This is a genomic window from Clostridium sp. DFI.1.208 (assembly GCF_024463855.1).
Lineage (GTDB): Bacteria > Bacillota_I > Bacilli_A > Erysipelotrichales > Erysipelotrichaceae > Clostridium_AQ.
In genome coordinates this window covers 113,430-228,772 of the sequence record NZ_JANGCA010000001.1, presented here as the reverse complement: position 1 = coordinate 228,772, position 115,343 = coordinate 113,430, and the positions used below count along the sequence as shown (strand labels likewise).

The following is a 115,343-nucleotide window of genomic DNA, read 5'->3' as shown; positions in this document are numbered from 1 at the left end:
CTTTTTGATTACAAGGGAACATGGATCATTGTCATCGCCCTGCTGATACTGGCATTGATTCTGCTGCTGAGCGGGTCTGGGGTTGCAAAGCTGAAGACAGGTGCAGCTTCTCTGGCAGCGCCGTTTGTATCCATGCGTAAGAACCATGCGGCAAAGGGGAATGCCCGAAGGGAACGCAAGCAGCAGGAGAAAAAGGTGAAGAAAGAGCAGGAGGCGGAGCCGGAGGAAGCCAAAAGCATGTTCGGCAAGATCAATATCGATGAGCGTGTGCGCCCCGGACAGGTGTCGTTTCTGGATGTGGATGATGATTTTGATATGCAAAGTGATGGAAGAAGCACTGCATTTCTGGCGGATAAAAAGCATGCACTGGAAGAGGAATCGGATGTGCTCGATCAGCAGGCGTTTAAGGAAGTGGAAAACAAGCGGATCATTGAGGATACCATCGGTGGTGAGGACACCTTTGTTTCCAGCTTTCAGGAGGATTGGAGCAAGTATAAGCTGCCACGTTTAACGCTGTTGAAGGATGCCGGCAAAAAAAGCCGTTCTACAGCGAATGTGAGTGCGGCAAACGATGCCGGACGGCAGCTGATTGAAATTCTGGATCAGTTTGGCGTCAAGGCTACTCTTGTCGCTACCCATATCGGGCCTGCTGTTACAAAATTTGAAGTCAAGCCGGATCTCGGTGTCCGGGTCAATAAAATCAGCAATCTTCAATATGATATCAAAATGGCACTTGCTGCCAAGGATATTCGCATCGAGGCACCGATTCCCGGAAAATCGGCAGTCGGTATCGAAATTCCGAATGTAGAAAAAACAAGCGTCAGCATGAAAGAACTGATGAAAAATATTCCGGATAAGCTTGCACAGAGTAAGATGCTGTTTGCCCTTGGTAAGGATTTGATGGGAAACTGTGTCTATGGCGAATTGAACCGCATGCCGCATTTATTGATTGCCGGTGCGACAGGTAGTGGAAAGTCGGTCTGTGTCAATTCCATTATCACCTCCATTTTGATGCGCGCCAGACCGGATGAGGTCAAGCTGTTGCTGGTCGATCCGAAGAAGGTGGAGTTCACACCGTATAAGGAGATACCGCATCTGCTGGGACCGGTGATCACGGATGGGGATGAGGCAAACCGCGCATTGAAGGTCATTGTCACAATGATGGACAACCGCTATGAGCTGTTCTCGATGGCCGGAGTACGCAATATCGCCGGCTATAATGCCTACATAGAAGCACATCCGGAAGAGGGGCTGCGTCCGCTTCCATGGATTGTAGTCATCATCGACGAGCTGGCGGATCTGATGCTGGTAGCTGCCAAAGAGGTAGAAGCAAGCATTCAGCGTATCACCCAGCTGGCTCGTGCTGCGGGCATTCATCTCATCGTTGCGACGCAGCGCCCGAGTGTGGATGTTATCACCGGGATCATCAAGGCGAATATTCCATCCCGTATCGCATTTGCGGTCAGCAGTGCTGTGGATTCCCGTACCATACTGGATCAGATGGGGGCGGAAAAGCTTTTGGGATATGGCGATATGCTGTATGTTCCGGTCGGTGAAACTGTGGCAACCCGTGTGCAGGGTGTGTTTGTCAGCGATGATGAGGTTGCGGATATCTGTGAATTTGTATCCCGTCAGGGAAAACCGAAATTCGACGACGCCTTTGTACGGCTGGAGCTGCTGGATGGCGGTGTAGGGCCGACGAGCAGTGAGACCGGTGACCCATTATATGATGAGGTAAAGGAATTTATTATCACGACACGCAAGGCAAGTACATCCCTGATTCAGCGTAAATTCAGTATCGGCTATGCCCGTGCTGCCCGCTTGATCGATACGCTGGAGGATAATGGCATCATCGGTCCTGCAAGAGGCAGTAAGCCGCGCGAAGTGTATGCGAAGAGTGAGCTAGCAGAGGAAGAATAAGAGCGGTTGCATAATGTAACCGTTTTTATTTTTGCCAAAATCCAGCAAAAATGCGATTATTCCATTTACAAACGCATAGAAAAACGCTAAAATAAATATGTAATGAAGAAGCTTCATACAATAAGGAGGAAATGCAAAAATGAAAAAGTTTTTATGCGTTGCCGCATCGTTGCTGATGGCAGCATCTCTGACTGCCTGCGGAAGCAAGGATGAAGGGAAGAAGGATGACGGGAAAGCATCTAAATCCAAGGCTGATGTTGTCATGATTACCGATGTTGGTACCATTGATGACAAATCATTCAATCAGGGTACCTGGGAAGGTGTCAAAGCCTATGGTGAAGAAACCGGTAAAAAAGTAGAATACATCAAACCGGCAGAAAAATCAGACAATGCCTACAAGGAAGCAATCGATCAGGCGGTTAACGATTACGGAGCTAAAGTTATCGTAACGCCAGGCTACCTGTTTGAACCATCGATCTATGAAAAACAGGATACATATCCGGATGTCAAATTCATTCTGATTGACGGCTATCCAAATGACGGCGCTCAGGAAAACGCAAAATTCAAAACTGCAAAGAATACCGTAGGTATCAAGTATTCTGAAAACGAAGCTGGCTATATGGCTGGTTACGCTATCGTTAAGGAAGGCAAGACAAAGCTTGGCTTCATGGGTGGAATCGCTGTTCCTGCAGTTGTAAACTTCGGTTACGGCTTTGTACAGGGAGCACAGGACGCTGCTAAGGAAATGGGCGTTGAAATCGAAATGAAATACAAATATACCGGAACCTTTAACCCAAGTGCTGAAATTCAGTCCGAGGCAGCTTCCTGGTATAAGAATGGTACACAAGTAATCTTCTCCTGCGGTGGTGGAATCGGAAACTCCGTTATGGCTGCTGCGGAAGCAAACAAGGGTCTTGTAATCGGTGTCGATGTTGACCAGTCCAACGAAAGCAGCACAGTTATCACTTCTGCTTACAAGCAGCTGGCTGTTTCTGTAACGAAGGAACTGAAGGCAATCGATGATGAAACCTTCCCAGGTGGAGAAAATATTGTTCTTGGTGCAAAAGACGACTCTGTAGGTCTGCCAATGAAGACCAGCAAATTTGAAAAATTCACACAGAAGGAATATGATGCACTGTATGCTAAAATCAAAGAAGGCAAAATCACCATCAAGACAAATGAAGACTTCAAGGATCCTACAAAGATCAAGGCTTCTAATGTAAAACTGGATTATATTAAATAAATAATCATACGCAGGACAAGGCTGTCTACAATCGTAGGCAGCTTTTCTCATTTTTTTCATCTTCCTGTTTGCGAACAGGTAGAAAAAAAGGTATAATAAAATAGGACAAAAGCTTGTAAAGGGTATAGTGAAATAATCGTACGCATAGATGCGGTATCAGTACAGATACTATTTTCACAATGCTCAACAGGCATATGATTGGAGTGAAACCATGGAATACATCATTGAAATGTGTAATATCACAAAAGAGTTCCCGGGCATTATTGCCAATGATGATATTACACTGCAGCTGAAAAAAGGAGAAATCCATGCTTTGCTGGGAGAAAACGGTGCCGGCAAATCCACCCTCATGAGCGTTCTGTTCGGTATGTATCAGCCGGAAAAGGGATGTATCAAAATGAATGGGGAGGTTGTCAGTATCAACAATCCCAATGACGCCAACCGCCTTGGCATCGGAATGGTGCATCAGCATTTTAAGCTGGTTCATAATTTCACAGTGCTGGAAAACATCATTCTGGGTGCAGAGGATGTAAAAAACGGCTTGCTGACGATGGTCGAAGCGAGAAAAAAGGTTGTCGATTTGAGTGAGAAGTATCATTTGAATGTCGATGTGGATGCCATCACCAGTGAGATTACCGTCGGTATGCAGCAGCGTGTGGAAATATTGAAAATGCTGTACCGTGACAACGAAATTCTGATTTTTGATGAGCCTACGGCGGTGCTGACACCGCAGGAAATCGATGAGCTGATGGGCATCATGAAGGATTTGACAAAGGAAGGCAAATCGATTCTGTTTATCACACATAAGCTGAATGAAATCAAGGCGGTTGCGGATCGCTGCAGCGTCCTGCGCAAGGGGAAATACATCGGAACCATTGACGTAAAGGATACGAGCAAGGAAGAAATGTCCGAGATGATGGTTGGCCGTAAGGTTAATTTCAACGTGGAGAAGAAGCCTGCACAGCCAAAGAATGTCATGCTGGATGTCCGTAATCTGAGTGTTGCCAAGAAGGGACATCAGGACGTTGTAAAAAACGTTAGCTTTCAGGTACACGAGGGAGAAATCGTCTGTGTTGCCGGAATTGATGGCAATGGACAGTCAGAGCTTGTATATGCCTTGAGTGGACTGATGGACGCTAAGGAGGGCAGCATTCGTCTTGGGGATATGGATATTACAAAGACAAGTATCCGCAAACGGAATCTGGCGGGACTTGGACATATTCCGGAGGACCGGCACCGCTATGGTCTGGTTCTGGATTATCCACTTTCCTTCAATATGGTGCTGAAGTCGTATTTCACAAAAAAATTCAGCAATCACGGCTTTTTGAAATTTGCGGATATCACAAGATATTCGGATCAGCTGATTGAAAAATACGATGTCCGCAGCGGACAGGGCAGTAAAACATCTGCCAGAAGTATGAGCGGTGGTAACCAGCAGAAGGCGATTATTGCCAGAGAAATCGAGAACGATCCAAAGCTGCTGCTGGCTGTTCAGCCGACCCGTGGTTTGGATGTCGGTGCGATTGAATACATACATTCCCAGCTGGTTAAGGAACGGGACGAGGGACGCGCAATCCTGCTGATATCCCTGGAGCTGGATGAAGTCATGAATCTTGCGGATCGCATCCTTGTTATGTATGAGGGTGAAATCGTTGCAGAGCTGAATCCGGAAACGACAACGATTCAGGAGCTTGGATTATATATGGCAGGATCAAAGAGAGGGGCAGAATATGAAAAAGCTATTACAGAGTGATGCATTCAAAAACTTCGGCTCTTCCGCTATCGCGATCCTGATTGGATTACTGATTGGAGCTGTTGTTATCTTTATTTCCAATTCCAGTGAAGCGCTGGATGGCCTTCGTACCCTGCTGGCTGGTCCGGTGGAGGACGGTGTACTGGGAATCGGACGTGTGCTGTATTATGCGGTGCCGATCATCATGACCGGTCTATCGGTTGGATTTGCATTTAAAACAGGATTGTTTAATATCGGAACACCGGGACAGTTTATCGTAGGTGCCTTTGCGGCTGTCTACATCGGTGTAAAATGGACCTTTCTGCCAGGCAGTATTCACTGGCTTGTAGCGATTCTCGGCGCCTTTGTGGCGGGCGGCCTGTGGGCGGTAATTCCGGGTGTCATGAAGGCTTATCTGAATGTGAATGAGGTTATTTCCTCTATTATGATGAATTATATTGGAATGTATCTGGTGAATTATTCCGTCAGTCTGGTGCTGTTCGACGCACTGCGCAATCAATCTCTGCCAGTCGCTTCCACAGCGGTCATACCGAAGATGGGATTCGATAAAATCTTTACCGGTTCCCCGGCAAACGGCGGCTTTGTCATTGCCATCCTGTTTGTCATCCTGATTTATATTGTATTGAATAAGACAAGCTTCGGCTATGAAATGAAGGCCTGCGGCTTCAATAAGGATGCAAGTAAATATGCCGGCATCAATGAAAAACGCAATATCATTCTTTCCATGGTGATTGCCGGTGCGCTTGCCGGTGTCGGCGGCGGCCTGCTGTATCTGAGTGGCTCCGGTAAATTCATCGAGGTCGTGGATGTTCTTCCTGCCGAGGGCTTCAACGGTATTCCGGTTGCCTTGCTTGGTCTTTCCAATCCGATCGGTGTTCTGTTTGCGGGATTGTTTATCGCTTATCTGAATGTCGGTGGAAATGCCATGCAGCAGTTTGGGTTCATACCGCAGATCGTCGATATTATCATTTCCTGCATCATCTACTGCTCCGCGCTGTCCCTGATGATTAAGGTGTGGCTGTCGAAGCGCAGGAAGACAAAAGAGCTGGGTACAGCGAAAAAGGAAGGTGAGTAAGCTATGGATACAATATTCTTTCTGGTACAGCAGACATGGTTTTTCGCTATTCCGCTGCTGGTCGTAGCACTGGGCGGTCTGTTTTCTGAGCGAAGCGGTGTCATCAATATCGCACTGGAAGGTATCATGATTATCGGTGCATTGTGCGGTATCGGATTTATTCATATCTTCAATCACGCCATGCCGCCTCAGCTGCTGCTTCTGTGTGCGGTGCTGGTTGCCGGTGCGGCAGGTATCGTCTTCTCGTTGTTCCATGCCTTTGCGGCTATTCATATGAAGGCAGATCAGGTCATCAGCGGTACTGCACTGAATACCTTTGCGCCTGCATTCTGTATCTTCATCGCACGAACCTTCCAGCAGACACAGCAGATTCAGTTTGAGAATGTGTTCCGGATTGAATCCGTTCCTGTGCTGGGGTCCATCCCAATCATCGGGGACCTGCTGTTCAAGAATACCTACATAACAACCTATATCGGTCTGTTGTTTCTGGTGCTGACATGGGTGATTATTTATAAGACCCGTTTCGGTCTGCGCCTGCGTGCCTGCGGAGAGCTCCCTCAGGCTGCGGATTCTGCGGGTATCAGTGTGTACAAAATGCGCTATGCAGGTACTTTGATTTCCGGCTTTCTGGCCGGTATCGGTGGACTGATCTTCGTTGTTCCGACGAGTAATGTGTTTAACGCGGATGTTGCAGGGTATGGGTTCCTGGCACTGGCAGTGCTGATTTTCGGGCAGTGGAAGCCATTTCGCATCTTCTTTGCGGCGCTGTTCTTCGGCTTCATGAAGACCGTAGCGGCAACATCAAGCGGCATTCCGTTTCTGGCAGGACTCAACATTCCGCCATACATCTATAAGATGGTACCGTATATCGCAACGCTGATCGTTCTTGCCTTCGTTTCAAAGAATTCGGCAGCACCTGCTGCAGAGGGAGAACCGTTCGATAAAGGAAAACGCTAAAACTGATCAAGTCGATCAGTTTTTTTTCGCCGCTGGATGTGGTACAATTAGAACCATGATGCATATAGGCATGGTAATTGAATGAAATATGCGCATACTACTACTGGAGGTATGATTATGCAGATAACAAACGGAGTACAGCTCCATTTTATGAAAACCGAAAAATTTAAGGATATCGGGGTCAGCATTCGTTTCCGCAGTGAGCTGGAGCCTAAACTGGCGGCGTCGCGCTCGCTGCTTGCGCTGATGCTGTGTGATCGATGTAAAACGTATGATACAAAGAAAAAGATGAGTGATTACCTTGATTTGCTGTATGGGGCAACGCTCAATGCGCAAACAGCCGGCTATGGCAGTGCACAGATTGTGGAGCTTCGCAGTAAGATTATCAATCCCCGCTATGTGCAGGGAAAGCAGCAGCTCTTGGAAGCTCTGTTTTCCTTTCTGCGGGAGGTTTTATTTCAGCCGCTGCTGCAGGAGCATGTGCTGGAGGAATCCCGCAGTATATTAAGGGCGAAAATCGAGCGTATGGAGGATGATCCCGCACAATATGCCATCACACAGGGACTGAAGCTTGCCGGAGAAGGGGATTATCTGGGAATATCCGCGCTTGGCGATGTGAAAACACTGATGCAGCTCACGCTGGAGGATGTGCAAAGCGCATACCGACGGATGCTGGAGGAGGATGTGATCGACATTCTGATTTGTGGCGCGTTTGATGATGCACAGATGGAGCAGCTCGTTAAAGCGTACCTGCCCTTTGGAGCACGTAAGCAGGAAATAAAAACCTTTTATAAGGTACAGAATCAGCTGCACGATGAAAGGAAAACAGAATACCGAAACATTACGCAGAGCAGCATTATGATGGTCTGGTTTACGAATACAGCAATCAATGATCCGGATTATTATGCACTGCGCGTTGCAAATGCGATGTTTGGTCAATACTCCACCTCGCTGCTGTTTCAGGAGGTGCGTGAGAAAAACAGTCTGTGCTATTCCATTTACTCCAATCTGATTTCCTATGATGCAGCGCTGGGAGTCACCACCGGTGTGGAGAAGGAGCATATCGATAAGACAATTTCATTGATTCGCAAGCAGTTTCAGCGTATTTGTGAGGGCGATTTTGCTTCGGATCTGCTGGAGGTATCCAAACAGATGATTGTCAATTCCTTAAAGGCCAGCAAGGATTCTATGAATTCTCTGATTGCACTGCAGTATCAAAATGTGTTGCTGGATCGTCAGTGGAGCACTGAGGATATCATTGAGCGCATTCAGGCTGTAAAGCACGAGGATATTCTTCGGGCGATGCAGGCATGTGAACTGAAGATGACATTTGTTTTGACAAAGGAGGATGCGGATGAAAACAATCACGAATAAGCGTTATGGGGAAAGCTATGTAGAGGAAACTCTGGAAAACGGCCTGCATGTTGTTCTCTGGCAGAAGCCGGATTATGAAAAATCGCTGTTCATGATGGCGACACCGCTGGGCGCTATGGATATGAAGCAGGTGGATGCGCATGGAAGGGAACTGCATTTCCCTGCAGGTATTGCTCATTTTCTGGAGCATAAGATGTTTGAAATGGGGGACAGCGATGTCATGGAGCTGTTTTCCCGCATGGGTGCCAGCGTGAATGCCTTTACCTCCTATACAGAAACAGCATATTACTTTTCAACAACATCCGATGTAAAGGAACCGCTGAATCTGCTTCTGGATTTTGTACAGGAGCTGGATATCAGTGAAGAATCCGTGGAAAAGGAAAAGGGAATCATCATACAGGAGCTGCATATGTATAAGGAGATGAGTGATTCCCGACTGCTTATGGAAACCTTCTCCTCTCTGTATCAGCAGCATCCGCTTCGCTATGATATCGGCGGCGATGATGAAAGCGTGAGCAGTATCACGCTGCAGCAGCTGCAGGATTGCTATGCACTGAATTATCATCCGGCATCTATGATTCTGGTCGGTGTCAGTAAGGAGGATCCAGAGGAGCTGCTTGCACTGATTAAGGAAAATCAGAAGAAAAAGACATTTGCACCGATTGCCAGTGTCAAGCGTCTGGCGTATACAGAACCAAAAGAGCCTGCGAGGGAAAGCTTTTCCTTTACAATGGATGTCAGCGTACCAAAGCTGTCATACGCCTGCAAGCTGGAGGGAATTGAGGATGTCTATGCCCGCACCAAGGCGGAGTGGTGTATTAAAATCATGCTGGATGCTGTGTTCAGCTCACTGAATCCGGATTTTCAGCAATGGCTGGATGAGGGGATCATCAACGACTATGTCGGCAGTGAGGTCGACTTAGGAAAGGATTATGGCATGGTGATGTTTTATGCGGAAACGACGAAGAAGGAAGCGTTTCTTGCGGTTGTCAAAGCGGTGCTTGCCCGTATCAGCAGTGCCGATATAACACAGGAGCTTTTGGATCAGCTGAAAAATCGTTACTTTGGACAGTCTGTACGCTCTCTGAACAGCTTTGATGACATTGCGATCACCTATGTTCGCAGCTATTTTGATCAGGCGGATTTCTTTCAGCTGCTGGATGTGCTTTATGAAATTACACTGGAGGATATTCAACAGGTCTGTGCTGCCCTTGGAAATGCTTTGCATACACTGGTAGAGCTGCTGCCGGAAAACTGCTCGTAAAAATTACCTTATTTGTCAGAAAAAGCGATGAATACGCTCTCACAGGAGCCTTCACCGCTTTTTTTAATGCAATACCATTATATGCTGTACAAATAATGCAGTTTGCGAAAATACAGGGAACCAGCGATAATATAGGAGACCTTGGGAGGGATGTCCATGCGGTGAGGAAAACTATTTGGAAATAAAGAAAGGATGGTATACATATGAACGTGATAGCTTTTGTAGGTGAACTGACGGAACTGTCAGAAATCCGTACATCCGCTGCCGGTAATCGTTTTGCGACAATGATGATTCGTGTTCAGCGCCCCTTTGCGAACAGCGAGGGTGTTTATGAATATGACAGTCTGAATATCATGCTCTGGAAGGGCATTGCGGAAACGGCGATGGCAGCAGCACAGATCGGGGATCATGTGTCTGTAAAGGGACGCATGCAGTCACATACCTTTGAAGGGCAGGATGGCAAGCTGCATCGCAGCTATGATCTGATTGCGGAGCACGTTTCCTTTATCAAAAAGGAGCGTTAAAAAAAGCGAAGAGGGAACCGCTCCCTCTTCACTGCATTGGCTGTCATGGCAATATTATAAAAAAATCCGGATATCCGGATTTTTTAACATTATCTGTTGTAGAATTCTACTACCAGCAGCTCATTGAACTCAGAATTCAGCTCACTGCGCTCTGGCAGACGAAGGTAGGTACCCTTCTTCGCATCTTTATCAACATCGATAAATGCTACGGTATTCAGTGTTGCTTCCAGCGCTTCGTTGATTGCCTTCATATCTCTGGATTTCTCCTTGATTTCCACAACCATACCAGGCTTTGCGATAAAGCTAGGGATATCCACTTTCTTACCGTTTACCAGTACGTGTCCGTGGTTAACCAGCTGACGAGCAGCACGGCGAGTGCGGGCAAAGCCCATACGGTAAACAAGGTTATCCAGACGGGATTCCAGCAGACCCAGGAAGTTGTCACCCGTTACACCCTTCATCTTGCTCGCTTTGATGAAAGTGTTGTAGAACTGACGCTCGTTCAATCCATACATGTAACGGATTTTCTGCTTTTCACGCAGCTGCTGTCCGTAGTTTGTTAATTTTACACGTTTCGTAGGTCCGTGCTGACCTGGTGCATAAGCACGTTTCTGAAGCTCTTCTCCGGTTTCCAGAATAGAGAAACCAAGACGGCGGGATGTTTTCCAAACCGGTCCATTGATTCTTGACATGAAAATCCTCCTTATTGTTTTATGGCTATAAAACAATAACAGGTACAAATCATTTTTACATGGTGTTCATACTCACGGTATCTTCGCTCAGCAGTAAGTTACACAATACCCCGCAGGAATCTGCGTCATGAACGCTATATGTAAAGCATTTGCATTCTGCTATCCATTTTACGCCACTTTACTATAACAGAACGGGGAATGGATGTCAAACAGAATTTATTTTTATAAGGCATTTCTTACAGATTGGTTGCGAAATCGCGTTGAAGGAAGCTCTGTTCATATCCCGTCTGATTATATATATTGCAAATACCGCAGGATTTTGCGCCTAGAAAACGTGCGAAGAATTCAGGGACGTGCAGTGTTCATCTATAAAAGCTGTCCTTTCCATGCCGAAGTGATAAATGTGTGACGCGACAATCTGTGAAAGAAAAATAAGAAGCACATCATTTCTTGCAGAATAAGCATAATTTCTGATTTCTTAATTATATAAATTATGATACAATATAGCTAGTGAATTCAAATGGAAGAGGTGTCTGTATGGAGAATTTTATCAACAATGTCAAAAATGTTGTTTCCCTTGATGTTTTGATCTATATAGTGATTGCGCTGGTCGCCATCGTCATACTTACGATCATCATGATGGTGCTGCGTCAGAAGCAGGCAAGAAAGCAATTGGATGAACTGGAGCTGAGCTACAACTCACTGAAGGGGATTCCACTTGCTTTTAAATTGAACAAGGCTGTGGCGCTGTCACGGGTCAACGAGGAAATGAGTCAGCGGGTGGAAAGCTGCCGCACGGATTTTGACAATATTCAGGAGCAGCTGAAGGAATGCAGTGTTACGCTGGCTGAGGCGGACGATCTGATTTATGTTCATAAAGCCAAGGCTGCAAAGCGCCGCATGGAGAAGCTGAGAGAGCAGATGGCAGAGCTGGAGGGTGTCGCAAAGGATGTCAATCAGGCACTGGACAGTATTTTAGAGCAGGAAAACGAGCAGCGTGTACATATCAATAAGCTGAAGGATGATTTCCGTATCATCAAACGCAATATCAATGAGAATCGTGCGTCCTTCTCCCAGAGCTATGAATATCTGGAAATGGAGATTGCAGGTATAGAAAAGATGTTTTCGGCCTTTGAGGAATGGATGTTTGCATCTGAATTCAACAAGGCAGCCGATCAGCAGAAGGAAATACGGGAATCCGTCGCTCATTTAAAGGAGCTGGTGGATGTTCTGCCTTCTATGTATGAGCGTGCAAGAGGGGTTCTTCCACGTGCCATTGATGAAGTCGGCTATCAGTATGCACAGGCGAAAAACAAGGGTGTGTATACCGAGCATCTGGAGGTTCGCAAGAATCTGGATATCATCAGCGATATGCTGAAAAATGATTTGAACAAGCTTCGCAATGGAAATCCGAAGGATGTTCATGAGGATCTGAACGATTGTGAAAAACGCATCTCCCAGCTTGCTGAGCAGCTGAGCAGGGAAGAAGGTGCCTTTGATGAGGTCAGTGACAATGTCGATATCCTCTTTGATACAATTCGCAGCATCAATCTGGATGTGGAAGCAATCGAGGAGCTGTATAATCGCGTATATGAACGGTTTGGATTTGAAAACTGGACGCAGCGACTGCTGGAGGTGCATGATCGCCTATCCGTATTAAATGACATGCAGCGCAAGCTGGAAGCGGTCATCGCCCAGAACAAGGTTCCTTACTCCACAATACTGATAGCATATAAGGAGCTGGAGCAGAGTGCGGCTGCCTTCACCAATGAGGTTGGTGAAATGAAGCAGAAGCTGGACAATGCATGTAGCGATGAGGAGCGGGCAAAGAAACAGCTGATCAAGCTGCAGCTGATCGTCAACGAAATACGTGTAAAAATGTCCAAGCACCGACTGCCAAGTGTTTCACAGAAATATGAGGATGATTTGCACAAGGGGGAAATCATGATCAAGGATATCCAGGTGATTCTGGATAATTCGCCACTGGATGTCAAGCGACTGAATGCCGAACTGCGCAGTGCGATTGATTATATTTATACCTTATATAACAGTGTGAATAACCTGGTGGGGATGGCAATCATGGTGGAAAATACCATCGTGTTTGGAAACCGGTATCGCTCCTCCTTTCCGGATATCGACAGTGAGCTGACAAGAGCAGAGCTGTGCTTTCGTAATGGACAGTATACCAAGGCCTTGAAAATCGGTATCCAGTGTATTGAGAAAATGCATCCGGGAGCATATGAAAAACTGATCAACAAGAAGGATCCAAGTATCCTGAATACGGGGGAGTAGCATGATTTATCTAGATTATGCCTCCACCACACCGATTCGCCCGGAAATTCTGAAAACCTATACCAGACTTTTGGAGAAACATTTTGGAAACAGTGATTCTCTGCATGAGCAGGGAAGAGAAACCGGTAAATTGATGGAACAAAGCCGTGCACAGATTGCACAGCTTTTGCATGTTTATAAGGATGAGATTCTGTTTACCTCCTGTGCAAGCGAATCCAATAACGCAGCGGTTAAGGGGGTGGCATGGAAGTATGCCAATCGCGGTAAGCATCTGATTACCACCTGTGTTGAGCATTCCAGCATTCACAATGCCATGGAACAGCTGAAAGAGGTATTCGGATATGAGGTAACCTATCTTCCTGTGAATGCGAAGGGAACCGTGGATGTGGAGACCTTGCGAAGTGCACTGCGCAAGGATACGGTTCTGGTATCCATGATGATGGTAAACAATGAAACAGGAGCAGTGAATGCAATTCGTGAATGTGCCCAGTACGTACATGCCAATTCCAGAGCACTCTTTCACATGGATGGTGTACAGGCGTTGGGAAAGCTGGAGGTCGATCTTTCCTATGTCGATCTGGCAACCTTTTCTGCACATAAAATTTACGGATTGAAGGGCAGTGCTATCCTATATAAAAAAAGAAATGTAGAGCTGGTTCCGCTCATTAGCGGTGGTCAGCAGGAAAACGGACTGCGCGCCGGTACCAGCAATGCGCCGACAAATATTGTGTTTGCGAAAACATTGCGCCTTGCTCTGGAACAACGCAGGGATGCCTATGCCCATGTACAAAAGCTGAACAGCTACCTTCGTAAAACGCTGTCCGCAATGGAGGACATTGTTATCAATTCCCCAGAGGACGCCAGCCCGTTTATTCTCAATATATCCAATTTGCGCATCGGCAGTGAAATTATGCTCAATGCGCTGAATGCAAAGGGGTTTGCCGTCTCTGCCCAGAGTACCTGTTCCTCCCACAGCAAGGCGGTTTCCGCAGTTCTTCTGGCTATGGGGTTAGGGGAACAACGCTCGACACATGCAATTCGCATATCCCTGTCGCATCTGACAACCGAAGAGGAAGTCGATGCCTTTTTACAGGCTTTAAAGGAGATCAATCATGACTATCGAACAAAATAACATTGTATATAACCATATTCTTGTCCGCTTTGGAGAGCTGTCTACGAAGGGGAAAAATAAAAAGGATTTTATCAAGCGTCTTTTAACAAATGTGAAAAATGCGCTTCGGGATTATGACAGGCTGAGCTATGAGCGTACGCATGACAGACTGTACATCATGCTGAACGGAGAAGATCCGCATATGGTCAGTGAGCATCTGCAAAAGGTATTCGGTATTTCCTCCTTTTCCTTTGCGATCCGTGTGGATTCCGATATCGAAGCGATGAAGCAAACGGCGCTGCAGGTGGCGAAGGAAAGCGATGCCCAGACCTTTAAAATTGAAGCACGCAGAAGTCACAAGCTGTTTCCGATGATTTCCGATGAAATCAATCGGGCCGTTGCCGGAGAAATTCTGCGCAATACTGATCTGAAGGTAAATGTGCGGGAGCCGCAGTTGCGCATCCAGATCGAAGTGCATCAGGAGGATACCTATATTATGACCGGCAGAATTGCTGGGGCAGGCGGTTATCCGGTTGGTGTTGGCGGTAAGGCGCTGGTCATGCTGTCCGGAGGGATTGATTCACCGGTCGCATCCTATCTGACCATGAAGCGCGGTGTCGCTATTGAATGTGTTCATTATGCTTCACCGCCATATACCAGTCAGGCAGCACAGGACAAGGTACTGGAGCTTGCCCGTCAGCTTGCCCCGTACCAGGGACATATTCGTGTTCATGTGGTGCCCTTCACAGACTTACAGCTTGCTATCTATAAAAACTGCGATGAAAGCTATGCCATCACCATCATGCGCCGTATGATGTATCGCATCGCACAGCGTCTTTGCGAGCAGCAGCACTGTCTTGCCATTGTCAATGGTGAAAGCATTGGGCAGGTAGCGAGCCAGACACTGGAAAGTATGCAGACCATCAACTGTGTTACGACGATGCCTGTCATTCGTCCGGTTGCCTGCATGGACAAGGTGGAAATCATCAATGTTTCCCGTGCGATTGACACCTATGATATCTCCATACAGCCCTTTGAGGACTGCTGTACGATATTTACGCCGAAAAACCCGGTAACCAAACCGACGATTCAGCGCTCACAGCGGCTGGAGGCACGCTTTGATTACGAGGCTTTGCTGCAGGAATGCATAGAGAAGACGGAACATGTGGATGTATATCCGAAAGCGAAGCTTGATGAGGATATTTTTTAGTATAAATTGAAAACTCTCACCCATACTAACATTGTGAGGTGAGAAAAATGGAAAGAAGAAAACAGTACAACGAAAAACAGGTTGAACAGGACTTATATCAGTACGAAATGGGTATTGAATTAGGTGCTGACGTTGAGGCTGAAAAGAGAAATCATCAGAATGAATACGATAAAGAGCATTCTTCTCAGGATTTCAAAAACAACTTCAATAACAACAACCAGAACAACTCCCAGAGAAACAACCAGAATCAGCGCAACCAGAACAATCAGAACCAGAATCGTTAAGGTGGCGTAAAAAAAACCACTCCTCTTCCGATTGGAAAACAGGAGTGGTTTTTTTATGCTCAATAATACGTGACAATATCCTCTAGCTCTTTACGGGCTGGCTTTTTCGGATCCATGGCCTTGTAGCCGACACTGATGACACTGACAACGATTTCCTGTGCGGGAATCTGCAGAAGTCTCTGTATGGCCTTTGCATCGCGGATGCCCATGACAAGGGTATCCAATCCAAGATCTCTTGCCTTCAATAAAAGATTTTCATTATGCAGTCCAAGGTCATAGGCACCCCACAGATTTCCCAGCTCATTGCTTGGGGTACCATCCTTATCAAAGCCGGCTACATCCTTTACAAAGCTTGTGACAATCAGCACCGGCGCATCCTTTGTATTCTCTGCATTAAAGGGAGCCAGACCCTCCTGCTTCATAGCCTGCAGCATCTTCGGGGATGTGATGACATGATATCGCGCTGTCTGGGAATTCTTCCAGCTCGGTGCCTCCATGGCACAGCGAAGCATTGCTTCGATATCCTCCTTCGCCACCGGTTTTGCGGCATATTTACGGATGCTTTTTCTTGTGGCAGCTACTTCATTAAATTCCATTCTATCACCTCTTTGTATTTATTTTACTACAATTTTCCTGAAATTTCCGTAATTAGGCAAACTTTTCCTATTTTGCCTGTGGTATACTTAGATAGGAAATGAGGTAGGTATATGCTGTTATGTCCGAAATGCGGAAGTAAACTGATCAAGGAGGAGCGTGTATGGCGTTGTCAGAACAACCATTCCTATGACATTGCCAAGCGTGGATATGTCAATCTGGCACTGCATCATAAAGCGCTCAGCGGGGATGATCGGGATATGGTAAAAGCGCGCACACGATTTTTATCCCATGGATATTATGCACCACTGCAGGCTGCATTGGTTGAGCTGGTACAGAGCTATCATCCGGGCGTCGTTATCGATGCAGGCTGTGGAGAGGGATATTATACAAACAGACTGAAACAGGAAACGGATACCCTGCTTGGCTTTGACTTATCCAAGCATGCAGTTGATGAAGCGTGCAAGGCCAGAAGCGGGGTGCAATATGCGGTCGCAAGCGTATTCCATATGCCGCTATGTGATGCCTGTGCCGATATGGTGCTTTCTGTGTTTGCGCCGTTTCAGGCTGCGGAATTCCTGCGTGTCTTACAGCCGGATGGTATATTTATTAAGGTTGGTCCCGGCCCACAGCATCTGATGGGGCTGAAGAAAGTATTATATGATGTACCTTATGAAAATCCATCAGAGGTGCTACAGCAGGAGGGCTTGATTTTGGAAAAAACGCAAGCGGTTGAAGCGGATATCTGTATTTCCGATGCTGCGGATATTCAGGCACTGTTTCATATGACGCCCTATTACTGGAAAACACCGAAGGATGCAGCTATGCGTTTGCAGGCACTAAGCGAGCTGAAAACGAAAATTGAGTTTCAGATTGAAATCTATCGCAAAGATGAAAACATGCTTAACAAACACGAGCAGGCTATGCTATAATGTGGTACAGGTATAGGAGAAAGGCGGTAAACAGGTATGGCATTTGAATCACTAAGCGAACGTCTGGGGAAGGCGTTTAAAAATATAACCGGGAAGGGAAAGCTAAGCGAAAAAAATATGAACGACATGCTGCGCGAGGTGCGTATGTCGCTGCTGGAGGCCGATGTAAATTACGGTGTCGTTAAGGATTTCATTGCCCGTGTAAAGGAACAGGCACTGGGCACGGAGGTTATGACCTCCCTGAATCCAGGGCAGATGGTTGTAAAAATCGTTCATGATGAAATCGTAGCGTTATTGGGAAGCGAGGATGCTCCGGTAAATTATAAGAGCAGTGGAATCACCACAGTAATGATGGTGGGTCTGCAGGGTACCGGTAAAACAACGGCATCCGCAAAGATCGCCAACGTGATGAAGAAAAAGCAGAGCCGCAAGCCGTTGCTTGTTGCCTGTGATGTGATTCGTCCGGCTGCGATTGAACAGCTGAAAACACTGGGAGAAAGCATTGGGGTTGAGGTCTTTTCTCTGGGTGTGGAGACGAAGGCGCTGGAAACAGCAAAGCAGGCAATGGATTATGCCAAGGAAAACGGCTATGATACGGTTCTATTTGATACTGCCGGACGTCTGCACATCGATGAAGAGCTGATGCAGGAGCTGTCTGATATAAAGGATTTTGTGCATCCGGATGATATTTTGCTGACTGTCGATGCAATGACCGGACAGGATATTGTGAATGTAGCAAGCAGCTTCCATGAGCAGCTGGAGGTTAGCGGTCTCGTCTTGACGAAGCTGGATGGTGATTCCAGAGGCGGTGGTATTCTGTCTGTGCGTTCCATCACACAGGTTCCGGTTAAGTTTGTCGGTCTGGGTGAGAAAATTGACGACCTGGATGTATTCCATCCGGATCGTATGGCCGATCGTATTCTGGGCATGGGAGACATCATGTCTCTGGTGGAACAGGCACAGGATAAGATGGATATTGAGGCAAGCACAAAATCCGCAAATCGCATGATGAGCGGACAGTTTACCTTAACAGACATGCTGGTGCAGTTTCAGCAGCTTGAAAAAATGGGTTCTCTGGGTGGAATGATGAAGCTGATTCCGGGTATGAATCAGCTGGCAGGGCAGATTGATGAAGCCAAAGCCGGTAACAAAATGAAGAAAAGTACCGCAATCATTCAGAGTATGACGATGGAGGAGCGGGAGAATCCCAATATCCTTCGCGCATCCAGAAAGAATCGTATCGCCAAAGGAAGCGGTACAACGGTAGCGGATGTAAACCGGCTGTTGAATGAATATGAGAAAATGAAGCAGGTCATGAAGCAGATGGGAGCTATGACCAAATCCGGAAAAATGCCGAATATGGGCGGTATGGGTGCTATGGGGGCAATGAAAAATATGCGCAGCATGAACAAGATGATGCGTCAGAGCGGTAAACGAGGAAAACGATAACAAGGCATACAGTGCCTTGTTTTTATGAATGGAGGGTGTTTATGAAGGTATTTGTATATGGCTATCGAGAAGAAGAGGCTGCGTATTTCAGCGCCTGTGCAAAAGCGATGCAGCTGGAAATCGGCACCTGTGCACAGCGGCCAACACTGGAAAATGCACAGCTTTGTCAGGGCTATGAATGCATCAGTGTGCTCTCGACACCAATCGATGCTGCATTGCTGCAGAAATTGCAGGAGGTAGGCGTCCGTTTTCTGTCGACACGTACTGTCGGCTATGACCACATCGACCTTGCTTATGCCAGAAAAATCGGTATCCATGTTGGAAATGCAACCTATGCGAGTGAGAGTGTGGCGGACTATACGATTATGCTGATTCTGATGGCGCTGCGCAAAATGAAGTTGATTTTGCAGAGCGCTGTCAGTCAGGATTATTCCTTTGATGCAGTATTGGGCAGCAACCTAAAAGGAAAAACACTCGGTGTAATAGGAACAGGAGCCATTGGACAGACACTCATTCGTCATATTGCCGGCTTTGGGTGCCGCATTCTAGCCTACAACCCCCATCCGCGAAAGGAAATGGAGCAATACGTGACCTATGTGGATTTGAAAACCCTGTATCAGCGCAGTGACATTATCACGCTGCATGTTCCATTAAACGATACAACCTATCATTTACTCGATGAAGCTGCATTTGCCCAGATGAAACAGGGGGTTATCATTGTGAATACCGCGCGCGGTCCTTTGATTGACAACACGGCATTGATCGCTGCGGTAGAATCAGGAAAGGTCGGTGCAGCTGCACTGGATGTCGTCGAGGGAGAAACCGGCATCTATTACAATCGAAGAAAAGGAAAGATACTGAAGCAGCATGATATGGCTGTATTGAATTCCTTTCACAATGTACTTCTGACACCGCATCTTGCATTTTTAACCGATGATTCCTATCGGGATATGGTGACACATTCGATGAAGAGCTGTTATCTGTTTATGCATGGTGAGGAAAATCCATGGCTTGTTCAGTAGGTTCACAGATAATGAGGCTGCTGAAAGCGCTGGAAGGCTATCGTTACGCTTATCAGCTTACTGATTTTCTTAATATACAAAAGGAAAAGGGTCAATTCATTCCAGCTTGATCCTTTTTGTCTGTTATGCTGTTTTATATGCAAATAGGTCGTACCGTTTTGAGCTTATCTTTCTTTGACAATATTTATCAGCAAGGAAAACAAACATAGCGCATGATTCTCTGCCTTGCAGCTAAAATCAATATTCTGTATGGTATGTTGCAGCTTGCGAAGAAGTCTGTAATTATGCAATGATGGGAAGCACAGGGATTGAAATATTTTTTCTCTGCAACTTTTCTGCCTGCATAATCGTGTTTATAATAGAGGGGATGGAATTCCTTATGAGGAGGTCAGCAGGGCATGGAAACTTATGCAGATATGACGTTTGAAGAAGTCATGGAAGCCTTTGCGGATACCGTAACCCGTCTTGCGTATTTGCGGATGGGAAATGAGCAGGATGCAAAGGATATTTTTCAAACTGTCTTTTTAAAGCTGTATACACAGACAATGGAATTTCACGATGTGCAGCACGTTAAGGCTTGGCTGATTCAAACAACCATACATGCATGCGCAGATGAGCATCGAAAATTCTGGAGAAGGCATCGGATTCAGCTGGATGAAGCCTTTGCACAGGTGGAGGATGACCGGCAGCGCAGGGAGCTGTATGAGCTGATGGAGCTTGTGCCTAATCATCGCAATGTCTTGTATCTATATTATTACGAAGGCTATTCCATACGGGAAATCAGTATATTTATGAATGCACGTGAGAATACTGTGAAGTCCTGGATGCGGCGCGGGAAAGAGGATCTGCGCAGACTTTTGGGAGGTGAGAAGGATGCGTGAGAGAAAATTTACGGGCTTTGATGATATCCACTGTCAGCAGAATTGGAAAAATCAACTGCTGGATCAGATAGCTTCCTCCCAAAGAAGGAAAAGAGCTTGTGTATGGCGATTTGCGATGATCATGCTGCTGGCACTGCTTTCCTTTGGCACTGCTTTTGCCTGCAGCGAATCGGTACGTGATTGGCTTTCATCACTGTTTACTGATGAACAGGAAGAAGCACAGGTGAAGGAAGCCCCTGTTTCTGTACAAGCGCTCAATGAAATTACCTGTCTGGATGCCAACTGCCGATATTATGTAAAGCTGCCGGAAGAAAAAATTGCGGAGGAAGATACGTTTACCGTATATGAAAAAGGAGACGTTATAGGGAATTCTGTATGTAAGGAAAGTATGGAGCTGCAGCTGCCTGTAGAGAATGGCACCGTGAGCGTACAATTACAATATATTCGTCTACACAACCAGTACCTTCCTTTATATCTGCGAGGAGAAGAGGAAAATGGGATACCGGATTCGTCGTTCAGCGTACTAGCGGACAAAAGGCTGGTTATTGGATATGCGCAGGAAGCATTTCAAAATGCCTATCTCATCGATCCTGAAACAGCTGAGGTTCAATCCATTGGAGATTTGTCCTATGCATATGCTGCTGAAGCAGATGCCGGAAGGCATATCTATGCCAATACCGTACAAAGCAGTACGTCAGGGCGATTTCTGCTGTACCGCACGTATGCTTTGGCACAGGGGTGGGCAGAGGAAAAAACAAAAGCGCAATGGGTGTTGCTGGACAGGAAAGAAAATACCCGCCGCATGCTGGATACGAAGCAATTACCTGGCTACCTGCTGGGAAATGAGCTGCGTATGGCTGGAGATACCGGCATCATTACTACAAAGAGCTATGCGGTGGATGATACGATCGAAGCTTTTTATCCGATCGTATATGATTACCGTAAAGATACATGGACAGAATACAGGGACTACCAATGTGCAGTTCCCTTTGTGAGTGACTATTTGTATCGAGAAAAGGGATCCTCCATCGAATTATTGAATATTCGGACACAGGAAAAGCAGTTGATTCCACTTCCCAAAAATACGCGTGCAGGTGACAGCATATTGTATCCGTATAATGGCTTTTATATCAGTGAGAATACGCTAAACGATGCTTTGGACATCTATATTGCATCACAGCAACGATGGGTTCATTTGGACTCGAAATTATTGAGCGATGAGACAGCAGTCCTCTTTGCGTATCCTCTGGATGATCATACATTGGTGCTCAATCAAACGTATTTGATTGAATTTCACAAATAATCTGGAAAAACACACGTGAATATGCTATGCTATTGCTGTACCTTGAAGGTACGCTATAAAACGAGAAAGGCAGGTGGTCTGTATGAATACATTCAGAACGTATAAACTGAGGAAAGATACAGATTGCCGTGTTGATAACTAGTGCAGTTCTGGGCATCCCTTGGGATGCTTTTTTCTTTCCTACGCAGCAAATTATGAAAGGAAAGGACAAAAAAATGAAAACAGAGATTTGTAAAGAGCAGTATGTAGCATCTATGACAGCAATGCCTGCCAGCAGTGAGGAACAGAATCGTTCCCTAAAACAGAAATTAAGCAGACAGGAGCTGTCTTTGCAGCAATGCTATGTGATGATTCGCAGGGAGCAGGTGGTTGCCAGAGCAGTTATTTATGATGAGCTATCCTATATCGGCAATCTGACACTGGAGGATGTAGAACAGAGTGAGGCAGATCAGTTTGTGGGGGATGTTGTCAAGCGGTTGGATCGAAGCAGAGAGTGGCGTATTGATTTGTACTCAGACAAGATCAATCATACGCTCCTCTATCGGGCATTAAAGCGCTGGTTTCCCATAGAAATCAAGCGGGAAAGCTACACGGCGATGAGCGCTGAACAGAATGTATATCCCTATGAGTTTGTGCCGGCAAAGCAGCTGACGAAGGAAAATCTGCTGGAGCTGATGGTAAGTGCAAGCAGGACCACGCTGGATTTGTATTTGCAAAAAGAGCATACCTGCTTGGGGCTGTATCCGGCAGTTCAAAAGCAAATGGAGGAGCTGCTGGATGATGAAGAAAGTGATACCTTGTTTCAGGTTCTGTTTATCAACCGGCGTCCAGCAGGCTTTATCAGTGTCAATCGGCTGCTGGATGATATTGGAGGAATCGGATATATCGGCGTGCATTCCGATTATCAGGGAAGGCGGCTTGGCAGTGTGCTGCTGCAAAAGGCCTTGGACATGGCCTGGCGAAATGATATTCATAAGCTGATTGGAGAAATTGATGATCATAATATCGCTATCCGGAAAAATCTGATACAATGCGGCTTTACGCTGGATTGTAAAATGTGTATGTTTTTGCTGGAAAAGCAGTGAAAGTTCTATACAATTTGCGGATGAATAAGAAACAGCGAATGAAGAATGCAGGAGCTTCTTAAAAAGACGCTTGCAGCACGCAAATGGCTAGGTGGGGATGAGTAGTTAAGAGGAATTAAAGGGGGAAGCTGATTCCCTGCGACCTGCAGCTGTTTATAAAAAGGGGAATCCAGCACTTTGTTGATGCATTCGGATTCCTCTGTTTTTCGTTTCCTGATCATTTGCTTTTATGCTATCTCCTAGCTTGAAGGAAAATGAGGATGCTTCCTTTGATCCTGGGCAGCGTATGACAGAGGGAACGCTTTTTATATTATACAGGCAAGAGGCTGTGCATGGTATGCAGTGTCTCTGTGAAAGCATCACGCATTAGAAATAAGTTTTTAAATAGAAATCGATGTAAACGATTGCAAAATCATCAAAAGCAGGGTAGTATATAAATGTGGTATTTAATAATGTATACTGTATGAGACATTCTAAAATCTGTGCATTTTTTGATAAAACTGCTCGATAGACATCAAATTATAGCTATTATTCTATGGTTTTATGGATGTCTTGAATTGTATACCTTGTGAAATAAAAGGGAGGTACTGCAATGAAAAGATGTGTTAATGCTGTAAAGCTGGTGATGACAGTAATGCTGTCAGCCTTTCTGTTTCTTTCGGCTCAGGATTTGGGGTTAATTCATGCGGCTGAGAAGAAAATCGTATTGATAAAACAAGATACAAGGGAATCCTATGATACCATTCAAGCAGCGATAAATGCTGTTGCTGCTGGAGAAACCGGTACGATTGAAATTCCGGCAGGGACCTATGGTGAGTCGCTGAAGATATCGAATACTTCTTCCCGTACGATTTTTCTGAGGGGAGCACAGGCAAATGTCAGTGCCTATAGCAACGGCAAAGCCAGAAGCAACGAGGAAACCATTCTAACCGGTGGTATAGAGGTCAACGGTCTTTTGGGCGATGACTCCTTGGAAATCAATGGACTGACTCTGCATGGCAAGGGGATCAATATCGTTGGATGGGGTGCTCCAATCAAATCGAGCGGGGCAATAAGAATTGTGAATAACGTGATAACGGATATCGCAGATCAAAGCACTTCTGCGATACATATCAATTGTGGTTATGATGAGACCATTCAAACTGTCGAAATAAAAAACAACTACATCAATAACATTGGGGAAGATGGGTATGCGACAAATGGTGTCTATTCAACGCTACCGGTTACTACGATGTATATTACCGGGAATTATATAGGAAATGTCAATCACAGTACAATTCAGCTGGGGAGCATGACAGTGAATGGATTGCTTTCAATTACGGAAAATCATATTCTGAATTGGAATAAGGATGGTACCACCGGGACAGGTGCACAGGGGAGTCAAGGGGATGGAATCTACCTTCCCAAAGGAAATACTCCAGAGGCTGCAGCGATTACTGTGAATCAAAATTATATCGTAAGAGAGAATGGCTTGTCAGGCTCTGCAGGCTATGCGGCACGCTGCAATTTTAATAAAGGAACGATCGATCTTTCAGCGAATTACTGGAACGAAACATATCCATACAGGGTGATTTCTGGAGGCACGTATGCAAATGTCACAATAAAATCAGTGTGTGATGAATATATGAATGTAACAGATCAAAGTATTGGAGACTTTCGGTTTTCGATTTCCACGCTATACAACAGCGGATCGGATAAAGAGAAAATGCTGAGCGCTACCATTGTGATGCTGGATAAGGATATAGAGAAGCCTGTCGTACAGTGGAGTAGCAGTGATGAGCGTATTATTTCCGTTGAGCAACGCAAGGATGCTGCGTATTATGTTGCGAAGAACAGCGGTGTGGCGAGGATAAGTGGGAAACTGACGGATCCAAAATCTGGTGTGGTCTATTCACAGGAAGTGGAGGGCAAGGTCATTGATATTGACCTGAAAAGCGTTGTAATGGAGCCGGCATCACAGAAGCAGCTGCAGATCAGCGTTGTGCCTGAGGGGGAGAAGATTCCATATAATAAAATAGAATGGAGTTCGAGTGATGAACGTATTGTAGAGGTTGACAGCAATGGCTGCTTGAAGAGCAAGGATAAAAAAGGAAGTGCTGAGGTCACGGTGACCATGTATGGATACGGAACGAAGCTGTATGCACAGAAAACCATAACGGTAACTGTCGATCGGCCGATTCCGGTACAGGAAATCAAAATGCAGAAGGACCTGCTGATGAAAAAAGGGGATACGTATACGCTGCAAGCGGAGATATTGCCTTCGGATGCAGACCAGCAGCAAATCACCTGGACATCCTCTGATGAATCGGTCGCTGTTGTGCAAGCGGATGGCAGTATTACTGCAGTTGCAAATGGAACCAGCACGATTACTGCAACAATCGATCATGTGACGGCGAGCTGTAATGTGTCTGTCTATGAAGTTAAGGAACCGCACATCAAGCCGCTTGATCCAGCGAAGCCATCTAACGAAAGTCAGGCAGGTATTGCGGATGCAAATTCACAGGACATCATCGCGAATACGGTTGACGGAATCCTTTCCGATATAGCGGAGGGAAGAGAAATCGCAGCGGAGGTGCTGGATGAGGTAACTAGAAACGCTGTTTTACAGGCGATGAATGAGGGGAAAGCTATCACACTGACCGCAAACGCCAATGTGCGTAGGGAAGAGGAAATCGATCCAGGGGATCTGCATATCATACAGGCTTATCTTTCAAATATAGCGGCCGCTCAACATACTGCCCTGCAATATTTTGACTTCAGCTTTCACCTTGTGAGTGATGATGGAGTCCTGCTGGGGGAAATAAAGCAGCTGAAACAGCCGATTTCCTATGCCATCATATTGCCTCAGGGAACCGCACAGCAGGATACAAGCTATTATATGGTGCGACTGCATGATGGCAAAATCACAAAGCTTCCATTGCATGCCAATGCGGATGGAACCTTGACTTTTTCCACAGATCAATTTTCAGTATATGCACTGGTTGCAGAAAAGAAAGCAGATGCGAGCAAGGATCCGGGAGAGCAGCCAGAGCAGCCAACAAACAAGCCTGAGGGTGAGAAGCAGCCAAACACGCAACCAGAGCAGCCGGCTACTGACTTGAAACAGCCATCCTCTTCACATGAAAAAACAGAGGCTTCAGTGAAAAAGAAGAGCGATGCTGTCAGCACAGCCGATATGCAAAATGAAGCCTTATGGCTGTCAGTGGCAGCAGTAGCCATACTCCTGATGGCACTTGTGCTTCGGAAAAAGCACAGAAAAGGTATGGAGAAATAAACGTAATGATGACAAGACGAAAAGCAGCACAGTGTACTAGCTGCTTTTTTCTGCTTACATAAGAATCATGTAGTTTTACCGTCTATTAACTGTACCTGAACAGCAAAGCAATGCAGGAAAGGATCAGGGTGCAGCACTTCCCATAGGCAGAGGATGTATATTACCGATTGAGAAGTAAAAGCTATAGTTCCAGAGTTATCAGAGCCGCTGATTACCTTTGAGAAAGTTCTCGTTGTTAAAACTGTGCTTTATCAAAGCTGTTCTTTATCATTCTCCCTGACAGAGAATCTATAAGAGAACATACGACAAGCATAAAAAAAACAAGGGTGTCAAGTAAAAAACCTTGACAGGTGGATAATCTATGGTATACTTATCAAGGTAATGTTAAGAAAATAACCAATAGGAGGAAATTATATGGCTGTAAAATTAAGATTAAAGAGAATGGGTTCCAAGAGAAAACCTTTCTACAGAATTGTCGCTGCGGATTCCCGCGCACCTAGAGATGGACGTTTTATCGAAATCATCGGTACTTATAACCCAACAACAAATCCTGCAAGCGTAGTGCTGAACGAAGAGCTGGCTACAAAATGGCTGAAAGAAGGGGCACAGCCTTCTGATACTGTTCGTAACATTCTTTCTAAAGAAGGAATCATGAAACGTCTGCACGAAGAAAAAAACGCTAAGTAAAAGAGTATGATCGATTACGAAAAAGTATTGTTGGATCTTGTAACACCGATGGTTGAGGATAAGACCAATGTATCTGTCAAAATGATGCCGACACTGGAGGATAATGAAATTCTGTTGTATGTATATGCCAACAGTGATGATGTTGCCCGCCTGATCGGACGTCGCGGCATGATGGCTTCTTCTATTCGTCAGATGATGTCTGTGGCATCAAGAAAAGAAGATAAGAGAGTCACCATCAAGTTTGAATCATATTAGGATGCCTTTCGCATCCTTTTTTTGGAGGTAGAACATATGAAAGAAATCAATATCGGTATGCTTGTTAATACACATGGTCTTCGCGGTGAAATGAAGGTCAAGGTGCTTACGGATTTTCCAGAGCTGAGATTTCATAAGGGAGCAGTTGTGCATTTGCAGCTGGCGCAAGGACAGTTGGATCTGAAGGTGCAGCATGTACGTGAAAGCAAGGGACAACTGCTTGTCAAATTTGAAGGCTATGATGATATCAATCAGGTGGAAGGCTGGAAGGGCAGCATGCTGACCATACGGGAAGAGGAGCTGCAGGAGCTGAATGAATACGAAGCTTATTTTCATGAACTGCAGGATGCCGTGGTCTATGATTTGGAGGGTGTACAGCTGGGGACAGTTAGCGAAATCATAGAAACCGGAGCCAATGCAATCCTGCGTGTCAAAACGAAGGATAAGGATATTCTGATTCCTTTTGTCAGAGCCTTTGTCAAGGAGTTTGATCGGAAAAACAAGGTGATGAAGGTGGAACTGATGGAGGGTCTTGTATGAAGATAACCGTGCTGACACTGTTTCCTGAGTTTTTTGACAGCTTTCGTTCCACATCCATAATCAAGCGCGCACTCGAACAGCAGCTTGTGGAATTTGAAACGGTGGATTTTCGGGCGTTTACATTAGATCGCCACAACCATGTGGACGATACGCCGTGTGGTGGCGGGCAGGGGATGGTGCTGTCCTGCCAGCCGATTGTGGATTGCCTGCAATCGGTACGCACGGAGGAATCCTTCGTCATTATGATGACACCGCAGGGGAACCGCTTTGATCAAAGGCTGGCGCACCGTTTTGCCTCTGAAATAAAGCATTTAATCATTCTTTGCGGACACTATGAGGGCTTTGACGAGCGCATTCGTTCCTTTGTGGATATGGAGGTATCTCTTGGAGATTTCGTACTGACCGGAGGAGAAGGTGCTGCCCTGGTGATTTCCGATGCGGTCATACGACTGCTGGATCACGTTATCAAAGAGGAAAGTCACAGTGATGATTCTTTTGAAAACGGGCTGCTGGAGTATCCGCAATATACCCGTCCGATCGAATATGAGGGGATGCGGGTACCGGATGTTTTACTGAGTGGACATCATGCCAATATCCGTAAATGGAGGTTGAAGGAATCGTTGAAGAAGACAATGGAGAAACGTCCGGATTTATTACAGGGTCGTGTGTTTACGAAAGAAGAATTGAAGCTTTTGGATGAAATAAAAACTGAGAAGGAACAAGGTGAAGGATAAAAAGAAATCCTTTGCCTTTTTATGGAGTATATTGGTTCGCTGCACAAATAAAATGTTTGCTAATTGTCTGCTTTATCAGGGGATGAGGTACATATAGGGGACAATGAATCTGAGATATGGTATCTCACATAGAATAACAGAAAAATGAGAAATGGATATGCGTGCCTTGCCTTGCTACGGATTTGAAAGTGGAGAAAGAAAGCACAGACTGGACATGTATTCCCCATATGTCGATACATATTCTCGTTTACTTATGCTAAAGCATGATTCATTCATGACCTGATGATTATGTAGAATAGGAAGCTTTTTGTTGATGAGGCTATTTGTATAATGACAGAGGTAAGCAAGTGGTTTGAAGAAAAAGAGGCTCTGTGTATGGATCAGCTATGGGGGAATACCATCGCCTTGTTGGAGGGGAGAGAATGCGCTGCTATCCATGGTGCAAAGGATCGGCGGTGTGCAACAGATACTTCCTATATACTCTTTTTTGGGATATGACAATACGCTGTCCTAGAAGGCATGCTATACTTTGGAAAAAGGAGAGGTTCAAAATGAACATGAAGAGCTATCTGGAGCAGGTTTCCCATACGGCGCTGGCTATGAATGACATAGAGATATTGCCTGAACACATACGCGTGGTAATGGTGAATGAATGCGCACCATTCCGGGATGAAGATGATTTTTATGGGGATACAGAAGGTGAATATGCTGTGTCTTTGCGCTCGTTTTTTTCGGATTCGGAACCTGCTTATCTGCTTGCACGGGGGATTTACGTAACCAATGCCTGCAAACTGCCAAAGCCAAAGGAGGGCTTTACCAAGCAGCAGCTGCAGGAAAGCTCTGTCATTCTGGAGAAAGAGCTGAAGCTATTTGAAAATCTGCGTGTAATCATGTTGATGGGGGATGTTGCGATACGTATGCATACCATGATTGCCAGACGCAATCATACGGCACACATTCCTGCCGGCTCCACCTACAAGCTGCGCAACAGCATCTGGATGGACGGGGATATCCGCTTGTTTCCTTCCTATATTATGACCGGAAAAAATCTGCAGATCGAGCGCAGTAAGCGGACGATGATTGGGGACGATATTTCGCAAATGCTCGCCTATTTGGAAATGCTGGAGAGTGTCGGCTGAAAAAGGAGGAGAGCAGTTCGGATTTTCTTTGTAAAATTCGGCATTCTCCTTTTTTTTAGTTGGTGAAAATGGTATGATAATAGCAGAAAGGACCCGACCTTTCTGAAAACGACTTCTTCTTTACCACTGTAAAAAAATGGATCAAAAAGTATTTACAAATATCCCAGATCTGTGATATCATATATAAGCCTTTATGGCACGCGGTTCCGCTGAACAGTATGATTCAAGAGCCTCTACGTTATGATGAATAGAAAAGGAGCGCCATTATTATGAACATGCAGTTAGTAAATGAAGTAACAAAATCACAATTGAAGAAAGATGTCCCATTCTTTAAATCAGGTAGTACCGTTCGTGTACACGTTAAGATCAAAGAGGGTGACAAATCCCGTATCCAGGTATTTGAAGGATTGGTTATCGCAAAACAGGGTGGAGGAATCAACGAAGTATTCACTGTTCGTAAAATCTCTAACCAGATCGGTGTAGAAAGAACATTCCCGATTCACTCTCCAATTGTTGAAAAAATCGAAGTTGTACGTAACGGTAAGGTTAGAAGAAACAAATTATTCTACTTACGCGGACGTTCTGGTAAGGCTTCTCGTATTAAAGAAGTTCGTTAAGCTGGAAAAAAGTCGGGTCTTGCTCGACTTTTTATTTTTAGGCTGGAGGGTGTACGATGCAGAAGCAGGAGAAGGACAGACACAGACTGGAAGAACATGAATCACTGTCAGGCGTGATTTTTTCCAACCTGTTTTCATTGCTGAAAATATTCCTCGTCTGTTTTGTGCTCGTGTATCTGACAGCCAATTATCTTGTGCGGCCGCTGCGTGTGCAGGGCGGCAGTATGTATCCAACGCTGAAAACAGGAGAATTTGGCTTCGGCAACGCGTTCTCCGGTCATTTTCAGGAAATCAAGCGCGGAGATATCGTAATTGTTTACGATAAGAAAAAAGCGCATACCTATTTGGTGAAACGTGTGATCGGTCTGCCCGGTGAACGGATTCGGGCCAGCGGGGATACGGTATACATCAACGATTCAGCAATTCAGGAGCCCTATCTTGATAATGACTATGCGGATAGTATCCGATTGACGGAAAATTATAAATTCACAGAGGATTTTGACGAGGTGCAGCTGGGAGAGGATGAATACTTTCTGCTGGGGGATAATCGCTATGCAAGCAAGGACTCCCGGGAGCTGGGTCCCTTTCGGCGCGCAGATATCAAGGCAGTGGATTTTTTCATTGTACTGCCGTTTAATAAAATGAGAGTGGCGGAATAATATATGAACAAAAACAAAAGAACCAGAAGCAATCTGGACATTGTATATACTATCCTTGACTTCGCCCGGCTGATTCTGATAACCGTGGTTGCGGCAATGATCATTCTGGTCTTCGTGGCACGTAAAGAGGAAGTGCGTGGTACCTCCATGTATCCAACGCTGCAGGAGGGGGAATCGGTAATCATCAATATGGCGGCAAATTATGTTGGGGAAATCAAACGCTTTGATGTTGTTGTCGCAAGAGAATATCGAAGCGATGATCTGTGGGTCAAGCGTGTGATTGGTCTGCCTGGGGAAACCATCAGCTACCGTGAGGGCGTATTGTATGTCAATGGAAAGGCAACAAAGGAACCGTTTCTGGATAGAAGCTATGTGGAACAGGTGAAAAAACGTACGAATAAGCTTTATTTTACACAGGATTATACATCAAAAAAGCTGGGTAAGGATGAATATCTGCTGGTTGGAGATAACCGCAATGAATCTCTGGATTCAAGAAATGATGCTGTGGGGCCGTTTCGGCGGGAACAGATCATCGCCAGAGGCGTATTCGTTTACCAGCCGTTTTCGAAAGCGAGGTATGTAGGCAATGGCGGATGATAAAATACGCATTCAATGGTTTCCGGGTCATATGACCAAGGCGAAGCGGGAAATGCAGGAAAAACTGAACATGGTGGACATGGTGATCGAGCTGCGGGATGCCCGCATTCCAAGCGCCAGTAAGAATCCCATGATTGAAGAGCTGTGTCAGAACAAGCCGCGGCTGATCGTGCTGTCCAAAAAGGACAAGGCGGATGCAGCGGCAACCAGACTCTGGTGCAGTGCGTTGGAGAATGATACCACACGCGTTGTGGCACTGGATATTCTGAAGGAGAATATCATACCCAAAATCGTGGAAGAAAGCCGTCTGCTCATGCAGGCAAAAATCGAACGCATGAAGCGAAGAGGCATCCGTCCCCGTGCCATCCGTGCAATGGTAGTCGGCGTACCGAATGTTGGTAAATCCACATTTATCAACCGGATATCGAAAAAAAAGGTGGCTGTCACCGGAGATCGTCCGGGTGTGACAAGGGCGTTGCAATGGTCTAAGGTGAACCAGAATCTGGAGCTGCTCGATACTCCGGGGGTACTGTGGCCGAAATTCGAGGATGAAACTGTCGGCGTTTTGCTGGCTATCACAGGAGCCATCCGCGATGAAATCCTGCCGCTGGAGGAGATCGCCGCCTGGGCGATGCGCTATCTGATTGCGAACCATAAGGAGGCGCTGCAGCAGCGCTATGACATAGCAGTGTGTGAGGATCCTTATGTCATGCTGGAGCGGATTGCACAAAAGCGTGGTTTCATGCGTAAGGGGGAAATGGACGAAAAGCGTACCATTGAAACCTTTCTGCGTGAGCTGCGGGATGATAAGCTGGGAAGAATTACATGGGAGATGCCGCATGCAGACAGCGAATGAGTATGAGCAGGCATGGTGGCAGCAGGGAAAACGCTGCATCGTAGGTATTGATGAGGCAGGCAGAGGTCCTATAGCCGGACCTCTTGTCGTAGCGGCCGTTGCTTTTCCGCCGGGGTATACCCATCCGGAAATCTATGATTCTAAAAAGCTGAGTGATAAGAAGCGAAGGGCTCTTTTTCATGAGGTGGTGCAGCAGGCGCTGGAATATCATATACGAATCATTGAGCCGAAGATCATCGATGAGCTGAATATCTACCGTGCGACACAGCAGGCGATGCAGGATCTAAGCGACATGTTTGCACAGGCGGATGGTATACTGACGGATGCCATGCCGCTTCCTCATAACGAACGGGATGTGATTTCCCTTGTCAAGGGAGATCAGAAAAGTGTCAGTATAGCAGCCGCAAGTATTTTGGCCAAGGTTACACGGGATTGTATGATGGAGGCCTATGACCGGCAGTATCCGCAATACGGCTTTGCACGGCATAAGGGCTATCCGACAAAGGCTCATATAGAGGCACTGCACAGATATGGTGTGGTGAAGGGTCTGTATCGCGAAAGCTATGGTCCGGTAGCTGCCATGCGACAGCTGGTACTGGATATTTGAGCAGTGTAAGAGCTGCTTTTTTTAAAACTGTAAAGAATAATAAGAAAAATAAGAAGTATACAAAAATGTATTGCAAAATAAGAAAAATCGTACTATACTATGGATAAGGAAAAGGAAAGGCGGTGGCAGGATGTTTACATGGGTGAAAGGCAATGTATATACGCTTGTATTGACGCTGTATCCGAATAACATTACCTTGAACAGCAGCGCTGCCTCTTATTTTGAGGATGTGCGATGGGCCATGATCGGACTGGATAAGGATTGCCTGAAATTAGGAATACGTCCCGTTACAAAACGGGAAATTGATCTGCATCTGGTATCTATGGATCAGCTGCATAAGGTGTCTGTTGGAAAAGGGTATGCAAGAATCAGCAACAAAATGATCATCGAGGAGATTTCCGGTATGATCAATCAGCCGATCAACGGGCTGAAAATCAACGCAGCCTATGATGAAAAGGAGAATATGCTGATAGCAGATCTCCATGAACTGGCTGCAGATAAGGGGTGAATGGACTATGGTACTGATCTGGATTGCCATTTGTGTAGGGGCGGTTCTGGTTGAACTGGCTACACCTACAGCATTGATTTCCATATGGTTTGCCGTGGGAGGCGTGATTGGAGCATTGACAGCTTTGATCAATCTTCCGCTGTGGGTGCAAATTGTATGCTTTGTTGTTGTTTCACTTGTCAGTATGCTGATCGTACGCCCGATCGCCTCACGTTATCTGCGTGGAAATACGGTGCCCACCAATGCCGATCGCTTTATCGGTGAGATTGCACAGGTTACCAGGCTTGTCACAAAGGACGAATGGGGCGAGGTCAAGGTGAACGGGACAATGTGGCATGCTGTCCCGGTGGAGGAGGATTCCATCGAGGAAGGTGCAAAGGTCAAGGTTGTCGCTATTGAAGGTGCTAAGTTACTTGTGAAAAGAGTAACCGAAAGATAGAAAAAGAAAGAAGGTAATGATGATGAGTGTATTTCAGATTATACTGCTTGTTGTAGTTGTACTGATTCTGGTTGGGCTGTTTGCCTACCTCATCCGTATCGTGCCGCAGGCAAAGGCATATGTTATTGAACGACTGGGTGCCTATCATACAACGTGGAACACAGGAATTCATATTCTGGTTCCTTTTGTGGATCGTGTTGCGAATAAGGTGACATTGAAGGAGGTTGTAAAGGACTTTGCTCCGCAGCCGGTTATCACCAAGGATAATGTTACCATGCAGATTGACACGGTTGTATATTTTCAGATTACCGATCCAAAGCTGTATACGTATGGTGTTGTAGGGCCGATCACAGCGATTGAGAATTTAACGGCGACCACCCTGCGTAATATCATTGGTGATCTGGAGCTGGATGAAACGCTGACCTCCCGTGATATTATCAATACAAAGATGCGTGCGATTCTGGATGAAGCGACGGATCCATGGGGTATCAAGGTTAATCGTGTAGAGGTTAAAAACATCATTCCGCCGCGCGATATTCAGGAAGCGATGGAAAAGCAGATGCGTGCAGAGCGTGAACGCCGTGAATCCATTCTTCGTGCAGAGGGTGAAAAACGAAGCAATATCCTGACTGCCGAGGGTGAAAAGGAGGCTATGGTGCTGCGTGCTAATGCAAAGAAGGAAGCAATGATTGCGGAAGCAGAAGGACAGGCCCGTGCAATGGAACGTATTTATGAGGCACAGGCCCGTGGTATTGAGATGATTAAGGATGCCAACCCGACGAAGGAATATCTGAGTCTGAAGAGTCTGGAAACCTATGAGAAAATGGCGGACGGCAAGGCTACCAAGATTGTGGTGCCAAGCGAAATGCAGAATATGGCTTCCTTCCTGACAAGCGCCAGAGAAATTCTGGTGGATGATGCGGCGAAGGATGCACTGGATGAAGTCATAAAGCCAAAAAAAGGCTAAATGAAACACGCAGAGTACCTTAGCACAGATGTTATTCATGAAAAACAGGAAATTTTCCTGTTTTTTTTAGGAGTTTTCGATGTTCATTTCGTATATACATATGAGGTGATATTATGAGAGAACAATTATTGTGCTATGCACTACGCTATGAAGGCGACTGGAAAAAGATGAAGCTGGCGCTGGAAAGGCAGGAGTCCTGGACGCGAAGGGCGTATGAGGGAGACTTTGTGACGATTGCTGATCAAGCCTATCCCGACAAGCTGCGAAGGCTTGCCTGTCCGCCATGGGTATTGTTTTATGAAGGTGATATAACACTGCTTGAGAGGTCTGGCTGCGGCATTGTCGGCAGTCGTCAGGCGAGTGCTGCGGGGCTTAGAAACTGTGCACGCATCACCGATTGTATGAAGGAGCGCTTCGTCATTGTGTCCGGTCTTGCCAGAGGAATTGATGGACAGGCGCATCGCAGTGCGCTGGATCAGCATACGATTGCAGTGATTGGCTGCGGTCTGGATGTCATATATCCAAGAGAGCATGCGTCTCTGTATGCAGTTATGCGTAAAAAGCAGCTGATCATCAGTGAATATCCAAACGGGACAAAGCCCTATGCGTACCACTTTCCCTGGAGAAATCGAATTATTGCCGCATTGAGTGAGGCAATCATCGTTGTGGAGGCCCGCAGGCGAAGCGGCTCACTGCTGACGGTGAATGAGGCGCTGGAGCTGGATATTCCTGTTTACTGTGTGCCTCACGCTTATCTGGATGAGGCCGGAACCGGCTGCAATCTGTTGATCTCACAGGGGGCAAATATCCTTGTGGATGAGGATGATCTACGGCTTATTTTTTAAAAAATGTTTGACAAAACAGGAAATTGTGCGAATAATAGGAGACGTATATTTAATTGCTAGGAGGCATAACATGAAAAATCTGGTTATTGTGGAATCCCCTTCCAAATCCAAAACCATAGAAAAATACCTGGGTGGCGACTATCATGTTGTTTCATCCAAAGGACATATACGTGATCTTGCGACAAGCGGCAAGGGCGGTCTGGGAATCGATGTTGAGAATGATTTCGAGCCGACCTACAAGGTCAGCAGTGACAAACGAGCAGTCGTTAAGGAGCTGAAGGACCTCGCGAAAAAAAGCGATCATGTATATCTGGCAAGTGACCCCGACCGTGAGGGTGAGGCGATTGCCTGGCATCTGGCAAATGTGCTGGAGCTGAACATGGAGGAAGAAAACCGAATCATCTTCAACGAAATCACAAAGCATGCAGTGGTGGAGGCGTTTGAGCATCCGCGAACGATTGATCAGGACCTTGTGAAATCTCAGGAGGCACGCCGTATGCTGGATCGAATCATCGGCTTTAAGCTGTCCAAGCTGCTGCAGAGTAAAATAAAAAGCAAATCCGCAGGCCGTGTACAATCTGTGGCACTACGTCTGATCGTCGAGCGAGAGAATGAAATCCGTGCGTTTAAGAGTGAGGAATACTGGACACTGGCTGCTAATATTGAAAAGGATGGAAAGACGTTTCGTGCATCCTTGAACAAGATTGACGGCAAGAAGGCTGACCTGAAGACGCAGGAAGAGGTAAATGCCGTGATCGAGCGCTGCTGTCATGATTTTATCGTCAGCAGCATTGAAAAGAAGGTTCGCAGGAAAGAAGCGAGAATGCCGTTTATCACCTCCACCCTGCAGCAGGAGGCAAGCACCAAGCTGGGCTTTGGAGCGAAGAAAACCATGCAGATTGCACAGAAGCTGTATGAGGGGCTTCCACTTGCGGGAGGAGTCAGCGAGGGTCTGATTTCCTATATGCGTACCGATTCCACACGACTGAGTGATCAATTTGTCAAGGATGCGGAAAGCTATATAGAAGAAACCTATGGGAAGGACTATAAGGGACGTGCCCGTCAGAAAAACAGTGAAAATGCACAGGATGCGCATGAGGCTATCCGTCCGACGAGTATTTTGAATACACCGGCAAGCGTCAAGGAATATCTGACAAATGATCAATATAAGCTGTATAAGCTGATCTATGCCAGAACGCTGGCATCCCTGATGGCGCCAAGCAAGAGCAATGTCGTCAATGTACAAATTGTATCCGATGGCTGTGAATTCAGTGCAAACGGCTCCATTCTGACCTTTGACGGTTATCTGAAAATCTACAGCGACTATGAAACCGTGAAGGATGAAATGCTGCCGGTCATGGAAGAACAGGAAATCCTGAAGGATGTTGAGCTGGAAGGAAAACAGCACTTTACAGAACCGCCGCTTCGCTACAGTGAAGCCCGCCTGATTAAGGATCTGGAGGAAAAGGGAATCGGACGTCCGTCCACCTATGCAATCATCATTGATACACTGCAGGCGCGTGGCTATGTCTCTTTGGAGCGCCCGAGTGAGGGAAGCAAGACGAAGGTTTTCATCCCGAGTGAACAGGGGGAGCTGACCGATACCAAGCTGCAGGAATTCTTCAGTGGAATTATCAACGTATCCTATACGGCGAATATGGAGCATCACCTGGATGAGATTGCGGCAGGGGAGCGAAACAATATCGAGGAGGTTCGCACCTTCTACAACGAATTCGAGCCGCTGCTGCAGAATGCATATGAGAATATGGAAAAGAAGGAGCTGGAGCGCACCGGAGAAAAATGTCCGGACTGCGGAAACGATCTGGTGTATCGCATCGGGCGTTTCGGTAAATTCATCTCCTGTATCAACTTTCCGGAATGCCGCTACACCAAGGGAGAGGATGAGGATGAGAATGCCGTAGAAGAGGTCTGCCCGAAATGCGGAAGCAAGATGGTGACGAAAAAAGGCCGCTATGGCTCCTTTCTGGCCTGCAGCAATTACCCGGATTGTAAATACATCAAGAGCAACAAGACGAAGGAAGAACCGGAGCCTACCGGAGAAATGTGTCCGGACTGCGGTCATGAACTGGTAAGAAGAAAATCCCGTTTCGGCACGACCTTTGTCGGCTGCAGCAATTATCCAAAATGCCGCTACATCAAAAAGGAGCCGAAGAAGGAAAAGCGTGATGCTCAGGATGGGGCAGCACCGAAAAAGAAAGCGGCTGCCAAGAAAACGACCAAAAAGGTCGTGAAAAAGGCAGTGAAGAAAGCCGTTAAGAAAGCTGCAAGCACAGAAGAGGAAGGCAGCGAATCATGATGGAAAAGGTAACCGTTGTCGGAGCCGGTCTGGCAGGCTGTGAGGCGGCGTGGCAGCTGGTAAAGCGTAATATTCCGGTACGGCTTGTGGAAATGCGGCCGAAAACATCCTCACCGGCACATCACAGTGAGAACTTTGCGGAGCTTGTGTGCTCCAATTCCCTCCGTTCGGATTCCCTGAACAATGCAGTTGGGATTTTGAAAGAGGAAATGCGGCATCTGGATTCCATCATCATGGAGAGTGCGGATGCCACACGAGTTCCGGCCGGCAGTGCGCTGGCGGTGGATCGTCAGGCGTTTTCGCGGCGTATTACAGAACAGCTGAAACAGCATCCGCTGATTGAGGTTGTTCAGGAAGAGGTAACACAGATCCCCGATGGTCCCTGCATCATTGCCAGCGGGCCGCTGACAAGCGATGCCTTAAGCAAAGCCATACAGGAATATACCCATGCAGAGTATTTCCATTTCTATGATGCAGCAGCTCCGATCATAGAAAAGGACAGCATTGACTTTTCCAAGGCGTATATCAAATCCCGTTATGACAAGGGAAAGGCTGCCTATATCAACTGCGCGATGAATAAGGAGGAGTTTGATGCCTTTTATGAGGAGCTGATTCATGCGGAAACCGCACAGCTGCACGAGTTTGAGGATGAAACCTACTTTGAAGGCTGTATGCCGTTTGAGGAAATGGCACGCCGTGGCCGGCAGACACTGCTGTTTGGTCCGATGAAGCCGGTTGGCCTGGAGCGTCCGGATGGGACAACACCCTATGCCGTTGTACAGCTGCGTCAGGATAATGCCGTGGCAAGCCTGTATAACATCGTCGGCTTTCAGACGCATTTGAAATGGGGAGAGCAAAAGCGCCTGCTGTCCATGATACCCGGCTTACAAAATGTTTCCATTGTGCGCTATGGTGTCATGCACCGCAATTCCTATCTGTGTGCACCGAAGGTTCTGCGCCCCACCTATCAGCATGTCCAGCGGGATGATCTGTTCTTCGCCGGTCAGCTGTGCGGCGTAGAGGGCTATGTCGAAAGTGCGGCAAGCGGACTTCTGGCTGGGATGAATATGGCCAACCTCATGCGTGAGAAGGCGGTTGTAGAGCTGCCGGATACCTGTGTGATCGGGTCTATGGCACATTACATCACTCATGCCAGCGAGCGCTATTTTCAGCCGATGAATGCCAACTTCGGAATTATGCGACTATTGGAAAAGGTGAAGAAGAAGGAGCGCAAGGAGGCGTTTGCCAAGCAGGCGCTATCCGTAATCGATACATACAAAAAGGAGTTTGACTGATGGAGGAGCTGCTTGCGCGGTTTCTGCAATACATGGATTCCCTCAACAGCGGCAGTGTGCATACACGCTCCGCTTATCAAAGAGATATACGCGAGTTTATCTCTTTTTTGCAGGCGGAGGGAATTGCGGAGCTGCAGGATGCGGATCGCATCATCGTGATGAATTACATCGCCGCCTTACGTGAGAAGCCCGGTGTCAACGGAGAAATGAAGAATTCCACGATTGCCCGCAAGCTCTCCTCTCTTCGTTCCTTTTACCGCTATCTGAATGAATATGTGGGAATCGCACAAAATCCGTTTCTCTATTTCAAGACACCGAAACGCGCCAAACGGATACCGGAATTTCTGTTTTATGATGAAATGGATACCTTTTTGAGCAGCTTTGATCTGGAAACTCCGGATGGATTGCGGGATCGTGCGATGTTTGAGCTGATGTATGCCTGTGGACTGCGTGTGAGTGAGGCGGCAGCCCTTCGGCTGTGCGACGTCGATTTGCACGATCGCATTATAACCGTTCTCGGTAAGGGAAGTAAGCAGCGCATTGTCCCTTTCTATGCGCTGGCAGGAGAACTGCTAAAGCGCTATCTACAGGAGGTGCGTCCGCAATGGATGAAGGAAGAGCACGCTGTCGTCTTCATCAATCAGCGGGGAAATGGACTGACCACACGGGGCATCCAGTACCGCATGCAGCTGGCCGCGGACGCCTGCGCGTTATCGGTACATGTGCACCCGCATATGTTCCGCCATTCCTTTGCGACTCATCTGCTGGATAACGGTGCCGATTTGCGTGTGGTGCAGGAGCTGCTGGGACATGCATCGCTTTCGACAACGCAGGTATATGTGCATGTGACGCAGGATCGCTTAAAGAGGGCATACACGCAGGCACATCCGCGGGCACAAGAAAAGTAAAAAAACTATTGAAAAGAACAATGAATGTGATATAATAAACAACGGTGCGAATACGCACACTACACACATCATGGATTCGGCAGCCCGTGCTTTGAGACGCAGTGTATGCGCCGGTGACAAGTTGCTGCCGCGTGGAAGTGATGGAGGCGTAACGGAAAGTGAGGATATATCATGTCAGTAGTAACAATGAGAAAATTATTGGAATCTGGTGTACATTTCGGTCATCAGACACGCAGATGGAACCCAAAAATGAAACCAAACATCTATGCAAGCAGAAACGGTGTTTACATCATCAATCTGGAGAAAACTCTGGAACAGCTGGACACTGCATATGCGGCAATGAAAGATATCGCTGAAAAAGGCGGAAAGGTACTGTTCGTAGGTACGAAGAAACAGGCACAGGCTGTGGTTGTTGAGGAAGCACTTCGTTCCGGAAGCTTCTTTGTAAATCAGAGATGGCTGGGTGGTCTGTTAACAAACTACCGTACGATTCAGAAACGTGTAAAACGTCTTGTTGAAATCGAAGAGATGGAAGCAAACGGAACACTGGACCTGTACCCTAAGAAAGAAATCGCACAGGTTAAGAAGCAGAAGGCTCGTCTGGAAAACTTCCTGGGCGGAATCAAGGAAATGAAGAAGCTGCCAAACGCAATCTTCGTTATTGATCCAAAGGAAGAACACAATGCAGTTGCAGAGGCTAAAAAGCTGGGAATCCCTGTATTTGCTATGGTAGATACAAACTGTGACCCGGAAACAGTCGATTACCCAATCGCTTCCAACGATGATGCAATCCGTTCCGTAAAACTGATTACAACACTGATGGCTGACGCTATTGTTGAGGCTAAGGGTGGTCTGTTAAGCGTTGCTCACAACATCGATGAGAACGAAAACGATGTAACGATGAAGGATGTTATCATCAACGTGGAAGAGCAGATTGCAGAGAACGAAAGACGTCGTCGTCAGAGAAATGAAGAACGTCGTAACCGTCGTCCTTATGACCGTAACCGCGGACGTAACGCAAAGGCTCCTTACCAGAGACGTGAAAATGTCAGACCGGCAGCTGACAGCAGACCGGCAAACAACGATGCTGCAAAAAGCACTGAAGCAAAGCCTGCTGAATAAGCAGATAAACATAAGTATATAAATGGAGGAAAGATCATGATCACTGCTGCATTAGTAAAAGAATTACGTGAAAAAACAGGCGCAGGAATGATGGACTGCAAAAAGGCTCTGACGGAGTGTGATGGCGACATCGCAAAGTCTATCGACTGGCTGCGTGAAAAAGGTATCGCAAAGGCTGCAAAGAAAAATGACCGTATCGCTGCAGAAGGCTTGACACGTGTCGGTGTGGAAGGCAACACCGGAGTTATCTTTGAGGTAAACTCCGAAACAGACTTTGTTGCAAAGAACGAGCAGTTCCTGGAGCTGCTGGAAACTATCAAAAACGCGCTGATTGCCAACAAGCCTGCGGATCTGGATGCTGCACTGGCTTGCACGGTGAACGGTGAAACCATTGCAGATCTGGTAACGACTGCAACAGCTACCATCGGAGAAAAAATCTCTCTGCGTCGTATGGCTGTAGTTGAAAAGGCAGACGATGAAGTTTTCGCTTCCTATATGCACATGGGCGGAAAGATTTCTGCACTGGCTGTATTAAAGGGTGCGGATGAAAAAGTCGCTAAGGATATGGCAATGCAGATTGCAAGTATGAACCCACAGTACGTAACACGTGATGACATGCCGGTTGAGGTTGTTGAACACGAGCGTAAGGTACAGACTGAAATCGTTAAAAACGATGAGAAGCTGGCTAGCAAACCGGAAAAGGTTCTTGCCGGTATCATCGAAGGAAAGGTTTCCAAGAATCTGAAGGATGCTTGTCTGGTAGAGCAGGAGTTTTTCCTGAATCCTGACCAGAAGGTTGGACAGTACCTGAAGGAGCATGCTTCCACTGTCGCAAGCTTTATTCGTTACGCTGTAGGTGAAGGTATCGAGAAACGTGAGGATAACTTTGCTGAGGAAGTAATGAGCCAGGCATTTGGTAAATAGGACACTCTTTGTGTCCTTTTTTTAAGGCACCGTACCCTGTGTGAGCACAGGGGAGAAGAGCAAGCGGGAATGCAGGGGAAGCAGTAGTCTTTTGATTCCTCCTGCTGCTTGGTTCAGCATCCGGTGCGCAGGAAGAGGAAAATGGAAAAAACAACAGAATCCTCTTCCTTTTTGATAGCTTTTTCTTTATAATAAGAACGAAAGGATTTCATAATCCATACATAAAAAATGATAAAGGTGGACGTAATTATGTACAAACGAGTATTGCTGAAATTAAGCGGAGAAGCATTGTCCTCTCCAGGGAATTCCTTTGATCCCAAAATTCTTGCTTCACTGGCAAAGGAACTGAAACAGGTGCATGAGCTTGGTGTCGATCTGGCTATCGTTGTCGGCGGAGGAAACTTCATTCGCGGCAAGATGGCGGAGACGATGGGAATCGAGCGAGTGCAGGCGGACTATATGGGAATGCTGGCAACCGTAATCAATGCGCTGGCAGTACAGAGTGCGCTGGAACAGGAAGGTGTTCCTACCCGTGTACAGACAGCGATTGAAATGCAGAAGGTGGCTGAACCGTTCATCGTGCGTCGTGCAAACCGTCATCTGGAAAAAAGCCGTGTTGTAATCTTCGGTGCCGGAACAGGAAATCCTTATTTCTCAACGGATACCACAGCAGCTCTTCGTGCGAGCGAAATCGGAGCCGATGTGATTCTGATGGCGAAAAATGGTGTGGACGGCGTTTACAATGCGGATCCGAAAACCAATCCGGATGCTGTAAAATATGACACACTCACGTATATGGACCTGATTCAGGAAGGACTGGCTGTTATGGATACGACAGCTACCAGCATGTGCATGGACAATGACATTGATCTGGTCGTGTTCAATATGAATGAGCACGGAAATATCCTGAAGGCTGTACAGGGGGATATTACGGGAACCGTTATCACAAAGGAAAGGAAGTAATACTATGGAAATCTTAAATCATGCTGAAGAAAAAATGAAGAAGGCTGTAGCTGTCCTGGAGGAGGATCTGAAAACGATTCGTACCGGCATTGCACATGCATCCCTGCTTGATCATGTGCAGTTTGAATACTATGGAAGTCCGACACCGATCAATCAGGTGGCATCCGTTAAGGTTGTCGAGGGACGTCAGCTTGTCATCAAGCCGTATGACCGCGGGACGCTGAAGGATATCGAACGTGCGATTCAGACAAGTGATACCGGTCTGGTTCCGCAAAGTGACGGGGAAGTCATTCGTCTGAATGTTCCTGCGTTAACAGAGGAGCGCCGCAAGGAGTTGGCAAAATCCGCTCATAAAATGGGAGAGGAAGCAAAAATCGCCATCCGTAATATTCGCCGTGATGCAAACGATGCTGTGAAAAAGGATAAGGAGCTGACGGAGGATTTGAAGAAGGATGCGCAGGAGAAAATCCAGAAGCTGACGGATAAAATCGGAAAGTCCATCGATTCTGCTGTGGATACTAAAGCAAAGGAAATCATGAAGGTATAAAAGCATACAAGAGATGTCTGGCAAGCAGCATCTCTTTTCTTGTGCTATATGTAAAAAAAGGGAATCAAATTCAGCTGTATAGCTGTAAAAGTATGGTAGTTCATGGAAAGTATGGTATAATAATTCTGTTCTGATGAACATGCGATAATGATTGTAGGAGGATGAATCCTTATGGATACAAGAGTCATACCGCAGCACATTGCCATCATCATGGATGGAAATGGACGCTGGGCTAAGAAACGAGGGCTGCCGAGAACTGCCGGTCATAAGCAGGGAGCGGAAAATATAAGAAAAATTGCCATAGCATGCAATACGCTGGGCGTTAAGGCGCTGACCTGCTATGCGTTTTCCACGGAGAACTGGAAACGCCCGCAGGATGAGGTGGAGTATCTGTGCAAGCTGCCGAAGCTTTTTTTTAACCGCTATCTGGCAGAGCTGAAAAAAAATAATATCAAGGTAACCTTTCTTGGAGAAATCGAACGCTTTCCGGAAGAGACACGCCGTGTGATTACCACAGCTGTAGAGCAGACGCAGGAGAATACGGGGCTGATCCTCTGTCTGGCTGTCAATTACGGTTCCCGCCGTGAAATTACACTGGCTGCACAAGCATATGCGCAGGATGTACTACAGGGGAAGGCGAGCCTGGATATCGACGAGGATGCCTTTGGCAGCTATATGATGACAGCGGATATGCCGGAACTGGATTTGATGATACGCACAAGCGGAGAGCTGCGCATCAGCAATTTTCTGCTTTGGCAGCTGGCATATGCGGAGCTTATTTTCACACCGGTGGCCTGGCCGGATTTCTCACAGGAGGAACTGAATAAGGCTATTGATGAATTTAATCACAGAAACCGCAGATTTGGAGGTCTGTAATATGAAGACCAGGATTATTACAGCGCTGCTGATCATCCTCTGTGTTGTCCCGCCATTGGTATACGGCGGATGGCTGATCAATCTGCTGATCGCGTTTATTATTATTGCAGGCGGCATTGAGCTGCTGAATCTGAAGGAGCAGGATGCAAAATGGCCTATGGGAATCAAGGCACTTGCTATTGCGGCTGTCTTTGTGCTGGTTCTAAGCGATGAACGGCTGCATGTTGCCTTGCTGGGTGTCGCAGCACTTGTCTTTTTATCCATACCGGTATTCACAGATCGCTTTCATGCCAAGGACGGCTTCCTGTGTATTGCCTATGTGACGTTCTTCTTTGCAATCGCACGATGCTTTCTGCATATTTACGGAACCAATCGCATGTATGTGTGGTTTATTATCATCGCCACCTATGCGTGTGATACCGCTGCGTATTTCTGTGGCCGGTTTCTGGGGAAGCATAAGCTGAATGTACGCATTTCACCGAAAAAGACATGGGAGGGCTCCATTGGCGGCTGGCTTTTCGGCGCTCTGCTGTCCTTTGCCTTTGCCTGGTTTATGATCGATACGATGACCCCGCTCCAGATGATGATCGCTTCCGCAATTCTGACGATGACCGGACAGATTGGCGACCTTGCGTTCAGCGCTATTAAGCGCAACTTTGGTATTAAGGATTTTTCCGATCTGCTGCCGGGACATGGCGGTGTATTGGATCGGGTGGATTCTCTTGTTTTTAATTTTATTTGTTTTGATCTGATACTGGTGGTGTTGATGTTATGAAAAAAATAATGCTGCTTGGTGCCAGCGGAAGTATCGGCACCCAGACACTGGATGTGGTAAAGCATCATAGTTCTGAATTTGAAATCATAGGATTAAGTGTTGGCTATAATATGAAAAAGCTGGCAGAGATATTGGACGCGCTGCCAAAGGTGCGGCATGTCTGTGTAGCTCAGGAAGCGGATATGACAGAAATGCAGAAACGCTATCCCAGCCATTCCTTCTGCTTTGGCGATGCCGGATTGAAGCAGCTTGCTGAAAATCCGGATTATGATGTACTGGTGAATGCGGTTGTTGGCTTTCGCGGACTTGTACCGACACTGACAGCCATCGAACATGACAAGACGGTTGCGCTCGCCAACAAGGAGAGTCTGGTTGCCGGCGGTCCGCTGGTAAAGCGTGCGTTAAAGGAGCATCCAGTTGCGCTGTATCCCATTGATTCGGAGCATTCCGCAATCTTCCAGTGCCTGCAGGGGAATGCGCTGAAAGAGGTAGATAAGCTGATTATTACGGCGAGTGGCGGGAGCTTTCGTGACCGCAGCCGTGCAGAGCTTGCGGATGTCACGGTAAAGGAAGCCCTGCAGCATCCCAACTGGGACATGGGCGGACGCATTACCATTGATTCCGCTACCATGATGAACAAGGGCTTTGAGGTGATCGAAGCACATTATCTGTTTGATATTCCCTATGATGCCATCGATGTGGTGATCCATCGCGAGAGTATTATCCATTCCATGGTGCAGTATCGTGACCATGCGATCATGGCACAGCTGGGAACAGCAGACATGCGTCTGCCGATTCAATATGCGTTGTCGTATCCATCCCGTCTGGAAATGAAAAATGCGGAGCCGTTTGACTTTCAGCGTACCTTTTCTCTTCATTTTACTCCTGCCAGCGAAGAGCGCTATCCACTGTTGAAGCTGGCCTTTGCGGTCGGCAGAAAAGAAGGAAATCTGGGCGCGGTCATGAATGGTGCAGATGAGGAGGCCGTTGCGCTGTTTCTCGATGAGAAAATCGGATTTCTGGATATCGAGCGTTATATTATGAAGGCAGTGGAAGCTGCTGCATACATCGCGCATCCTTCTCTGGATGAGGTTATAGAGAGTGATGCCTGGGCACGGGAGTTCGTGCGTAGGGCATGGAAAGGAGGAATGTGTCTGGTATGAGCAATATAGTAAACATTATTTATTTTGTTCTGATTCTGAGCGTCATCATTATTGTGCATGAGCTGGGACATTTGATTGCTGCTAAGCGTTTCGGTGTCTACTGCAAGGAATTTTCCATCGGTATGGGACCTGTTGTTTATCAGAAGCAGGTTGGTGAAACTGCATGGTCCATTCGTGCCCTGCCGATTGGCGGCTTTGTGGCAATGGCCGGAGAAGAGGACGATGATGAAGCAGATGAGCTGAACATTCCATATGAGCGGACATTAAACGGCATTAAGCCATGGAAGCAGATTGTTGTTATGGCGGCAGGAGCTATCATGAATGTCCTGCTGGCGTGGGTGCTGTTTATCGGTATTACTGCGTATCAGGGTGCTGTCAGTGTGCCGGGAAGGGCATTGGTTGCATCCGTACAGGAGAATTCCGCAGCAGAGAAGGGCGGAATGAAGGCCGGGGATGAAATCATCCGTGTGAAGAACGGAAAAGAGGTTCTGGAGCCGAAGACCTTCAATGATGTTGTCGAGTTTATCCAGTATTATAATGGTGATACGGAATTTACCGTATTGCGGGATGGAAAGCAGGTAATGCTGCATTTCACCCCAACGTATGTCAAGGATGAAAGCAAGTATATTCTCGGGGTTCTTCAGCAAAATGAAATCAAGGAGATTTCCCTGCTGGAATCCATACCATACGGTACAGAGAAAATGGTAGATTCGGTAACGACCATTTTTGAATCACTAGGAAAGCTGGTACAGGGTGTCGGTTTGAAAAATCTGAGTGGACCTGTCGGCATCTATCAGGTAACGGCACAGATCACGCAGACTGGTCTGCTGTCCACGATTGCACTGATTGGACTGCTCTCTGTCAACGTCGGTATTTTCAATCTGCTGCCGATACCGATTCTGGACGGCGGCCGTATCTTTATCGTTTTGATTGAAACCCTCATCGGGCGCAAGCTGAACGAGCGTATACAAAGTGCCATCATGATGGCCGGTCTGCTGATGATCGTCGGTATCATGGTTCTGGCAACCTGGAATGATATATCGCGTTTGTTCTGACATAGTATCGTTCATAAGGAAGCAGGTCACATACTGCTTCTTTTCTTATTGCCGTATGTTGCCCATAGAACTTGCGGTTCCTGTGTATTTGTCTTATAGTGTATAGAGAGGGGAATGGTGCTTGCATCTTTAGGATACAGATGAAGAAGGAGAAACCTTAGGAGATGCGAGCTATTGATTTTTATGAAATCCTGAAAACAGCAAGCTGTGAGCTGATACTTTGCTGTTTCTGCCTGATTCGTGCATGTACAGGTAATCAGCATACAGCGAGAGAATGCCTCAAAACGATTATGTTTCGTGTAGGAGGTGCTGCATCATATGTGCTGGCGGGCTGTCTAATGAATATGCATCTAGCTGAACGTGCGAATAAGCGATGTCCAACAGCCTGTAAAGAGCAAAACAGCATACGAAGAAAGGAGAAATAAAATGGAACCCTTTGCATATACGAAAAACTATGATAATATCGCCTTGTTTGATAAACGCACAAGACGCTTTACCTTTGTGCTGGGAGATGGCGGCATCTATTCCTACGATGCTGTAAAAAAAGCCAGAAGGTCACTGGCATATGTAGGTACTCCAATAGAAAATGCATTTGCCAATATCGGTAGAATCGGGGCAGGGAATGCATTTTCATCCGGCTCAGAAAAGGTTCAGGAACGTGTGAAGCTGTTTTTCACAGACGGTACCTTCACCTATGGATACATATCTGGAAAAACACTGCAGAAGGGATCACTGGAATACCATGATGAACTTGCACGTGCAGATGATTTGATCCGCGTGCTGAATACACTTGGACGAAAAAACCGCGGGGAGGATGTACAGCAGGATTTCTTATTTAAAATCAGGAAATTAAAATAAATACTCGGATTCATTCTCGTAAAGGCTGATATAAAAGTCGGATGCATCCTTATAGCATTACGATACAAAATGAGTATGCGAAAAAACAGTAAGAAAAAAGATTTCGATGCGCGGGCTTCTGTACCATGGCAAACGAAATCTTTATCAATCTACAGCTGATCTGTACGCATGTCTTACCAGTAATTCAAAAAGAAGCAGTAATTTTCATCCAGACTGTAATACTCAAATTCCTGTGGATTGTAGCCTGCACTCTGAAAGAGGTCAAAAACATGCTGGGAGCGCAGCAGCTGCTTCACCTGCTCATACGTCTGTTTGCTGTCACACTTAATGGCCAGACAGGGATCGGGATTGTTGATGTTGGAGGCAATGATTGCGATGATCTGATTTTCATCATAGCCCTTCAGATACGCATCTCTTTGATAAAAGAAGCTGTCCTTATATGCAGCTGTCTGCTTGATTTCCTGCTGTGGGACATAGATGTTTTCAACCTCCTCGCTGGTCATTGCGAAATAGGCATAGCGGTAATTGTTATAGCTTTTCTCGATTTTGATATCACCGAAGGTAGGATCCAGATAATACCACTGCTTATCCATTTGCACCATATTGATGACATGATATTCCTCCGGGTTTTCAATGACCTGTACCAATATGATCGCATTGGGAATATGCAGCTGATCCAGCAGATATTTGAAGCTTTTGGAATACCCGGCACAGACTGCCTTTTTATCCAGAAATACACTGAGCATATTCTGATTGTTTTCTTCCTTGTTTACATAATCGCTGCGATCGATGATCCAGTCATACAGAAGCTTCAGCCGTTCATAATCTGTCTGCTTTGCTTCCGCTTTCTGTAATATCTTGGCAGCGACGGCATCCACCTGCTTCTGCAGCTTTGCGGTTTCCTCCTGATCGTAGGCATAGGAGGGATACAGCGTGACACTTTCCTTATCATCGGATTCTTTATAATTGTATTCGTAGTTTGACCAGAACAGCTCGGGATGATCGAAGGTGACGGCATCAAAGAGCTTCATGACATAGGGCATACTGCAATCCAGTAGGACAGAGGATTCATGATGCAGCAAAGCACCGTACAGCCGGTCATAATCATCCTGCAGATTTTCATGCAGCAGGGAGCGCTGGTATTTATAGCAGGTGTCCTCATTGATTGCTTTGCTGTTTTGAATGGATGTCTGCTTTAATTCAACAGCGGGATCCTTCTGTTCTTTCACTTCCGTCTTCTGCGTGGCACTGCAGCCGAACAAGACAAGGGAAGTCAGCAATATTCCGACATAGCGTTTCATACGATCCTTCCTTTCCCATCTATACTATCATAGCATGAAATGAAAAAAAACAGAACCTCTGTCCTGTTTCTTATGCAGCAATAGCGTTGATTGCTTTAGCCAAACGTGATTTCTGTCTTGTTGCGTAGTTTTTGTGGTGAATACCCTTCGCAACAGCTTTATCTAATTTAGAACTTGCTTCGTTGTAAGCAGCAGCTGCGGCAGCTGCGTCTTTTGCGTCAACAGCAGCCAGAACTTTTTTGATGGAAGTTCTCAATGCAGATTTCTGAGCACTTACAGCCAAGTTTCTTTTGTTGTTGGTTTTTACACGTTTTTTCTGTGATTGGATCTGTGGCATGTTGCACCTCCTAGTTTTCAATTGCCAGTAAATTATATCAAAAAGAATATGAAAATGCAATAATAAGGTGAAAAAAAACCATACTATGGAAGAGGTGTATAAAAATGGCAGAACCATATCAGATACGTAGTGATTTTGCGGATGAAATCATATCCGCAGATATCCAGTCAAAAACCTATGAGCATATCGAAAAAAAGAATGATTACATTCGCAGCAATTATATTAAGGTCCTTTGTGATGAAAATGAGCTGGGCAAGCATAAGGGGGATTACGTTTCCATTGAATGCCGTGATCTGGATGATCATGTCGTGCGGGAAAATATGATTGATGCAATCCAGGAAAATCTACAGCATATGAGTGATAATATGCATGTGACGCTGAAAAAAATTCTTGTGGTTGGATTGGGAAACCGCTTCATTACCTCGGATGCACTGGGACCGCAGGCGGCAAATGAAATTCTGGTGACCGCCCATTTGTATGAGCATGAGGATCCTGCCTATTTAACGGGAACACGCAATGTTGCGGTACTGCAGCCGGGTGTTATGGGACAGACCGGGCTGGAGTCGCTGTCCATTGTCCAAAGCGTTGCACAAAGCTATCAGCCGGATCTGGTCATTGCCATTGATGCGCTGGCTACCCGTAATATCGCAAGGATCAACCGCGTTGTTCAAATCAACAACACCGGTATTCAGCCGGGAAGCGGCGTCGGAAATCACCGTATGTCACTTAGTGAGAAAAGCCTGCATATTCCTGTCATCGCCATCGGCGTGGCAACGGTTACCAGTATCGGTGCCATCCTGCATGAAACCCTCGAGGTCAGCGGAGAGGAAAAACAGCATATTCTGCAGAAGATACAAGACAGCAATTATCTGAACCTTGTCGTAACGCCAAAATCGATGGATGATGAGCTGAAGCATCTGGTCTATATCGTTTCCGAAAGTCTGAATCGCTTCCTGCATCCCAACTATGAACAGCTGTAATGTCGCATTTTGTCATCCATAGTTTAACATGAAAGCACACCCGGCCACATATGGTGGTAGAGAAGGGAGTGCTTTTTTCTATGAAATCTACATGTAAGCTTCTTGCTAAAGTCTTCGTACTGATTGCCTTTCTCTATCTGACACCGTTTGCCAGCGGCTTGAAGCACTGTTTCCGCAATGCGGATGATCTTTTAAATAATTTTGTTTATAAGCAAAAGACAATCAACAGCTCCCTCTCACTGAAGGATTCTTTAAATGTATTATCCTACAATTCCAATCTGACGATTCCCAAGGAGGACATCAAGGAGGTGGAAACGACACAGGATAATCCAAGTGTGGTGCCGAAGACAACAGACGAGCAAAAGGATACCTCACAAAGCAAGGATGACGGTAAGAACAATAAGGCTGAAAGCAGTGACAAGAAAACGGAAGAAAAATCTGCGGATAAAAAAGGTAAGAGTACCGGAAAACGGGTTTATATCTACGACACCCACCAGGATGAAAGCTATAAGGGCGGTAAAACGGTGCTGGATGCTGCAGCGATTCTGGCACAGAAGCTGGAGGACCGCGGCATCAAGGTGGTTCTGGAAACCAATGATTTCATTCGCTACCGTGATACGCATGGACTGACGTATAATGAATCCTATGTGGTATCCTATAAATATCTAAACGAAGCACTTGTGAATTACGGCGGCTTTGATATGTGTCTGGATCTGCATCGTGACAGTATTCCAAGGGAAGCAAGCTATATCAATATCGATGGTAAGAATTATGCCAAGGGGATGTTTGTTGTCGGTGGTCTTGGGAAAAATGCCAAGACGGCAACCAAGCTGTCCACGACATTAACTGACACGATCAATGCAAAGAAGAATGGTATCATGAAGGGGGTCATGACAAGGGAGGCCTATTATAATCAGGAGGTTGCCAAAAACATTGTATTGATGGAGCTTGGCGGTGATGTAAATACCTTCGAGGAGGTTTCAAACTCCCTGGATGTTATCGCAGACGGTATTCATGATGTACTGACAAAGGAGTGATTTTATATGAAGCGATTTCTGGCGGATGCCATTCTGATTTGTATTCTTGTATCGATCGGCTCCTATATCAATCAGCAGGGGTCAGACGATACGCGAAATCTCGTTCAGGAGCAGGTGGAGAGCTTTGAATCAGATGTTGCGCAGAATCGTGTTGTGAAAGCGCAAAACGATCCGGTCGCATTAAAGGATATTGAGGAAAACCGCGCTTCCCAGCTTGCAAAGAGCAGCAGCGAGGCGATTGTTTCCACGATGAAGGGATGCGTACAGATGTTTTCCGATGTGTTTGACGGTCTGTTGCATTAGCTGTCATATTCAAGAGGAAGACGTTTTGTTAAAGTAGATGCAAACGCACGCACATCATGGTATAATGCCTACTGAGGTGAATAGCATGGATAAAAAACAAATACGAATTCTGTTCATGGGCACGCCGGAAATCGCCGTGTCTATGCTGGAACGGCTGTGGAGTGACGGCTATGAAATCATTGGTGTTGTCAGTCAGCCGGATAAAAAGGTAGGAAGAAAGCAGGTGCTGCAGATGCCGCCGGTAAAGCAGGCAGCTTTGGCACATGATATCCCCGTGTATCAGCCAACCCGAATACGGGATGATTATGAGGAGCTGATGCAGCTGGATATCGATTTGATTGTAACCTGTGCATACGGGCAGTTCATCCCTTCAAAGCTGCTGGAGCATCCGACCTATGGCTCTGTCAATGTGCATGCATCGCTGCTGCCGAAGCTAAGAGGTGGAGCACCCATCCATAAGGCGATCATCGAAGGGCATGCGGAAAGCGGTGTATCCATCATGCGCATGGTGAAGAAAATGGATGCCGGTGCTGTCATGGCGCAAAGCCATGTGGCGATTGCGGATGAGGATACGATGGGGTCCTTGTATGATAAGCTGGCCGTTTCCGGAGCACAGCTGCTGAGTGAAAGCATTCCGAAAATCATTGACGGAAGTGCTGTCTTCGTGGAACAAAACGAAGCGGAGGCAACGTTTGCCTATACCATTCAAAAGGAAGAGGAGCATGTCGATTTCAGCAGAGATGTTGAAAGCGTCTATAATCATATCCGTGGTCTGATTCCTGCACCCTGTGCCTATGTTCTGGTAAACGGCAAAAAGCTGAAATTCCATAAGGTGCGCAGATTGAGCAAAAAGGGAAATGCTGCCTGCAAAGAAATCATCGGTATGGTGGACGGCGGTTATGCGATTGCCTGTGCTGACGGACTGATTTTGGCAGATGAGCTGCAGCTGGAAGGAAAAGCGAAGATGGAGGCAAAGGTTTTCTTTAATGGCAGTGGGAAAAATCTGATTGGCTGCATCGTGGAATAATGAAAAAGGAAAGGAAGGCGTCCGATGGGATGCCTTCTTTACACATAGCTAGATAAACTGTAAAATAGAAGTATAGGATAGGGAGGGGAGTATATGACATTCAGCAATACCTATAAGCAGCATTTGAATATCCTGATTCCTTATTACAGAATTCGCAATCTGAAAATAAGTAAGGATGTGCAATGGAAGCAGGCTAACTTTTATAAAGATGCTCTGCATATTCCTGTTTGTTCATCCAGTGTCTACTGTTCTCTGGAGAAGCAGAAAGCCTGTGTCAGGGATGAGGTGTATGAGCTTGCGGCAAAAAAGTTAGGAAAACGCATATGGGAATCCAGAAAGTGGGATGCGAAAATCAATACAGTTACGGAGGAATTATTCCCGCTTATGGATTTTAAAAAAGAGGCAGCATGTATCCGCCTGTTACATGAAGCAGTTCAGGATATGCAGGAATTTCAGAATGTGTTGTATTATGGAGAGATTTTATGGCTGTTTCAGATAGTAAGAGACTTTTTGAAAAACCGCAGTCATATGATTACCGAGGATGAATTTTATATGCTGGATGCGATTTCCGGTATTTTTAAAGGAAGGCTATATGATCTTGCAATTTATTATCTATATGTTTATGCAAACTATCATGAGGACGCTAAACTTGAACATGTATTGCATACATATTCTTATGAGAACTCATGTTTATTATCTAATCGGTTGTTTAGTACCAGAGTATATGAAAGACAGCACCGTTATCTTCTCGTCTTGCAGAAAAGCTATGAAATAGAAAAGCAGCTGATTGAAACGGACAATCATGTGCAGTTAATGGTACTGTATACGAAGTTAATAGATATTCTTTTAAATATCGATACGCATGCAATGGATCTATATAGAGATAAGCTTCTGTTTATAATAGAGCATACAGCTGTAAGCAGAAATCAGTTATTTGTCACCTACATGAATTTAGGCACTATATATCTGCACAGAGAAATGTATTCGTTTTGTCTTGAGTACCTTGAAAAAGCACTTGAGATATCTGAAGCCCAATTGCTTCGCTGTTATAATTGCATCTGTTATGCAAATCATATGCTGGATTATCGAATCCCTCAAAAATATGTGAATTGTACGGATACATGCAAAGGCGATGAAATAGACTTGATAGTATATAGGTTCTATCAGCATTACGATGTGCGTACGAATGATGAGAATAAACGATATATTCTAAAATGCATATTACCGGTATTAGAAAAAAATGATGAGTTATATATCAAAATGTGTGAAAATGAGTTATATAAGTTATGTCAACGGAAGAAAAGCTATAAAGCCATGTTTGAATGGGAAGAAAAACTGAAAAAAGTACGAAAAAAATGATTTAAAATCTTTATTTTCATGCTTTTTTTATTTTGCTTAGATTCTATTGTAAGCACTTAAGAAAACGGTTACAATTTAACTGTAAATAAGGAGGGGATACACTATGGTAGCCGTGAAAAAATTGTTTTTGCCTGCTGTATGCCTGATTCTGTGTTCTATAACTTGTATTTGTAATCATTGTGATATGGAATCAGGCGTTCATTTAAGAGGTGGGGGAAATCGTGTCGAGGATTGAGAAAAGGAGGATTATAATGAAAAAGACGATAATTAAAGTATTCGCAGTAGCATTTGCTTGTATGTTAACATTCACTGCTGTAGGAGCGGCCAATAAGGTATCGACCGGTTTAAGCTATACCTATTCTGGTTCATGGAAAAAAGGATTTATTGCAAGAATCACGGAATCTGGAGGTTCTCCTACAATATGGAAACAGGTTAGTGGGCACTATAATCAATATGATTCTGATAGCGGAAAAACATCTGGCTGGTATTCTTTTACATCTCCATCTGTACAGGGGCAATTATCCTATTCAAGAACTGCTCAAACTGGCTATAGTATGAATAGAGTGAACTGTGATTATTATGCTCCAAATTATATTGGATCCTGGAGCTTATAGAATGATATAGAAAAAGATGAGTTGACTCATCTTTTTCTATAATGCAATTACTATGAATAAGGAGAGGAAACCGTATATGAATAAACTTAGGGTCATTATGTTGTGCTGTATACTGTGTTTAACAGGGTGCACAAATAATAAAACCAAAGATGAATATAATGAGAAAACAATCGTCTGGTGGGTAGACATTAAAAGTATGGAATCCTCTGTATGGTATCATGATGAAGCCTATAAGAATGATGAGGAAATAAAGAATGCATATACCGACAAGCTAAATGAAATTTTGAAGGATAGGGGATTTCCATATCATGTTCAATTTAAAATAATGGATGTTGATTCCTCTTTTGATTCGGAAAATTTCACACAGGATGTAACACATACTTCCTTACAAACTTTAGCTGATCAAGAAGCTCAGATAGATCTTTTTGACAGTACAACAAATAATTATGAGGATATGGCAGATCTCGATGCATATTTGCATGAATCCTATGCAAAGGATTTTTATAGCTCGATGCCAGTTTCCTATTGGGAAACACAACGGGTTAACGGGATTTTAAAATACATTCCTAAGATTGCGTTGTATGCATATCAAAACGCATATATCATTGATAATGAGCTGGCAGAAAACAGCGCAATCAATGTAAGTGCCATACAGAGTAAGGAAGAGCTGACAGAAGCGATGCAAACGGTCTATGATGACCAGCATGGAAACATTATTCCTTTTTCCTATCAGGACTTGGAACAGATGGATGTCTATACGAATATGTATTATCCCCTTCCTCTACCTGTTGGCAATTATCTGCGATATCAGCATACGAAGGGCGGCTGGGACGTTGTAAATCTGAATGAAACAAAAGCTTTCAGTGACACTATGTCGTGGATTGAACAATTAAATCAGAAAAATCTGACAGGTGCAAATCTGAAGCAGTCTGAGTATGAGCAGCAGATGCAAAAGGGAACCTTTGTGACTACGGGGCGATATTATCCTGTACAGCTGCAGAAACATGTGCAGCGTTATGCAGGAAAAACACAGATTCCTTTTGGTAAGGTGCAAGCTATTCGTATGGGGGGCACTGCAGTATACAAGGACTCACAATATAAGAAGGAAGCAGTACAACTACTCTCATTGATCAATACAGATAAGGAGCTTTCTGAATTATTTATATATGGGCTGGAAGGTACAGATTACGAAAAACGGGATGGACTTGTATATGCATTGCATGATAACAGCCTACCGGATACCATTAGCGGAAGAGGCTTTGCAGGGAATTACCTCATTATAACACCCTCTGAGGCTATGGGGATGGATGGGCAAAAGGAAATCAGAGCATATATGGAACATACTCCTGTGGTATCTATTGATGGCTTTTATCCTCAGCTTAGTGAAGATGATCAGAAACTGCTGACTCAATATTATGCTCAGGATACAGGAATACCTTATTATCAGAGCAAGGGTACAGTAGAACAGCTGGATGCTATCAATCAGCAAATTAAGAAGACAGAATTAAACCGCATAATAAACGATATTCAAAAGCAGCTGGATGAGTATCTGAAACGCGAATAGGGAGTGCTTATGAAAAAAATTAATTTATGTTTTAATCGTATGCTTGTAATCCTTTCATGCATCGGACTTAGCACCTTAAGTGGATGCTCAAGAGAGGATGAAATAAACTGGGATCCGGATGCAGTGAAGGAATTTTCGGGTGTAGCTGTAACAGATGCAGAGGAAGGAATCTACTTTATCGAAGAGGTAGGAGAAGAAACTGCAGATGGAAATGTCTTGAAAAATGTAAAATATTTTGATTCTGAGGAGAAAGCTTCCGTACCACTTTGTAGCAAAGCAAATTGTAAACATGACAGCATGGAATGTCCGGCTGTGCAATTAGGGGAATATGAAGGTCGCAGATTAGGGATGCTTACACCATATAAAAATGCTTTATACTTGTATTATATGTCAGATGGAACAACAAGCTTTCAGGATGTTATCATGAAAGCGGATTCGGATGGGAATAACCGGCGTGTTGCCTATACGCTGCCCCAAGGAGCCTTGCTGAATCAGGCAATTCTGTATCAGGATACATTGTTTCTCTCTTGTAATATGATGGGAGAAATTGATGATTTACAGGGAGGTATTACTGAAACAAGCCTCTATGTATATGATTTGAATGAAGAAAAAGAGAAAAGGATAGCTTCGACAAGCAATGATCAGGACGGATACTTTTACTACCTTGGCTGTCAGGATGGAAAAGCCTATTATATAGATGATGTATACACAAAGAAAGAAAAGCCGATTTATACATACACCATTTCCTCAGGGGAAATTAGCTGTATAAATTCTGAAAATACAATTTCAACGTCTATGATGTATAAGGGAAAGCTTTATGGTGCAAATGAAAAAAGTAACGATCTGTTTTCCTATGATGTGAAAACAAAAGAAAAGGTAAAGCTTGCGACGTTTACTCCGTTTGAAGAAAAAGCTCATTTTAATATAATGAGCAGCGATGGTTTACTTCGCTTAAGCTATCTGACACACCCTGGTACAAGACAGAGCAAGGTGCATTATCAGATTTATGACACAGAAAAAGAGAAGTTTTTATATCCAGAATATAAAATAGGAATCGACCTATATCAGCACTATCAGGATGGCTATATCGGATCAAAGGATAATGAAACTGGATATTTTGATAAACGGCTGAAGTTCTATCAGCTGGAGTAACAGGGAGGCACGATATGAGACTTGAAATACGGAATTTATGTAAGCAATACGATAGAGAGTTAGCACTTGATCATGTGAATATGGTATTAGAGAATGGGATTTATGGTATTTTGGGACCCAACGGTGCCGGGAAAAGCACCTTGATGAATATTCTCAGTTTATTGCTAAAGCCAACACAGGGAGAGGTGTACTTAAATCAGGCTGATATTCGTAAAATGGGGTCCTCCTATCTGAAATGCATCGGGTATATGCCACAAATAAACTGCTTGTATGATGATTTTACATTACAGGAAAATCTGTTGTATATCGCTTCTTTGAAGGGGATGGCGAAGCACGGCTTGGATGCGATGATTCAGCATTTGGCTGAAGAAGTGGAATTGCAGGATGTACTTTATAAGAAAATCCGCAGCTTTTCCGGTGGTATGAAGCAGCGGGCGATGTTTGCACAGAGCCTATTGGGAAATCCTTCTATTTTAATCTTGGATGAGCCAACGGCAGGTCTTGATCCCCAAAAGCGCATCGAGCTGAGAAATCTGATTGCTCGTATGAGCCGGGAACGTATTGTTTTGATTGCGACCCATGTTGTCAGTGATATAGAATTTATCGCTAATCAGATAATCTTATTAAAAAAAGGAAAACTGCTTTTGAAAGCTACACCACAGGAATTGTTGAGAAGTGTGCAGCAAAATGTAATGGAAATACAAGTGACAGAAACAGAATTAAACAATTTACAGAAAAAATATCAGATCAGTAATCTGCATTATGAGCAGAATGCATTATTTGCCAGACTGATTACACATGACGCTTCTTCTTTGTCGGGACGTAGGGTACAGCCTGACTTGAATGATGTGTATTTATATTATTTCGGGAGTGGTGCATGATTCGATTTGAATTTTTGAAAATCTGGCGTAATAAAAAAATAATGCTCTTTTTACTCCTGCTGATAATTTTGAATGCAGCCGTGTTTTCTTTTCATATACAAAGTGATCATCTTGTTCAAGGCGGCTATAAGACCTACTATGAAGCTGCATACAAGCAGGATAATCCACTCGCCTGGCTGAAGGAACAGGAAGATCAAATCAATTTTCAGAGGAGCAGCGGGTTTGCGGTATCCATTGATGATATGAATGCTGTGCCAAATATCTATTATTATGAAAAAAATTACGGGGAACAGTGGGTGAAGCAGCAATGGCTTGTAGCGGCAGAAAGCAAAGGAAACGATGCAGATTCTTTCCAGATGAAACAAGAGGCAATTGCACAGATCCGTGCAGAGATACAGGCGGCAGATGGGTATGTCGCATGGAAGGCTTCCATTGCACAGGATGCAAATCAGCGCAGCCGCATTTCGATTTTTCGCAAGCATTCAGCAGATAAGAGCATTGCGAAGCGCACTTTTGAAGCATACGATGCATTGGAGGTATCTATCACAAAGGCAGAACCCTCTGCAGGCTTACAGCAGGTGTTGAATTTTACACCATTGGATATTCTTATAATAGCTTGGATGGTATATTTGGTCCTGCATTTGATTATGAAAGAGAAGGAGAACGGATATCTTACCTACTCCAAAAGCATGGCATATGGAGGTATCCGTCAGTACATCTGTAAATTATTCGTCATGAATATCCTGGTTATCGTGGGGTGTTTTCTCATGATGGCAGAGTGTGCTGTTCTTTCCATTCTTGCTTATGGTGGTTTGGATGTTCAGGCGCCTGTGCAATCAATAGCCTTTTTGTCAATGACACCCTATGGGATGAGTATCGGACAATTCCTTATATGCATTTTTATCATCCGTGCAGCAAGCTTCTGCCTGCTTGCGGTCATACTGTCAGCGGCGGCCTATGCATGTAATTCCCTAGGGGTCTTATTACTGCTGCTGATTCTGGTGTATGGTGGTTCCTTCCTCCTTTATACTAATTTTTCTGCCGTATCTCAATTCGCTTTTCTGCATGATATCAACCTGTATGTATTGCTGCATCCAGTGAAGCTGCTGGCAGATTACAGCTTCTTTCGGATCGGCTCTGTGGCGCTTAACAAGGTATCCATGGTGGCGGTTCTTCCACTGGTGTTGTTTGCAATGAGTCTGATAGGCTGTTTCTGGTATTGTAAGCCGATCCGGCAGCAACGCCGAATTCTACCACAGTATGCCAGGGCTTTGCATATTAAATCCTCGTGCCTAGGCTGGCAGGAGCTGCGAAAACTGCTGTTTAAGGACAAGTTATTATATGGAATGCTTTTTGCGGTATGCATCGGCATCTTTCAGATTGCCCAACAGCAGAGCGTCACAACGAATAAAGATAGACAGTATAATTATTATATTGATACGATTGGGGATCATGTAAGCGTGCAGGCAAATCAGCGTATGGAGGAACAAGAACAGGTATTTCGATTACTGCAGGAGCAGTATCAGAATTCAGTAACCCTTGCCGAGCAAAGTCAGCTTGCTAGAAAATTAGAGGGTTTAGAAGCGTTTCAGGAATATAAAGCGGCTTATGAACAAAGAAAAAGGGAGGCTGTAGATCGAAAGCTGTTGAAAGAGGATGTATATCGCCTGCTTTTTGAAGATGGAGCTATGAAAAAAAGCAGCTATCTACTGACGGTAACCTGCCTGATCCTGTTTCTTGTACAAAGCTACCACAGAGAATTGAAGAGCGGTATGCTGACGCTGCAAAGCAGCAGTCCATCCCGTTGTGATGTTCATAATTGGAAAATAAGACACTTGTTCTGTATAGTGACAATCATGACTATTATCCTGTATGTAGCGCAGCTCATCAGGATCATACAGCTATATCCGAGTATATCGTTTCAGACTCCATTATATGAAATTCAAGACTATTTCAACTCAGGTATTGCGATTCCTTTGTGGCAATTCTTAACATGGATGCTAGCTGCTCAACTGTTATTGCTACTTACATGGATACTTCTTCTCTGTGAAATCATGAAGCGATGGAATCAGCGGACCTTTGTCATGCTGGGAGCCTTTCTACTAATGCTGTTTCCTGTTATGCTGCCGGATAATTTCCAATCTATAGGCTTGAACATCCTTTACCAACTGTTTTATCCATATCGATGGCTTATGCATGGTTATGCAGCGTATACTACTCTACTGTTAATTCTTTTGGCCGCTGTGTTGTTTTATAAAAAACATCATTTAAAGAAAGGATTTTTCTTTGGCTTTAACAGATTTATCTGAGGAATTCGTTTAAATGAGGATATTATGATAGTTGCTTTGTCTGATAATAGTGTCATTTGAGGTTTTTATATATCAGTTTGTTTGGACTACGCTCTATTTTGGTTCATAATACTCTTTATTTCTTAATTATGTATCTGTTTACCTGCTTTATAAAAGATAAATTTAAGCGTGGACCTAGTAGTGCATGTGGTGATTCATTCTTTACATGGTTATGTATAAGAAAAGACGCCGCATTGAAAAGGTCATAGATACAATCACATGACATTAGCTTACATGAAGACGTCATTCTGTAGTGGTTTATAGGCAACATAAACGGGCAGAAATGCATGGCAGATGAAAGAAAGGACCCGCCTCCTACAGCGGGTCCTTCTTTGTTAGAAAAATTCTAACGTAAAAAGGCTCTCTCATCCTTTTCCACTAAACTTTAGCACTACTCGCTGAAAAGGTCAAGAGGAATTGCTTTCTACTCGCTAAATTTGCTTTCCATCCCACAACTTTCCTGTTATAATAGTCCTTGCGTTAGGAGTGAGAATATGGATCAGAAACACATAAGAAATTTTTCAATCATCGCCCATATTGATCATGGGAAATCAACTCTGGCCGATCGTATTCTTGAAATTACAGATACTGTTGAACAGCGGGAAATGAAGGAACAGCTGCTGGATACCATGGATTTGGAACGGGAGCGTGGCATTACAATCAAGCTGAATGCCGTTCAGCTGAAATATAAAGCGGAGGATGGACAGGATTATATTTTCCATCTGATAGATACACCGGGACATGTCGATTTTACATATGAGGTATCCCGTTCGCTTGCGGCCTGTGAGGGAGCTGTTCTGGTCGTGGATGCGGCTCAGGGCATCGAGGCACAGACACTGGCCAATGTATATCTGGCTTTGGACAATGATTTGGAAATCATTCCGGTTATCAATAAAATTGATCTTCCCAGTGCACAGCCGGATGTTGTGCGCAAGGAAATTGAAGATGTTATCGGACTGGATGCCAGCGACGCACCTCTCATATCGGCGAAAAACGGCTTGAACATAAAGGATGTGCTGGAAGCAGTCGTTCGCAATGTACCGGCACCGTCCGGGGACCCGCATGCACCGCTGCAGGCGCTGGTGTTTGACTCGTTGTATGATGCATACCGCGGTGTCATTGCCTATGTTCGCGTCAAGGAAGGAACTCTGCGGGTTGGTGATCATATCCGGTTTATGGCAAGTGGAGCGGAATACGAGGTGCTGGAGGTAGGCATTCGCAATCCGAAGGAAGTTAAGAAAGACGTGCTGGAATGCGGCGAGGTAGGCTGGGTTTGCGGCTCTATCAAATCCATCAAGGATGTGCGTGTCGGAGATACCATCACTCATGCGGATCATGCTGCAAGCGAGCCATTGCATGGGTATCGGGAAATGAACCCGATGGTGTACTGTGGGTTGTATCCCATTGATTCCAGTAAATACAACGATTTGCGGGATGCATTGGAAAAGCTGCAGCTGAATGACGCTTCTTTGCAGTTTGAAGCAGAGACCTCGCAGGCACTGGGCTTTGGATTTCGCTGCGGCTTTCTGGGATTGCTGCATATGGATGTCATTCAGGAGCGGATCGAGCGGGAATATCGCATTGATTTAATTGCAACGGCACCCTCCGTTGTCTATCATGCATATCTGACAGATGGCTCCATACTGTCCATCGATAATCCATCCCTGCTTCCGGATGTACAGAAAATCGATCATATCGAGGAACCGTTTGTACGTGCCAGCATCATGACGCCGAATGATTATGTCGGGCCGATCATGGAGCTGTGTCAGCGCAAGCGTGGGAATTATAAGGATATGGTCTATATTGATGAGGGCCGTATGAATGTGATCTATGAGCTTCCGCTGGGAGAAATCGTGTTTGATTTCTTCGATAAGCTGAAATCCTGCACGAAGGGATATGCGTCTTTGGATTATGAGCTGATCGGTTATCAGACGAATAAGCTTGCTAAAATGGACATTTTGTTAAACGGGGAAATCGTAGATGCCTTGAGCAGTATTGTACATCGGGAATTTGCTTATCCAAGAGGACGCGCTATTTGTGAAAAGTTGAAGAAGCTGATTCCAAAGCAGCAGTTTGAAATTCCAATTCAGGCTGCGATCAATGGAAAAATCGTTGCACGGGCAGATATCAAATCCTTGCGTAAAAACGTGTTGGCGAAATGCTATGGTGGAGATATCTCCCGTAAGAAAAAGCTTTTGGAGAAGCAGAAGGAAGGAAAGAAGCGCATGAAGTCTGTCGGTAGTGTAGAGGTGCCGCAGGAAGCCTTCATGGCCGTGCTTTCTATGGACGATGATGACAAATAAACAGGTCGAAAATGATCTGTTTTTTTCTTCTTTTGTCGATTGCTTCCAGCTGATAGAAAATTCATGCTACACTGGTGGCGAGGTGAACATATGTTTGAGGAAACCAGGAAGTATACCGAGGAGGTCTATGTCAGCAAAGGAGAGCTGGCACAAAGGCTTGACTTAACAGGGGTTGTGCTGGATGCGGTCTGGAAGCAGGTGGAGGATTACCGCGCCCTGCTTCGCCGCAGCTTCTGCTTTGCGGATCTGCATGCGGATATCGTTATGACAAGAGCCCTGTGTGCAAAGCTGCAGCAGACAACAGAGCTGCTGTATCGCTGTCCCATGCAGCGCCATTTCTCTGCGGCTGTTCAAAAAAGTGTCCTGCTTGCAGGAAATTATCCGCATTGGCTGCACAAGGCGGGCGAGCTGATGGCGCTTGCACCGCTGCCGCATGAGCTTGTGACATTTCTGGAGCAGGATGAGGAGCCGCTTTTGCTGCGCATCTTTTTTCTATCCATGTTTACAAAAGAGGATGCCTATCTGGACTGCCTGCTGGTGCATGCCTGTTGTCATGCGCCGTTTGCTTTAGCGCTGAAGGAACAGTCGGACAGCATGGCTACAGGGGATCTGAGTGTACGCTTTCTGACATTTCTGGATGATATCCGCTTGCAAATTTCACGATCCATGCTATCATTAACGGAAACGGATGTCACCGCCTGTCAGACGATGCAGCTGCAGGAGCTGCTGGAGCAGTATCCGATGCTGAGTGAACAGCAGCTGATGTTTTTTGTCGATCATCGCCAGCCATATCGCTATTACACCATACGGCAGTTTATGGAATATGCCGGCGTATGTAATGAAACAGCACGCTGTGCCATGGAGCTGCTGGTGAAGCAGCACTGCTATCAGCGGCGGAAAATCGGTAAGAAATACGTATATTATACGGTTTAGGAGGTTTGTATGAAAGCTGTCTATGTCCATGTGCCCTTTTGCAGAGATATCTGCGCCTATTGTGATTTTACCCGGTGCCGCTATCATGCGGGACTTGCGGACCAGTGGCTGCTTGCAGTGGAACGGGAGCTGCAGGAAAAGCTTGCGCAGGTGTCGGTGGAAACAGCATATATCGGTGGTGGAACCCCGAGTGCATTAAACAGCAGACAGCTGGAGCAGCTGCTGAAGCTGCTTGCCCCATATACGGCGAAGGTACAGGAATATACGATGGAAGCGAATGTGGAATCACTGGAGGATGAGAAAATAGTGCTGCTGAAGCGATATGGTGTCAACCGTATTTCACTGGGCGTGCAAACCCTGCAGCCCACGCTTTTGCCCATCATCGGACGCAGGCACACCAGAAAAGAGGTAGTGGAGCGCATTCAGCAGCTGCACCAATATGGTATTCATAATATATCCATTGATCTCATATATGGTCTTCCACAGCAGACGATGGAGATGTGGAAGGAGGATTTGCAGGACATCGTACAGCATTTTCAGATATCCCATATTTCGCTGTATGCCCTTACCATCGAGGAGCATTCCCAGTTTGGGCGAGACGGTGTACAGAATATCGATGCGGATGTCGAGGCGGATATGTATCTGTATGCAGTGTCCTATTTGCAACAGCATGGCTTCACACAATATGAAATCAGCAATTTCGCAAAGCCAAACGCAGCATCCCTGCACAACCAGATGTACTGGAACTATGAGGATTTCTGCGGAATTGGATGCGGTGCCAGCGGAAAGAGCGGACATATCCGCTATGATAACACCCGCAATCTGCATACCTATTTGCAAAAGGGCAGCTGTCCGGATATCATAGAGCTGAGCAGGCAGGATGAAATGTTTGAGATGCTGATGATGGCGCTCAGGATGAAACAGGGGATGCGTCTGTCATTGTTTCGGGAACGCTTTGCGGCTGACTTTGCAGCGCTTTATCCTGCGGCGCTTCAAAAAAACATCGCAAGCGGTATGCTGGTGGTGGAAAATGACCATGTGAAAGCAACCGATGAAGGTATGCTGCTGCTTCATGATGTACTGGTTGATTTTTTACCGGAGGAAGCGTTATGAAGGAAGCGGAACGTAAACGAAAGATACTCTGCCACCAGCACCTGACCTCACGCTGTGATGCGCAAACAGCTGCACGAGATGTGTTGGCGCTGCAGGCGCAGTTTCTGCGGCATGCGCAAATGTCGCTGCAACTCAGGACAAGGGATGCTTCATGGAAGCAATGGGTCAAGCAGAGCGTGAAAACACGCGCCTTTCGCGGAACGCTGCATCTGCTGGATGCGGAGGACCGCCTGTTGATCACCTCGGCACTGTGGAAGGATTATGCGCATCGCAACTACTATATGGCCCGCTATTATACACCGCAGGAGGAAGAAATTTTCTGTGCTGCGATTTTGGAGATGCTGCAGCAGGGCATCTGCGGACGCCGGGAAATTTATACCAGGCTGCTTGCGATGGGGCTGGATGAGAAGCTGTGTGAGCTGGCATGCTCCAGCTGGGACGGCCTGTTTGCTGTGCTGAACATCCAGGGAAAGGTGATTTTCCAGCATGCGGCATCACGGGAATTCGCCTATGCTCCCATAGCGCTTAGAACGGATTTGGATGCCTGCCGCAAGGAGCTTGTCTGCCGGTATCTCAAGGGCTATGGCCCGGTAACACTGCGGGATGCCCGGTATTTCTTCGGCTGGAAAAAGAAGGAGCTGGAGGATATCCTGCAGAATATCTCCGACATAGAGATGAGTGCATGCGGGGGACATACGGTGTATGAGCTTTGTGAGGAAACAGATTCCTATCCCCGTATTCCCACCGTTGTGTTTCTCAGCGGCTTCGATCCGCTGATGCTGGGCTATGAAAAGCATGAAAACCCGTTTTTACCGCAGCGCCATCTGCGTAGGGTGTTCAATCTGCAGGGAATCGTATACCCCTGCTTCCTGTATCAGGGAAATGTCGCAGGACGCTGGAAGCTGGAAAAGGAAGCCCTGCAGCTTCTGCCGTTTGAAGACTTTGATGCTCAACAGAAGCAGCAGCTTGAAAGGGCCGCAGTGCGGCAGTTTCATCCACGATGTGTGGAATGGCTGGATTCTTAAAAAATGCTTGCATTCAAGCGGCTGCTGTGCTATGATATCAAAGGTTTTATACTTGGTCTACGCGCAATATTCCTCAGCGGTTCACTCAGTATAGAACGAATAAGAAAACAGGAGGAAATAACATGTTATTAAAAAGCGAAAAACAGGCAATTATGAAAGAGTATGCACGTTTTGAAGGAGACACAGGTTCTCCAGAGGTACAGGTAGCTGTTTTGACCTACAGAATCAACCAGCTGACTGAGCACTTCAAGGAGCACAAGCACGATTACCACTCTCAGCGCGGTCTGATGAAGATGGTTGGTCGTCGTAGAAACCTGCTGGCATACCTGAAGAATAAAGACCTGAACCGTTACAAGGAACTGATTTCTCGTCTGGGACTGCGTAAATAGTAAAAAAGCTCGAAAAGAGCTTTTTTTCTTTTATTGGCTTTTAAAATATGATATCATGGTAAAGATAAGAAAAATAGAGGTGAAGAACGTGGCGAAACAGGTATTTCGTTTAGATTTCTGTGGGCGTGGGCTCACAGTGGAAACTGGTGAAGTGGCAAAACAGGCAGGTGGAGCTGTCCTGGTCAGATATGATGACACCGTTGTATTATCAACAGCTACAGCCAGCAAGCAGGCAAAGGAAGGCATTGACTTCTTTCCGTTGACCGTTTTATTTGAAGAAAAGCTGTATTCTGTTGGTAAGATTCCCGGTGGATTTTTACGCAGAGAGGGAAGACCGAGTGAGCATGCGACGCTGACGGCTCGTATGATTGACCGTCCGATCCGTCCATTGTTTGCGGATGGCTTCCGCAATGAGGTACAGGTTGTGAATACGGTATTATCCGTAGATCAGGACTGTACACCGGAAATGACAGCAATGTTTGGGGCATCCCTGGCACTGTGTGTTTCCGATATCCCGTTCAACGGTCCGATTGCCGGTGTTATGGTAGGACGCGTGGATGGCGAATACATCATCAACCCGACGCCGGAGCAGCTGGAGAAGAGTGATATCAACCTGACAGTTGCAGGTACAAAGTATGCCGTGAATATGGTAGAATCCGGGGCGAAGGAAGTAAGCGAGGAAGCGATGCTGGGTGCTATCATGTTCGGTCATGAGCACATCAAGCAGCTGGTTGCCTTTCAGGAAGAAATCGCGGCAGCCGTTGGAAAAGAAAAGATGGAGGTTAAGCTGTATACCGTGGACGAGGACATCGACCGCGAGGTGCGTGCACAGTTTGAACAGCCGATCCGTGATGCGGTATCCATCGAAAAGAAGCTGGAACGCTATGGCAAAATCGATGAGCTGACAGAGGAAGCTGTCGCTGTATTCGATGCCAGGGAATATGAAAATGAAGCCGCAAAGGCGAAGGTGCTCAAGCAGGTAAAGCAGATTTGCCACAGTATTGAGGCAGATGAGGTACGCCGCTTGATCATCGAGGATAAGGTGCGTCCGGATGGTCGTAAAATCGATGAAATCCGTCCGCTGGACTCTCAGGTAGACATTCTGCCAAGAGCACACGGCAGTGCGCTGTTTACCCGTGGGGAAACACAGGTGTTAAGCGTTACGACGCTGGGACCGATGAATGATAATCAGATCATTGATGATTTAACAGAGGTGGAGACGAAGCGCTTCATGCATCACTATAACTTCCCGCCGTATTCCGTAGGAGAAACAGGACGTATGGGAAGCCCTGGCCGTCGTGAGATCGGTCATGGTGCACTGGGTGAGCGTGCACTGTCCCAGGTACTGCCAAGTGTTGAGGATTTCCCTTACACGATTCGTACGGTAGCCGAGGTAACCGAATCCAACGGTTCTTCCTCCCAGGCATCCATCTGTGCCGGAACCATGTCGCTGATGGCGGCTGGTGTACCGATCAAGGCGCCGGTGGCTGGTATTGCCATGGGTCTGATCATGGATGAGGAAAACGGAAAGTACACCGTACTGACGGATATTCAGGGTATGGAGGATCACTTCGGTGACATGGACTTTAAGGTTGCCGGTACAAGCAAGGGTATCACAGCACTGCAGATGGATATCAAGGTGACAGGAATCACAAAGGAAGTATTTGAAGAAGCTCTGGCACAGGCGAAGGTTGCCCGCGCGCAGATTCTGGAAAATATGATGGCGGCAATCAGCGAACCGAGAGAAGATGTCGGAACCTATGCTCCGAAGATCGAGCAGTTCTATATCGATCCGGAAAAGATTCGTGAGGTTATCGGACCAAACGGCAAGATGATCAACAAGATCATCGAGGCGAGCGATGATGTCAAAATCGATATCGAGGATGACGGACATGTGGTTATTTACCATATGGATCGTGCGGCAATCAATCATGCAGCGGATATGATCCGTGATATCGTGCGGGAAGCCAAGGTTGGAGATATTTACGAGGGCAAGGTTGTCCGTATTGAAAAATTCGGTGCATTTGTTAATCTGTTCCCGGGAACAGATGGACTGCTGCATATTTCCAAAATCAATCATGAGCGTGTCAACAAGGTGGAGGATGTATTGAACATCGGTGATACGGTTCGTGTTAAGGTTACGGAAATCGATGACCGCGGCCGTGTGAATGTCAGTGCCAAGGCACTGCTTCCTAGACCAAGACCGGAAAAGAAGGAAGAAGCGAAGGCTGAGGATGCAAAGCCTGCAGCTGTAGCGGAAGATAACAAAGAAGCGTAACGAACAGAATGGAGGCAATCCGGACGGACTGCCTCTTTTTATGTATTTTTTCAATACCCGGCTTTTATAAACGGATGCAATCCCTGTGTTTGCGGCGTTAGAAACTTTTATGAAAATTTATGAAAATAATCATAGGTATTCACATTCCTTTGTGGTAGAATATATGCATGAGGTGAATCGAATGAACTGGTTAACGGAATTGGAAACGTACAAGGATGCGTTCATCCAAGACCTGAGAGGTCTAATTGCCATTCCTTCTGTGCGGGATGACAAAACAAAGACAGCCCATGCGCCGTTTGGCACAGGCTGCAGAAAAGCACTGGATTATATGCTGGAACTTGGAAAAAGAGAAGGCTTTCAGATAAAGGATTACGACGGCTATGCCGGCGTGATTGCATATGGGGAAGGGGAAGAAAGCGTCGGTGTGCTGGCGCATTTGGACATTGTGCCGATCGGAGAAGGCTGGAGCAGAGATCCCTTTGGCGGTGAAATCGTGAACGGGTATATGTTCGGACGCGGGACACTGGATGATAAAGGACCTGCCATGGCCGGCTTTTATGCGCTTAAAATGCTGAAGGATAAGGGAATCAAGCTGAATCGAAAGGTCATGCTGATTCTGGGCTGTGATGAAGAAAGCGGCATGGAGTGCATGAACTACTATACAAAGCATGGAGAGCTTCCAACCCTTGGCTTTACACCGGATGCGGATTTTCCGGTGATCTATGGAGAAAAGGGCGGTCTGCATGTGGAGCTGAGTGGTACGTGTGATACTGTGATTACAAGCATGCATGCGGGAGAGCGCAGCAATATCGTGATCGGACAGGCAAGTGCTGAGGTTAGGGACTGGAAGGAAGACTATCTAGATGCCTTTCTGTTCTATTTACGGGCCTTTGATTTAAAGGGAAGCGTGGAAACCCTAGACAATGAGAGTGCTGTTTTGCATATGGAGGGTGTCTTTGCACATGCCGCCATGCCATATAACGGTGTAAATGCAGCTCTGCATCTGTTAAATTTCATCGGCTGTACCTATGGCGATAAATTTGCCCACGATACCTATACCATGCTGAAGGACTGGCAGGGAAAACCGCTGGGTATTGATATAGACGGTGCCTACATGGGCTTTTTGACCATGAATACCGGTATTGTAAACATCGAGCAGAACGAGGCGAGCATCGTAATCGATATCCGCTATCCAAACGACGCAGATCCAACGCGCATTATGAAGGGCTTTAGCGATACGGCGAAGAAGCTTGACTATGCACTGGATGTGCAGCTGAAGAAAAACACGAAGCCGCTGTTTGTTGACCCCAATTCAGAGCTGGTACAGACGTTGAGCGGTGTCTATCGGGACTATACCCACGATACCTTTACGCCGAATATGACGATTGGCGGCGGAACCTATGCAAAGAAATTTGAAAATTTTGTAGCATTTGGTCCAGAATTACCAAATAGGGAGCAGCCAAAGGATATGTTTATCGGCGGCTGTCACCAGAAGGATGAGGCGATTCACATTGATGACCTGATGCGAGCGGCTGCCATCTATACTGCTGCGGTAGAGCAGCTTGCGAAATAATATGAGGAGCAAACGAATATGAGAATGCGAAAACTGCCCTGGGCTCAGGATTTTCTCAAAGAGCAGGAGGTTGTGGTTGCGGATGCGGCGGCACTTGCCGGAGCATGGAAGCAGACCCTGAAGCGTGAGGAGCTGCATGTGGAAATCGGAACAGGCAAAGGGGATTATTGGGTGCAGATGGCACAGCAATATCCGGATATTGCCTGGGTCGGCATTGAGAAAAACATCAATGTGGCTGCCCTGGCTGTACGCAAGTATACCCAACTGGAGAAGCAGCCGGAGAATATGCTGTATATTCAGGGAGATGCCGAGGTGATTGACACCTGGTTTGCACAGGGAGAGGTCGATGTGATCCATTTGAATTTTTCCGATCCCTGGCCGAAAAAGCGTGCCCATAAAAAACGGTTATCCAATCATGCCTTCATTGCGCGCTATGCACACATTCTGAAGCCGGATGGCGAAATTCAAATGAAAACGGACAACAGTGCTCTGTTTGAATATTCGCTCATGGAATTTCAGGAGGAGGGCTGGCGGCTGAAGGAAGTAAGCGTTGACTATCGCCGCGAGGAGCATGCAGAGGATGTCATAACGGAATACGAACGCCGTTTTCTGGAAAAGGGACAGCCGATCTATCGGGCGGTCTTTGTGAAGGGCGGTCAGGAAAAGGATGCACCTTTCCCTGAGAAATAGGATAGAATACTAAAAAAGGAGCGATACGATGAAAGAATATATGACTGCATTACATTCCATGGAGGAATTTCAGGCGGCTGCCGCAAAGGACGGTGTCAGCATCTTTACATTTTCTGCGAACTGGTGTCCGGACTGCCGCTTTATTGAGCCGTTCATGCCAAAGCTGGTAGAGGCATTCAGCGACTATACGTTTTATTATGTGGACCGCGATGAAAATATCGATATCTGTCAGGCACTGATGGTGATGGGGATTCCAAGCTTTGTTGCCTATAAGGATGGTAAGGAAAGCGGCCGCTTTGTTTCCAAGCTGAGAAAAACTGAAAAAGAGATCAACGACTTTCTGGCTGCCCAGAAATAGCGAAAGGACGATGATGTATGTCAGTATTTAAAAAACTTGCAGGCCTTCTGTTTGAAGAAACAGATGCCGAGGTTCTGGCAGAGGATGAACTGGAACCGATCGAAATCAAGGAAAAACCAAAGAAAACAACGGCTTCTCCTGTCGTAGAGGAAGAAAAAACGCATGTGCAGATGGAGTCATATTTTAATCCGCATGCTGCCGCAGCGAAGGAGCCGAAAAAGGAAGAAAAGAAGTTTGTGACCATTGATCTGGAGGAAAAGCCGAAGGAGAAGGAAAAGGAAGCAATCGTTTTGAGTGAGGAGCCTCTGCGTGTGAAAAAGCCTGTGAAGCGCGAGGAGAAAAAGGAATTTGAGTTTTCACCTGTCATTTCTCCAATTTTCGGTTCCAGTGAAGAAGAGAGCAAGCCGAAGAAGAAGAGTGCGGCACCGCTGCCGCAGCGCGCAAAGAAAAAAAATCCTCTGGGAACCATTATCTCCCCGTATTACGGTGTCGGTGAGCTGGAGGAATTTGAAGCAAAGGCACAGGAAAAAATCGAAGAAAAAGAAAAGCTAAAAAAGGAAGAGCTTCCACAGCAGGAGGTTGAAAAATACGACCTGGAGGAAGAAATCAACAGCGTTCCGCTGGAGGATATGATTGAAAAAACACCAGGCGAGGACAGCGATGATATGATGCAGATTTCTCTGTTTGGAGAATCTACACCGATCAGCAGCGTTGATGATGCGATCAATAAAGAGTAAAAGAGGTGTTTCTAATGCATTATCATTTCATTGGAATTAAAGGAAGCGGCATGGCGTCTCTTGCGACGATCGTTGCAGATCGCGGGGATGAGGTCAGCGGCTCCGATATTGAAAAATATATATTTACCCAGCAGCCACTGGAGGAGCGTCATATTCCGATTACGTCATTTTCGGCTGATAATATTCATGAGGGAGATACCGTGATAATCGGAAATGCTTTCAATGAATCCAATCCGGAGGTGAAAAAGGCGCTGGCTATGGATACTGTAAAAACCTACTGGTATCATGAGTTTCTAGGCAATCTTGCTAAAGAATACACATCGATATCCGTAGCGGGTACACATGGCAAAACGACGACGACCGGCATGCTGTCCCATGTTATGAGCCTGGCGGCGCCAACCGGTTATCTGATTGGTGATGGAACCGGAGAAATGCCGAAGGACAGCCGTTATTTTGTGCTGGAATCCTGTGAGTATCAGCGTCATTTTCTGGCATATAAGCCGGAATATGCCATTATCACCAATATTGAGCTGGATCATGTTGATTATTATAGGGACATGGAGGACTACTGCGACGCATTTGAGGCTTTTGCGAATCAGATCCAAAAGGGTGTTGTACTCTTTGGAGACGATGCGGCTGTGCGCTCCCTGCATGTGAAAACAGAACATTTATATTACGGCTTAGAGGATCATAACGATGTCCAGGCGGTACATGTGAAGCAAAGCGAGGACGGCATGCAGTTTGATGTGCTGTATCGTAAGAAGCTGTTCGCACATTTTGATCTGCCATTTGTCGGTAAGCCATTGTTGTGGAACAGTCTGGGCGTAATCGCTATCGGTATCATGGAGGGGCTGAGCAAAGAATTGCTGCAGGAGGGACTGCAAAGCTTTCCCGGTGTAAAACGCAGGTTTACAATCGAAGAAAACGGGGATAATGTTTATATCGATGATTATGCACATCACCCGACCGCTGTGAAATATATGATCGAGGCAGCACGCATCAAGTATCCGGGGAAGAAGGTAATTGCCCTGTTTAAGCCGGATCGCTATTCCCGTATCTATTATTTCATGGATCGTTTTGCAAAAGAGCTGAATCAGGCGGATGAAGTGTATCTGTGTCATTTTCCGGAGAATGCGGCAAAAGAAGACGGTATTGATATTACGATTTCTGACCTTGCGGATAAATGTGAGAAGGCGACTGTCATCAATGAGGATGAGGAAGCTGCAAGGCTGCTTGCACAGCGCGGTCCGGCCGTATATCTGTTCATGAGCAGCAAGGATATATACAAATTAAAAAATATTGTAAAAACTTTTCAATAGAAGTTGAAAAAACTTACAAATTGTTTTAGAATAAATAAAGAGGTGTTTCTATGGGTTTAGATCAATTATTGGAATTAACAAGCAGTGTCGCCAGCAAGGCATTGCCGATCTGTGGTGTCGTAGTGCTGATTTTCCTTGCTGTTTTTGTGAAGCATCTGATCGTTTTATTGAAAAATGCGAATGATGCCGTAGTGAAGATGGCAAAGACGCTGGAAACGACAAACCGGCAATTAGAAACACTGGACAAGCCGCTGAATACGCTGAACGAGCTGAGTGAAACGGTAGATTGTGTTCACGAGGCGAGCAAGCATGCGGTACGTTCCACTCTGGTAGCTGTCATAGAGAATTTTTCTTCCATCAAGGACTGGGTGTTTGCCGGTATGAAGAAGGAAGACGATCGTGATGAAGAGGATGGAGTGAGTGAATAATCATGGATAACGAACGAGAAAAAGAAGTCGAGGATCTGGAACGAAAGGCGAAGTACACCATTATCACCATGGAATGTGACGATGATGAGAGCGAGCGTTCAAAGAAAATTCTGGATGATGCTGCCAAACAGCTACAGCGCCTTTTTCAGGAAATGCGTGACTGGCTGCGTGAGCATGCGGATTCCATGGAAGTGAACGAGCGAATGGAACGTTTGAAACAAGAGACACAGAGGCTGCTTGCGTCAACACAGGATGCTCTGCAGCGGTTTTCACAGCGTGAGGATGTGCAGGCGGGCAGCAAAAAGGCTGTCGCTGCTGCGGATAAGCTTGCAGGCTATGTACAGGAAGGCATACAGGAGGTTCGTCAAAACGAATATGTACGCCGATCTGTTCACGCCGTAGCGGATACGGTCGATACGCTGCGCAATGACGAGCAGGTGAAAAAAGGCGTAAGAAAGCTGAAAAAAGGAACACTGAAAGCGGCGGAGGCTGCCTTTCAGGGACTGAAGCGTGTCTTGGACACAGATGAAGACGACAGTCGGAAGGGATAACAGGTTATGAAAAGAATTACGATTTATGATGTAGCAAAGGAAGCCGATGTATCGCTGGCAACAGTATCCCGTGTAATCAACGGTTCAGAGGTCGTGCGCGAGGATACCCGTATCAAGGTACAGGAAGCCATTGAAAAGCTGGGCTACAAGCCAAATGCGATTGCACAGGGACTGGCATTGCAGAAAACCACAACGATTGCGCTGATCGTTCCGGAGGCAAGCTATTTCTATACCGGACAGATCATCAATGGTCTGATCGATGTGGCAAAAATATATAAATACAACATCATGCTGCATACAACAACCGAGGGTATTACGGAAATGAACGATATCATTGAAAATATCATCAAATCCCGTGTGGATGGTGTTGTGATTTTCAATGACAAGCTGAATAAGGAAGAATTGAATCAGCTGACCAGATATCAGGTGCCGATCGTTGTCATCGGCAATAAGATGAGTGATGATACCGTGGGCAGTGTCTATGTGGATTATGCGAACCTTGTATATGAATACGCAAGCGGCTGCATCAAGCAGGGCAAGAAAAATATTGCACTGGTAGAGGATCGCAAGAATCCACAGATGATCAAGCAGCTGCTGGACGGATTGAACAGAGCATTTGAAGAGCAGGGGATGAAATTTGAAAACTTCATTCAAATACCAAAGGAATACCGTTCCTCCTATCTGTTCCTGAAGGAATACATGAAGCAGGGGATTCGCCATGATGTCGTGATTACCTATCGTGATTCCCAGGCGATGGCGGTGATGAATACCGCGAAGGAAGCAGGCATCAGCATTCCGGATGAAATGGAATTGATCTGTATTCTGGACAGCAAATACAATGCAATGGCACGTCCGCAGATTTCCGGATTTAAGATTCCGGATTATGATTTAGGTGCTGTGGCTATGCGTCTGTTGACAAAGATGCTACACGATGAAAATGAAGTTACCGATAAGGAAATCGAGCTGAGCTACATTTACACACCGAGAAAATCTACAAAATAGGATTGACAATTTTTAAAATTACAGATATCCTGAATAAGGAAAGCGTTGATAAGAAAAGAGCTTAGGGATGATCCCTTCAGAGAGCAGCTGGCTGGTGAAAAGCTGTGGGATGCCTTGAGAAATACACCTTGGAGCTGTCTACTGCAAAGGTAGAACGGATTGCCCCGTTATGGCATTGAGTGCTTCTGTATAGAAGAACTAAGGTGGTACCACGCTATGTTGCGTCCTTGGATGACAGGGGCGTTTTTTTATTTCAGAAAGGAAGACGATGATGAAATTATTTGATGAATTGAAATACCGCGGACTGATCAATGATGTGACAAGTCCGGAGCTGGAAGAGAAATTAAACAACGGAGGGCTGACCTTCTATATCGGAACCGATCCGACCGGTGATTCCCTGCATATTGGACACTATTCCTCTTTGCTGTGTGCGAAGCGGTTAAAGGAGCATGGACACCATCCAATCATGCTGGTTGGAGGAGCAACCGGGTTTATCGGAGATCCGAAGGCAAGCGGTGAGCGCAATATGCTGACAAAGGAGGTGCTGGAGTATAACTACCAGAGCCTGAGTAAGCAGATTGAAGAGCTGTTTGGCTTTGAAATGGTAAATAATCTGGATTGGACAAAGGATATTTCAGTAATTGATTTCCTGCGGGATTATGGAAAATACTTCAATGTCAATTACATGATCAACAAGGAAACGGTGAAGCGTCGTCTGGATGCCGGTATCAGCTATACCGAATTTTCCTACATGATTTTGCAGGCGCTGGACTTTTTGCACCTGTATGAGGAGAAGGGCTGTACGCTGCAGCTTGGCGGACAGGATCAGTGGGGGAATATCACAAGCGGTCTGGAGCTGATCCGCAAGAAGCATGGAGCGGATGTTGCGTGCTATGGGCTGACGATGCCACTGATTACCAAGGCTGACGGTACGAAATTTGGAAAGAGCGAGTCCGGTACGGTATGGCTGGACAAACATAAAACAAGTGCCTATGAAATGTATCAGTTCCTCGTAAACTCCGAGGATGAAAAGGTAATTGATTACCTGAAGAAGCTGACCTTCCTGAGCAAGGAGGAAATCGACGCGCTGGAGGAAAAGGTGAAAACCGAACCGCATTTCAGAGAGGCACAGAAAACACTTGCGAAAGAGGTTGTTACCTTCCTGCATGGGGAAGAGGAATACAATAAGGCCTTAAAAATCACCAATGCACTGTTTAAGGGAAATATCAAGGAGCTGGATGCCGGTGAGCTGCATGATGCTTTAAAGGGCTTTGAGGCTAGCAGCATCGATGATGAGCTGACTTTGACGGATACGCTGGTACAGGCCGGTATTGCAAGCAGCAAGCGAGAAGCAAGAGAATGGATCAATCAGGGCTCTATTCAAATCAACGGAGACAAGGTGAAGGATGTGGAATTTATCGTATCCTCAAACAATGCAATCTCTGAGGGACGTACATTGATCAAAAAGGGAAAACGAAATTATTTTGTGATTTCACAGAAATAGAGCAGAAAAATGAGAAGAAGGCAGACTGCAGTACGAAGAATCTATGCGCAGTCTGCTTTTTTTGTGACGCCTTGATGCACTGCGCTTCGCATTTCCTCCGATTTCCATGTGCAAACGGCTTTCCTAATGGCAAAAGCCTGTTTGCGACATACAATGGCGTAAGGAGGGATAGTGTGAAAATTGCAGTTATATGCAGTGATGAAAGAATGATACAGGTCTATGACAATCTGTCCAAGGACTTTTCTGTTGATCGTCTGGATGCGCAAACAGACTTTTTGAATCTGCCGCAGTATCAGGCAGTGGTTTTCCCGGTAAAGGGCGTCGATGATTTCGGCTATGTCCGCATACAGGAGCAGGCGATTCACATACCGCATGCCTTTTACGAAATGCAGGGAAAGGATTGTTTGTTATTCTGCGGAATTCGTAATGCAGTACTGGATGCGTTGCCGCAGCGAAAAATCTATTATATGCTGGAGGAAAGCGTGATTCATGAGAATGCCATATTGACCGCAGAGGGTGTGCTGAATGAGTTGATCAGCTGTATCTGTAAGAGTATGTATGATATACAGGTCGATATCGTCGGATATGGCCATTGCGGACAGGTGATTTATGATATGCTGAAGAATCTGCATGTCCGTGTTCGCATCATACGAAGAGAGTGTAAAGCGGAGGGTGACTTTCTGCCGGTACGTGACTGGGAAAATTGCGGAGATGTCATCATTCATACGGCTACCGGTGTTATGATCGCACCTTCCAGAATGCGTTCCTGGAAAAATAAGCCGGTCATCATCGATATCTCTACACCGGATCTGATTGATCTAAAGGCAGCACATGAGGAAGGCATTTCCGTGATCAAGGCAGGCAATCTGCCGGGACGCTTCGCCTGTATCAGCGCAGGGAATATCATAGCGGAATGTATAAGGGGGAAACTGAACAATGGAAAATAAACGCATTCTGTTCGGTATCTGCGGCTCTTTCTGTAACCATGCGGCAGTTCTCGAGCAGCTGACAGCATTGTGCGAGCACAACGACGTGACGGCTGTCGTTAGTGAAAATGTATATACGTGCTCCACCCGTTTTTTTGATAAGGATGTATTCCTGGGAAAAGTAAAGGATGTGACAAAGCATGACATCATCCATACAATCGTAGAAGCAGAGAAAGTTGGACCGGCAAACGCATATGATATAATGGTGATTGCTCCCATGACAGCCACCGTTGCAGCAAAGATGGCACATGGTATTTACGATCATCCGGTTACACTGTCTGCGAAAGCCATGATTCGCAACCAGCGGAATATCGTGTTTGGTATTGCGACAAATGACGGTCTGGGAATCAGCGGGGTGAATATCTTTTCCCTGATCAATATGAAGCATTTTTATATCATACCGTTTCGGCAGGATGCCCCTTTTTCCAAGGAGCGAAGCATCGTTTCCGATTGGGAGCTGATGGAGCAGACGATGGATCAGGCCTTAAACGACAGACAGCAGCAGCCAATTTTACTGGGAGGCAGATAAGCTATGAAAAAACTGATGGTTGCTTTGGTAACACCGTTTACCAGGGATAACAAAGTGGACTACAAATCGATGGATCGCATCCTTCACCGGCTTTTGAAGGAGGGGTGTGACGGCTTCATCGTATGCGGGACAACGGCAGAAACACCGACACTCTCTCATAACGAGAAGCTTTCCATCCTTCGCCATGTCATCAAACGCGTGAAGCATCGCGCAGAGATTTGGTATGGCTGCGGTAGCAACGATACAGCTGCGACAATTCTGGCATGCAAGGAAGCACAGAAGGAGGCGATTGATGGCGTATTAATTGTAACACCATATTACAGCAAGCCGAATGCTGCCGGGCTGTATGCCCATTATGATGCAGTTGCCACTGCTGTGGATACCAATCTTATGCTGTATAACGTGCCATCAAGAACCGCTGTGGAGCTTACCTATGAAACCATACATGCCCTGCTTGAGAAGCACAAGAACATAACAGCATTGAAGCAGGCCTGTTCCAATCTGGACATGGTGCGCAGGCTGAAGCAGCAGCATCCTGAGTTTCTGATTTACAGTGGGGAGGACGGCTTCTTTGATGAGGGCTTTGATGCCGGCATGGATGGACTTATCTCTGTCATGGGGCATGTATGCATGAAGGAGCTACGGACCTATTGTGATGATGAACGCGTCGATAACCGGCTGCGCCGGAGGCTCTATGAGCTGGCGGCTTTGACATTTACGGAAGCATCGCCGGCACCGGTAAAGTATATGCTCCATCTGCAGGATGCGTGTGAAAATATCCTGCGATTGCCACTGGTTACCGTCAGTGAAGCAGCGGAAAACAGAATTCAGGAGTATTTCACGAAATATCGACACCGATTGGAGGATTGAGCTGATAGGATGAAATCGGTGATACAATGGTACAAATCAAGGTGTTTGATGAGGAGCATGAGGATGATTTGACAGAAGTGGTGAATGGCTGGCTTCAGGAGCATGCGGATATCCGTCTGCTGGATATTAAATTTTCAACAGCTGTGAGTGATTTTGAAGAAGAACAGATTTACTGCTTCAGTGCGATGGTGATTTTCAGCACATAGATTTCGGACAGTGGCGCATACTAACAGCGTGGAGGTGTAAACCATGCAGAAAAAAACCGAAATCCTATGCAGCGTACACAATTGTGTTTATAACAAGGATGCATGCTGTAACGCAGAAACAATTAGCGTTTGCTGTGATAACTGTGTTCATCCAAATGATTGTCACGAAACGGAATGCAAATCCTTCCGCTGCAGATGTACAAAATAAAACAGTCCGCAGGACTGTTTTATTTTCGCTGTTTTGTGTGTGAATCATGGGCTGGAAAGCAGCCTGCTGTCTTGAAACCTTGGCGACTTCCTGAAATGCCTGTGCCTTGCAGATCCCATAGCTTAGCGCAGGCATCGCTCTTTGTGTCGATACTGCAGCGGTGTGCAGTGATAGGTGTTTTGAAAGGTCTGAATAAAGCTGGATGGATAACGGTAGCCAACGCGGGCAGCAATTTCACGGATGCTCAAATCACTGGTACAAAGCAGGGCTGCTGCCTGCGTCATCTTTAAGGAAAGCGAAAATTCCCGAATGCTCATGTGATAATAGTAGCGAAAGCCGGCCTTCAGCTTCTGTGGATCAATCAGCAGACTGCGGCTTAAGGCGTGAATCGTAGGTGGATCAGCGATATTGTCCAGCAAACGCTGGTGCGCCTTTTGAATTGCAAGATAATCCGCCTCCTGCAGATGAATGGTCCGGCTGCCAAGCTGTAGGGTTCCATAATCCATCTGTCTGGAAAATGCAGAATTCCTTTGTGTGGTCTGCTGTGCGAGAATGCTCAGACATTGCAAGAGTGCACCCTCGACATAAAGCGATGTCAGCTCCTGCTGTGTATGCAGCCGGCGAAGCTGATGAAATATAGGATACAGCGGTGCAGGAAGATGGGGATAGGTGTGATTGGCAATCAGCTGCTCTTGCAGCGGGATGACATAGCCACGCTTTGCCAATGCTGTTAGATATGCAGGATGTATGGCAAATTCCATACCAATCAGGTGATCGATTCGTTTCCATGACTGCGTACCACAGGGATGCTCTTCCCAAACGAGAAAGGCAGCCGGCTGCTGGCTTCGTATGTCCTGTTCCTGCTGCTGTACTCTGGTAGTGCCTTCTTGTACTAGTCCGAATCGCAACAAAGCTTCGGGATGATCAAAGTGTATGGTAAAAGGATGGGGGACTGTGTAATTCGCAATACTGAAGGCAAATAAATCCGGCTGGTAAAAAACATCAAGGAAATCATCAAAGCCTTTTTTGCAATAGCTGCATCTTTGCGGCATCTCTGTTTTTTGCAGACCCAGTTCACGTGTGAACATATCGCGAAGCATGCGGGAGCTGGTGGATGTATACATAAAAAAAACCTCCTGTTTTCCTATTATATCAAACAAGCGGACATGGTATCCAGCATAATGCTGTTGGATGTTAAAATAAGGATAACGGGTGAATGGCTTGCAGAAGGGTGTGTGATTTGTTATAATGGCACGCGTAAGTTAGAATAAGCTAACAGATTAGGAGGATGTGTATGAAAAAGAAAATATGGATGCTCTGTGTACTTGTTTTAACGCTTGCTATGGTAAGCGGGTGTCAAAGCAAACAGGAAGCATCTGCAGCAGATAAGATGATAACGGTTAAGGATGCAAAGGGAGAGGTTGCGATACCGGCAGATCCGAAGCGAATCGTGGATTTGAGCGGAAACAGTGATATCTTATCGCTGCTGGGATATTCCGTTACTGGTACGGCGAACTCCGATGCCTACGATTATACCAGGTTTCCATCCTATCTTCAGGAAACATTACAGGGTGCGAAAATTCTTGGCTACAGTATGCAGGATTCTATGGATATTGAGGGCATACTGGAGTTGCATCCGGATTTGATCATCATCTCCGGCGTACAGGAAAAAATGTATGAGCAGCTGAAGGAAATCGCACCGACCATCATGGTGGAGCTGGCGCAGACTGACTGGCGACAGGATGTGGAAACCTTTGCCCGTATGATGCAGCAAAAGGAGCGTGCTGCCGCATGGCTGAAGAGCTATGATGAGAAAGCGAAAAAGGCCGGTGCAGCCGTTCGTAAGGCGAATGGCGAGGATGCAACCTATCTGGCACTGCTGGCAAGCGGTGGGCAGTTGTTTGTATTTGATGCGGCGGGAATCGGAAGTGTGTTTTATGAGGATATGGGCTTAAAGAAGCCGGCCAATATGCCAAAGCAGGATTCCATCAGCCTTCCTGTTATCTCCTATGAGGGACTGGCGGATCTGGATGCCGATCATCTGATCGTTGTCGGCACGGATGCTGATATGAAGGCGTTGAAAAAGAACAGTATCTACAAAACGATGCAGGCTGTAAAAAACAAGCAGGTGACAGAGCTGCCGTCAAGCCCGTATTTCAATATCGGTTACAGCAGTATCGGAAGAGACGTGTTTCTGAATGAGGTTCAAAGCCTGCTGGTAAAGTAAGATGCGCAGCAGGGTTTCAATCACGGCAGCAATCGGTATTCTGCTGTTGCTGCAGGGCATCGTCCTATCGGTTCTGATAGGGGCGAAGGATATTCCCTTCGATGATGTGCTGCATGCCCTCTTTGAGTATCAGGGAACGCTTCATGATCAGCTCATTCGCAATGTGCGTTTGCCGCGTGCGCTAAGTGCTTTGCTGTGCGGAGGACTGCTTGCTGCCAGCGGTGTGATGATGCAGGGGATTTTGCGGAATCCGATTGCAGAACCATCCATTCTCGGTATTACACAGGGCTCTGTGCTGTTTGTGGCATGCGCTTCCGTATTTCCGCTGCTTGCTGCTGTTGGAAATTTCTGGATGGCGCTGCTTGGGGCCGGCTGCAGTGGGCTAGTGCTGTTTCTATTTGCGGTGAAAAATGCCGGGCGACAGGATGTCTCGCGTATCCTGCTGGCTGGAACCGCCTTCAGTATGTTCTTTCTATCGACAGCGTCCCTGACAGCACTTGTACAAAATCGCTCACAGGAGCTGGCGTTCTGGATTGCCGGCGGGTTTCGGCAGGCGGATTGGGGAGCTGTCATTGGATTGGGAGTAGTGACACTTTTCTGTATGAGTGTATTCCTACGACTGAGCGGCAGGGTTAATCTGCTTTCTCTTGGGGATGAAGCTGCCATCTCCCTTGGCGTTGATGCGTCAGGATTGAAAAAGCAGGTCATTCTGGCGATGATTCCCCTTTGTGCGATGTGTGTGGCAGTTGCCGGTAACATTGGCTTTGTCGGACTGTTTGTTCCGCATATCCTACGCAGAGTGCTCTCGCGGGATATCCGCTATTTGCTTCCTCTCAGCTTTTTGTATGGAGGTGTGATGCTGGTGTTTGCGGATATCGCTGCCAGAACGCTGAGCGCACCGTATGAGCTTCCGGTCGGCTTGTTTACCGCCATATTGGGAATACCGGTGTTTCTGCTGCTAGTCAGAAAGGAGGGCGGCTGATGCAAAAACGACATAGGATTTTGGTGCTGTGTGTGCTCCTGCTGCTTGCTGCTGTGGCGCTTTCCATCATGACCGGCAGCTATTCAATCAGCCCTTCTGACCTGTTGACAACATTGCTGAACAAGGGAAGCAGAACGCATACATTTGCAATCTTTCAGATACGGCTTCCACGCATTGTACTTGCAATACTTGTTGGAAGCGCACTGGGAGTATCCGGCACCATCTTGCAGGGAATTACGAAAAATCCGCTTGCGGAGCCCGGTATGATCGGCATCAATGCGGGAAGTGCCCTGTTTATCGTCTTGTGGATTTCGCATGGAGCGAACGCCTACAGCAGCTCCCTTTCCGATGGGAAGGTGTTGCTCATGCCGCTGCTTGCCATAGCCGGCGCATTTTGCACAACAGCCTTTTTATATGGTTATTCATGGCGCAATGGAATCCGCCCGATTCGCTTCCTTCTTACCGGTGTTGGTGTGAATGCCGGCATTACAGCAGTTATCAGCTTTTATCAGCTGCAAATGAGCAGAGGTGATTATAATCAGGTGCTGATGTGGACCAATGGCTCCTTGTGGGGAAGCAGCTGGCGCTATATTCTTGTCAGTGCTCCGCTGATCCTTTTGCTGCTGGTGCTGGTATGGACACACAGCAGAACGCTGGATATCCTTTCACTTGGAGATGAGGGGGCAGCGGCACTTGGGGTTTCCACGCAGCGAACACGGATATGGTTTCTGGCAGCCGCAGCGGCGCTTGCGGCACTGGCAACAGCTGTTGCCGGAAGCATTGCATTTCTGGGGCTGCTGGGACCACAGATTGCGCTTCGTATCGCTGGTGTGCGGCATCGTCTGCTGCTGCCGCTTGCAGCTTTGATCAGCTCCATGTTGCTGATTATTGCGGATATGCTGGCAAGAAATCTGTTTTCACCGTTGGAGATTCCGGTGGGAATTCTGGTTTCCATGATTGGCATTCCTTATTTTATTTATCTGATGATGAAACTCGATAGGAGGTCGTAGCATGACGTTGGAGGTACAGAATCTGTATGCCGGATATGAGGACAGTCATGTCCTGCAGGATGTCAGCCTGCAGATACCGGAAAGGAAAATCACCATGATGATCGGGCCAAACGGATGTGGGAAATCAACCCTTCTGAAGACTATGGCCGGCATCATCACGCCGCAGAAGGGAGAGGTCTTACTGGATGGAGAATCGTTAAAGGATATGAAGCGCAGACAGATTGCAAAGCGACTAGCGCTGCTTCCGCAATCCCCGCTGGTTCCCGAAGGTCTGCGTGTTCGTGAGCTGGTACAGTATGGCCGTTTTCCTTATCAGAAGGCGATGCAATCGCTGAATCAACAGGATCATGATATCGTTTCATGGGCAATGAAAAAGACCGGAATTTCGACTCATGCGGATGCATATGTGAACGAGCTGTCCGGTGGGCAGCGGCAGCGGGTGTGGATCGCTATGGCACTGGCACAGAAAACCGGTATTCTTCTGCTGGATGAGCCGACAACCTATCTGGATATTGCACATCAGCTGGAAATACTGGAGCTGCTGCGGGACTTAAACAAACAGGAACAGACAACGATCATTCTGGTTATTCACGATCTGAACCAGGCCGCTAAGTTTGCCGATCATGTGATTGGCATGAAGCAGGGTAGAGCGTTGTACAGCGGCAAGGCGCAGGAGGTCATTTCGGAGGAGCAGCTGCTGCAGCTGTATGATATTCATGCGAAAATCGTGCAGGACACCAAGCACGGTTACCCGATTTGCATGGATTATGCACTGTGTAAACATACGGCTATGCCTGAGCAATGAAACGCTATCATGCTGAAATACAGGCCCTGTCAATGCATATGGAGGTAATACAGCCTGTGCTTTGCCGGGTCTTTTTTTATTTTAAATCGCATACCTGAGAACCTGAACACGTGGGTGAGCGAAAGGGGAAGAGACAGTCCTTTTTTCGATTGCACACCTGCGGACAGCTGAATATTGGGGCTGCTATTTTGCTTTTTTCCTTGTGTGTTTTGTGCATAATTGTTATCCTAAATATACAAAACAATCATCGCAGGATTAGAAAATGTGGCTTAAATAGTACCTTTATGATATAATAACTCGAGAGGTGATTCCATGCGAAAATTCCCCCTTTGGTGTCTGCTCTGCTTCCTGCTGCTCACCGGCTGCGGTGATGCGCATAAAGAGGAGCAGGAGAGTATAAAAAACTATGAGAGTTATGTAGATGCTGTATTGAACAACAAGGGCAGTGAATCAAAAATCATTCCCTTTGATTATAAGCTTTCTGTATTCAAGCAGAAGGACAGCAGCTATCAGTATGAGATTATTATTTCCAATCCGCGCGTGGCGATGTACAATATTCAGGCGATTGCCGTAGATCCGGCTCTGGACAGCAACAGCAATGTCTTTCCGTGTCTGGGATTGCTGGGAGATGATGCGAAAACCTCCTTCAACATGATTCCATATCAGGCAAACGGTGCGCGCAACTTTGTCAGTAAGATCTTTCTGGACGGTATATCCGAGCATGATCAGTTTACATTGCAGGTCATGGTAACCTGGAAGGATTCCAAGCTGGTTAATACGAGCCGTGTATTCTTCACATGCAATTATGCACAGAAGGATAATGAGACGAATGGATAACGGAAGCTAGAAAGGATACGTTATATGAGTAAGAATATGGATGTTTCCAAGCGGAAGCAGTCGATTATAGCAGGAGGGCTGATCAGCTCTGCCGGCATCTTTTTTGCAAAATTCATTGGATTGTTCTATGCAGTTCCCTATAATTCCATGCTGGGATCAGCAGACAATCTGGCCTATTACGGTGTAGCCTTTAATATATATTCCTATCTGCTGAATATCTGTACAGCTGGCTTTCCGTTTGCGATTGCGACATTGATTGCGAAATACTCCACACGGGGTGATTATCAAACCTCGCTGCTGATCAAAAAGCTGTCCGCATCTTTGATGACCTGCTTTGGCTTCGGAATGATGGTTATCGTAATTTTATTTTCCTCTCCGCTGGCAGCACTTGTTATGCCGGATGAAGGAAATAGCGTCAAAACGATGCAGATGGTGCTGATTCTGATTTCCTTTGCTCTGTTTTTCGTACCGCTGCTATCCAGTATCCGCGGCTTCTATCAGGGACTCAAGCATATGGAGGTCTATGCACTGTCACAGGTTCTGGAGCAGGTTGCCCGTGTTGCATTTCTGCTGAGCGCCAGTGCGATTGCGGTGTATGCATTGCATACGGATCAGGTATGGGCACTGTATTTTGGTGTGATTTCCACCAGTATATCGGCAATTTTGGCTATCATGCATCTAAAGCTCTACGATAAAAAGCAGATGCGCGAGCTCAAGCGGCTTGCCAAAAAGCAGGAAATTGCAGGGAACAACGATCGAAGAGAAATTTTAAAGGAGCTTGTGTTTATCGCATTTCCTTATTTGATTGTAGCGATACTGGGCTACAGTGATACGATTGTCAACACGCTGTTTTTGAATAAGGGTCTTGAAGCACACGGCAATACGGATGCGGAAATCTTACTCATCAGCGGCTCTATCAACTATGGTGTTTTAAAGCTGATGTCCATCCCGATGATTCTGGCACCGGGATTCTCCTCTGCCATCATACCGCATATCACTACGGCACTTACCAATCATGATCTGAAGCTGGTACGCAAAAATATCCGAGACTGTGTGGATATCGTTTTGTATATCGGACTTCCGATTTCCTTCTGTCTGTTTGTTTATGCAAAGCCCCTGTATGCCATTCTGTTTCCACCGGCAGACCCGAAGAATCTGGAGCTTTTAGCCAATATTTTGAGCTGGTTCTCCATTGAGGCATTTTTAAATACCATCGGACCGATTTTTACGGCACTGTTAATGGCGGTTGGCTTGCGCAGGCTGAATATTCGCAACCTTGCCATCATGATGGTGGTGAAATTTTCAGTGGCTTATCCGCTGTTGAAATATTTCGGTTATCAGGGGGTCGTCATGTCCAGTATTCTTGCAATGGGTATTTTTATTATTCTGGATATTTACGCATTGACAACACGCTATCAGATTCGCTGGAAGTATACGCTGCATAAGCTTCTGGTTATCCTTCTGGCGATGGTAGCTCTGTTTGCAGTCGCAAGAGGCTGTGCTTTCATCGGCTTGAAGGGCTATGGCTCCGGACGGATGCTGAGTCTTTTACAGCTTGCTGTCAATGGAACGCTTGCCATGCTGGTATACTTTGGTATTACGTATTTCTTTTCCATACCGCAGACGATTCTGCATCTGGACTTGTCCAAATTGCTGAAGCGTGGAAGAAGGAGATAGGTATATGCGACTGGATAAATATCTGGCCCATGCGGGACTGGGTACCCGCAAGGAGGTCAAGCTGGCAATTCGCAAGGGGAGAGTGTGTATCAATGGAGAACTCTGCCAAAAGGACGACAGGAAAATCCAAGAGGGTGTGGATGTCGTTTGTGTTGATGGAGAGGAAATCTATTATGAGGCTGTTGTCTATATCATGCTGAACAAGCCGCAGGATGTTGTCAGTGCCACGAGTGATCCGATTTATGAAACCGTGCTGGATTGTATTGATGCCTTTTTGCCGAAGGATTGTTTTCCGGTTGGCAGACTGGACGTGGATACGGAGGGCTTGCTGCTGATTACAAATGACGGTAAGCTGGCGCATCGTCTGCTCTCTCCTAAGCATCATGTTGAAAAGACCTATCTTGTAGAGCTTGCACAGTCGCTGCAGGAGGGGGATCAAAAGAGGCTGGAAAACGGCAGTATCATTCTGGATGAGGAGCCTGTTCTTCCGGCACGTGTGGAAATTCTGGAGGATACGAAAATCCTTCTGCATATACAGGAGGGAAGATTTCATCAGGTGAAGCGAATGCTGCATGCTGTCGGTAATGAGGTTGTCTATCTCAAGCGGATTGCCATGGGACCGTTACAGCTGGATGAGGCACTTGCGTGCGGAGAATGGCGGTATCTGAGCGAAGAGGAAATCACTGCCCTGAAAAATGTGGCATGATCAGTATTGTTGTTGCGATGGACGTCAATCAGCTGATCGGCGCAAATCATAAAATGCCATGGCATTGCCCCGCAGATTTGGCTCATTTCCGTCAGCTGACACTGCATCATCATTTGCTGATGGGGAGAGTGACCTATGAGCATCTGCCGAAACGACTGGATCATAGGATTCTTCATGTCGCAGGTCATAAGCCGCTGTCCGATAGCGATGCGCTCCCCTGCAGCGATGCGGAAGCACTTTGCAGAGAATGGAAGAAGAAAGAGGAAGTACTCTATGTATGCGGCGGCGCACAGATTTATGCTGCTGCAATCGCATATGCTGATGAGCTGTGGATCACCAGAATCGAACAGGCTTGTGCAGGGGATACCTGGTTTCCGGCGTTTTCTCCCGAAGAATTTATATTGCTTTCAGCAGAACAAAAGGAAGGGTGCAACATCATGCATTATCGCAGAAGATAAGCAGGAAGGAAGGGAACATTATGCGTTTTGTCGATCTAATAGAAAAAAAGAAACAGAAGCAGCCACTCACAAAGGAGGAGCTTCATTTTTTCATCACCGGCTATGTCCAGGGGGATATTCCGGATTATCAGGTCAGTGCGCTGCTGATGGCGATTTACTTTAATGGTATGAACGCACAGGAAACAGCCTGGCTGACAGAGGAAATGCTGTACAGCGGGGATGTGATTGATCTATCAGCGATTTCCGGAAGAAAATGTGATAAGCATTCCACCGGTGGTGTCGGTGATAAAACAAGTCTTTCCCTTGCGCCAATGGTTGCGGCCTGCGGTGCCAAGGTCGCGAAAATGAGTGGGCGTGGACTGGGACATACCGGTGGTACGCTGGATAAGGTGGAATCCATCAACGGCTTTCAGGTCATGCGGACACAGGAACAGTTTATTTCACAGGTAAACGAAATAGGTCTGGCACTGATCGGACAAACCGCAACATTGGTGCCTGCAGATAAAAAGCTGTATGCTTTGCGCGATGTGACAGCTACCGTCAATTCGATTCCTCTGATTGCATCCAGCATCATGTCAAAGAAACTGGCAGCCGGCTCTGATACGATTCTTCTGGATGTGAAATTCGGAGAGGGTGCCTTCATGGAAACAAGCGAAAAAGCAAAGGAGCTGGCAGAAGCGATGATCGCCATCGGAAGCCACTTCGGCAAGGATGTCAAGGCGCTGATCAGCAATATGAATCAGCCGCTGGGCAATGCCATCGGAAATGCACTCGAGGTAAAAGAAGCGATTGCAACGCTGCAGGGAAAAGGACCTGAGGATTTTACACAGCTGTGTCTGGAGGCCGGAAGCATCATGCTCATGCAGACAGGAATCGCAAAGGATGAAGAAGACGCAAGAAACCAGCTGCTGGAAGTCATTCATAATGGAAAGGCACTGGAAAAGCTGGTTGCCATGGTTGCGGCACAGGAGGGAGATGTCGAGCAGGTTTTGCATCCAGAGCTGCTGCCACAGGCAAAAGAGATTCTGGAAATAACATCCCGAAAAGAGGGCTATGTAAAGGAGCTACATGCTTTGGAGCTGGGGACACTGGCGATGAAGCTTGGGGCAGGACGTATGGTAAAGGAGGATCCGGTTGATCCGGCTGTCGGAATCGTGTTAAACAAAAAGGATGGAGACTATGTAAACAAGGGAGATATTCTTGCCTATGTACACATCAATCATCCGTTACCGCAGCACTGGCTGGAGGACTTCTATCAGACCTATGTCTTCACACAGGAGAAGGTGGAAAAGCAGAAGCTGATCCATGATATCATTCAATAAATGCGTACTGCAAAAGCATTTCTGAGCACTGGCGGGATACTCACTGCCCTCAGTGTTCTCCTTTTTATATCAAATTCTGCGAACGGAATCCAAGCCATGATCCGCTGTCTTACACTGGCTTTTGGGATAATGCTTATGACAAGAGTTGTTCTTTTGCTTCTGCATGTCAAGCAAAGAAGTGCGCTCTGGCTATATGGCGTTGGTGTGCTGTTTATGAGCTGTTATACACTGCTGGCGCTGGATACCTATGTCTTTCATGTCATGCAATGGTTTCCCGGCATTATCCGTTATCCGCTGTTTTCACTCTATGGTATCAGCTATCTGCTGTTTGCTCTGCCAGGCATCTTTCTGCATGTCGGCAGTTCCGATAACGATGTGTGAGGGTGCTATCTAACGAATAATCAATAACGAGAAAAAGATGAGTGTATGCTTGTCTTTTTTTTGTATAAAATATTCAACTGCTATTCCGTATGTTCTTGCGTATATGCGACAACGTTTCAAAAGTCTGGATTAGAAAGCATACGTGAGGTAAGGGAAAGGAAAGCACAGACACTAAAAAAGAAGGCTGTCTGCCTTCTATGCCTTAATGATCAATGCCATGAATACCAGTGGCTCATCTCCGATGTTTTCAATGCCGTGAAAGCCCTGATCCGGAGTAAAGGTAACATCTCCCGGACGCAGTTCACGCTTGATACCATTATCATCGTAAAGCGCTCTACCCTGCAGGATATAATAGGACTCGCCATCTCCGATATGCTGATGTACGCCCAGCGATGAATTTACATCAATCGTCACCCTCGCATACATTTTTACACTGCTTCCCATTTCCTCGCTTTGCAACAGGCGTTCAATATGCATCGTACCCTTACCGCCAGATCGGTTTTCATAATGCTCTATTTCACTCTTCATGTCGTTCCTCCTCGTTTGTTATTTTCGTATAGGCCTCCCGATAACGGGAGTATGCCAGCTTTTCACTGTCCTGTGCCAGTGATTTCAGGTTGGCACTGACGCGCTCTGCGCTTTCTCTCATGTCACTTTTCACCCAGCTGATAATCACGCCGGTTATCCCAAAGCTGTAAAACTGGGAATAGAAATTCATTTCCACCTCATTGATCTGATGATGCTGGTCGAGGCTTACGATTGCCATATGGAAGATGGATTTCGTAAGGTCAAAAAGGAATTGTTCAAAGCAAGTCTCATCACTACGGATCGTATTGATATAAAACTCCTTCTCGCTGCGCATGTGATTCAAGAGGGCGGAAATATATTTCGGCCAGTTTTCAAAGCTGAGATTTTCATCAAACACCTGCTGTGCATCATCCGTATAGATCCAGTTCAGCAGCTCATATTTATCACGGAAATGATAATAGAAGGTCTGCCGGTTGTAGCCGCTTTGCTGCGTGATATCCGCAATCGTGATTTTGTCAAAGCTTTTGCGGCAGGTCAGCTGCTTCAATGCTGCCGCCAGTATTCTTTTGGTATTGAGATGTTCCTGCATATACACACCACCGTTTCAACAGTTCTATTATACAATATGCGAAAAGAAAAGGGAAAAGATTTTTAGATGCCTGCAGCAATGTCCATACTATACCTGAGGATGTGATTACTATCAAAAAGCAAATGCGATGGCTGCTTTATGCCATGAACTTTCTTGCCTTTTTTGCCATATCGATGGTCAATACCCAGATGATTCCGTTTTTAAGCAAGCTGGGCTATACGGTGGTACAGCGCGGTTATATTCTGGCCGCAAATGCGGTTGTAGCAATCATCGGACAATTTCTGTTCGGTTATCTGTGCGACCGATTTCAAAGGGTCAAGGTCTTTTTCTTTGCGGCCTATGTGCTGTTGACAGCGAGCAGCTTTGCCATGTTTCTGGTAGAGCGTCAGAGCTTCTGGTATCATGTATTCACAGTGGCTCTGATGGGTGGTATGGTGAAGGTCATCATGGGTCTGGATGAAACCTGGATGCTGGAAATCGATCAGGAAAACTATGGGCGGCTGCGGGCGAGCGGGGCGTTGGGACTTACGATTGGCTCTCCGATAGCCGGCTACCTCGTTCGCCATTTTCATTATAAAAGTCTGCTGATTTCACTTGGTATCGTAAGCGTTATCCTGTGCTGGCTCATTTACAAGGCAAAGGATGCCGAGAAAAAGGAGGGGGAGCGGATTCGTATGGAAAGCGTGCGGCAGCTCCTGAAGAATAAAGGCTATTTGTTACTGGTGCTGATTTATCTGCTCGTCTATATGATCGGGACGGCAGATCAGTATGTGGTCATTGACAAAATGCTGGATATCGGAGGAGACACCACAGCGGTCGGCATTAAGTGGGCGCTGCAATCCTTTATGGAGGTACCGCTCTTTCTGTTTTCCTCGAAAATACTGGAACGCTTTCAGACAAAGACACTGCTATACTTTGGAACGTTTATGTATGGTGTGAAATTCCTGCTCTATGGCTTTTCCTTTCAGCCGTGGATGATCATTCTGACCGCAGCACTACAGCTGGTAACGCTGCCCATCATCATGCTGACAAGCAAGGTGCTGGTAAAGGAAATCACACCACAAAAGCTGTTCAGCAGTGCACAGATGTTTGCCATGGCCGTATTTATCGGCGTCAGTGGATTGATTACACCGCTGATCACGTCCTATCTGTCCAAAGCCTTCGGGTATGACTGGACCCTGTATATCGTTGCTGCTTTTTCCATCGTGCCGCTGCTGCTGATCTTTACTTATGTACATCATTTTCAGAAAAAGGCAGCAAAGACGAATTCCTGATCTGCTTGTACAAAAAGAAAGCATACAGCAAAAGGAAAGGTAGGCAGTATGTGTCCTGCTAGCGCCTTCGGAAATATGATTGAAAACGTGTCCCTGCGCTGAGAAGGCATAAACAAAATTTGCACACCTGTTCACCATGTCTTGAAAATTGAACAGAAATCACCTATAATAAAGGTGACATCGAAAGACTGTGTAACCCTACGATAGTGGGTTAAGATAAAGAGCTCTTGTGCGATCAAGAGCTTTTTCATGAAAGGACGTGAAGACAATGGAATTTACGATGCGTAAGGACATTGACGAATACAGTATTGAGGAACAGGGACGTTGTGTATTCCGCGCTTCCTATGAAAAGGAAGACGGATTGCTGAGTGTGTATCTGAAAAATATGTACGGTCATGATATTATGGGCTTTTATCAGCTGCGTAAATGGTATTCCCGGTTTCGTCCGTGTATGGATTTCACCGTATACGAGGGAGATGAGCAAATCGGAGAGCTGAAAAAGAGTCGGGATGGCTATGAGCTGATCTATCATGATGTATATTATCGCTTCTATTGTGGGATGCACGCAGGAAGACGTGTGGTGATCTGCTTTGATCGAGATCATCAGATTGCGGAATTTGTGCTGGATGATATCAGTACTCTGCGGTTTAAGAGTACGACACAGCAGGCGCTGCTGTCTTTGCTTTGTATGCTTATGAAAGCCTTTCTCGATCAGGAACAGTTCTCACAGGAGGCTTTTCTTCACCACTACATAGGAGTATACGATGATGCATCCACTGCTGCAGCATAAAACACTGCTTCTGGATCTTGATGGAACAATGTATCGCGGGGATGCAGTGATTCCCAGTGCCCCCTTGTTTATAGACGCCTTACATAAACAGCAGATTCCATATTATTTTCTGACGAACAACGCCATGCGTACACACGCACAGAATCGCAAGAAGATGGAAGCGATGGGCTTTCAAGGATTACAGGACGCACAGTATTTTACGAGTGCGATGGCAGCTGCCGCCTATGTCCGGCATGAAACACAGCTGCAGCGTGTGTTTTACATCGGAGAAGAGGGAATGCGGGAGGCGCTGCTGGAACAGGGCTTTACGCTGTGTGATGAACATGTGGAGGCGGTATTTGCCGGTCTTGATTCCAATGTGACCTATGAAAAGCTGTGTCGGGCCTTTTATCATTTACAGAAGGGTGCGGTGCTGATTGGTACCAATCCGGATCGACGCTTGCCGCATGGAGACTATTTTCGCATCGGAAACGGTGCGATGGTGCATATGCTGGAATATTGCAGTGAGCAGAAGGCATGGATGATCGGAAAGCCACATGAGCCGATGCTGAAGGAAGCGTTGCGCTATGCGCAAATCGCCAAAGAGGATGCTGTTGTAATCGGGGATAATCTGGAAACCGATGTCGCCTTTGGTTTGCGGCATGGCTGTACGACGATTTTTGTGACAAGCGGTGTGCATTCCCGTTTGGATTGCGAACAGCGCTGTCTGCATCCGGATCTGATTATCGATGACCTGCTGGAACTGGTATAAAACAAAATCCTGTACGTATAATGAAATGAGGGGATTTCATGAACGTACAGGACTTTTTTATCGTATGGCAGGATATCGGTCTGATACTGTATTCTGTTTTAAAAGCATTTCTTCCACTTCCTTCTCTGGAGGTCATATTGGTACCGCTGGTGCTGCATGCACCGCAGAAATGGCTGCTGTACTCACTGGAGGGTGCAGTAGGCACCTGCATCGGCGGGGCGATCGGCTATGGCATTGCCCGGATACTGGGTAAAAAAGTGCTGTATAACATCGCCGCAAAAGAAGATGTGGAGCATGGCGAGGAGCTGATGGAGAGCTATGGTCTATTGGCCGTCTTCATTGGTGGCATCACCCCGATTCCGGATTTTCTTCTTGCCTATCTTGCCGGCTTCACCAGCATGCGGCTGTTTCCGTTTCTGCTGTGTGACGGCTTTGCCAGATTGCTGCGCAGTTTATTGGTAACACTGTCTCTGCGCTATCTGGGAACTGTGATGAATGTGGATGCCTTCGGCACCTGGTTTTCTCTGGCCATCATGCTGTGGCTTGTTTGGAAATGGTGGAAGAGCAGGAAAAAAATTCAGGCGCAGACAACATCCAGAAAATAAGGAAGGATCTGATCGTCTTCCATCAGCTCCGGATGCCACTGGACAGCGAGAATGCGGCCATTCTCATGCTCCATGGCTTCTACATAATTCTCCTCACTGAAGGCAGAGGTATAAAAACCCGCTCCCAATCGCCCGGCTACCTGATGATGGTAGCTGTTTACGGTGAAGCTTTGTGGATACAGCTGATGCAATACGCTGCGTGAGCTGCTGTGTACGGTATGCAGCTGCTTTGGTGCGTGGGTCTGTGTATCAATATGCTGCAGAAGTGTCCCGCCGGCATATACATTTAGTGTCTGCATCCCACGGCAGATTCCCAGAATCGGCTTTTCATTGTGTATGAATGCGTCGATTACCTGAAATTCCAGATGATCCATCGGCTGCGCATAGGTTGCGACATGCTCATCGCGTGCCTCCTTCAGATAATAGCTTTGCACATCATAGCCTCCGGGCAGTAAAAGCGCATCGCATACCTGCAGCGCGCTCGCAATTCCCGCCATGCTGCAGATGGGATACAGGCTCCAGCCCAGTGCTTCCACGCGGTCTACATACGGCTTGTTGATAAACCATTTCCAGGCGTTATCGAGCTTTTCAATACGCATAAGGACAGCCAGTACCTTCATTGATCGTCACCTCTTGCACTATTCTATGCGAAAAAAAAGGGAAGGTTACGTATTGTACTTTCCCTGCCAGGTATTGCGCTGCTTCATTTCCTTATCGATGTCATTGAGAATCGTTACCTTTTTCAGTGTCCAAAGCGGGGTGATCAGCGCTTCCTTCACGCCATCTCCCGTCAGCCGCTGGATGATCATTTCTTGTGGAAGCAGCTCCAGCTGGCGAATGACAATGTCGATATATTCCTCTCTGCTCAGCATCGCAAACGGGGCTTGTCTGTATTCCTGAGCCATGCGTGTGCCCTCCATGATATGCAGCATATGTATCTTTACAGCATGCACGGGAAGCTTTGCCACTGCAGCCGCGGTTTCCAGCATCTGCTGTTTGTTTTCGCCAGGCAGTGAATTCATCAGGTGTACAGCGATTTTCAAATCGGTATGCGACAGCCGCTCGACACAATCCAAAAACTGTGCATAAGTATGTCCGCGGTTGATGCGCTGTGCGCTAGCATCGTGAATGCTCTGTAATCCAAGCTCCACCCAGATTTCCTTATCAGCACACAGGGATTGCAGATAGGCAATTTTATCATCCTCCAGACAATCGGCACGTGTGGCGATACTGATCGCTGCGATATCATCGCGCTGTGCAAAGGGGGCAAAGGTAGACTTTAGCACGGGAAGCGGGGCATAGGTATTGGTATATGCCTGAAAATATGCCATCGGGATTCCCGTCGGCCATTTCTTCTGCATCATCTGCATTCCCTGATCAAACTGCCGAAACAGATTGTCATGGATATCTCCCGCATAATCACCGCTGCCAAGGGCACTGCAAAAGGTGCAGCCACCGACGCCGCAGGTGCCATCCCGGTTGGGACAGGAAAAATTCGCATTCAGAGGAACCTTGAACACCTTGCTGTGAAAGCGGTGCTTCAGGTAATAATTCCAGGTATGATAACGCTTGTTGTCATCACTGTATGGAAACGGATTGTTATAGCTCATAATATCACCGTAGGTATTGTAACACAGAATAACACAGACCGTAAAAAACAAATGGAAAATCTGCTCATTTCCTGCACTTTCCGCCATTGTAAAAAATTCCAGAATTCCTTACCAAAAAACTGTTTATTTTTTTAATCAAGTATGAGATAATTAGATGCGCACTAGAGATTGGGGTAGTAGTTAAATGGATGTAAATAAAAAGGTTGTTCAGTGTAGAAAATATCCGATTACCTATACACTGGTTACAAAACAGGTAAAAAATATCAACATGAGGATCTCTTCCAAGGGAGAGGTCGTGGTCAGTGCGAATCCGTTTGTGCCTATGGATAAAATCGACGATTTTGTTTCCAGCAAGGTTTCCTGGATTGTGAAGCATCAGAAATCCATGCAGGAGAGAAGTCAGAAATCCATGATCGACGACAAGCATATCGTATTGTTTGGCAATTCTCTGAAAATCCGCAAGACGACAGGGAAGTACAATCACGTAAGCTATGACAAGGACACTTTGTATGTACAATGCAAAGAGCAGGCAGACCCGGAAAAGGTCATCCGGCAGTTTCTCGATAAGCTGTGCAAGGATGTGTTTCTGGACATCGCCACACTGACATTTCGCTCCTTGAGCGATTACCATCTGGAATTTCCGGACGTAAAAATTCGGGATATGAAAAGCAGATGGGGAAGCTGTACACCGGCCAAGAACTCGATCACACTGAACCGGAAGCTGATTCATTATCCGTTCGAGTTCATCGAATATGTGGTGCTACATGAGTTTGTTCATTTCATTCAGCCGAATCACTCCAAGGCGTTCTACAATATTATAGAGAACTACATGCCGGATTATAAAACGCGCATGGAAATGGTCAACTAGGAAAAGGAAAAAATATTATGGTACATATCATTACAGACACATCTGCACTCTTTACGGTTGCGGAAGGAAATGACATGGATGTTTATGTGATTCCTCTCTGCGTCAGTATCCAGGATGAGCATTACCGGGATTTATGCTTTGACACGTCATCCTTTTTGGAAAAGGTTCGTTCAGGAGGTATTCCGACAACCTCACAGCCGCCGATTGGCGATGTGCTGGCTGCCTATGAGGAGCATGATGATGCGGAAATCCTCAACATCTGTATGGCAGATGGTCTGTCCGGTACGTATCAGACAGCGCTGATGGCGAAGGAACAGGCGCCCAATGCAGATCGCATAACGGTATTGAATTCACAGACGCTGTGCGGACCGCACCGCTACCTGGTAGAAAAGGCGGTGAAGCTTCGCGATGAAGGAAAAAAGGCAGCGGATATTGTCGCAGCCTTAAAGGAAAGCATGGCACACGAGCATTCCTTTCTGATTCCGCAGGATTTCAGCTTCTTAAAGCGCGGCGGGCGTTTAAAGCCAGCAGCAGCGAGTATCGGCGGGCTGTTGAAGCTGAAGCCGGTCATGCATGCGGTGGAGGATGGAAGCCGTCTGGATAAATTTACGATTACACGTACGCTGTCCAAGGCAGCGGATTCCATTATCAGCTACTTCCGTGAGCATGGGGTGGATGCGGCCTATCGTATATCTGTATCTCATGCAGATGCGTTAGCGGATGCGCGCTTCTTTATAGACCGATTGAAAAATGCGTTCCCGGATACGGAGCTGGAGCTGTTAAAGCTATCACCGGCCTTTATCACACAGGGGGGACCGCAGTGTATCGCAGTTCAGTATATTCGCAAATAGAGTGGGAACACTCTATTTTTGTATAGGAGGCCTATATGAGAAAACAGAACAGAAGAAACCGCTGGCTGCTGGCTGGTTTTGTAGGGGTGGTAATAGCGGCAGGACTGTTGTCCAGAAGTACATATTCCTTGCCCAACTGGTTTCGGGAATATGGAGGAGACACGCTGTGGTCGATGATGATGTATGGAATCTTCGCCCTTTTGTTTCCCCATGCCAGAGCGAAAACGCTATTCATCGCTACGCTGCTGTTTTCTTATCTGATTGAATGCTCACAGCTGCTGGACTATGACTGGCTCAATACACTGCGTGCGACACCGCTGCGCTATCTGCTGGGACAGGGCTTTGTATGGAGTGATTTGGTATGCTACAGCATAGGCTGTGTATTGGCGTGCACACTGGATGCGATTACGTTAAAAAGGAGACATGATATTTATGGATAAGGAATTTTTGTATGATATGCTGAGGACACCAAGTGTCAGCGGTCATGAAATTGCATTACAGAAAAAGGTGATTCAACATATGGAATCGGTGGCGGATGAAATTCTGACGGATGCGACTGGTGATGTGATCAGCGTTGTGAATCCGCATGCAGATGCGAAGGTTCTGCTTTGCGGGCATATCGATGAAATCGGCTTTCTGGTCACGCGAATTTGCGAGGATGGGATGCTGAAGGTAACAAAGGCAGGCGGTATCCATCCGGTTTTATATCTGGGTACACATGTACAGGTTGTCTGCGCTTCTCAAATCCTGCCCGGCGTCGTTGTGACAAACAGTACACTGGAAAATAAGGAACAAGTAAAGGCGGATGATTTGTTTATCGATCTGGGCTTTGACAGCAAGGCCGAGTGCGAGCGCTATGTTTCCATCGGTGATCCGGTATGTGCTGCAAGTGATGTTACTGAGCTTGCACAGGGGAAGTTTGCCGGACGTGCATTGGATGATCGTATCGGTGCTTTTATCATTCTGGAGGCATTGAAGAAAGCCAAGCAGAAGCAGGCGGCCTGCGGTATGTATGCGGCGACAACCTGTGGTGAGGAAACGACCATGCGAGGGGCGTATCATGTCGCAACCCGTGTGAAGCCAAGCTGTGCATTGATTGTGGATGTTACCTTTGCGAGTGATTATCCGGGCGTTACTGGTGATGCGAGTGGAACGGTAAAGCTTGGCCAAGGGGCTGTGCTATGCTCCAACAGCATGATCAACAAGCCTTTGAATGCGGCGCTCGCTGCGATTGCCGAGGAATGTCAGCTGGATGTACAGTGGGAGGTGTTTGCCGGAAAGGCCGGAACGGATGGCGATGTGGTCCATTTTACAAACGGCGGCGTACCGGTTGCCCTTATTTCCATCCCGTTGCGCTATATGCACTCCTCCATTGAAACTGCAAGCTATCAGGATTTGGAAACGATCATTGAACTGATCAGCGAATTTCTTGTTCGCTTTGATGACAGCTTTTCATTTGATCCGTTTCAGTAATATTGGGAGGTATGCATATGCGCTGTGCTGAAATATTGAATATCATCGAGGATCGCTGTCCGAAAGCCTATGCGCTGGACTGGGATAATTGCGGGCTTCAGACAGGCTTCTTTGATAAGAACGTAACAACGATTTATATTGCACTAGATGCCACGGATGAAGTGATTGCAGCTGCTGCGGCTGAAAACGCGGATTTGCTGATTACCCACCATCCATTATTATTTAACGGAATCAAGCAGATTCACGATCAGGATTTCATCGGCAGAAGGATTTTAAAGCTGATACAAGCCGACATGTGCTGCTATGCCATGCATACCAATTATGATGTTGCCTGCATGGGAGAGCTTTCTGCACGTTTTCTGCATCTAGAAAACACAAGGGTGCTGGAAGTCACCAGTGAGGATGGAAAGGGAATCGGGCAGTATGGAAGCCTGAATACCGCGATTTCGCTTTTTGAGCTCTGCGAACAGCTCAAGCATACCTTTGAGCTGCAGGGTGTGCAGGTTTATGGTGATATAAGCAGGCAGGTGCAGCGAATCGCGATTTCTCCGGGTGCTGGAAACAGTATGATTCCGTATGCGCTTCACAAGCAGTGCGATGTATTGATTACCGGAGATATTTCCCATCATACCGGACTTGATGCGGTAGCACAGGGCCTTGCTGTGATTGATGCCGGACATTATGGTATTGAACATATCTTTATTCAGGATATGGCGGCATTTCTGTCCGAAAAGCTGAAGGGTGTTAAAATCGTAGCTGCACCGCTGTGTCATCCGTTTACGATTGTGTGAGATATCCCATGGGAATGAAGCGGATGCGCATACATAAGGCTTTCTGTATGGCGGTATGAAATTGAGATATGGATGGATTCTGGACGCAATGCTTTTCTTACCGGATGCTCTGCCCCTCAGGAAGCTCCTCCAGCTGTTCATTCCGATGTATCCTTGCCATTTGCACTGCCTGAAGGTATTTTCTATCAGGATAAAATAAAATATATTGGAAGAGCGATAGGTTGGCTGTGACAGGAAATGGACAGGAAGTGGGTACTGTAGAAAATAGTGTGTCATGCGGAGAATTAAACAAGTATTAGAATTTCATAATAAGTAGAGGCAGGGAAGACAGCTGAAAATTCATAAAGCCATTGCTTTATGAAAAGCAGCGCCTTGTTTCTCTCTAGCTTTGTGTGAATGTAATGATGAAAAGCAGACGGTTCTCATATAGAAATTGTCTGCTTTTCCAGCTGCCTTGGTGTAAATTCTGTCTCTAAAATTCATGGCTCGATTTAGCTAGCGATTGCTGAAAAAGAAAACATCACATAATGGGTGCTTCATCAGATATCTTTCTATATAACGCTAAAAATATTACCAGGTATTTCTCATGTCTACATCTTTTCTCTTGGTACGTATGCGAAACGATGATCTATTGTTTACAGATGGATTTTCTGGATACCACTATTTTTATTTTCTCTACGATTCTGTGGGAAGTAGAAGATGACAAGAAAAAAAGAAATAAAATATCCTTGTAACACGTCGTATCTGCTATAATAAAAAAAAACGAGGTACAGGATAATGAAATCATTGGATATTTATGGAACGCTCGGGCCATCCCTGCATACACAGGATGCCCTGTATGAAATGCTTTGTATGGGAATGAATGGTGTGCGCTTGAATCTTTCCCATGTGGATTTGACAGATTGCGAAGAATGGTTGTACGCATTCCACAAAGCACAGGAGCAGGCAGGCGTACAGGCTAAGCTGCTCATTGATATGAAGGGCCCGGAGCTGCGGATTGGAAGGCTGAAGGAGCCAGTCTTGTTGAAAGAACAGCAGACTGTCGAACTGGGAAAGGAAATTCCGATTCCTGTTGAGCTGCTGGCGCATACAGCTGTACAGCAACAGCTTCTGCTGGATGACGGTCGTATTCTTTTGGAGGTGGAACAGGTCAGGGAAGATGCTTTGCTGTGTACTGTTCTGCATGGAGGTGTGTTGAAATCGGGGAAAAGTCTGGCTCTGGTGAACGGTCACATTGAATTGCCGACACTTACGGAAAGCGATATCCGCAATCTGAAGGCTGCCAGGCAGTATGGCGTTACCGGAATCATGCAGCCCTTTGTAAGAAATGCACAGGATCTGATTACGGTTAGGGAAACTCTGCAAAGCATCGGGAATCCGGATTTGCAGGTCTATGCAAAAATTGAAAACATGGAGGGGGTAGCGCGTCTGGAGGAGCTTTTTCCATACTGCGATCAGATTGTGATTGCCAGAGGAGATCTCGGCAATGCGATGCCCTTATGGGAACTGCCCGCTGTACAGAAGCGGATACAGGATATATGCAGGGCACATTCCATGCCGTATATGGTGGTAACCCAGATGCTGGATTCCATGATGGAGCATCCAGTACCTACAAGAGCTGAGGTTAGTGATATCTTTTATGCGGTTTACCATGGGGCCTCCAGTATTATGCTGACCGGTGAAACGGCAGCCGGCAGGTATCCACAGGAGGCTATGAAATATTTTAGCGAAACGGCAAAATCTGCATTGGTCTGCAGGGAAGAAGTGCTGTAAGCAATCATGAAAAAAAGAATCCCTTTTCCATTTTGGGGTGGGATTCTTTTACGTTTCTTTCCTGCGTTTACAACTGCATGTATACAGGAGGTAATAACGCCTACATGCTGCGTCCGATCACCTCGGCAATTTTTCTTCCCTTGCGAATCACCTCACCGAAGCGCTCCGGCTTCAATGACTGTGCACCATCGCTCCATGCATTTTCCGGATCATTGTGCACCTCGATAATCAGACCGTCTGCACCTGCGGCGATCGCTGCCAGGGAAGCCGATTCCACCAGTCTCCAGTCACCGGTTGCATGACTTGGATCAATGATGATCGGCAGATGCGTTTTCTCCTTGATAATCGGTACTACACTGAGATCCAGCGTATTTCGTGTATAGGTTTCAAAGGTACGGATACCACGCTCACAGAAGATCACGTTTTCATTACCCTCAGACATGATATATTCAGCAGCCATGATCCATTCCTCAATCGTATTGGCAAGTCCGCGCTTTAACAGCACCGGCTTGTTGATGCGCCCGACCGCCTTTAACAGATCGAAGTTCTGCATGTTTCTGGCACCGATCTGAATCAGATCCACGTGCTCGACGAATTCATCGATTTTATCCGCACTCATCAGCTCACTGACGATTGGAAGTCCATAGGTTTCTCTGGCATGCACCATGCAGGCAACACCCTCACTTCCCATGCCCTGAAATGCATACGGACTCGTTCTCGGCTTATACGCACCACCACGCAGCATATCGCCGCCGCAAGCCTTTACCTCCTTCGCAATATCCATAATCTGCGTATCGCCCTCTACGGAGCAGGGGCCGCCGATGACGACGATTTTCTCATTCCCGCCAACCTTGATGCCGGCTACATCCACGATCGTGTCCGCCGGATGAAACAGGCGGTTTGCCTTTTTATAGGGAGCTGCGATTCGCGTGACATTTTCGACAAACGGATGTGCCTTGACCAGCTTTTCATCGATTTTGGAGGTATCACCAACCAGACCGAAGACATTATAATTATCTCCCTGGATCATGGTAACGGATAATCCTTTGTTTTCAAATGTATGAATCAGCTTTTCGACCTCTGTCTTGGGAGCATCTTTTTTTAATGTGATAATCATTGCTTCTTCCTCTTTTCTTCTAGTCGCTGACAGCATCAATCAAAATGCTGTGATAGGCTTCTACGATTTCTGTGACAGTTGATTCGATGTCACTATTGTTTACTGCAACATAGGCTGCATATTTCTGGTACAGCGGCAGACGCTCGGCATGCATTTTCGCAAGGGCATCACTGCTTTTGGACAGCGGACGGTTCGGATCAGAGCTGATCAGCTTATCCACATCGCGGTCAATGAAAATCGTAATTCCGTTTTGCCGCAGGTAATCCATATTTACCTTATGCTTGATCGTACCGCCTCCGGTAGCGATGATTTTATTGTTGAGCTTGCTGACCTCGATTGCCGCCTCGGTTTCAATGGCGCGAAAGCCTGCCTCTCCGCTTTCCTCGAAAATTTCCGGAATGGATTTTCCGGCCTTTTCGATAATGACATCATCCAGGTCGATGAACTCCTTCTGCATACGGTCCTCCAGCATTTTACCGATGGTTGTTTTGCCAGCAGAGGGCATTCCGATCAATACGATATTGCAGCGCTCCCGCAGCATGTCCTGATAGATATCGTCGATGATCTGATCATCGATGCTCTTATCCAGAAAGAACTCCACGGACTGCTTAGCCTGTGCTATCAGCATTTCCAGACCGTTTACACGCTTAATATCCATTTCCTGCGCCTCGAAGCACAATCTTGTCAGAATCGGATTGTAGATCACATCCATGACAGCCTCGCATTTATGAAACATACTGATATCGATCGGTGCGTTGCCGATCCGCGGATACATTCCAATCGGGGAGGTGTTGATGATGATTTCCGCATCCAGATGGCTGGAGAACATTTCATCATAGCTGATAGCACCATTTCCAGGGACTACATCGACGATGACCATACTGCCTGCCTGCTCATGCTGCACAACTGCCTGAATGGCAGCACTGGCTCCGCCGTTTCCGATAATCAATACCTTTTTTCCTTCCATGTGTACATTGTGCTTTTTCACCATGTATAGAAATCCGGTGAAGTCGGTATTGTACCCCTTTAGCCTTCCATTCTCATTGACGATCGTATTGACTGCACCGATTGCCTTGGCATGCTCATCCATTTCATCCAGGTAGGGGATGACATCCTTTTTGTAAGGGATGGTTACATTCAATGCAGTAAACTCCTTTTTCTCCATGAATGTCTTGAATTCCTCTTTGCTCAGCGGAATCAGATCAAAGGTGTAATCCGCAATCCTTTCATGAATATCCTTTGAAAAGCTATGTCCCAGCTTTTCACCAATAAGTCCGTATCTCATCTGTTCTCTTCCTCTCTTTTCTTAATTTTCTATCATAGAAGCTTGCTGTATCCGAGACAGGCTACAAAAAAAGCATCAACGTTTTCTTCGTTCGATGCTTTTTTTATGCCCTGAAACGCTAAAATAACCACGATGATCTCAATGGTTTGTTTCAGGGCTATCTAAAGTAAAAATAATAAGCTGCTGTCTGTATGGATTTGTTCACGGGTATCACTCCTATTGCCATTAGGATACAACACTCTTACGGAAAATGCAAGCACAAATTTTCATATTCTGTGAAAATTTATGAAAATAAATGGAAAATCAATCACTGATGTGCGGATTTTTGATGGAGGTGTGATGTACGATAAAATTGCAAAAGGTGTGTACTGCCGGGGGAAGATAGCGGTTTTTGACAGTCGCAAGATAAATATAGCGCTCATGCGGCGGATTTGTGATGGTCAGCTTTTTTACTGGAAACTGTTCCAGCATGGCGATGTTTGGCACCAGCGCGATTCCATAATTGATGGCTACCAGACCGATGACGGCACTGTCCTCCTCCACCTCACAGATGATGTTGGGCTGAATGCTGACCTTTTCAAACAGGGAATCCAGCAGCGGGCGGATACCGCTTTGGCGATCATAATAGACGAAGGTTTCCTCCTTCAGTCTGGCGAGATCAACGCTGTCATGCACCGCCAGCGGATGATTGCGGGAAACGATGGCAACGACCTCCTCCTGTGCAATGGGCAGAAAATTGATATCCGGCTGATGATCCACATAGGAACAAAAGGCCACATCGTATTTTTCCTCCTTCAGACCCTGCAATATTTCTGTTGTATTGCCCTGTTTCAATGAAAATTTAATATTGCGGTTTTGCGACTGAGCCAGAAAGCTCTGCAGCAGATGGGGGACGTAGTGGCTGCCCAGCGTATAAATAAAAGCAAGATCGATCCAACCGTTTTCCTGTGAGGTGAGATCGCGCAAGCGCCTCTCTCCCAGATCGATTTCCTGCAGGCCCTTATCTATATATTCATAAAAGATACGACCATATTTCGTCAGCTTGATATTGCGCCCCTGCTTTTCAAACAGATAGCAGCCCAAATCCCTTTCCAAAGCGGCGATGGCGTGGGAGAGGGAGGGCTGTGTGATATCCAGCTGATTGGCAGCCTGTGTGTAGTGCTCGGTTTTTGCCAGCACGCGAAAATAGTGCAGATGATTCAGATTCATACGCATACCTCCAGTATTTACCATACGAATAGTATAGCTCATTTATAGATAAAATCTATAGATTTTGTAAAAATTATGAATTGTTTACATGTTACAGAATCTATATAATGTCCTTGTAATGTTTGTGAATAAGATAACATTCACAATTAGGAGGCATAGTAATGGGAAAGTATTCTTCAATCTTTGAGCCGTTGAGTGTCAAGCAGATGACGATTCCAAACCGTATTGTCATGACACCGATGGGAACAAACTTTGGTGAGCAGAACGGTGAGATGAGTTTTCTGCACATCGACTACTACGAACAGCGTGCCATGGGCGGTACCGGACTGATCATCGTGGAAAATGCGTGTGTGGATTATCCATGCGGATCCAATGGAACCACACAGCTGCGCATTGATCATGACAACTACATTCCACGGCTGTATAAGCTGGTGGAGACGATTCATAAACACAACACAAAAATCGCAATTCAGCTGAATCATGCCGGCGCTAGCGCTGTGGAAGAGCGAATTGGTATGCAGCCGGTAAGTGCGAGTGATGTAGCGAATAAGAAAAACGGGGCAGCACCGCGTGCATTGAGCAAAGAGGAGATTCTGCACATCGTGGACTGCTATGCGAAAGCGGCAAAGCGTGCACAGATCATCGGCTTTGATGCTGTTGAAATCCATGCGGGACATTCCTATCTGATCAATCAGTTCTTATCTCCGCTGACCAATAAGCGAACAGATGAATTCGGCGGCAGCTATGAAAACCGCGCCCGTTTTGCAAGACTGATTCTGGAGGCTGTCCGCAAGGAAGTCGGGCCGCAGTTCCCGATTATCGTACGGATCAGTGCAGATGAATTTTTAGAGGGCGGCAATACGCTGGAGGATACCATACAGCTGCTGGAATACTTCCATGCGGAAGCGGACATCATTGATGTATCCTGCGGTCTTGTGGATTCCATTCAGTATCAGATCGATGCGAACTATCTGCCGGATGGATGGCGCTCCTATATGGCAAAAGCGGTAAAGGAAGCCTTTGCGAAGCCGGTCATCACAACCGGAAACATCCGTGACCCTAAGGTTGCACAGGATATTCTGGAGCGCGGAGATGCAGATTTGATCGGTATGGGACGGCAGATGATTGCTGACCCGAACTGGACCAATAAGGTGCATTACGGAAAGGAAGATACGATTCGTAAATGTATTTCCTGCAACATCGGCTGCTCCGGACATCGCATCGGCTTGAACCGTCCGATTCGCTGCAGTGTGAATCCAAGTGTTAACGAGGGGGAGGAGTACCGCAGCTGGAAGGTGAAAAAGCCATGTAATGTCGTGGTCATCGGTGGCGGTACGGCCGGTCTTGAGGCAGCATGTACTGCTGCAGAGGTTGGCTGTACGACCTTCCTGATTGAAAAAGAGGATCATCTGGGTGGATTGAGTGTGGAGATTTCCAAGATTCCGGATAAGAAGCGCCTTCGTGATTTTCCGGATTATCTGATTCATCGTGCAGAAAAGCTGCGCAACCTGATCACCTTTACGTCTACCAAGGCAACCCCTTCCTTTGTGAAGATGCTGAAGCCGGATTTCATCATCAATGCGACCGGCTCTACACCACTGCTTCCGCCCATCAGCGGACTGCGCGAAAACATCGATGCGCCAGGAAGTCAAGTCAATGGCATTTTGGGTATGATCCAGCATATTGATCAGTATCCACAGGATCTCAGCGGCAAAAAGGTTTGCGTTGTCGGCGGCGGTGCGGTAGGATTAGATGTAGTGGAATTCTTCGCAAAACGCGGGGCTGCTGTAAGCATTGTGGAAATGCTTCCGGTTGTCGGAAAGGATCTGGATACCGTTACCAAGGTGGGAACCTACGATATGCTGGAAAAACACAACGTTCAGGTACTGACCTCTACAGCACTGCAGGAAGTGCATCCGGATCACTTTGTTGTAAAACGCAACGAGCAGATGGAAACACTGGATTTCGATTACGGTTTTGTATGCCTGGGTATGCGTGCATATTCTCCGGTTATGGAGGAGCTGAAGCAGACCTTTGCGGACGAGGATGTGGAGCTGTTCAATATCGGTGACAGCGTACGTGCCAGAAGAATCATCGACGGTGTGGCAGAGGGAAGAAACATTCTCAACGCATTGAAACAGAAAGAATTTTTATAGAAAAGAAACGGAACACGTTATATAAGGAGGAACTAACAATGGCTGAAAGAATTAGCGGACACACAGAACTGATCGGATTGATTGCGACACCGATTCGTCATTCAAAATCACCAAAGATGCACAACGAGGCATTTGCGAAGCTGGGACTTGATTATGCTTATCTCGCATTTGAGGTAGGAAACGAAGAGCTGGAGGATGCGGTAAAGGGCTTTAAGGCACTGAAGGTGCGCGGCTACAATGTATCCATGCCAAACAAAACCGTAATCGGACAGTATCTGGATCATTTATCTCCTGCTGCCGAGCTGTGTGGTGCTGTCAATACGGTTGTCAATGACAACGGGGTACTGACCGGACATATTACCGATGGTATCGGATATATGCGTTCCTTAAAGGATGCAGGAATTGAGCCTGCCGGCAAGAAGGTCACCATTGCGGGTGCCGGTGGAGCTGCAACGGCAATCGAAATTCAGATGGCTCTGGATGGGGTTAAGGAAATTTCCATTTTCAACCGCCGTGATGAATTCTGGGAGCGTGCAGAACAAAATGTAAAAAATATCAACGAAAAAACAAGCTGTAAGGCGACGCTGTTTGATCTTGCGGATACGGAAGCATTAAAACGCGAAATCGAAGACAGCTATCTGTTTGCCAATGCGACCGGTGTCGGAATGAAGCCGCTGGAAGGGCAGATGGTCATTCCGGACGCAAGCTTCCTGCGCAAGGATCTGATTGTTACCGATGTTGTCTATATGCCAACGGAAACCGAGCTGCTGCGTGTCGCAAAGGAAGTCGGCTGTAAGACGATGAACGGTCTGGGCATGATGCTGTATCAGGGTGCTGCCGCATTTGAATTGTGGACAGGTAAGGAAATGCCGATTGATTACATGAAAGAAATTCTGGATATCAAATTTTAAATAAACAAACGACATAAGGAGAAAGTTATGAATAAAAAATACTATCCAAGTGCCTTTATCTTGTACTTGAATTACTTCATTCACGGGATCGGCTGTTCCATTCTGGGACAGGCCGTGATCAAGGAAATGCTGGTTGCCCAGTGGGGACAGGGCATGGATGCCATCGGACAGGTGACGATGGTTGCGGCTGCGCTGGGACTGGGGCGTTTGATTTCCCTTCCAATCGCAGGACCGCTGTCCGATAAAATGGGAAGAAAGCTTTCCTCCCTGATCGGTATCGCATCCTATGCGATCTTCTTCATCGGTGTGGCTATGTCAGCGAATATGTGGGTTGCGTATGCTGCGGCAATTCTTGGAGGAATCGCGAATTCCTTTCTGGATACCGGTGTCATTCCGGCCTGTGTGGAAATTCTGGAGCCAAGATCCTCTCTGGCAACCATGCTGACAAAATTCTTCATCTCTGCAGCACAGCTGCTGCTGCCGTTTATGCTGGGGGCACTTGCCGGGGCAAGTCTTTCCTACAACGTATTGTTGTACATCAGTGGAATTGCGATTCTCATCATCGGTGTGCTGGTTATCTTTGCACCGATGCCAAAAGCAGAAAAGGCTGCCGGTGAAAAAGCACCGGGGCTGCTGGAAAACATCCGCAATTCTCATTTCTCTGCGGAAAGTATCGCGCTGATCGTCATCGGCTTTACCTGCACCGCGACCTTCCAGCTGTGGCTGAACTGTGCACAGACCTTCGCAAAGGATCTGGCAGGAGTGAGTGATCCAAGCATGATGCAGACATATTATTCCTTCGGTTCTCTAGCGGCCATCATCGTAACGGCTGGCCTGGTATCCCGCATCAAGGGTGTGCGCTTCCTGTTTGTGTATCCGCTGGTAACCCTGATCACGCTGATCCTTGTCTATGTAACACGCAGTGAAACGATGTGCTATATCGGTGCTGCCTTAGTCGGTTACAGTGCGGGTGGTGTCATCCTGCAGCTGGTTACTGCAACTGCGAATGATCTGTTCCCGCATATCAAGGGAACCATCACAAGTATTGTCATGATTATGTCCAGTCTTTCCAATTATACGATTCTCTCTGTTGCAGGTACTATGGACTCCGCACAGATTCTGATGATGAACATCGTGATTACCGTCATCGGTGTATTGCTTGCACTGTTTGTCAACCTGCGTTTTCAGAAGCTGGCAGGGAAATAGTAGAAATAAATGGAAATTTATCATACCGCACGCATGTGCGGTATGATATAATAACGGCAATTCTAACGGTTAGGAGGAAGTAACATGAAGATTATACGATGGCTGGATGACAATCTGGAAGAAGCGCTGCTGATTGCACTGCTGGTGCTGATGACACTGCTTATGGGCCTTCAGGTGTTCAGCCGTTACATACTAAACGCGTCGCTGAGCTGGTCCGAGGAGCTGACACGCTACCTCTTTATCTGGAGCGGGTTTTTAAGCATCAGCTACTGCATCAAAAAGTGGATTTCCATTAAAATCGATCAGGTCATTCTCATGTTTCCAAAGCCGGTGTATGTCGTTGCACAGCTGGTGTTAAACGTGATCCTGTTTGCGCTGTTTGCGTTTCTGGCATGGCATGCGGTCACCTATTTGCAAATGAGTGTCGCAAGTGCGCAGAAGTCACCTGCACTGGGACTGCCGATGCCCTTTGTACAGGCGGCGCCGCTGGTAGGCTTCACGCTTGCCGCTATTCGTGCCCTCCAGCAGATTGTGCTGGAAATCGGTAATATCCGCTATTTCATTACCTGCGGAAAGATCAAGGAAAGAGGGGAGTAACGATATGCTGGCAATGGTAATTATGATTTTGTTTATCGTTCTTCTGCTCGTATCCGTACCGATTTCCGCAACGCTTTCAGCCGTATCTCTGGCACCTTCGCTGCTGGATCCCAATTTTCATATATCGGCGGAATACATCATCCGGGCAATGCTGGGAGGAATTGATTCCTTCCCGCTGCTCGCTGTCCCGATGTTTGTGTTATCCGGTATTCTGATGGCAAAGGGCGGTGTCAGTAAGAAGCTGTTTGACGTCTTCTCCTATTTTCTAGGAGAGCATACCGCGGGAATGCCCTGTGCGGTCATTGTGACCTGTCTGTTTTACGGTGCGATTTCCGGCAGTGCACCGGCAACGGTGGCTGCGGTTGGCAGTATGACGATTCCGCTTTTGATCCGTATGGGGTATGACAAGGTATTTGTGACCGCCATTGTTGCGGTTGCGGGCGGCCTTGGCGTCATTATACCTCCAAGCATTCCCTTTATCCTGTTTGGCATGGCGAGTGGAGCCAGTGTTGGCAAAATGTTTATGGCCGGCATCATTCCGGGGATTCTGATTGCCCTGCTGCTGATGCTGTATGCGCTGTATTATTGTAAAAAGCATGGAGAGGATAAGGAAAAGATTCATGCGGAGGTATCCGTTCTGCATGAGAAGGGGTTCGTAAAGGTGTTTCTGGACAGCTTCTGGGCGCTGTTAACACCGGTCATCATTCTGGGATGCATCTACAGTGGCATCGCATCTCCGACAGAGGCAGCGGTTATATCCGTGTTCTATGCGCTGATCATTTCCATGTGTATCTACCGCACATTAAAATTCCGTGATATAAAGGGTGTGCTGGTTGAGGCAATCCGTACCTTTGCACCAATTCTGTTTATCCTGAGCGCGGCAGTGGCGTTTTCCCGTATCATTACACTGCTGCAGATTCCGGAGATGGCAGGGGAATTTATACTGTCCACCTTTAGTGGCAAGGTTGCGGTGCTGCTTGTGATCAATGTGCTGCTGCTGATCGTTGGAATGGTGATGGATACCTCACCAGCCATTTTGATTCTGACTCCGATTCTGATTCCGATCACCAACAGTCTTGGAATCGATCCGATTCAGTTTGGTATCATCATGGTTGTCAACCTGGCCATCGGCTTTGTGACACCGCCGATCGGTATCAATCTGTTTGTCGCAAGCTCGCTGACAGATGTTCCGGTCATGCAGATTGCGAAAAAGGCCATGCCGCTGATCGTCTTCTTTCTGATCGCTCTGCTGGCCATTACCTTTATTCCGCAGATTTCACTTCTGCTGGTATCGTAAGAGGAGGGACGTTATGAAAAAGATTATATTCGCTCTTTTCACCATCTCTCTGCTGCTGTCCGGCTGTGCGCAGAAGATTGAGGATCCGGCAGAGGCTTCTGCCGCATATCCGTGGATCATTGCGACCGATTCCCCCAAGGATACGGTAACCGGACTGTTTGCCCATAAATTTGCACAGGAGGTGGAACGGTTAAGCAAGGGTTCCATCCATATGCAGGTGTATGAGAACGGTACGCTGGGTAGTGACCGTGAGCTGATAGAAAGCTGTATGGGACAGGATATTCCCTTCGTTTTGCAAAACACGGCACCGCAGACCAATTTTATGCCCAAGCTGGCGATCTTCGATCTGCCGGTAGCATATACGGATATCAGGGAATTGCGCAGCACATTGGATGATCCCGACCTGATGTCCATGATCAACAAGGTGTATAAGGAAAAAGGCTTTCGACTGCTGGCCATGGGAGATCAGAGCTTTCGTGTCATGACGACCAACCGGAAAATCAAAAGCATTGATGATTTCAAGGGACAGAAGATTCGGACGATGGAAAATCCATATCATATCGCCTTCTGGCAATCCATCGGTGCCAATCCGACGCCAATGACGTTCTCCGAGGTATACATCGGCTTACAGCAGGGGACGATTGACGCACAGGAAAATCCATATGAGGTTGTCGTATCCGGAAAAATTTATGAACAGCAGGATTACATCGTTCAGACGAACCATCTGCCGCATCTGCTTTCGTTAATTGTCAATGATGAATTTTATCAATCGTTAAGCAGCGAAGATCAGAAAATCGTTGATATGGCAGCGGAGAATGCCCGTAATTATGCGCGGCAGCAGGCGGATGAACGTGTGAATGACCGTCTGAATATCATCACTGGCAGCGGAACGACCATCATAGAGCTTGAGGATTCCATGATTGATCAGCTGCGCGAAAAAGCACAGCCTGTGTATGAGAACATCAAGGCGCAGACTGGCGATGCATTGTATAAAGCATATACGAAACGTATGCAGTAGGAGGAAACATGAATACGGTAAACGTAAGAAATATAATAATCGGCGAGGGGATTCCGAAAATCTGTGTGCCGATTGTCGGAAAAACAAAGGAAGAGCTGCTTTCTGAAGTAGAAGTGCTAAACAGTGTTCCTGTGGATGTTGTTGAATGGCGTATGGACTGGTTTGAAGAGGTGGAGTGCTGTGAAAAAGCGGTAGCGATGCTGCAGGTACTTCGTGAAGCAATGCCGGAAATGCCGATTCTTGCGACCTTCCGCAGTAAGAAGGAGGGCGGCGAACTGGACATCAGTACAGCAGCTTATGTAAAGCTGAACAAAGCCATCATTGACAGTGGGAACGCGGATTTGATTGACGTGGAGCTGTTCACTGGGGAAGCACAGGTAAAGGAACTGATTGCCCATGCGCATGACAAGGGTGTTCGTGTCATCATGTCCAACCATGATTTTGACAAAACACCATCTTATAATGAAATTTTGACGCGTCTGAAGGCGATGCAGACACTGGGAGCGGATATCCCGAAAATCGCGGTTATGCCAACCTGTAAGGCAGATGTGATCACACTGCTGCAGGCGACAAATGACATGCATGAAAACTTTGCGGATCGTCCGATTATCACAATGTCCATGGCAGGTACAGGGGTACTTTCCAGATTGTGCGGAGAGGTCTTCGGTTCTGCATTGACCTTTGGAGCCGCAAAAAAAGCGAGTGCACCGGGACAGATGGGGGTCGAGGATTTAAAGACCGTGCTTTCTTTGCTGCACAAGAGTCTGTAATATTCCATTCCGTATAGAAAAGACTTAGATAGGCAACGACATTGGTCGGCTGAATAAGTCTTTTTCTTTATATTCACCCTTTGTCAATCAAACAGAGGCAATGGAACATGATAAGGGGATATGTGTTCAGGAATGGTGTACGGTTAGGCATGCTGTGTCTGTGCGTACTGGATGGATTGCAGTAGAACATGGAAATGTGACGTTTAAATATTGCATATCCAAACGAAAAAAGGTAAAATAAAGTTATGCATTATGGAACTTTTTCAGAAAAATGAAAAAGTTTTCAGAAAGGAGAAGCAATGTACAAGGTTATAGAGAAAGAAATTCTAAATCCAACCGTTACCAAAATGGTTGTTGAAGCACCGGCTGTTGCGAAAAAAGCACTGGCAGGACAATTTATTATTCTGCGTGTGCACGAGGATGGGGAGCGTATTCCGTTGACGATTGCGGATTATGACAGAGAAAAAGGTACGATTACGATCATCTTTCAGATTGTCGGCAAGACAACGATGCTGTTGAATCAGCTCAATGTCGGGGATTGTATTCTGGACTTCGTCGGTCCTCTTGGCAAGCCTTCCCATGTGGACGGGTATAAGAAGGTCTGTGTCATCGGTGGAGGTGTCGGCTGTGCCATTGCCTATCCAACAGCAAAGGCCTTACATGAAAACGGAACAAAGGTTACGGTGATTACCGGATTCCGTAACAAGGACCTGGTGATTCTCGAGGAGGAATTCAAACAGGTCAGTACGCATGCCTATCTTGTCAGTGACGATGGCAGTACCGGTGTTAAGGGGCTGGTTACCAACGTGCTGGAGGAGCTGATCAACAAAGGGGAAAGCTTTGATGAGGTCATTGCGATCGGACCGCTGATCATGATGAAATTCGTATGTCAGCTGACGAAGAAATACGGCATTAAAACTGTGGTATCCATGAATCCGATCATGATAGATGGTACCGGAATGTGTGGCGGGTGCCGTTTGAGCGTTGGCGGCGAAACGAAATTTGCCTGTGTGGACGGTCCTGATTTTGACGGCCATCTGGTTGATTTTGATGAAGCGATGTCACGTGGGGC

The 115,343-nt window shown here is 46.4% G+C and carries 114 protein-coding genes, 1 pseudogene and 1 other annotated feature (2 of these 116 cut by a window edge); of the genes and pseudogenes, 103 read left to right on the top strand and 12 right to left on the bottom strand.

Annotated features, from left to right (window positions below):
• The 8 genes from NE665_RS01170 to NE665_RS01135 form a co-directional block, all read left to right on the top strand.
• Positions 1-1,920, top strand: partial view of a DNA translocase FtsK gene (locus tag NE665_RS01170; protein WP_117441495.1) — the 3' portion only. Its footprint begins 441 nt before the window's first position; the window shows 1,920 of its 2,361 coding nt (coding positions 442-2,361); its start codon lies beyond the left edge, outside the window; the stop codon is at positions 1,918-1,920.
• Positions 1,921-2,059: 139 nt separating this feature from the next.
• A complete protein-coding gene (locus NE665_RS01165; RefSeq protein WP_117441496.1) occupies positions 2,060-3,163 on the top strand; it encodes a BMP family ABC transporter substrate-binding protein in 1,104 nt (367 codons plus the stop codon).
• Positions 3,164-3,374: 211 nt separating this feature from the next.
• On the top strand, positions 3,375-4,916 hold the full coding sequence (locus tag NE665_RS01160) for an ABC transporter ATP-binding protein (protein WP_117441497.1): 1,542 nt from the start codon (positions 3,375-3,377) through the stop codon (positions 4,914-4,916).
• The gene (locus NE665_RS01155) at positions 4,894-5,991 is read left to right on the top strand and encodes an ABC transporter permease (protein WP_117441498.1); all 1,098 of its coding nucleotides are present in this window, start codon (positions 4,894-4,896) and stop codon (positions 5,989-5,991) included. Before NE665_RS01160 ends, NE665_RS01155 begins: the two co-directional genes overlap by 23 nt.
• A 3-nt stretch (positions 5,992-5,994) precedes the next feature.
• A complete protein-coding gene (locus tag NE665_RS01150; protein WP_117441499.1) occupies positions 5,995-6,948 on the top strand; it encodes an ABC transporter permease in 954 nt (317 codons plus the stop codon).
• 117 nt (positions 6,949-7,065) lie between these two features.
• Complete coding sequence (locus NE665_RS01145) at positions 7,066-8,322, top strand: pitrilysin family protein (protein WP_117441500.1); 1,257 nt, start codon at positions 7,066-7,068, stop codon at positions 8,320-8,322.
• On the top strand, positions 8,303-9,586 hold the full coding sequence (locus NE665_RS01140) for a pitrilysin family protein (RefSeq protein WP_117441501.1): 1,284 nt from the start codon (positions 8,303-8,305) through the stop codon (positions 9,584-9,586). Before NE665_RS01145 ends, NE665_RS01140 begins: the two co-directional genes overlap by 20 nt.
• A 203-nt stretch (positions 9,587-9,789) precedes the next feature.
• Complete coding sequence (locus tag NE665_RS01135) at positions 9,790-10,110, top strand: single-stranded DNA-binding protein (RefSeq protein WP_117441502.1); 321 nt, start codon at positions 9,790-9,792, stop codon at positions 10,108-10,110.
• Between the two features lie 89 nt (positions 10,111-10,199).
• On the opposite strand, the gene rpsD is transcribed toward NE665_RS01135, so the two are convergent.
• Positions 10,200-10,802, bottom strand: a complete 603-nt coding sequence (gene rpsD, locus NE665_RS01130) for a 30S ribosomal protein S4 (RefSeq protein WP_117441503.1) — start codon at positions 10,800-10,802, stop codon at positions 10,200-10,202.
• A gap of 537 nt (positions 10,803-11,339) precedes the next feature.
• Between rpsD and NE665_RS01125 the strand changes: the two genes are divergently transcribed.
• Genes NE665_RS01125 through NE665_RS01110 form a run of 4 tightly spaced genes read left to right on the top strand, consistent with a single transcriptional unit; the run spans position 11,340 to position 15,699 of the window.
• A complete protein-coding gene (locus NE665_RS01125; RefSeq protein WP_117441504.1) occupies positions 11,340-13,094 on the top strand; it encodes a septation ring formation regulator EzrA in 1,755 nt (584 codons plus the stop codon).
• A 1-nt stretch (position 13,095) separates the two neighbouring features.
• Complete coding sequence (locus NE665_RS01120; RefSeq protein ID WP_117441505.1) at positions 13,096-14,226, top strand: cysteine desulfurase family protein; 1,131 nt, start codon at positions 13,096-13,098, stop codon at positions 14,224-14,226.
• On the top strand, positions 14,207-15,415 hold the full coding sequence (gene thiI, locus NE665_RS01115; RefSeq protein WP_117441506.1) for a tRNA uracil 4-sulfurtransferase ThiI: 1,209 nt from the start codon (positions 14,207-14,209) through the stop codon (positions 15,413-15,415). Before NE665_RS01120 ends, thiI begins: the two co-directional genes overlap by 20 nt.
• Positions 15,416-15,462: 47 nt before the next feature.
• On the top strand, positions 15,463-15,699 hold the full coding sequence (locus NE665_RS01110) for a hypothetical protein (RefSeq protein WP_117441507.1): 237 nt from the start codon (positions 15,463-15,465) through the stop codon (positions 15,697-15,699).
• Positions 15,700-15,758: 59 nt separating this feature from the next.
• On the opposite strand, the gene NE665_RS01105 is transcribed toward NE665_RS01110, so the two are convergent.
• Positions 15,759-16,295, bottom strand: coding sequence for a nitroreductase family protein (locus NE665_RS01105; RefSeq protein ID WP_117441508.1), 537 nt, complete (start codon positions 16,293-16,295; stop codon positions 15,759-15,761).
• Positions 16,296-16,406: 111 nt separating this feature from the next.
• Here NE665_RS01105 and NE665_RS01100 point away from each other — a divergent pair, with 111 nt between their 5' ends.
• From NE665_RS01100 to NE665_RS00935, 34 genes and pseudogenes are all read left to right on the top strand, one after another.
• Entirely contained in the window at positions 16,407-17,225 is an 819-nt protein-coding gene (locus tag NE665_RS01100; RefSeq protein ID WP_117441509.1) for a putative RNA methyltransferase, read from the top strand.
• Positions 17,226-17,261: 36 nt separating this feature from the next.
• Positions 17,262-18,674 carry a signal recognition particle protein gene (gene ffh, locus NE665_RS01095; protein ID WP_117441510.1) on the top strand — a complete coding sequence of 471 codons (1,413 nt, stop codon included), beginning with the start codon at positions 17,262-17,264 and terminating at the stop codon, positions 18,672-18,674.
• Positions 18,675-18,715: 41 nt separating this feature from the next.
• Positions 18,716-19,696, top strand: coding sequence for a D-isomer specific 2-hydroxyacid dehydrogenase family protein (locus NE665_RS01090; RefSeq protein ID WP_117441511.1), 981 nt, complete (start codon positions 18,716-18,718; stop codon positions 19,694-19,696).
• A gap of 398 nt (positions 19,697-20,094) precedes the next feature.
• On the top strand, positions 20,095-20,577 hold the full coding sequence (locus NE665_RS01085) for an RNA polymerase sigma factor (protein WP_117441512.1): 483 nt from the start codon (positions 20,095-20,097) through the stop codon (positions 20,575-20,577).
• A complete protein-coding gene (locus NE665_RS01080) occupies positions 20,570-21,880 on the top strand; it encodes a hypothetical protein (protein WP_233104493.1) in 1,311 nt (436 codons plus the stop codon). The genes NE665_RS01085 and NE665_RS01080 overlap by 8 nt, the downstream gene beginning before the upstream one ends.
• Positions 21,881-22,095: 215 nt before the next feature.
• Entirely contained in the window at positions 22,096-22,965 is an 870-nt protein-coding gene (locus NE665_RS01075) for a GNAT family N-acetyltransferase (RefSeq protein WP_117441698.1), read from the top strand.
• Between the two features lie 592 nt (positions 22,966-23,557).
• Complete coding sequence (locus NE665_RS01070; RefSeq protein WP_117441514.1) at positions 23,558-26,239, top strand: Ig-like domain-containing protein; 2,682 nt, start codon at positions 23,558-23,560, stop codon at positions 26,237-26,239.
• 414 nt (positions 26,240-26,653) lie between these two features.
• The gene (gene rpsP, locus NE665_RS01065) at positions 26,654-26,926 is read left to right on the top strand and encodes a 30S ribosomal protein S16 (RefSeq protein WP_002608913.1); all 273 of its coding nucleotides are present in this window, start codon (positions 26,654-26,656) and stop codon (positions 26,924-26,926) included.
• 6 nt (positions 26,927-26,932) lie between these two features.
• Positions 26,933-27,181 carry a KH domain-containing protein gene (locus NE665_RS01060; protein ID WP_002608914.1) on the top strand — a complete coding sequence of 83 codons (249 nt, stop codon included), beginning with the start codon at positions 26,933-26,935 and terminating at the stop codon, positions 27,179-27,181.
• Positions 27,182-27,217: 36 nt separating this feature from the next.
• A complete protein-coding gene (gene rimM / locus NE665_RS01055; RefSeq protein ID WP_117441515.1) occupies positions 27,218-27,721 on the top strand; it encodes a ribosome maturation factor RimM in 504 nt (167 codons plus the stop codon).
• Positions 27,718-28,455, top strand: a complete 738-nt coding sequence (trmD, locus tag NE665_RS01050) for a tRNA (guanosine(37)-N1)-methyltransferase TrmD (RefSeq protein WP_117441516.1) — start codon at positions 27,718-27,720, stop codon at positions 28,453-28,455. The genes rimM and trmD overlap by 4 nt, the downstream gene beginning before the upstream one ends.
• A gap of 330 nt (positions 28,456-28,785) precedes the next feature.
• Complete coding sequence (locus NE665_RS01045) at positions 28,786-28,953, top strand: hypothetical protein (protein WP_178760141.1); 168 nt, start codon at positions 28,786-28,788, stop codon at positions 28,951-28,953.
• Positions 28,954-29,006: 53 nt separating this feature from the next.
• A complete protein-coding gene (locus NE665_RS01040; protein WP_117441517.1) occupies positions 29,007-29,594 on the top strand; it encodes a hypothetical protein in 588 nt (195 codons plus the stop codon).
• Between the two features lie 275 nt (positions 29,595-29,869).
• Complete coding sequence (gene rplS / locus NE665_RS01035) at positions 29,870-30,211, top strand: 50S ribosomal protein L19 (protein ID WP_347285915.1); 342 nt, start codon at positions 29,870-29,872, stop codon at positions 30,209-30,211.
• Positions 30,212-30,267: 56 nt separating this feature from the next.
• Positions 30,268-30,870, top strand: coding sequence for a signal peptidase I (lepB, locus tag NE665_RS01030; protein WP_117441518.1), 603 nt, complete (start codon positions 30,268-30,270; stop codon positions 30,868-30,870).
• Between the two features lie 3 nt (positions 30,871-30,873).
• On the top strand, positions 30,874-31,467 hold the full coding sequence (gene lepB / locus NE665_RS01025; RefSeq protein ID WP_117441519.1) for a signal peptidase I: 594 nt from the start codon (positions 30,874-30,876) through the stop codon (positions 31,465-31,467).
• Positions 31,457-32,323: a ribosome biogenesis GTPase YlqF gene (ylqF, locus tag NE665_RS01020; protein WP_117441520.1), complete on the top strand. Its 867-nt coding sequence runs from the start codon at positions 31,457-31,459 to the stop codon at positions 32,321-32,323. The genes lepB (NE665_RS01025) and ylqF overlap by 11 nt, the downstream gene beginning before the upstream one ends.
• The gene (locus tag NE665_RS01015) at positions 32,307-32,930 is read left to right on the top strand and encodes a ribonuclease HII (RefSeq protein ID WP_117441521.1); all 624 of its coding nucleotides are present in this window, start codon (positions 32,307-32,309) and stop codon (positions 32,928-32,930) included. Before ylqF ends, NE665_RS01015 begins: the two co-directional genes overlap by 17 nt.
• A 130-nt stretch (positions 32,931-33,060) precedes the next feature.
• Positions 33,061-33,438: a hypothetical protein gene (locus NE665_RS01010; protein WP_117441522.1), complete on the top strand. Its 378-nt coding sequence runs from the start codon at positions 33,061-33,063 to the stop codon at positions 33,436-33,438.
• 7 nt (positions 33,439-33,445) lie between these two features.
• Complete coding sequence (locus tag NE665_RS01005; RefSeq protein ID WP_117441523.1) at positions 33,446-33,877, top strand: NfeD family protein; 432 nt, start codon at positions 33,446-33,448, stop codon at positions 33,875-33,877.
• A 19-nt stretch (positions 33,878-33,896) separates the two neighbouring features.
• Positions 33,897-34,844, top strand: a complete 948-nt coding sequence (locus NE665_RS01000; protein ID WP_256302439.1) for an SPFH domain-containing protein — start codon at positions 33,897-33,899, stop codon at positions 34,842-34,844.
• Positions 34,845-34,957: 113 nt separating this feature from the next.
• Positions 34,958-35,689, top strand: coding sequence for a DNA-processing protein DprA (dprA, locus tag NE665_RS00995; protein ID WP_117441525.1), 732 nt, complete (start codon positions 34,958-34,960; stop codon positions 35,687-35,689).
• A 70-nt stretch (positions 35,690-35,759) separates the two neighbouring features.
• Positions 35,760-38,006: a type I DNA topoisomerase gene (topA, locus tag NE665_RS00990; RefSeq protein ID WP_117441526.1), complete on the top strand. Its 2,247-nt coding sequence runs from the start codon at positions 35,760-35,762 to the stop codon at positions 38,004-38,006.
• Entirely contained in the window at positions 38,003-39,301 is a 1,299-nt protein-coding gene (gene trmFO / locus NE665_RS00985) for a methylenetetrahydrofolate--tRNA-(uracil(54)-C(5))-methyltransferase (FADH(2)-oxidizing) TrmFO (protein WP_117441527.1), read from the top strand. The genes topA and trmFO overlap by 4 nt, the downstream gene beginning before the upstream one ends.
• Entirely contained in the window at positions 39,301-40,209 is a 909-nt protein-coding gene (locus NE665_RS00980; protein WP_117441528.1) for a tyrosine recombinase XerC, read from the top strand. The genes trmFO and NE665_RS00980 overlap by 1 nt, the downstream gene beginning before the upstream one ends.
• A gap of 171 nt (positions 40,210-40,380) precedes the next feature.
• Positions 40,381-41,061 (top strand): annotated as a pseudogene (gene rpsB, locus NE665_RS00975) (30S ribosomal protein S2); the annotation flags it as partial.
• Positions 41,062-41,367: 306 nt separating this feature from the next.
• Positions 41,368-42,255 (top strand): translation elongation factor Ts, encoded by an 888-nt coding sequence (gene tsf, locus NE665_RS00970; RefSeq protein ID WP_117441531.1) that lies wholly within the window; start codon positions 41,368-41,370, stop codon positions 42,253-42,255.
• Positions 42,256-42,504: 249 nt separating this feature from the next.
• Positions 42,505-43,218, top strand: coding sequence for a UMP kinase (gene pyrH / locus NE665_RS00965; protein WP_008817320.1), 714 nt, complete (start codon positions 42,505-42,507; stop codon positions 43,216-43,218).
• A gap of 4 nt (positions 43,219-43,222) precedes the next feature.
• On the top strand, positions 43,223-43,765 hold the full coding sequence (gene frr / locus NE665_RS00960; protein WP_002608934.1) for a ribosome recycling factor: 543 nt from the start codon (positions 43,223-43,225) through the stop codon (positions 43,763-43,765).
• 171 nt (positions 43,766-43,936) lie between these two features.
• Complete coding sequence (locus NE665_RS00955) at positions 43,937-44,641, top strand: isoprenyl transferase (protein ID WP_117441532.1); 705 nt, start codon at positions 43,937-43,939, stop codon at positions 44,639-44,641.
• A gap of 1 nt (position 44,642) precedes the next feature.
• On the top strand, positions 44,643-45,416 hold the full coding sequence (locus NE665_RS00950; protein ID WP_117441533.1) for a phosphatidate cytidylyltransferase: 774 nt from the start codon (positions 44,643-44,645) through the stop codon (positions 45,414-45,416).
• The gene (locus tag NE665_RS00945; RefSeq protein ID WP_117441534.1) at positions 45,413-46,579 is read left to right on the top strand and encodes a 1-deoxy-D-xylulose-5-phosphate reductoisomerase; all 1,167 of its coding nucleotides are present in this window, start codon (positions 45,413-45,415) and stop codon (positions 46,577-46,579) included. Before NE665_RS00950 ends, NE665_RS00945 begins: the two co-directional genes overlap by 4 nt.
• Complete coding sequence (rseP, locus tag NE665_RS00940; protein WP_117441535.1) at positions 46,576-47,634, top strand: RIP metalloprotease RseP; 1,059 nt, start codon at positions 46,576-46,578, stop codon at positions 47,632-47,634. Before NE665_RS00945 ends, rseP begins: the two co-directional genes overlap by 4 nt.
• 426 nt (positions 47,635-48,060) lie before the next feature.
• Positions 48,061-48,492, top strand: a complete 432-nt coding sequence (locus tag NE665_RS00935; RefSeq protein ID WP_233104494.1) for a hypothetical protein — start codon at positions 48,061-48,063, stop codon at positions 48,490-48,492.
• 173 nt (positions 48,493-48,665) lie between these two features.
• Here the strand turns inward: NE665_RS00935 and NE665_RS00930 are convergent, their stop codons facing one another.
• A complete protein-coding gene (locus NE665_RS00930; protein ID WP_117441538.1) occupies positions 48,666-49,793 on the bottom strand; it encodes a transglutaminase domain-containing protein in 1,128 nt (375 codons plus the stop codon).
• 70 nt (positions 49,794-49,863) lie between these two features.
• Positions 49,864-50,130 (bottom strand): 30S ribosomal protein S20, encoded by a 267-nt coding sequence (rpsT, locus tag NE665_RS00925; RefSeq protein ID WP_002608941.1) that lies wholly within the window; start codon positions 50,128-50,130, stop codon positions 49,864-49,866.
• Positions 50,131-50,234: 104 nt separating this feature from the next.
• Here rpsT and gpr point away from each other — a divergent pair, with 104 nt between their 5' ends.
• The 29 genes from gpr to NE665_RS00780 all read left to right on the top strand — a co-directional run bounded on the left by gpr (position 50,235) and on the right by NE665_RS00780 (position 80,189).
• Entirely contained in the window at positions 50,235-51,110 is an 876-nt protein-coding gene (gpr, locus tag NE665_RS00920) for a GPR endopeptidase (protein ID WP_117441539.1), read from the top strand.
• A gap of 80 nt (positions 51,111-51,190) precedes the next feature.
• On the top strand, positions 51,191-52,147 hold the full coding sequence (gene spoIIP, locus NE665_RS00915) for a stage II sporulation protein P (RefSeq protein ID WP_117441540.1): 957 nt from the start codon (positions 51,191-51,193) through the stop codon (positions 52,145-52,147).
• A 6-nt stretch (positions 52,148-52,153) separates the two neighbouring features.
• A complete protein-coding gene (locus NE665_RS00910; protein WP_002608944.1) occupies positions 52,154-52,450 on the top strand; it encodes a hypothetical protein in 297 nt (98 codons plus the stop codon).
• A gap of 85 nt (positions 52,451-52,535) precedes the next feature.
• Complete coding sequence (gene fmt / locus NE665_RS00905) at positions 52,536-53,477, top strand: methionyl-tRNA formyltransferase (protein ID WP_117441541.1); 942 nt, start codon at positions 52,536-52,538, stop codon at positions 53,475-53,477.
• A gap of 93 nt (positions 53,478-53,570) precedes the next feature.
• The gene (locus NE665_RS00900) at positions 53,571-54,836 is read left to right on the top strand and encodes a hypothetical protein (protein ID WP_117441542.1); all 1,266 of its coding nucleotides are present in this window, start codon (positions 53,571-53,573) and stop codon (positions 54,834-54,836) included.
• 251 nt (positions 54,837-55,087) lie between these two features.
• Entirely contained in the window at positions 55,088-55,450 is a 363-nt protein-coding gene (locus tag NE665_RS00895; RefSeq protein WP_117441543.1) for a hypothetical protein, read from the top strand.
• A gap of 76 nt (positions 55,451-55,526) precedes the next feature.
• Positions 55,527-57,014, top strand: coding sequence for a hypothetical protein (locus tag NE665_RS00890; protein WP_147323998.1), 1,488 nt, complete (start codon positions 55,527-55,529; stop codon positions 57,012-57,014).
• Positions 57,015-57,023: 9 nt separating this feature from the next.
• Positions 57,024-58,166, top strand: a complete 1,143-nt coding sequence (locus NE665_RS00885) for a hypothetical protein (protein ID WP_117441545.1) — start codon at positions 57,024-57,026, stop codon at positions 58,164-58,166.
• 14 nt (positions 58,167-58,180) lie between these two features.
• Positions 58,181-59,047, top strand: a complete 867-nt coding sequence (locus NE665_RS00880; RefSeq protein WP_117441546.1) for an ATP-binding cassette domain-containing protein — start codon at positions 58,181-58,183, stop codon at positions 59,045-59,047.
• Positions 59,044-61,356, top strand: coding sequence for a hypothetical protein (locus tag NE665_RS00875; protein WP_117441547.1), 2,313 nt, complete (start codon positions 59,044-59,046; stop codon positions 61,354-61,356). Before NE665_RS00880 ends, NE665_RS00875 begins: the two co-directional genes overlap by 4 nt.
• A 533-nt stretch (positions 61,357-61,889) precedes the next feature.
• A complete protein-coding gene (lepA, locus tag NE665_RS00870) occupies positions 61,890-63,698 on the top strand; it encodes a translation elongation factor 4 (RefSeq protein WP_117441548.1) in 1,809 nt (602 codons plus the stop codon).
• Positions 63,699-63,788: 90 nt separating this feature from the next.
• Complete coding sequence (locus NE665_RS00865; RefSeq protein WP_117441549.1) at positions 63,789-64,631, top strand: hypothetical protein; 843 nt, start codon at positions 63,789-63,791, stop codon at positions 64,629-64,631.
• Between the two features lie 9 nt (positions 64,632-64,640).
• Positions 64,641-65,744 (top strand): radical SAM family heme chaperone HemW, encoded by a 1,104-nt coding sequence (gene hemW / locus NE665_RS00860; RefSeq protein WP_117441550.1) that lies wholly within the window; start codon positions 64,641-64,643, stop codon positions 65,742-65,744.
• Positions 65,741-66,769, top strand: coding sequence for a crosslink repair DNA glycosylase YcaQ family protein (locus NE665_RS00855; RefSeq protein ID WP_117441551.1), 1,029 nt, complete (start codon positions 65,741-65,743; stop codon positions 66,767-66,769). Before hemW ends, NE665_RS00855 begins: the two co-directional genes overlap by 4 nt.
• A 122-nt stretch (positions 66,770-66,891) precedes the next feature.
• Complete coding sequence (gene rpsO, locus NE665_RS00850) at positions 66,892-67,158, top strand: 30S ribosomal protein S15 (protein ID WP_002608951.1); 267 nt, start codon at positions 66,892-66,894, stop codon at positions 67,156-67,158.
• Positions 67,159-67,246: 88 nt separating this feature from the next.
• A complete protein-coding gene (pnp, locus tag NE665_RS00845; RefSeq protein ID WP_117441552.1) occupies positions 67,247-69,436 on the top strand; it encodes a polyribonucleotide nucleotidyltransferase in 2,190 nt (729 codons plus the stop codon).
• Positions 69,437-69,617: 181 nt separating this feature from the next.
• Positions 69,618-71,009 carry a dipeptidase PepV gene (pepV, locus tag NE665_RS00840; RefSeq protein ID WP_117441553.1) on the top strand — a complete coding sequence of 464 codons (1,392 nt, stop codon included), beginning with the start codon at positions 69,618-69,620 and terminating at the stop codon, positions 71,007-71,009.
• Between the two features lie 18 nt (positions 71,010-71,027).
• Complete coding sequence (gene trmB / locus NE665_RS00835) at positions 71,028-71,699, top strand: tRNA (guanosine(46)-N7)-methyltransferase TrmB (RefSeq protein ID WP_117441554.1); 672 nt, start codon at positions 71,028-71,030, stop codon at positions 71,697-71,699.
• Positions 71,700-71,727: 28 nt separating this feature from the next.
• Entirely contained in the window at positions 71,728-72,057 is a 330-nt protein-coding gene (locus tag NE665_RS00830) for a thioredoxin family protein (RefSeq protein WP_117441555.1), read from the top strand.
• 17 nt (positions 72,058-72,074) lie between these two features.
• Positions 72,075-72,794: an internalin gene (locus NE665_RS00825; protein ID WP_117441556.1), complete on the top strand. Its 720-nt coding sequence runs from the start codon at positions 72,075-72,077 to the stop codon at positions 72,792-72,794.
• A 14-nt stretch (positions 72,795-72,808) separates the two neighbouring features.
• Complete coding sequence (gene murC / locus NE665_RS00820) at positions 72,809-74,113, top strand: UDP-N-acetylmuramate--L-alanine ligase (protein WP_117441557.1); 1,305 nt, start codon at positions 72,809-72,811, stop codon at positions 74,111-74,113.
• Between the two features lie 50 nt (positions 74,114-74,163).
• A complete protein-coding gene (locus NE665_RS00815) occupies positions 74,164-74,541 on the top strand; it encodes a histidine kinase (protein ID WP_117441558.1) in 378 nt (125 codons plus the stop codon).
• Positions 74,542-74,543: 2 nt separating this feature from the next.
• Positions 74,544-75,092 carry a hypothetical protein gene (locus tag NE665_RS00810; RefSeq protein WP_117441559.1) on the top strand — a complete coding sequence of 183 codons (549 nt, stop codon included), beginning with the start codon at positions 74,544-74,546 and terminating at the stop codon, positions 75,090-75,092.
• Positions 75,093-75,098: 6 nt separating this feature from the next.
• Positions 75,099-76,094 (top strand): LacI family DNA-binding transcriptional regulator, encoded by a 996-nt coding sequence (locus tag NE665_RS00805; protein WP_117441560.1) that lies wholly within the window; start codon positions 75,099-75,101, stop codon positions 76,092-76,094.
• A 36-nt stretch (positions 76,095-76,130) separates the two neighbouring features.
• Positions 76,131-76,326: a binding site (T-box leader), on the top strand.
• A gap of 39 nt (positions 76,327-76,365) precedes the next feature.
• Entirely contained in the window at positions 76,366-77,598 is a 1,233-nt protein-coding gene (gene tyrS / locus NE665_RS00800; protein ID WP_117441561.1) for a tyrosine--tRNA ligase, read from the top strand.
• A 173-nt stretch (positions 77,599-77,771) separates the two neighbouring features.
• Positions 77,772-78,545: a hypothetical protein gene (locus NE665_RS00795; protein WP_117441562.1), complete on the top strand. Its 774-nt coding sequence runs from the start codon at positions 77,772-77,774 to the stop codon at positions 78,543-78,545.
• Positions 78,535-79,113, top strand: a complete 579-nt coding sequence (locus tag NE665_RS00790; protein ID WP_117441563.1) for a dipicolinate synthase subunit B — start codon at positions 78,535-78,537, stop codon at positions 79,111-79,113. The genes NE665_RS00795 and NE665_RS00790 overlap by 11 nt, the downstream gene beginning before the upstream one ends.
• Before the next feature lie 3 nt (positions 79,114-79,116).
• Complete coding sequence (gene dapA, locus NE665_RS00785) at positions 79,117-79,983, top strand: 4-hydroxy-tetrahydrodipicolinate synthase (RefSeq protein WP_117441564.1); 867 nt, start codon at positions 79,117-79,119, stop codon at positions 79,981-79,983.
• Between the two features lie 26 nt (positions 79,984-80,009).
• Complete coding sequence (locus NE665_RS00780) at positions 80,010-80,189, top strand: sporulation protein Cse60 (protein ID WP_117441565.1); 180 nt, start codon at positions 80,010-80,012, stop codon at positions 80,187-80,189.
• 330 nt (positions 80,190-80,519) lie between these two features.
• On the opposite strand, the gene NE665_RS00775 is transcribed toward NE665_RS00780, so the two are convergent.
• The gene (locus NE665_RS00775; protein WP_117441566.1) at positions 80,520-81,521 is read right to left on the bottom strand and encodes a helix-turn-helix transcriptional regulator; all 1,002 of its coding nucleotides are present in this window, start codon (positions 81,519-81,521) and stop codon (positions 80,520-80,522) included.
• Positions 81,522-81,691: 170 nt separating this feature from the next.
• Here NE665_RS00775 and NE665_RS00770 point away from each other — a divergent pair, with 170 nt between their 5' ends.
• The 10 genes from NE665_RS00770 to NE665_RS00725 all read left to right on the top strand — a co-directional run bounded on the left by NE665_RS00770 (position 81,692) and on the right by NE665_RS00725 (position 90,802).
• Entirely contained in the window at positions 81,692-82,624 is a 933-nt protein-coding gene (locus tag NE665_RS00770) for an ABC transporter substrate-binding protein (RefSeq protein WP_178759795.1), read from the top strand.
• Position 82,625: 1 nt separating this feature from the next.
• Complete coding sequence (locus NE665_RS00765; RefSeq protein WP_178759794.1) at positions 82,626-83,606, top strand: iron ABC transporter permease; 981 nt, start codon at positions 82,626-82,628, stop codon at positions 83,604-83,606.
• Complete coding sequence (locus tag NE665_RS00760; RefSeq protein WP_178759793.1) at positions 83,606-84,616, top strand: iron ABC transporter permease; 1,011 nt, start codon at positions 83,606-83,608, stop codon at positions 84,614-84,616. Before NE665_RS00765 ends, NE665_RS00760 begins: the two co-directional genes overlap by 1 nt.
• Position 84,617: 1 nt before the next feature.
• A complete protein-coding gene (locus tag NE665_RS00755; RefSeq protein WP_117441570.1) occupies positions 84,618-85,421 on the top strand; it encodes an ABC transporter ATP-binding protein in 804 nt (267 codons plus the stop codon).
• Positions 85,422-85,733: 312 nt separating this feature from the next.
• Positions 85,734-86,258: a hypothetical protein gene (locus NE665_RS00750; protein WP_117441571.1), complete on the top strand. Its 525-nt coding sequence runs from the start codon at positions 85,734-85,736 to the stop codon at positions 86,256-86,258.
• Positions 86,259-86,282: 24 nt separating this feature from the next.
• Entirely contained in the window at positions 86,283-87,935 is a 1,653-nt protein-coding gene (locus NE665_RS00745) for an oligosaccharide flippase family protein (protein WP_117441572.1), read from the top strand.
• A 4-nt stretch (positions 87,936-87,939) separates the two neighbouring features.
• Positions 87,940-88,641 carry a pseudouridine synthase gene (locus NE665_RS00740; protein ID WP_117441573.1) on the top strand — a complete coding sequence of 234 codons (702 nt, stop codon included), beginning with the start codon at positions 87,940-87,942 and terminating at the stop codon, positions 88,639-88,641.
• A complete protein-coding gene (locus NE665_RS00735; RefSeq protein ID WP_117441574.1) occupies positions 88,638-89,099 on the top strand; it encodes a dihydrofolate reductase in 462 nt (153 codons plus the stop codon). Before NE665_RS00740 ends, NE665_RS00735 begins: the two co-directional genes overlap by 4 nt.
• Positions 89,100-89,119: 20 nt before the next feature.
• A complete protein-coding gene (locus tag NE665_RS00730; RefSeq protein WP_117441575.1) occupies positions 89,120-90,421 on the top strand; it encodes a pyrimidine-nucleoside phosphorylase in 1,302 nt (433 codons plus the stop codon).
• A 135-nt stretch (positions 90,422-90,556) separates the two neighbouring features.
• A complete protein-coding gene (locus tag NE665_RS00725) occupies positions 90,557-90,802 on the top strand; it encodes a hypothetical protein (protein WP_233104495.1) in 246 nt (81 codons plus the stop codon).
• A gap of 195 nt (positions 90,803-90,997) precedes the next feature.
• On the opposite strand, the gene NE665_RS00720 is transcribed toward NE665_RS00725, so the two are convergent.
• The gene (locus NE665_RS00720; RefSeq protein ID WP_117441576.1) at positions 90,998-91,330 is read right to left on the bottom strand and encodes a cupin domain-containing protein; all 333 of its coding nucleotides are present in this window, start codon (positions 91,328-91,330) and stop codon (positions 90,998-91,000) included.
• Entirely contained in the window at positions 91,320-91,919 is a 600-nt protein-coding gene (locus NE665_RS00715) for a TetR/AcrR family transcriptional regulator C-terminal domain-containing protein (RefSeq protein WP_117441577.1), read from the bottom strand. Before NE665_RS00715 ends, NE665_RS00720 begins: the two co-directional genes overlap by 11 nt.
• A 101-nt stretch (positions 91,920-92,020) precedes the next feature.
• Here NE665_RS00715 and NE665_RS00710 point away from each other — a divergent pair, with 101 nt between their 5' ends.
• The 4 genes from NE665_RS00710 to NE665_RS00695 all read left to right on the top strand — a co-directional run bounded on the left by NE665_RS00710 (position 92,021) and on the right by NE665_RS00695 (position 95,339).
• A complete protein-coding gene (locus tag NE665_RS00710) occupies positions 92,021-93,193 on the top strand; it encodes an MFS transporter (RefSeq protein ID WP_233104496.1) in 1,173 nt (390 codons plus the stop codon).
• A gap of 268 nt (positions 93,194-93,461) precedes the next feature.
• Positions 93,462-93,983, top strand: coding sequence for a hypothetical protein (locus NE665_RS00705; RefSeq protein ID WP_117441578.1), 522 nt, complete (start codon positions 93,462-93,464; stop codon positions 93,981-93,983).
• Positions 93,958-94,734 carry an HAD-IIA family hydrolase gene (locus tag NE665_RS00700; RefSeq protein WP_256302438.1) on the top strand — a complete coding sequence of 259 codons (777 nt, stop codon included), beginning with the start codon at positions 93,958-93,960 and terminating at the stop codon, positions 94,732-94,734. The genes NE665_RS00705 and NE665_RS00700 overlap by 26 nt, the downstream gene beginning before the upstream one ends.
• Before the next feature lie 38 nt (positions 94,735-94,772).
• Positions 94,773-95,339, top strand: a complete 567-nt coding sequence (locus tag NE665_RS00695) for a VTT domain-containing protein (RefSeq protein WP_117441580.1) — start codon at positions 94,773-94,775, stop codon at positions 95,337-95,339.
• On the opposite strand, the gene NE665_RS00690 is transcribed toward NE665_RS00695, so the two are convergent.
• Both NE665_RS00690 and NE665_RS00685 read right to left on the bottom strand, forming a co-directional pair.
• On the bottom strand, positions 95,312-95,959 hold the full coding sequence (locus NE665_RS00690) for a gamma-glutamyl-gamma-aminobutyrate hydrolase family protein (protein WP_117441581.1): 648 nt from the start codon (positions 95,957-95,959) through the stop codon (positions 95,312-95,314). The genes NE665_RS00695 and NE665_RS00690 overlap by 28 nt on opposite strands.
• Positions 95,960-96,004: 45 nt before the next feature.
• Entirely contained in the window at positions 96,005-97,036 is a 1,032-nt protein-coding gene (locus NE665_RS00685) for a TIGR01212 family radical SAM protein (RefSeq protein WP_347285914.1), read from the bottom strand.
• Positions 97,037-97,133: 97 nt separating this feature from the next.
• Here NE665_RS00685 and NE665_RS00680 point away from each other — a divergent pair, with 97 nt between their 5' ends.
• The 6 genes from NE665_RS00680 (at position 97,134) to NE665_RS00655 (ending at position 102,705) form a co-directional block, all read left to right on the top strand.
• A complete protein-coding gene (locus tag NE665_RS00680) occupies positions 97,134-97,817 on the top strand; it encodes a SprT family zinc-dependent metalloprotease (protein ID WP_117441582.1) in 684 nt (227 codons plus the stop codon).
• 17 nt (positions 97,818-97,834) lie between these two features.
• Positions 97,835-98,668 carry a DegV family protein gene (locus tag NE665_RS00675; RefSeq protein ID WP_117441583.1) on the top strand — a complete coding sequence of 278 codons (834 nt, stop codon included), beginning with the start codon at positions 97,835-97,837 and terminating at the stop codon, positions 98,666-98,668.
• Between the two features lie 35 nt (positions 98,669-98,703).
• On the top strand, positions 98,704-99,108 hold the full coding sequence (locus tag NE665_RS00670; RefSeq protein ID WP_117441584.1) for a DUF2809 domain-containing protein: 405 nt from the start codon (positions 98,704-98,706) through the stop codon (positions 99,106-99,108).
• Complete coding sequence (locus tag NE665_RS00665) at positions 99,101-100,141, top strand: M20/M25/M40 family metallo-hydrolase (protein WP_117441585.1); 1,041 nt, start codon at positions 99,101-99,103, stop codon at positions 100,139-100,141. The genes NE665_RS00670 and NE665_RS00665 overlap by 8 nt, the downstream gene beginning before the upstream one ends.
• Positions 100,142-100,158: 17 nt before the next feature.
• Positions 100,159-100,932, top strand: a complete 774-nt coding sequence (locus NE665_RS00660; RefSeq protein WP_117441586.1) for a Nif3-like dinuclear metal center hexameric protein — start codon at positions 100,159-100,161, stop codon at positions 100,930-100,932.
• 777 nt (positions 100,933-101,709) lie between these two features.
• Positions 101,710-102,705, top strand: a complete 996-nt coding sequence (locus NE665_RS00655) for a pyruvate kinase (protein ID WP_117441587.1) — start codon at positions 101,710-101,712, stop codon at positions 102,703-102,705.
• A gap of 100 nt (positions 102,706-102,805) precedes the next feature.
• Here the strand turns inward: NE665_RS00655 and aroF are convergent, their stop codons facing one another.
• From aroF to NE665_RS00640, 3 genes are all read right to left on the bottom strand, one after another.
• A complete protein-coding gene (gene aroF, locus NE665_RS00650) occupies positions 102,806-103,822 on the bottom strand; it encodes a 3-deoxy-7-phosphoheptulonate synthase (protein ID WP_117441588.1) in 1,017 nt (338 codons plus the stop codon).
• Between the two features lie 19 nt (positions 103,823-103,841).
• On the bottom strand, positions 103,842-105,107 hold the full coding sequence (locus tag NE665_RS00645; RefSeq protein WP_117441589.1) for a shikimate kinase: 1,266 nt from the start codon (positions 105,105-105,107) through the stop codon (positions 103,842-103,844).
• A 303-nt stretch (positions 105,108-105,410) separates the two neighbouring features.
• Positions 105,411-106,316 carry a LysR family transcriptional regulator gene (locus NE665_RS00640; RefSeq protein WP_117441590.1) on the bottom strand — a complete coding sequence of 302 codons (906 nt, stop codon included), beginning with the start codon at positions 106,314-106,316 and terminating at the stop codon, positions 105,411-105,413.
• Positions 106,317-106,477: 161 nt separating this feature from the next.
• On the opposite strand from NE665_RS00640, the gene NE665_RS00635 reads away from it, so the two are divergent.
• The 8 genes from NE665_RS00635 to NE665_RS00600 all read left to right on the top strand — a co-directional run.
• Complete coding sequence (locus tag NE665_RS00635) at positions 106,478-108,472, top strand: FAD-dependent oxidoreductase (RefSeq protein WP_117441591.1); 1,995 nt, start codon at positions 106,478-106,480, stop codon at positions 108,470-108,472.
• Between the two features lie 38 nt (positions 108,473-108,510).
• Entirely contained in the window at positions 108,511-109,383 is an 873-nt protein-coding gene (locus NE665_RS00630) for a shikimate dehydrogenase (protein WP_117441592.1), read from the top strand.
• A gap of 27 nt (positions 109,384-109,410) precedes the next feature.
• The gene (locus tag NE665_RS00625) at positions 109,411-110,589 is read left to right on the top strand and encodes an MFS transporter (protein WP_117441593.1); all 1,179 of its coding nucleotides are present in this window, start codon (positions 109,411-109,413) and stop codon (positions 110,587-110,589) included.
• An 84-nt stretch (positions 110,590-110,673) separates the two neighbouring features.
• Positions 110,674-111,186 carry a TRAP transporter small permease gene (locus tag NE665_RS00620; protein ID WP_117441594.1) on the top strand — a complete coding sequence of 171 codons (513 nt, stop codon included), beginning with the start codon at positions 110,674-110,676 and terminating at the stop codon, positions 111,184-111,186.
• 4 nt (positions 111,187-111,190) lie between these two features.
• Positions 111,191-112,483 carry a TRAP transporter large permease gene (locus tag NE665_RS00615; protein WP_117441595.1) on the top strand — a complete coding sequence of 431 codons (1,293 nt, stop codon included), beginning with the start codon at positions 111,191-111,193 and terminating at the stop codon, positions 112,481-112,483.
• Between the two features lie 13 nt (positions 112,484-112,496).
• On the top strand, positions 112,497-113,501 hold the full coding sequence (locus NE665_RS00610; RefSeq protein WP_117441596.1) for a TRAP transporter substrate-binding protein: 1,005 nt from the start codon (positions 112,497-112,499) through the stop codon (positions 113,499-113,501).
• Positions 113,502-113,509: 8 nt separating this feature from the next.
• The gene (gene aroD / locus NE665_RS00605) at positions 113,510-114,271 is read left to right on the top strand and encodes a type I 3-dehydroquinate dehydratase (RefSeq protein WP_117441597.1); all 762 of its coding nucleotides are present in this window, start codon (positions 113,510-113,512) and stop codon (positions 114,269-114,271) included.
• A 299-nt stretch (positions 114,272-114,570) separates the two neighbouring features.
• A protein-coding gene (locus tag NE665_RS00600; RefSeq protein ID WP_117441598.1) for a sulfide/dihydroorotate dehydrogenase-like FAD/NAD-binding protein crosses the window boundary here: on the top strand, positions 114,571-115,343 show its 5' portion. It continues 70 nt past the right edge of the window; 773 of the gene's 843 nt are visible here — the first part of the coding sequence; the start codon lies at positions 114,571-114,573; the stop codon falls past the right edge of the window.

Excerpts from the sequence above, each read along its gene's own strand:
- NE665_RS01120 (WP_117441505.1), top strand. The coding sequence starts at position 13,096 with ATGATTTATCTAGATTATGCCTCCACCACACCGATTCGCCCGGAAATT.
- NE665_RS01105 (WP_117441508.1), bottom strand. The coding sequence starts at position 16,295 with ATGGAATTTAATGAAGTAGCTGCCACAAGAAAAAGCATCCGTAAATAT.
- gpr (WP_117441539.1), top strand. The coding sequence starts at position 50,235 with ATGGCAGAACCATATCAGATACGTAGTGATTTTGCGGATGAAATCATA.
- NE665_RS00825 (WP_117441556.1), top strand. The coding sequence starts at position 72,075 with ATGTCAGTATTTAAAAAACTTGCAGGCCTTCTGTTTGAAGAAACAGAT.
- NE665_RS01140 (WP_117441501.1), top strand. The coding sequence starts at position 8,303 with ATGAAAACAATCACGAATAAGCGTTATGGGGAAAGCTATGTAGAGGAA.
- NE665_RS00890 (WP_147323998.1), top strand. The coding sequence starts at position 55,527 with ATGAATAAACTTAGGGTCATTATGTTGTGCTGTATACTGTGTTTAACA.
- NE665_RS00930 (WP_117441538.1), bottom strand. The coding sequence starts at position 49,793 with ATGAAACGCTATGTCGGAATATTGCTGACTTCCCTTGTCTTGTTCGGC.
- NE665_RS01075 (WP_117441698.1), top strand. The coding sequence starts at position 22,096 with ATGAAAACAGAGATTTGTAAAGAGCAGTATGTAGCATCTATGACAGCA.
- NE665_RS00675 (WP_117441583.1), top strand. The coding sequence starts at position 97,835 with ATGGTACATATCATTACAGACACATCTGCACTCTTTACGGTTGCGGAA.
- NE665_RS00615 (WP_117441595.1), top strand. The coding sequence starts at position 111,191 with ATGCTGGCAATGGTAATTATGATTTTGTTTATCGTTCTTCTGCTCGTA.
- NE665_RS00690 (WP_117441581.1), bottom strand. The coding sequence starts at position 95,959 with ATGAAGGTACTGGCTGTCCTTATGCGTATTGAAAAGCTCGATAACGCC.
- NE665_RS00625 (WP_117441593.1), top strand. The coding sequence starts at position 109,411 with ATGAATAAAAAATACTATCCAAGTGCCTTTATCTTGTACTTGAATTAC.
- aroD (WP_117441597.1), top strand. The coding sequence starts at position 113,510 with ATGAATACGGTAAACGTAAGAAATATAATAATCGGCGAGGGGATTCCG.
- NE665_RS00640 (WP_117441590.1), bottom strand. The coding sequence starts at position 106,316 with ATGAATCTGAATCATCTGCACTATTTTCGCGTGCTGGCAAAAACCGAG.
- NE665_RS01150 (WP_117441499.1), top strand. The coding sequence starts at position 5,995 with ATGGATACAATATTCTTTCTGGTACAGCAGACATGGTTTTTCGCTATT.
- thiI (WP_117441506.1), top strand. The coding sequence starts at position 14,207 with ATGACTATCGAACAAAATAACATTGTATATAACCATATTCTTGTCCGC.
- frr (WP_002608934.1), top strand. The coding sequence starts at position 43,223 with ATGGAAATCTTAAATCATGCTGAAGAAAAAATGAAGAAGGCTGTAGCT.
- NE665_RS00980 (WP_117441528.1), top strand. The coding sequence starts at position 39,301 with ATGGAGGAGCTGCTTGCGCGGTTTCTGCAATACATGGATTCCCTCAAC.
- NE665_RS00895 (WP_117441543.1), top strand. The coding sequence starts at position 55,088 with ATGAAAAAGACGATAATTAAAGTATTCGCAGTAGCATTTGCTTGTATG.
- spoIIP (WP_117441540.1), top strand. The coding sequence starts at position 51,191 with ATGAAATCTACATGTAAGCTTCTTGCTAAAGTCTTCGTACTGATTGCC.
- NE665_RS01060 (WP_002608914.1), top strand. The coding sequence starts at position 26,933 with ATGATCGATTACGAAAAAGTATTGTTGGATCTTGTAACACCGATGGTT.
- NE665_RS00745 (WP_117441572.1), top strand. The coding sequence starts at position 86,283 with ATGAGTAAGAATATGGATGTTTCCAAGCGGAAGCAGTCGATTATAGCA.
- rseP (WP_117441535.1), top strand. The coding sequence starts at position 46,576 with ATGAGCAATATAGTAAACATTATTTATTTTGTTCTGATTCTGAGCGTC.
- NE665_RS01155 (WP_117441498.1), top strand. The coding sequence starts at position 4,894 with ATGAAAAAGCTATTACAGAGTGATGCATTCAAAAACTTCGGCTCTTCC.
- rpsO (WP_002608951.1), top strand. The coding sequence starts at position 66,892 with ATGTTATTAAAAAGCGAAAAACAGGCAATTATGAAAGAGTATGCACGT.
- NE665_RS00770 (WP_178759795.1), top strand. The coding sequence starts at position 81,692 with ATGAAAAAGAAAATATGGATGCTCTGTGTACTTGTTTTAACGCTTGCT.
- NE665_RS01000 (WP_256302439.1), top strand. The coding sequence starts at position 33,897 with ATGATGAGTGTATTTCAGATTATACTGCTTGTTGTAGTTGTACTGATT.
- NE665_RS00635 (WP_117441591.1), top strand. The coding sequence starts at position 106,478 with ATGGGAAAGTATTCTTCAATCTTTGAGCCGTTGAGTGTCAAGCAGATG.
- NE665_RS00810 (WP_117441559.1), top strand. The coding sequence starts at position 74,544 with ATGGATAACGAACGAGAAAAAGAAGTCGAGGATCTGGAACGAAAGGCG.
- pepV (WP_117441553.1), top strand. The coding sequence starts at position 69,618 with ATGAACTGGTTAACGGAATTGGAAACGTACAAGGATGCGTTCATCCAA.
- trmB (WP_117441554.1), top strand. The coding sequence starts at position 71,028 with ATGAGAATGCGAAAACTGCCCTGGGCTCAGGATTTTCTCAAAGAGCAG.
- NE665_RS00950 (WP_117441533.1), top strand. The coding sequence starts at position 44,643 with ATGAAGACCAGGATTATTACAGCGCTGCTGATCATCCTCTGTGTTGTC.
- NE665_RS01160 (WP_117441497.1), top strand. The coding sequence starts at position 3,375 with ATGGAATACATCATTGAAATGTGTAATATCACAAAAGAGTTCCCGGGC.
- lepB (WP_117441518.1), top strand. The coding sequence starts at position 30,268 with ATGCAGAAGCAGGAGAAGGACAGACACAGACTGGAAGAACATGAATCA.
- dapA (WP_117441564.1), top strand. The coding sequence starts at position 79,117 with ATGAAAAAACTGATGGTTGCTTTGGTAACACCGTTTACCAGGGATAAC.
- NE665_RS00705 (WP_117441578.1), top strand. The coding sequence starts at position 93,462 with ATGGAATTTACGATGCGTAAGGACATTGACGAATACAGTATTGAGGAA.
- NE665_RS00865 (WP_117441549.1), top strand. The coding sequence starts at position 63,789 with ATGTTTGAGGAAACCAGGAAGTATACCGAGGAGGTCTATGTCAGCAAA.
- NE665_RS00955 (WP_117441532.1), top strand. The coding sequence starts at position 43,937 with ATGGATACAAGAGTCATACCGCAGCACATTGCCATCATCATGGATGGA.
- NE665_RS00910 (WP_002608944.1), top strand. The coding sequence starts at position 52,154 with ATGAAGCGATTTCTGGCGGATGCCATTCTGATTTGTATTCTTGTATCG.
- NE665_RS00695 (WP_117441580.1), top strand. The coding sequence starts at position 94,773 with ATGAACGTACAGGACTTTTTTATCGTATGGCAGGATATCGGTCTGATA.
- NE665_RS01110 (WP_117441507.1), top strand. The coding sequence starts at position 15,463 with ATGGAAAGAAGAAAACAGTACAACGAAAAACAGGTTGAACAGGACTTA.
- hemW (WP_117441550.1), top strand. The coding sequence starts at position 64,641 with ATGAAAGCTGTCTATGTCCATGTGCCCTTTTGCAGAGATATCTGCGCC.
- NE665_RS01135 (WP_117441502.1), top strand. The coding sequence starts at position 9,790 with ATGAACGTGATAGCTTTTGTAGGTGAACTGACGGAACTGTCAGAAATC.
- NE665_RS00935 (WP_233104494.1), top strand. The coding sequence starts at position 48,061 with ATGGAACCCTTTGCATATACGAAAAACTATGATAATATCGCCTTGTTT.
- NE665_RS00755 (WP_117441570.1), top strand. The coding sequence starts at position 84,618 with ATGACGTTGGAGGTACAGAATCTGTATGCCGGATATGAGGACAGTCAT.
- pyrH (WP_008817320.1), top strand. The coding sequence starts at position 42,505 with ATGTACAAACGAGTATTGCTGAAATTAAGCGGAGAAGCATTGTCCTCT.
- murC (WP_117441557.1), top strand. The coding sequence starts at position 72,809 with ATGCATTATCATTTCATTGGAATTAAAGGAAGCGGCATGGCGTCTCTT.
- NE665_RS00775 (WP_117441566.1), bottom strand. The coding sequence starts at position 81,521 with ATGTATACATCCACCAGCTCCCGCATGCTTCGCGATATGTTCACACGT.
- NE665_RS00750 (WP_117441571.1), top strand. The coding sequence starts at position 85,734 with ATGCGAAAATTCCCCCTTTGGTGTCTGCTCTGCTTCCTGCTGCTCACC.
- topA (WP_117441526.1), top strand. The coding sequence starts at position 35,760 with ATGAAAAATCTGGTTATTGTGGAATCCCCTTCCAAATCCAAAACCATA.
- NE665_RS00620 (WP_117441594.1), top strand. The coding sequence starts at position 110,674 with ATGAAGATTATACGATGGCTGGATGACAATCTGGAAGAAGCGCTGCTG.
- NE665_RS01005 (WP_117441523.1), top strand. The coding sequence starts at position 33,446 with ATGGTACTGATCTGGATTGCCATTTGTGTAGGGGCGGTTCTGGTTGAA.
- NE665_RS00880 (WP_117441546.1), top strand. The coding sequence starts at position 58,181 with ATGAGACTTGAAATACGGAATTTATGTAAGCAATACGATAGAGAGTTA.
- NE665_RS01090 (WP_117441511.1), top strand. The coding sequence starts at position 18,716 with ATGAAGGTATTTGTATATGGCTATCGAGAAGAAGAGGCTGCGTATTTC.
- rimM (WP_117441515.1), top strand. The coding sequence starts at position 27,218 with ATGAAAGAAATCAATATCGGTATGCTTGTTAATACACATGGTCTTCGC.
- rpsD (WP_117441503.1), bottom strand. The coding sequence starts at position 10,802 with ATGTCAAGAATCAATGGACCGGTTTGGAAAACATCCCGCCGTCTTGGT.
- NE665_RS00730 (WP_117441575.1), top strand. The coding sequence starts at position 89,120 with ATGCGTTTTGTCGATCTAATAGAAAAAAAGAAACAGAAGCAGCCACTC.
- rplS (WP_347285915.1), top strand. The coding sequence starts at position 29,870 with ATGCAGTTAGTAAATGAAGTAACAAAATCACAATTGAAGAAAGATGTC.
- NE665_RS00645 (WP_117441589.1), bottom strand. The coding sequence starts at position 105,107 with ATGAGATACGGACTTATTGGTGAAAAGCTGGGACATAGCTTTTCAAAG.
- NE665_RS00780 (WP_117441565.1), top strand. The coding sequence starts at position 80,010 with ATGGTACAAATCAAGGTGTTTGATGAGGAGCATGAGGATGATTTGACA.
- tsf (WP_117441531.1), top strand. The coding sequence starts at position 41,368 with ATGATCACTGCTGCATTAGTAAAAGAATTACGTGAAAAAACAGGCGCA.
- ffh (WP_117441510.1), top strand. The coding sequence starts at position 17,262 with ATGGCATTTGAATCACTAAGCGAACGTCTGGGGAAGGCGTTTAAAAAT.
- NE665_RS00740 (WP_117441573.1), top strand. The coding sequence starts at position 87,940 with ATGCGACTGGATAAATATCTGGCCCATGCGGGACTGGGTACCCGCAAG.
- NE665_RS00680 (WP_117441582.1), top strand. The coding sequence starts at position 97,134 with ATGGATGTAAATAAAAAGGTTGTTCAGTGTAGAAAATATCCGATTACC.
- NE665_RS00900 (WP_117441542.1), top strand. The coding sequence starts at position 53,571 with ATGACATTCAGCAATACCTATAAGCAGCATTTGAATATCCTGATTCCT.
- NE665_RS00670 (WP_117441584.1), top strand. The coding sequence starts at position 98,704 with ATGAGAAAACAGAACAGAAGAAACCGCTGGCTGCTGGCTGGTTTTGTA.
- NE665_RS01145 (WP_117441500.1), top strand. The coding sequence starts at position 7,066 with ATGCAGATAACAAACGGAGTACAGCTCCATTTTATGAAAACCGAAAAA.
- NE665_RS00805 (WP_117441560.1), top strand. The coding sequence starts at position 75,099 with ATGAAAAGAATTACGATTTATGATGTAGCAAAGGAAGCCGATGTATCG.
- NE665_RS01165 (WP_117441496.1), top strand. The coding sequence starts at position 2,060 with ATGAAAAAGTTTTTATGCGTTGCCGCATCGTTGCTGATGGCAGCATCT.
- NE665_RS00945 (WP_117441534.1), top strand. The coding sequence starts at position 45,413 with ATGAAAAAAATAATGCTGCTTGGTGCCAGCGGAAGTATCGGCACCCAG.
- fmt (WP_117441541.1), top strand. The coding sequence starts at position 52,536 with ATGGATAAAAAACAAATACGAATTCTGTTCATGGGCACGCCGGAAATC.
- NE665_RS00700 (WP_256302438.1), top strand. The coding sequence starts at position 93,958 with ATGATGCATCCACTGCTGCAGCATAAAACACTGCTTCTGGATCTTGAT.
- NE665_RS01040 (WP_117441517.1), top strand. The coding sequence starts at position 29,007 with ATGAACATGAAGAGCTATCTGGAGCAGGTTTCCCATACGGCGCTGGCT.
- NE665_RS00665 (WP_117441585.1), top strand. The coding sequence starts at position 99,101 with ATGGATAAGGAATTTTTGTATGATATGCTGAGGACACCAAGTGTCAGC.
- NE665_RS00725 (WP_233104495.1), top strand. The coding sequence starts at position 90,557 with ATGACAAGAGTTGTTCTTTTGCTTCTGCATGTCAAGCAAAGAAGTGCG.
- NE665_RS01100 (WP_117441509.1), top strand. The coding sequence starts at position 16,407 with ATGCTGTTATGTCCGAAATGCGGAAGTAAACTGATCAAGGAGGAGCGT.
- NE665_RS00715 (WP_117441577.1), bottom strand. The coding sequence starts at position 91,919 with ATGCAGGAACATCTCAATACCAAAAGAATACTGGCGGCAGCATTGAAG.
- NE665_RS00630 (WP_117441592.1), top strand. The coding sequence starts at position 108,511 with ATGGCTGAAAGAATTAGCGGACACACAGAACTGATCGGATTGATTGCG.
- ylqF (WP_117441520.1), top strand. The coding sequence starts at position 31,457 with ATGGCGGATGATAAAATACGCATTCAATGGTTTCCGGGTCATATGACC.
- aroF (WP_117441588.1), bottom strand. The coding sequence starts at position 103,822 with ATGATTATCACATTAAAAAAAGATGCTCCCAAGACAGAGGTCGAAAAG.
- tyrS (WP_117441561.1), top strand. The coding sequence starts at position 76,366 with ATGAAATTATTTGATGAATTGAAATACCGCGGACTGATCAATGATGTG.
- lepB (WP_117441519.1), top strand. The coding sequence starts at position 30,874 with ATGAACAAAAACAAAAGAACCAGAAGCAATCTGGACATTGTATATACT.
- NE665_RS01010 (WP_117441522.1), top strand. The coding sequence starts at position 33,061 with ATGTTTACATGGGTGAAAGGCAATGTATATACGCTTGTATTGACGCTG.
- NE665_RS00735 (WP_117441574.1), top strand. The coding sequence starts at position 88,638 with ATGATCAGTATTGTTGTTGCGATGGACGTCAATCAGCTGATCGGCGCA.
- NE665_RS00855 (WP_117441551.1), top strand. The coding sequence starts at position 65,741 with ATGAAGGAAGCGGAACGTAAACGAAAGATACTCTGCCACCAGCACCTG.
- trmFO (WP_117441527.1), top strand. The coding sequence starts at position 38,003 with ATGATGGAAAAGGTAACCGTTGTCGGAGCCGGTCTGGCAGGCTGTGAG.
- NE665_RS00610 (WP_117441596.1), top strand. The coding sequence starts at position 112,497 with ATGAAAAAGATTATATTCGCTCTTTTCACCATCTCTCTGCTGCTGTCC.
- NE665_RS01085 (WP_117441512.1), top strand. The coding sequence starts at position 20,095 with ATGGAAACTTATGCAGATATGACGTTTGAAGAAGTCATGGAAGCCTTT.
- NE665_RS00760 (WP_178759793.1), top strand. The coding sequence starts at position 83,606 with ATGCAAAAACGACATAGGATTTTGGTGCTGTGTGTGCTCCTGCTGCTT.
- rpsP (WP_002608913.1), top strand. The coding sequence starts at position 26,654 with ATGGCTGTAAAATTAAGATTAAAGAGAATGGGTTCCAAGAGAAAACCT.
- NE665_RS00885 (WP_117441545.1), top strand. The coding sequence starts at position 57,024 with ATGAAAAAAATTAATTTATGTTTTAATCGTATGCTTGTAATCCTTTCA.
- NE665_RS01070 (WP_117441514.1), top strand. The coding sequence starts at position 23,558 with ATGAAAAGATGTGTTAATGCTGTAAAGCTGGTGATGACAGTAATGCTG.
- NE665_RS00815 (WP_117441558.1), top strand. The coding sequence starts at position 74,164 with ATGGGTTTAGATCAATTATTGGAATTAACAAGCAGTGTCGCCAGCAAG.
- NE665_RS00720 (WP_117441576.1), bottom strand. The coding sequence starts at position 91,330 with ATGAAGAGTGAAATAGAGCATTATGAAAACCGATCTGGCGGTAAGGGT.
- NE665_RS01080 (WP_233104493.1), top strand. The coding sequence starts at position 20,570 with ATGCGTGAGAGAAAATTTACGGGCTTTGATGATATCCACTGTCAGCAG.
- NE665_RS01045 (WP_178760141.1), top strand. The coding sequence starts at position 28,786 with ATGACAGAGGTAAGCAAGTGGTTTGAAGAAAAAGAGGCTCTGTGTATG.
- NE665_RS00685 (WP_347285914.1), bottom strand. The coding sequence starts at position 97,036 with ATGGCGGAAAGTGCAGGAAATGAGCAGATTTTCCATTTGTTTTTTACG.
- NE665_RS01125 (WP_117441504.1), top strand. The coding sequence starts at position 11,340 with ATGGAGAATTTTATCAACAATGTCAAAAATGTTGTTTCCCTTGATGTT.
- NE665_RS00660 (WP_117441586.1), top strand. The coding sequence starts at position 100,159 with ATGCGCTGTGCTGAAATATTGAATATCATCGAGGATCGCTGTCCGAAA.
- NE665_RS00655 (WP_117441587.1), top strand. The coding sequence starts at position 101,710 with ATGAAATCATTGGATATTTATGGAACGCTCGGGCCATCCCTGCATACA.
- lepA (WP_117441548.1), top strand. The coding sequence starts at position 61,890 with ATGGATCAGAAACACATAAGAAATTTTTCAATCATCGCCCATATTGAT.
- trmD (WP_117441516.1), top strand. The coding sequence starts at position 27,718 with ATGAAGATAACCGTGCTGACACTGTTTCCTGAGTTTTTTGACAGCTTT.
- NE665_RS00790 (WP_117441563.1), top strand. The coding sequence starts at position 78,535 with ATGGAAAATAAACGCATTCTGTTCGGTATCTGCGGCTCTTTCTGTAAC.
- rpsT (WP_002608941.1), bottom strand. The coding sequence starts at position 50,130 with ATGCCACAGATCCAATCACAGAAAAAACGTGTAAAAACCAACAACAAA.
- NE665_RS00765 (WP_178759794.1), top strand. The coding sequence starts at position 82,626 with ATGCGCAGCAGGGTTTCAATCACGGCAGCAATCGGTATTCTGCTGTTG.
- NE665_RS00875 (WP_117441547.1), top strand. The coding sequence starts at position 59,044 with ATGATTCGATTTGAATTTTTGAAAATCTGGCGTAATAAAAAAATAATG.
- dprA (WP_117441525.1), top strand. The coding sequence starts at position 34,958 with ATGAGAGAACAATTATTGTGCTATGCACTACGCTATGAAGGCGACTGG.
- NE665_RS01015 (WP_117441521.1), top strand. The coding sequence starts at position 32,307 with ATGCAGACAGCGAATGAGTATGAGCAGGCATGGTGGCAGCAGGGAAAA.
- NE665_RS00830 (WP_117441555.1), top strand. The coding sequence starts at position 71,728 with ATGAAAGAATATATGACTGCATTACATTCCATGGAGGAATTTCAGGCG.